The organism is Rickettsia endosymbiont of Ixodes pacificus, from assembly GCF_000965155.1.
Taxonomy (GTDB): Bacteria; Pseudomonadota; Alphaproteobacteria; order Rickettsiales; family Rickettsiaceae; genus Rickettsia; species Rickettsia tamurae.
This window is the reverse complement of the sequence record NZ_LAOP01000001.1, coordinates 1,152,740-1,268,082: the sequence shown is the minus strand read 5'-3', so window position 1 is coordinate 1,268,082 and position 115,343 is coordinate 1,152,740. Positions and strand designations below refer to the sequence as shown.

Genomic DNA, 115,343 nt, shown 5'->3' with positions numbered 1-115,343 from the left:
TTTGCAAGATTAACAACTAAATTGTGAGAATTTATCCTATGGGGAAAATAGTAAACTTAGCAAAACTATGCCAAGAGTTTTTTGGAGAGACAGCCAATAATTTATCCATTACAACAGGATTTATTAAGAGACAACGAAAAATAACTGGTTCAGCTTTTCTAAAAGCTATAGTGTTTGGTAATAAGATTTTCAATTTTTGCATGACTTTTATATAATTTAAATAATAATTCAATTTGCCATCTTGCTCGATAAATTATCATTATATGCTCAGCATTAACCATATCCTCTGATATATTAGTGATAAATATTGACCAATCTAGTAATCTCTGGTTTCTTGAAGAAGATTTATATTTATGAGACTTAGCTAATAAATTAGCCTTCCTTCTTCTACCAATAGCCTGTTCATCAGTCAATTTATGACATATAATCCGTAGCTTAACTTTTGCTTGTTTACCTAAAAGTACATCTTTTGATAAAAAGAATTTATTATCTAATAGGTTTAATAAATCAATTTTTTCCTCAGTGATAGGGTCATATATATTAGTATCTGCTTTATAACGACTAATAAAATATGCACCAAGTTCGATAATTTGAATAAATGAAGCTGGGACAAAATAACCTAAATCAGATATTAATAAGTCCTTAGTAGATATGTTTGATAAATGTTCTCTATATCCTTGATCAGCCCTTATACCTTCTGTTATATCGACTGTATCTAACGATTGATTTAAATAATCAAATACTACCTGTAATTTAAGAGAAGATTGCACTGTACTACTACGCCCCTTATAGCAAGCACCGCAACCTTTATACATATCCGCCATATTGGCAGGTAGAATAATATGGCTACTATCCAATAATTTAACGCTATTAAATTGCTGCAAAATGTTGCATGCTGCAAAATGTTGCAATCAAGCGGCATAGTATTTCTAAATAATTTCAAGCATTGTTCATACATTGACTGCATAAATTTTACTGCTACCTCAGTAAACCTAAAGTCTAAGCCTTGGGCAGAAATATCTATAGTTTCTTCACTTAAAAAGTTACGCATTCCATCAAGACTACAATTACTATCGCTCATATTACCAAACACTATAGCTTTTAGAAAAGCTGAACCAGTTATTTTTCGTTGTCTCTTAATAAATCCTGTTGTAATGGATAAATTATTGGCTGTCTCTCCAAAAAACTCTTGGCATAGTTTTGCTAAGTTTACTATTTTCCCCATAGGATAAATTCTCACAATTTAGTTGTTAATCTTGCAAAAATTTATACCATATATTAGCTTCTTTTTAATTCATAATTTACTACCGTAATACCAGTATAACCTACTTGCTTTTCTTAACTTGATGCGTATGGTTTACGTGAGTGAGCCGACGGTTGAGGATACTATATCAGTACTTAGAGGAATTAAAGAAAAATATGAGCTACATCATGTAGTGCGAATTTCCGATAGTGCAATAGTTGCAGCAGCGACGTTATCAAACCGTTATATTACCGATCGTTATTTACCTGAAAAGCTATTGATTTGATTAATGAAGCTTGTAGCCGTATGAAAATAGAGCTATCAAGTAAACCCGAAGAGCTTGATGAGCTGGACTATTCAGATAAAAATAGAGCTTGCAGCACTTAAAAAAGAAAATAGAGCATTTTAACTACAGAATTAGAAAAATTAGAGTCTAAATCCTATGATATGGGAGCTAAATGGCAAGCTGAAAAGTCTAAACTACAGCAAGCACAAAAGCTCAAAGAAGAACTAGACCGTAGCCGAAACAAGCTTGAACGTGCCGAATGTGATTCTAATCTCGCTAAAGCTAGTGAGCTAAAATACGGAATTATACCTGAGATTATGAAAAAGATTCAGGAAGCCGAAAGTATGGATAATAAAGGGCTGTTAAAAGAAATTGTATCGGAAAGCGATATAGCGAGTATTATCTCTCGTATGGTATTCCAATTGATACAATGCTATCAAGTGAACGTGAGCGTCTGCTTGTGATGGAGCAGAAGCTACGTGAATCGGTCATAGGACAGGATGAAGCAATTAAAGGGGTCCAGTTTGATGCGGTTAGAAGATCACGTGCAGGTATTCAGGATATTAACCGCCCGCTTGGTTCATTCTTATTCTTAGGACCGACCGGCGTCGGTAAAACCGAACTTACCAAAGCTTTAGCCGGTTTTCTTTTTGACGACCGTAATGCAATACTTCGTATAGATATGTCAGAATATATGGAGAAGCATGCTATTTCTTGCCTGATAGGAGCACCTCCCAGCTTATATCGGATATAATCAAGGCGGGGTGTTGACGGAGGCAGTAAGACGCCGTCCTTATCAAGTAATATTATTTGATGAAGTTGAAAAAGCCCATCCCGATATATTTAATATTATGCTGCAAATACTTGATGAGGGAAGATTAACCGATAGTCAGGATATCACGGTTGATTTTAAGAATACTATTATAGTTTTAACGTCTAATTTAGGTGCTGAGATACTCGTATCAGAAAGAGGACGAAGATACATATAAAGTAAAGGATGAGGTTATGGAATATGTAAAAGCAGTATTTAAGCCTGAGTTTTTAAACAGACTAGACGAGATTATATTATTCCATCGCCTAAATCGTAATAATATTCATGATATAGTAAGATACAGCTTAAAAGCTTAAAGAAAATTTTACTAGCACAAAATATTATTCTTGAATTTGATGAATCTGCCTTAAATTATTTAGCCAAAAAAGGTTATGATCCAAGCTTTGGAGCAAGACCCTTAAAACGTCTTATCCAGCGGGAAATACAAAATAATTTAGCCAAAATGATTTTAGCAGGCGAAATAAGTAGCGGTAAAACGGTTAAAATAAATGCAAAGGATAAAGAATTGAAGGTAACAATGAGTTGATTAATTTTTTCCGAATAGCGAATTATCGCATAATCCACTATTCCTGTTAAAGGCACTGTCTAATAATTATCGATTTCGTCATTGCGGGCTATTAAAAGATTTGTTGCATGGCTCAAAAAATGCGTTCGATGTCATTCCCGCGGAAGCGGGAATGATACAAAACGAGCAATGCAACAAAACCACAACTAAAAGGAGTATGGCAATCTAGAAAAAGTAATAAAAAATTCTATAAATTAGTATTAATAACATTCAATTTCAGCTAATGTTATACTTTCAGTACCTAATAATTTATAACAATCATTACTAGTAGAGTTAGGAATTTGTAAGTCAAATAATAGTGTTTTTTCTTCTTTATACGGATCAATTAAGTAAGAATTTATAATATCTGTAACTATTGGCGATAAGTAGGTTGTTGTTTCAGTAAGCTTATCAATAGCATTCTGTCCGTCTTTTAATATTTTATCGACTAGTTTTGTATCTTTATAAAAAGTATTTACGGCACCTATTAAGGTTGTTGATATTTCATATATAATAACACCGTTTTTAATTATATTGGTTATATTAGAGTCTAATTTTGCTGTTTTAGAAAAAATTAAAGAAATAACAGTAGGATATTTATTAAATACATTAGGTAGTTCTAAAAAATTACTTACGGCTGAATAGGCAGAATTTGTTGCTTCTGAAAAACAATTAAATGCTTTGTAGATGTTTTTATAATTGTTATTGCTCATAAACTTACCTCTTTTTTATATAGATATACCATGTTTCATGGTAATTACATATCATACTACTAAATTAAGAAGTGTCAATATTAAAAAATTATATTTCTTCCTAGAGGATATCAGTAAATAAATTTTAACCAATAATTTAATTCTTTTTTGCTGCAAATTATAAGATTTTTGAAGGAATAGAGTCCCTATTTCAAAAATCTTATAATTTGCAGCAAAAAAGAATTAAATTATTGGTTAAAATTTATTTACTGATATCCTCTAGACTCCATCTAGCTTTTGGACAAAAATTCAAAGGAGTAAATAACTTATTATTGTAACGCTCAAGTCCTGCATATGCAATCATTGCAGCATTATCGGTGCATAAGTGGATAGGTGGATAAATAAGACGATAATCATATGTTTTAGCACAACTACTTAATATTTCTTGTAAATATTTATTAGCAGCGACACCACCAGCAATTACTATATTTTTCTTATCGCAATTATTTATTACTTGCTCATATGCTCTAATAGCATGCTGTACCTTACTACCTAGAATTTCTCCTATGGTAAATTGAAAACTTGCCGCTATATCATTAATTACGTCATCATTTAGAAAGCTTGATACAAGCGAATTTTGCGGCTTTCGCCTGTGCTCACGTACTTTTGTACGCTGCGCAGGCTCTTCCTTAAATTCATCTTGTCTGAAGCTTTCTAAATGATGACGGTCTTTATAATCAATTCCCTTTAAATTCATTATTAAAGTACGTACGGCAGTTTTAAGTCCTGAAAATGACATATTACAATTACCGCTGTTAATTATAGGTTTTGGAAATTTATATTTATGAGGATCGCCAAGTTTTGCTCTTTTCTCAATTTCAGGTCCTCCGGGAAAAGCTAAGTTTAGCATTTTTGCTATTTTGTCAAAGGCTTCGCCTACGGCATCATCTATAGTAGATCCTAGGATTTTATATTTTCCGAGTCCTAAAACTGCTACAAATTGGCAATGTCCACCCGAAGCTAACAAGAGTAAATAAGGATAAGGAATATTATCGGTTAGTCTTGCGGTTAAGGCATGACCTTCTAGATGATTAATTGCAATAAATGGTTTTTTTAAAGCACTGCTTAGCAACCTTGCAAACATTGAGCCAACTATAACACCGCCGATTAAACCTGGACCGGAAGTTGCTGCAATTGCACTAATTTCCGTTAATTTAGTATTGCTTTCTTTTAAAACGCTTTTTAATGCTTTATCTAGATTCGACAAATGAGAACGTGCAGCAATTTCAGGTACTACCCCTCCAAAAACTGCATGTTCTGTATTTTGTGAAATGATTATATTAGATAAGATTTCTCGGTTTTCGGTGATTATAGAAACAGCTGTATCATCACAGCTTGATTCTATACCTAAAATTTTTATCATTCAAATTGAAACTAATTAGAGGCGTTATTAAGTAAAAAATGATAGCTTGCGTCATTGCGAGAAAGTGTTGCCCACTTGGATACCGACCAGCCTACGCGGGAATGACATAACAGGATCCATACGACAACACCAACACCCACTTGCAATGACGATATCTATCTTTATTTATAATGCCTAATTAGATACCTTTAAGGTATTTAATTGATTATACAGCTTATAAATAGATTGTTCGGCATCAATAATTTTTTTATTAACTATTTTTAATAGTTTTTCCGAAGGTTTTTCTGTTATTTGCGTTGCAGAACTTACTTGCTCCGCTAAATTTTTAAGAGATTCCTGTATTTCTACAAAAGACTTTTTAAATTGTTCTTTAATAGTAATAGATGATTCTTCAAGCTCTTTAATTTTTAAGCATAGATTTTCTAATAAATGATCTATTTTAGTTTGCATTAAGGTCAATTTTTGCTTTTGTTTTTCACTAAGATAGCTTAAAGTTTCTTGCATTTTTGCCTGTATACGTACTTTTGTAGTACGTTCAAGTTCTGAAGCTAAACCGATTTTACTCATTAAAAATATTATCCATTTGTGAACGTCAAAATGATACCATTTTGCACCGTTACGATAATCTGAAGGAAAAGCATGATGGTAATTATGCCAATTTTCACCGAGTAAGAATAATGCCATCCACCAAATATCTCCAGCAGTGCCTTTATAATATTTTTTACTACCGGCAAAGTGGCATAAAGAATTAACACAGAATGTTGCTTGCTGCTGTAGGAATCTACCGAGTCCCATAAATAAAAATCCTGCATATGCCGATTGTATAGTACCGCCGACTAAGTAACCGATAAATAAAGGTACGACAATATTCATAAAAGCTGCTATTTGCCAATAATATTTTAGCTGCCATCTTAATAAATTATTTTTCCCGTGCTTAGCCCAAGTAATGCGATCAATAGACTTATGGCTACCGCTTCCGACTAGCATCCATCCTATATGAGACCACATAAAGCCTAAAAATTTATTGTCAAATTTTAATGGAGTATGCGGATCTTGATCTTCATCCGTATATCTATGATGCTTATAATGATTCGATGCCCAAGATAAAGCCGGTCCTTGTAATGTTCCTGCAGACAGCATAATTAAGACAAACTCGGCATATTTATTTATTTTATAAGCATTATGAGACCACAACCTATGTAAACCGATCCCAACGGTAATAGTATTAATATAATAGCTAGCAATTATAAAAATAACTTCAGTTAGTCCTATCCCATAATCAAACGAATATTTAACTACAAGAGATATAATAAAAATAGGATAAAATATTAAAGCAAATAAAGCAGGCTTATTTAGTTTACTTAACATAAAATTTACAGTTTTTAGTTATAAAATATATAAATCGGCAACGAATAAAATCTTATTATATTATTAGTTAGTATACATAAATTATAATTAATAGATATTAACATACTTAATGCATAAATACAAAGAAAATTTTGACAACAAAATTCTAGGTTCTGTGAAGGAGAATTAAATTATTTATATTTTTAGATATTTTTTAGCGAAAATTAATAAGATTTTTGCAGTAATAGTTGTTCCTATTTTAAAAAAATCTTATGATTTACAGCAAAAAATAGCAAAAATAGATTAATTTCTCCTTCACAGAACCTAATCATTATCCTTATTTAAACAATAACCGATAAAACGAACGGTTTTAATAATTAAATTGTCTTTCCCTAAGGCCTCTCTAAATCCTATTTATATGAACATCTATGAGACGTTCATTAAAGGTCTCTTCACTTTCCCATAAATATTTTATTATTTTTTGACGCGAAAATACTTCATTTGGAAACTGAAAAAAAGTCGTAAAATTTTAAACTCAGTAGGACCTAGACGAATATTCAGTCCGTCTTTGTATACTTTTTCAGTATTTAAATCAATATTTATATTCTTAAATTTAATAATATTATCTTGTAAAACTGACTTGGAACGTCTCAATAAGCTCTTTAAAGTACCTACTATTTGCTCAGATAAGAAGGGCTTATAAAAAAATAGCACGTTATCGTCTTATTTCTGTTAAATTTAATTATTTGTTTGATAATAAATATTATAGGCGTTTTAGAAAATTTATTAATTTTTCTAACGTTATTTATTGTTATTAAAGGATTTTCTTGTAATTCTGCACTAATAATCATGATAGCAAGCGGCTGACTAAAAAAATAAGTTAATGCTTTTTCTAGAAATTAAAACTTCAGGTAATAGCTTATCAAACACTGAATTAATCCCCATTAATATTTAGTAAATAATTAAAAACTTTTGTAATAATTTTCTAATTTATTAGGGTTTATAGCAAACTTTTTATAATAAAGAAACAAAGAAATAATAATTTTTAAAGATAATACTTGAATTTAATAGTTTTAGTTGCTATAAATAGCTTTATTTTAAAGTTTGTTTGTTGGAGATTCTTATATATCATGAGCTTTTATGAATCAGTTTTTATTATACGCCAAGACGTATCATTAAACGATATAGATAAAATCGTTAATGATTTTGCTAAAATTATTAAAGATAATAATGGCACTATCATAAAAAAAGAATATTGGGGGTTAAGAACTTTAGCTTACAAAATCGGTAATAACAAAAAAGGACATTATTATTTTTTAGGTCTAGATATTACTGGTAATGTAAAAGAAGAACTAGAAAGAAAAATGAAGCTTAACGAAAATATCATTAGATTTCTTACAATTAAAGCAGATTCAATTAGTAGTGAACCTTCACCGATATTAAAAAATCAGAGTACAGAGAATACTCCGGTAATTGACGTAACGATTAATAATTAAATTTGTAAGAATTAAGGTTAAAGAATGTTAAAAAGTAATAATGCTAGTGAAACAGCTACTCGCAAGCTAGGAGATAAAACTGCTAAAAAAGTATTTTTTAGAAAACGTAAAGGATGCCCTCTTTCTGTGCCTAATGCACCTGTTATTGATTATAAAAATCCTGAGCTTTTAATAAAATTTGTCTCTGAAGGCGGTAGAATGCTACCAAGCAGGATCACAAATGTTTGTGCAAAGAAACAAAGAAAGCTAAATAATGCTATTAAAATTGCAAGAATTTTAGCATTATTACCTTTTGTATTTCAAGCTAAATAAAGGCATAATACATGGAAATTATATTAATAAAACCCGTAAGAAAATTAGGTAAAATTGGCGACATACTCAAAGTAGCAGACGGGTTTGGTCGTAATTATCTTTTACCGCAAAAATTAGCTATTAGAGCTACTGAGCCTAATAAAGAGCTAATAGTTAAACAAAAACACGAATTTGAAGCAAAAGATAAGCAAATAAGAGAAGAAGTAGAAAAAATCAATGCTCTTATTAAAGATCAAAAATTAGTTTTTATCCGTCAAACATCAGATGACGGTAAACTTTTTGGTTCGGTTACTAATAAAGAGATAGCCGATAAATTATCTGAAAATGTATCTTATAATATCTCTCATTCAAATATTATTCTTGATAAACAAATTAAATCTACCGGAATTTATACAGTTGAAATAAGACTCCATGCGGAGCTTAATGCTATAGTTACGGTTATTGTTGCAAGATCAGAATCAGAAGCACAAGATTATTTACGCGAACAAAAGACTGAAACTTCAGAAGATTTAGCTGAGTCAGCATAAATTTTTCTTTATCATCTAATTGTGTGGTTTTTTGTCATTTCTGCAAGGCATTGACCAGTTCTTCCGTCATTGCGAGGGAATTGCATAGCAATTGACGAAGCAATCTTAGGAAGAATTCCTGAGATTGCCACGCTCACTAACGTTCGCTCGCAATGACGACTCGGTATCCATGCAACAATGCCTTATGAGCGACTGAAAGGAGCGAGGCAATAAAAAAATGCTATAAATTAGCATTTTAAACTGAATTGCTTCGTCGAAACTTGCAGTTTCTTCTCGCAATGACGAAAAAATATGAGACATATAACAAAGCATTTCTGCAGAAATGACATTGTCAAACTTACAATACTAACATTTTTCAACCATGCTATATGAAAAATTTGAGTATAATATCAATAATCTAATAGGTAATTTTGGCTTATCTAAAATATCGATTGCAGTATCCGGTGGGAGCGATTCGGTAGCACTTCTTTATCTTGCTAATATTTGGGCAGAAAAAAATAATATAGAATTATTTGTTATATCGGTTGATCATAACTTACGGGAACAGTCGAAGCAAGAGACCCATTATATCCAAAATATCAGTAATAGTCTAAATCGCAAGCATTATAGTTTATCTTTTGACCATCAAAATAATTTTTCCAATTTACAAGAAAGAACAAGAGAAGGACGCTATGATTTGATGACAAATCTATGTCTAGAACTCGATATATTAGTACTTTTAACTGCTCACCATGAGGATGATTACGTAGAAAATTTTTGTTTAAGATTAGAGCGTAATAGCGGTATATTTGGACTTAGTAGCAGTAATATCAATTGGTATAATAATATACAAATAATTAGACCGCTATATAATATTCCAAAAAGTGAATTAGTAGAATATTTAGTCAGTCATAATATAAAATGGTTTGAAGATGAGTCAAATTCATCCGATAAATATAGACGAAATGTTATTAGGCAAAAATTAGCTAAAGGCGAATATTATATTAGACATCTTTCCAAACCAGCTTATAGAGAGGAATTTAAAGGAGACACGGAACGCAGCACCGCAGCGTACACAAGCGTACGTGGGGAGGCATTGTTGCGTGGACCGGTAAAACCCACTGTGTCAAGCCACGGGGTGACACAGTGGGTTTTACCGGTCCACGCAACAATGCCACGTGAGGATTCGAGTCTAGGCTCGACGTATAAATTACCTCTAGAAGTAGAGTTTGGAAAGATGTCTAAAGCCGAGATAATCTTACAACAACTCAAAACCAACAAGCTTATAGAAGATAAGTTTAAGCCGGAGTTAATATTAGCAATAGCTGAAGCGGTCAAGATTTTTGAATATGGCTTTGCTTTTCTTGATTTAGTAAAATTTGATAAATTTTTAAATGAGGTGAAAGTACAAATAATTAATTTTTTACTGATAATGATTAGTGGACAATCTAGAGCAGCTCGTTTTTATTCGGTAGAACCTATTTTAAAATTAATTACTCAAGAGGTAAACTTTAAGAATACCCTTCATGGCTGTGTAATTAAGCGTATACAAAACGAGTTACTTATATATAGAGAATTCGGCAAAAAATTACCTGAGAGTAAAATATTACTAGATAAATCCGTTATTTGGGATAATAGATTTTGCATCACAAGAAATCAAGAAACTCCAAATTGTTTTGTAACTCATCTATCGTTAGAAGATTATAAAATAATAAAGAAACAATTAGATTTAGAACCTTTGAAAAATCTATCCTGCAAAAACCACAATGCAATTTTATTTACCTTACCTATCATTAAAATACTTGAAAAAGTTATAGCAATACCACATATATCATATTATGATAACGACATGTGGAACTTTGAAGTATCTTTTGCTCCAAATTTTGTATCTCGTTTCACCCATTTTTGCTAACACCGGTATTTAAGAGGTTATCTGTAAATAAATTTTAACTACTAATTAAAATTTATTTACAGATAACCTCTTATACCGATAAAAATTTTTATTAGGTTTTATATCGATGAATAATCAAGGTAGAAGTATTTTAGCTTGGGCAGCACTTTTTGTTTTTGTAATATTACTTTTTAATATTTTCCAATCTGACGGTTTACTTGGCGGAAGAAATAATATAACTTTCTCGGATTTTTTAACACGAGTTGATGAAAATACCGTTAATTCGGTAAAAATTCAAGGTAGAGTAATTGAAGGCACTTCAAATGACGGCTCTACTTTTAACACTTATGCTCCTGATTATCCTGATTTAGTAAATCGTCTTACTAGCAATGACGTTAATATTGAAGTAGTGCCTCTTGAAACAAGAATGAATACCTTTTTAGGCTTTTTAATTTCTTGGTTTCCTATGCTTTTATTGATAGGTGTTTGGGTTTTTTTCATGCGTCAAATGCATGGAGGCGGGAAAGCCATGGGGTTTGGAAAATCTAAAGCTAGGTTACTATCAGATAAAGGACCAAAAATTACCTTTAAAGATGTAGCAGGTATCGATGAAGCAAAAGAAGAATTAACTGAAATAGTAGATTTTTTAAGAGATCCAAGCAAGTTCCAAAAACTTGGCGGTAAAATACCGAAAGGCTGCTTACTTATAGGTCCTCCTGGAACCGGTAAGACACTTCTTGCTAAAGCAATTGCAGGTGAGGCTAATGTTCCGTTTTTTAACATATCCGGCTCTGATTTTGTTGAAATGTTTGTAGGTGTCGGTGCAAGCCGTGTGCGTAACATGTTTGAACAGGGTAAACGTAATGCTCCTTGTATTATCTTTATCGATGAAATTGATGCGGTAGGTCGCCATAGAGGTATCGGTATGGGCGGCGGCAATGATGAACGTGAGCAAACCTTAAACCAAATGTTAGTCGAAATGGACGGATTTGAAGCAAACGAGGGAGTTGTGATCATTGCAGCTACAAACCGTCCTGATGTTCTTGATCGTGCATTACTACGTCCCGGTAGGTTTGATCGTCAAATTGCCGTTGCAAACCCCGATATAAACGGTCGTGAGCAAATTCTAAAAGTACATTTAAAGAAAATTAAATATAATAGTACGGTACTAGCACGAATTATTGCTAGAGGTACTCCGGGCTTTTCCGGTGCCGAACTTGCTAATTTAGTTAATGAAGCTGCTCTTATTGCTGCAAGGCTTGGTAAGAAAGAAGTAGATATGCATGATATGGAAGAGGCAAAAGATAAGGTGCTGATGGGAGTTGCACGTCGCTCTATTGCAATATCGGAGAAAGAAAAAAGTTTGACTGCATATCATGAAGGAGGACATGCATTGGTTGGGCTTTATTGTCCTGCAGCATCGCCTATTCATAAGGCTACGATTATACCGCGTGGTAATGCTCTTGGGATGGTGCAAAGACTTCCTGAAACTGATGAATATTCTCAGAATCGTGAACAGATGGAATCATCTATAGCAGTTTATATGGCAGGAAGAGTAGCGGAGGAAATTATTTTCGGTAGAAATAAAGTTACCTCAGGCGCTTCGTCGGATATAAAAGGTGCAACTAATATTGCAAGAGCGATGGTTACAAAAGCAGGTTTAAGCGATTTAATAGGACCGATATTTCACGGTTCAAGTGGTGACGATATGTATGGTAGACAACCTAATAATGAAACCTCGGAAGCTACTGCAGAGTTAATCGATGCCGAAGTTAAAAGAATTATTACACAAGGATATGAATTTGCAAAAGATATTTTAACAAAACATATAGATCAACTTCATACCTTAGCAAATGCTTTAATTGAATATGAGACATTGTCCGGTCAGCAAATTAAAAATTTACTTAGCGGTAGAGCTTTAGATTCAGAAGAGGAAAATAAATTTCCTTTTAATGATTCATCTACTATAAAAATAGATAAAGAAAAATCACCTGAGAAAACAAAAACAACTAAAGCTAAAAAAGAGAGTACTTAAATGGCAGAGTTAAGATTACCGCCAAATTCAGTAGTAAAAAAAGGTAGAGAGCATAAAGAAAACGAGGAAATGCTAAAACCTCGTAAGATAAAGATTTATAGATATGATCCTGACCTCGACGAGAATCCTACTATCGATAGTTTTGAGATAGATTTAAGTAAAACCGGACCAATGGTTTTAGATGCTTTAATTAAAATCAAAAATGAAATCGATTCGACTCTAACATTTAGACGTTCTTGTCGAGAAGGAATTTGCGGTAGCTGTGCAATGAATATTGACGGTACAAATACTTTAGCATGCATAAAACCAATAGAAGATATATCAGGTGATATCAAAATCTATCCGCTTCCTCATATGAAAGTAGTGAAAGATTTAGTACCTGATATGTCGCATTTTTATGCACAATACGAATCTATAGAACCTTGGCTCAAAACCGATAGTCCTACTCCTTCAAACTCTGAAAGGTTACAGTCGATTAAAGACCGAGAAAAGCTTGATGGTTTATATGAGTGTATATTATGTGCTTGCTGCTCTACTTCCTGTCCTAGCTATTGGTGGAACGGTGATAAATATTTAGGTCCTACGATTTTACTACAAGCATATAGATGGATTGCCGATTCAAGGGATGATCATAACGGTGAACGTCTTGAAGCTTTAGAAGACCCGTTTAAGCTTTACCGTTGTCATACGATTATGAACTGTACTAAAACCTGTCCTAAAGGCTTAAATCCTGCTAAGGCTATAGGTAAAATAAAAAGTTTAATTGCAGAACGTCATGGTGTGTGATTCTTGGCGTTGTTGCATGGATCTAAAAATGCGTTCGGTGTCATACCGTGGCTTGACCACGGTATCAAGAAAAACAACTTAAAATGCTAAAATTTTAGTATTTTTAACTGGATCCCGCGATCGAGTCGCGGGATGATACCGGAAAAACTGATCCACGCAACAAAGCTGTGATTCTTAATTAATTATTTTTAAAAATGATAAAATAATGAAAAAAGCAATTATTTTCTGTTGGCTATTTCTTAGTTCGATATCTTGTACTTTTGCCGTTGATTGTAATAATGCCCTGACACAAGGTGATATGCATTATTGTGCCGATGAAGAATATAAGAAAGTTGATAAGGAACTAAATCAAATATACCAAGAAATATTAAAACATATTTCAGACAAACAAGAACAAGTTAATTTACTTAAAAAATCTCAAAACTTATGGATTAAGTACCGAGAAGCTGAGTGCAAATTTCAAAGCTTTGGGGTTTATGGCGGTTCTGTATATCCAATGATACTGCTTATGTGTTTTACAAAAAAAACGAAGAGCGTATCAAAGAATTTGAAGTCATGCTGAAATGTGAAGAAGGCGACTTAAGTTGTCCATTTATAATCAAGACTCAGAACCTAGATTAATTCATAATTTGTAATACTTTAAATAATGTTCCCATTTGTTTCGGTGATATTAGTCTTTCTACCTGTCTTTCTATTATTTGTGCTTGCTCAGGCATCTTTCCAAACTCTACTTCTAGAGGTAATTTATACGTCGATCCGATACTCGCATCCTCACGTACTAAAGTGTACGCTGCGGTGCTGCGTTTCGTGTCTCCTTTAAATTCCTCTCTATAAGCGAATTTGGAAAGATGCCTATCATTAAGCTTGTCTTGCAATGTTTGTTTGCGTAATAAGATTCCGTTTTCTATTAAAAAATCTCGTTGCGATATTGTATCTATTACGTTTATTTTACTATTTTTAGCTACTGTTTTTAATGTATAAAAATCCACATGTGCCGATAAATCGGCCTCTCCAAGATTCTCAAGGATGGGACAATATTTATGATTTTTGACCGCTTGTAATGTTGGATTATATTGATATCTAGTTCTACCATTCGGAGCTATATCATAACCGTAATCTATTGTTAAGCAACTGCCGCTCTGTGTTTTTAGATGTTCAGCTATAAATTTTATAATTTCTATAGATTTATAAGATTTTTCAAGCACTGCTCCGTCTTTTGCTTCAATATGAGTTCTTAGTAAATATTCTTGTAATGGTTTATTAATGCTTATTTTGTCGTATTTAATTCTCCCGTCTACCGGTTGCACCACAAATATTCTTTCATACCATAATTCCTTGACTTTAACATATTGCTTTATCGGCATAGCATCAAAGAATTCATTAGCTATTATTATAGTAGGTTTTTTGGGTATATCTTCTATAAATGATAGGTGTTTAATCGGTAAATCAATATCTTGTAAATTAGCCTTTTGATGAACAATAAAATTTTGATTAATTTCTATTAGTTCAATTGATAAAGCTTTATAAAATTCCGGTACTAATTTTGCAGTACGTAGTAAATCACGCATTAATAGACCTCGACCTGGACCAAGCTCAACCAAACTAAGACTTTTTGGGCAACCGATTCTTTGCCACTCTTTGATACACCATAAGCCGATAATTTCACCGAATAGCTGCGAAATTTCAGGAGCCGTAACAAAATCACCTTCGCTAGCCAAAGATTTTACTTGCTTATAATAGGAATTAGGATTTGATTGTAATACTTGCTGCATGAGAACATCGCAAGTAATATAACCGTTTTGATCAATTAATTGTCTTATTTTGGATTCGATTGACATATTAAATAACTTCCTAAAAGTAACATAGGTACAGATAAGATTTGTCCCATAGTTAAGCTATCTAAAATAAACCCGATTTGTATGTCTGGTTCTCTAAATATTTCAACAGCGATTCGGAAAAGAGCGTAAAATGTTAAAAATAGTCCTGAGTTTAAACCGCACTTTTTAAGAGTTTTGTGCTTAAATGTTGCATATGCTAGGATAAAAAATAATACTAAACCTTCAAAAAAAGCTTCATATAACTGACTAGGATGTCTTGGCATCAAATCACTATTCGGAAAAATCATACCAAAAGAAGAATTCGTAATACGTCCGTATAGTTCGCTGTTAATAAAATTAGCGATTCTACCTAAAAATAATCCGATAGGTACTACAGGGGCTATTATATCCGTGAGACTTAAAAAATTAATTTTATATTTTCGGCAAAACAAATAAGCAGCAATAATCACCCCTAAAGCTCCGCCATGGAAAGACATACCGCCTTCATAAGTTTTTAAGATATCTATTGGATTTGAAAAATATCTAGAAGGGTTATATAATAAAACAAACCCTAGTCTGCCTCCGACTATTATGCCTATAACGGCATAAGTAATGAAATCTTCTAGATTTTTTTTGGTAATTTGAGGCTTAAATTTTTCTATAATTTTGTTTGCATAGAACCAGCCTAGCAAAATTCCTACTACATATGAAAGAGAATACCAAGAGACAGCAAGTGGACCTATAGAGAAAATAATTGGATTGATATTAGGAAATGTCATAGATAAATAAGTTATTTAATTCATTTAATGTCTGAGTTACGGAAAATTACGTAAATAATTGACGAGGCAATCCAGTTTTTTATTATTTTTATGGGTTGCCGCAGCTGCTTCGTGGCTTCGCAATGACAGTATCTATATTTGGTTAGCAATACCAAATTCTTTTGAGTTAAAATTATTGATAAAAATAAAATTTTTAGTAATAATAAAAAAGATTTATATTTTATAATAATAATGATAGGTAAAATATGCAATATTTAATGGATCTATATCATACCTCAAGTACTGAGTTAGTATTATTGTTTGTTATGTTAGTATCTCTTATACCGGTGATATTTCTAATTAAAAGATTAATTTTTATTCCTGTAAAAAATTATTTAACTAGACATCATTATGATGATTATGAAAGGATACTAAAAAAATATCCTATATTTCGTTATTTATTACACACTTTATTAGCAATTTACTTTGTATGTTGGGGAAATATTTTCCATCCTACTTCTTTTAAAGCACATGTATTACTAGGAATCAAAGATACTATAGTAATCTTATATACTAGTATATCCGTGACGATGTTATTATTAATGCTTATAGATGCTTTTGCAGATCTGTATCACAATAGGATCAAAGCCGTTACAAAAAATGCACCGCTTAGCTTATATTTTCAAATATTAAAAATTATTGTCATAGTTATTGCAGTAATGGTAACTATTTCATATATATTAAATATTTCACTTAGTACATTCTTAACAAGCTTAGGTGCAGCCGCAGCTCTTTTAACATTTGTTTTCAAAGATACCGTTTTAGGATTACTTGCAAGCTTGCAACTAACTACTCAAGAAATTATTAATATTGGAGACTGGGTACGTATAGGCGAAATTGAAGGAACAGTTGAAAAAATTACTATTTCTGTAGTAACAATTAGGAATTTTGACCAATCTATTTCTACAGTTCCTACTTACAGCATTTTAAATTCTAACGTAACTAATTATAGAGGAATTAGTGAATCAGGAGCAAGAAGGGTAAAGAGAGTATTTAATATTAATATGGCAACTATTAACTTCTGTGATGCTACTATTTTAAAAGAACTAAAAAAATCTCCTTATATATCAAAGGATGTAATAGATAAAATCACTCTTGATAAAGAAGAGAAAGATTTAACTAATATTAAACTATTCAAATTATATATTCAGGAATATCTAAAAAATAATCCGGCAGTTTATACCGAAGGGTTTACTTTTCTAGTAAGACAGCTTGAACCTACGATTAATGGGTTGCCTATAGAAATATATCTCTTCGTTAAAGAAGTGAATTTAGTAGGTTATGAAAATATACAGGATAATATTTCTGAACATTTAATTTCTATACTTCCTGAATTTAAATTAAAAATATTTCAGAATGTGGGAGTGGTATAATATATCCGAAGTAAAATGAAAAGTAGTAAAAATAAATTAAATTTGTATCCAAGATGAAGGGCGACTTCCATCTTGGATATTCACTACTTTTGAAAGAAAAGAAGTATATATACTACTTGATTATTTTCTCTAAATGCTTTAAAACTTAAAGCTTTAAAAATATGAAAATTTAAGACCTAGGAATGAATAATAATATAATTAATTTAATAGCCGCTATTATACTGTCTTTAAGTATAATCTTCGGTTGGCAGTATTTTGTTGTAAAACCTGAACAAAAAAAACAGCAACAGCAAATAGCAGTGCAGAAAGCAGAAAATTTAAAGAAACAACAGTTAAAAGCTTTAGTAGAACCTGCAACTGATATTGTTGTTCAAGAAGAAAGTCAAGTACAGCGTATTAAAATAGAATCTGAATCACTCACCGGTTCTATTTCATTAAAAGGACTTAGATTTGACGATTTAATATTAAAGAAATATAAACAAGATTTATCTAAAAATAGTCCTGAAGTGAGATTATTTTCACCGGCTAATACAGAAAATGCATATTTTGCTGAAATTGGTTTAGTTAGTAATTTATCTAGTGTAAAACTCCCTAACAACGATACTATATGGAATAGTGATAGTGAAATATTAAGCCCTAAAAAACCCGTTAATTTATTTTGGGTTAATGAAGACGGAGTTAAATTTTTAGTTACTATTACTGTCGATGAAAACTATTTATTTACTATAGAGCAAACCATAGTTAATAATAGTGATAAAGAACTTCCTGTCCAATCTTACGGTTTAATAAACCGTAAATATATCGCCGTAGAGAAAGCGGTAAATATATTACATCAAGGACCTATCGGGTGTATAGACGAGAATCTTAAAGAATATTCATATGATGATATTAAAGATAAAAAAAGCGAAAAATTTGCTGCAGGTAAGGTCGATTGGATAGGAATTACTGATAAATATTGGTTATCTTCCTTGATTCCGGATAAATCAAGTAATTACAGCTCGAATTTTAATTATGCTCTTAAGCAAGGGGCTGAAAGATATCAGGTAGATTTTATTTCACCGGTACAAATAATAAAGCCCGGTGAAAATTTTTCCATTAAAAGCAGAATTTTTGCTGGAGCAAAAAAAGTAGATTTGCTTGATAAATATGAAAAGCAATATGATATCAAATTATTTGATAGAGCTATTGATTTCGGCTGGTTTTATATAATTACCAAACCGGTTTTCTACGCCATGAATTTTTTCTATGGCTATGTCGGTAATTTCGGTGTTAGTATATTAATTGTTACGGTTATAATTAAGCTATTAATGTTTACTTTAGCCAATAAGTCTTATCGTTCGATGAAAAAAATGAAAAATTTACAGCCGGAAATCGATAGGATAAAAAATTTATACAGTGATGATAAGGCACGTTTAAATCAAGAAATTATGGCTTTATATAAAAAAGAAAAAGTAAATCCGGTAGCGGGTTGTTTACCTATACTTGTTCAAATTCCGGTATTTTTCTCCATCTATAAAGTATTGTATGTAACTATTGAAATGCGGCAAGCACCGTTTTACGGCTGGATTAAAGACTTATCTGCACCTGACCCTACTACTATTTTTAATTTATTCGGCTTATTACCGTTCTTGCCGCCGTCATTTTTAATGATTGGAGCATGGCCTATTTTAATGGCTATTACTATGTTCTTACAGCAAAAAATGAGTCCTGAACCTGCGGATCCGATGCAAGCTCAAGTAATGAAATTTATGCCGCTAATTTTTTTATTTATGTTTAGTAGTTTTCCTGTGGGACTTTTAATATATTGGTCTTGGAATAATATTCTATCCATAATTCAACAATATTATATTAATAAATTTAATTAATTAATGAGAATAGATAAAAATTTACCTAATTATCTAACTATTGCTCGAATAATGGTAATTCCGGTTATTATACTGGCATTTTATATAAATAATTTACTTGCACGTAAACTTGGGGCATTATTATTTGTTTTAGCTAGTATTACGGATTTTTTTGACGGTTATATTGCAAGAAAATATAATTTAGTTACAAGTTTTGGCAAGATGTTTGATCCTATAGCAGATAAGTTACTAGTAGGTTGCGTTATTATAATGCTACTAAAAAAGGATAACGTAGATGAGATACCTTGCTTATTAATTTTAGCACGAGAATTTTTAGTTAGCGGTCTTCGGGAATTTTTGGCTCTAGTAAAGGTTAGTGTGCCTGTATCGAGACTTGCTAAGGTAAAAACGTTTTTACAAATGTTTGCTTTATCGATATTGATACTAGGCTCAAAAGGTTCAGGAATTATTTATTTAGATATAGTAGGGGAAATAATTTTATGGATTGCCGCTTTTTTAACAATCATTACAGGCTATTCTTATTTTAAAGCATGTAAGAAATATTTTTAAATAGGAGAATTTTATGATATATGTAAAATATATAATTTTAGGGTTTATTATGGTGTCTAGTTTAAATCTTTACGCTGCTAACAATGATATAATTGCCGATAAGAAAGTTGTAAAGGTAGAAGTAAGTAATGAACATTTAAAAACATTAAATGAAGCTTCTACTCTTTTAATTAGTTGTGTAGATTTTAGATTAATAGACGAAACAGATAAATTAATGAAGCAATTAGGATTAGAAGATAATTTTGATAAAGTATCGCTACCGGGTGCATCGCTTGCCCTTGTTAACGACAAATATACTTATTGGGGAAAAACAATAGAAGATACTATCGAGATTTTACAAGAATTACATAACATCAAACAAATTGTTTTTCTTGATCATAGAGAATGTGGAGCTTATAAAATACTTATAGGTCAGGAACAGCTAAATACCAAGGAAAAAGAAACGGCAGCCCATGCAGAAATTTTAAACAAAGCCCGTGATATAATAAAAGAAAAATTTCCCCAATTAAAAGTTTATACTTTTTTAATGGGTCTTGATGGTGTAGTAGAGCAGATTTATGAAGATGTAATTCCTAGCTAAAAGCAGCTTTGTTGCATGGCTCTTATGTCATTCCTGCGAAAGCAGGAATCCAAAAAAAAGTATAAATATAGCAAATTTTAAAATTAAAAGCTCGATTTATCTCGCTTTATGCTGGATTCCTGCTTTCGCAGGAATGACATCAAGTAGATTTTTCGATCCATGCAACAACACCTGCAGTTGCTCGCAATGACAATTTTGGAGTCACGCAACAACGCTGAGAAAAATAATTTATTTTGTATCTTTGTTCTTATTATCATTAGAATCAGCAGTATTATTCTTTTGGTCGTTTTCTGCCGGTAGTTTAGAGATAGATAGTTTTTGTTTATATTTTTGTTGCTCTGCTAAAAAATTTTGAGCCTCTTTGGAAAGACTGTTATATAGTTCACGTTTCTTCTTATTAATATCGACTATTTCTACTCTATATTTTTGTATTTCCTTCCGTACTTCCGGTTTTATAGTACCGGCGTAAGCAGAAAAATCATCTATAATTTTTTGTGTTGTAACATCGTTAGTTTTTGCACCGTCTTTTTTGGAGCCGTCAGAAGTTGTACTATTGGCAAAGCAGCTTGTACTAAGTAAAATAGCTATTCCAAATATTATTTTTTTTATCATATAAACCTTAAGCCTTATTCTTGATAAGTAGACCATTTTTAAGTCTAATAGTCAATAGACTTCTTTTCGAACTCTACTTCTAGGGGTAATTTGTACGTCAATCCGGTACTCTCATCCTCACGTACTTTTTTGTACGCTGCGGTGCGAGGTGAAGTGTTCCCTCCAAATTCCTCCCTATAAGCGAGTTCGAAAAGAAGTCTAATATATAATAGAAATTATATGTATTTTCTATTTGTATTTTATTGTTTGGTGAGTATAAATATACTAGGTTCTGTGAAGGAAAATTAAATTAATCTATTTTTTGCTGTAAATCATAAGATTTTTTTAAAATAGGAACAACTATTACTGCAAAAATCTTATTAATTTTCGCTAAAAAATATCTGAAAATATAAATAATTTAATTTTCCTTCACAGAACCTAGTAGTTGGGAATAAATATAAAATTATGAAAAATATACAATATTATAATAATAATGCTCAAGAGTTTTATAACAGAACAATCAATGCGGATTTATCTGATAACTATAAAGCATTTACTAGCTATTTACCTGAAAAAGCTCATATTTTAGATGCAGGTTGCGGAGTTGGCCGTGATACAAAATATTTTTTAAGTCAAGGATATCAAGTTACCGCTTTTGACGGCTTAACCGAAATGGTCAAATTAGCCACAAAAGAAACCGGAATAGATGTACTGCACTCAACTTTTCAAGATGTCAATTTTAAGAAGTCGTTTGATGGAGTTTGGGCTCAAGCAACTCTCCTTCATGTACCTTATGTTTATAAAAAAGTTCATGCTGCATTAAAGCCGGAAGGGATTTTTTATGCTTCTTACGGATACGGTTCAGATATTATACAACGTGATGACAATATGAATTAAGATACAATAAAACCTTATTTTAACGGGCTTTTTGAGGTATAGCTAGACCATAGTAAATAGGTACAGTTAAATAAACTTTAGTACGTGTTCTACAGCCATACTGATATCTTGAATTGCCCCGTAACTTTTCTTATTTCGTTCTTAATCTTAAACCAATAATGTTCTATAGGATTTAAGTCTGGGCTATATGTAGGTAAGAATAAAATTCTGCACCCAACCGACTCGATTAATTCTCTTATTATATTATTCTTATGGAAGTTGATATTATCCATAATTACTGTTTGTCCAGGATGTAATTCTTTAGTTAATATAGTCTCTACATAGGTTGTAAATATTTCTTTATTACAATTTCCTTCAAATATTACTGGCGCTATAATTTGATTATTACGAAGCCCCGCTATCATACTGATCCTGGATTTATGTTGATACACTTTGTTTCCATAACATCTAGTACCTTTTATACTCCATCCATATTCTCTACAAGCATTATCTTCTATTCCTGACTCATCAATGAATACTAGAGTTTCTTTAGAAATTTGCTGTATCTTTTCTATAAATTCATTCCTTAAACCAATATCCCTTCTGGGATGAAGATGACTTTTTTTTATAAGTGTACCCTAGTAGTTTTCTATAGTAATTTATTCTAGTTCTTTGTAATCTATTACCTAGTATAATACTTAATTCTTTAGCTGTTTTATCATGATTATTGATAATTAATTCTTCAAATTCTTTGAGATTTATTTTTGCATTATAACCCTTTGCTGGACCATAAGGTTTTGCTTTTATATCTCCTGTTTCCCATTTAAGAGTTTTCCATCTATATATAGTGTTACGACCTATATTGAATATTTTACATGCTTTAACAATTGAGAGCCCATCATCTAGAGCTTTGAATAGTTTCATTCTTAAATCGTAACTGTAACTGCTTGCCATAATTTATTTATAGTCCCTTTGGTGGTTAAAACCTCCATCTTCCAGATGGAAAAGCTTTAGCTTGCCATGTGCGCCATGATGCGTTAGCATCACAAGCACCATGAGTTCAATACGTCAGGAAATTACGTACTGTTTACTATAGTCGCTATTATACAGTGTGGTAGACATTGTGTGTGCAAGGAAGTTACTGTAGGTCTAATAGTGGTAATGTAACGATTATATGATTAATAGGCATATTGGTACACATGAGCCAGACATGATTTTGCACATACGGGTCGCATAAGCTTTAGCTTCATATGCGACTTCTAGTCGCTATAAAACAAACTTTCATCTTTCAGATGAAAGTGGTTGATTATTATTTATAACATATATATTAGCATAGTATGTACCTATTTACTATGGTCTAGCTATACCAAGAATCTTTAGAAGCAATTAAAAAGTTAAAGCAAGAATTAGGCAAGCAAGAGGATGCGGAAATAAGTAATTTATTTGGAGCTGAAAGAGACAATAGTTTTAAAGGAATTTTAGGTAATATTGATCAAACTTTTGACGGCAAATCTTTATATAACTCGGCAGAAGAAAAAGCGGCTCATTTGTTATATTTCATAATAAAAGATCATCCATTTAGTGATGGTAATAAAAGAATAGGTTGTTTACTTTTTTTACTTTATCTTACCAAAGCAAAAATTGGGTTAAAAAATATTGGAGTAAGTGCTATGACATCATTAGCATTACTTATTGCAGAAAGCGATCCTATACAAAAAGAATTAATGATTAACTTAATTATGAATTTAATAAATGATTAGTTTTATGGTTAGTAAAGCTCAATTAGTACGAGTGGTAATTAAGAATTACTTACGTGAATTAAAAGAAGATAGAGAAGATGCAGAAATTGCTTTAGCAAGAAGTAATAATCCAAATAAGAAATTATATTCTTCAGAAGAAGCAGCAAAATTGTTAAAAAAGAAATATGGATTATAATTTTGAACTATCGTCATATTTATCATGCAGGCAATTTTGCTGATATAGTCAAACATTTAGTACTTATTGCGATTTTAGAACAGCTCAAGAAAAAAGAAAAACCTTTTGCGGTTTTAGATGCTTTTGCTGGGCTAGGTCTTTACGATTTAAACTCGGAGGCGGCTTCTAAAACTTTAGAAAGCGATACAGGCATTAATAAACTACTGCAAGCTACCGATCCTATTTCTCAGCTTTTACAAACTTTCTTAAATATAGTAAACCTAGCAGGTCTTAATCATTATCCCGGCTCACCTTTTATAATTAAACAATTATTAAGACCAAATGATCGCTTAATTGCTTGCGAACTTCATCCAAGCGATTACTTGAGTTAAAAAAACTACTACCGAATAATACACATAATATAGATGCTTATAATACTATAAAAGCTTTTTTACCCTTTAAAGAGAATAGAGGATTAATTTTTCTTGATCCGCCTTTTGAAGTAAAAAATGAGTTTCAAAAACTGCTCGAAGCACTTAAAAAAATTAAGCTACGAGTTCTTAATAATACCGTCTTAATTTGGTATCCTATAAAAGATTTATCTTTAGTCCGTGATTTTTACCACAATTACAAGAATATCGGATTTAAAGAAACTATAATTATTGAATATGAGCTTTTATATAGTGATAAAAATATGGTAAAGTGTGGTTAATGTTAATTAATCCTCCAAATATTAGAGAAGAATTAGAAAAATTAACTGGTTATTTAATCAATATTTTAAATTTAAAATTTACGTATACTTGCTGAATTTGAAAAATTGGCTTCGTTGTTTTTTGCTTTTAATCCTCACGTACTAGTATGTATGCTGCGGTTAAAAGCCTCAAAACGCCTTGCTCTTTTCCAAATTGAGCTTCGTATATCAACTCTTCATTTCACAGGAGTATATTTACTTTTAATGTCTTTTCGAAAATATATCTTTTTACTGTTTATAGTTTTTCTGGTTCAAGGTTGTAGCAGTATTAAAGAATCTAGTGATACTACATTACTTTCTACTACTTCATCTCAATTAAAGCAAAAATATAAAATCAGCCATGCGGATTTAGTAGTACAGTATGATTTAACAAACAAAAATAGCAAATGTATATATGCAAAAAACTTAGGTCTAATAATTAATAATCCTAAACAGAATAAGATTTTTTTACAAAAATTCCATAATAAAAACCCGGCAGAATTTAATAAAGCAGCCGAAATAAAAATAGCTGATATAAAGGCAGTTGTAACAAAACTAAATTCAAAATATAAGTTTCTCTCTAAACCGGAAGCTAGCTATTTTGCAAAAAAACAAACTCATAGGAATAATATCTCGGAATTAACCAAGCTTGATAAAATAATTAGTACAATACCGCTTATGATGCCGGAATATGAGCCGAAAATTACTAGCCATTACGGAATTAGAAAAAGTCCTCATAAAAAGAAAAGAAAAAAGAAATGTTTCCATAGCGGTATTGATTTACAAACTAAAAAAGCAGCGCCGATATATGCAGCGGCAAGCGGAATTGTTATAAAAGCGGCAAGAGCACCTGATTACGGGAATTTTGTTGAGATTAAACATGGACGCAAATTGGTTACGAAATATGCTCATTTAAAGGAAATGTCAGTCAAGGAAGGAAATAAAATTAAGCGAGGTCAATTTATCGGTATACAAGGAAGAACCGGTAATGCAACGGGTGAACATTTGCATTTTGAAATTCTACTAGACAATAAAGCAATTAATCCTTTTGATTTTATTTTTAACTGCCGTAAATGTTAAATTATGATCAAACTTTTATATCCTAAATTTTGGCAGAAGCGAAATATTACAGCTTATTTACTTTTACCTATAAGCTTGATATATCAATTTTTAGGCTATTTACGAGCTAGTTTAGCACGTCCTATTATGTTGCCTGCTAAAGTTATTTGTGTCGGTAATTGTAGCGTAGGAGGTACGGGTAAGACGCAGATAGTAATGTATCTAGCCAAATTACTAAAAGTTAGAAATGTAAGTTTTGTAATAGTAACTAAGGCTTATGGTAGTAACCTTAAAAGTGCAACTACCATACATCAAGGACATACAGCATTAGAGGTAGGAGATGAGGGAGTAATACTTGCAAAGCATGGAACAGTTATTGCTACTAAAAATATTAAAGAGATTTTACCGTTAATTAACGAGCTTAAACCTGATATAATAATAGTTGATGATTTCCTACAAAATCCTTATTTTCATAAAGATTTTACTATAGTTTCAGTAGATAGCCAAAGGCTTTCCGGCAACGGTTTTCTAATTCCTGCCGGTCCTTTAAGGCAGTATCCAAATAAAGCCCTTGATGCAGCTGATTTAATTTTTTTAGTCAGTAGCACCAATGATAAAATACCGAATATTTTAACTCTTTATGTCAATAAGTTAATAAATGCTCAAATAGTTCCTTCAAATAATATAGATAAAACTAAAAATTATTTTGCTTTTAGTGGCATTGGTAATCCTGAGCGTTTCTTTTCGACTTTAAAAAATTACGGATTAAATATAACCGGTTACAAAATTTTTCCTGATCATTATAATTATTTACAAGCAGATTTAGAAAATTTATATTCATTAGCTAAAGAGCATAACGCTACCTTAATTACTACAAGAAAAGATCACGTTAAGTTTAATGATTTAAATAATAATATTGTCTGTCTAGATGTAGAACTATCTATAAACAACCCTGATTTATTAAATGAAAAAATTTTTAAAAAAGCTCAGATATTTAATTGAGTATTTTATCGTCGTTATATTCCTTAAAGTAATAGGAATATTCGGTGTAGATAAAGCAGCAGATATTTGTAGTTTTATAGCAAAAAAAGTCGGTATATTATTTGCCGTTAATAAAATTGCTAGACGAAATATTAAAGCAGTATTCAGCGATATGTGTGATGTTGAAAAAATCATAGATCAGACTTGGGATAATTTTGGTAGATTTATCGGTGAATTTACATATGTCGACAAGATGGATGAAGCCGAGTTAGAGCGTAGAATCGAAATAATCGGCATAGAAAATATTAAAAAACTTGAAGGACAACCCTTTTTATTATTTAGCGGTCACTTTGCCAATTGGGATATTAGTCTTAAGATTCTTCATAAATCTTATCCGAAAGTTGCCGTAATTTATCGTAAAGCAAATAACCCGTATGTTAACAAGTTGGTTAATGAAAGCCGTGCCGGTGATAAATTAAGACTTATACCAAAAGGTCCTGAAGGTAGCAGAGCTTTAGTTAGGGCTATCAAGGAGGGTGAATCTATTGTTATACTTGTTGATCAAAAAATGAACGATGGAATTGAAGTGCCTTTTTTAGGGCACCCTGCTATGACTGCAAACGCCATCGCTAAAATTGCTTTGCAGTATAAATATCCAATTATACCTTGCCAAATCATTAGAACTAAAGGCAGTTATTTTAAAGTAATAGTTCACCCGCAATTAAAGTTTGAGCAAACCGGTGATAATAAAGTTGATTGCTATAATATTATGCTTAATATTAATCAAATGCTAGGAGAATGGGTTAAGCAAAATCCTTCTCAATGGTTCTGGTTTCATAATAGATGGAAAAAATAAAACGTCATTGTGAGCGACTGAACGGTCTCATACGCTCGGTGTCATACCGTGGCTTGACCACGGCATGACAGTGGTGGAATTGATCCACGTAACAACACTTAAGAAAGCATAGTCCGTAATTTTTCAAGTACCTCTTGAGCGTGATTTTTAGCATTTACCGACCGCCAAATATGCTTAACTATGCCCTCCTTATCAAGTAAAAACGTAGCTCTATCAATGCCCATATATTTTTTACCGAATATTGATTTTTCTATCCATATCCCTAATTGTTCACATAAATTTGAATTTGCATCAGAGGCTAAATCAAATCCTAAACTATATTTTTCTTTAAATTTATCATGAGAGTCAAGCTTATCTTTGGATACTCCGATAATTACCGTATTAAGTTTATCAAATTCCGGTTTTAGCTTGTTAAAATCTTGTGCTTCAATAGTACATCCAGGTGTATCGTCTTTCGGATAAAAATATAATACTATGAATTTTCCTTTTAAATCCGATAGTTTAATTATTTTATCTTTACCTATGTGTAAAGATAAATCAGGAACTTTTTTTCCTAGTTCTAATGTCATAAAATCCTCAAAGTTATTTGATACAAATAACTATATATTAAATATGTATTTTTTAAAATTACTTTTTAAAGTTATATTATTTATGATTCTGATATATAATACCTAAGTTTAATTTTTATTAACTATTTTCAAAAAGAGGTTTTATGAGAACTATAGGGGAAGCACTTGAAGAATTACATAATAATCTTAAAGGTTCTGTTAAAATTATTACTGCCGATTTTAATAAAAAATGTCATGAAGTGGCGGATAAATTATCCGTTAAAATTAATGATTTAGAGAAATATGTTAAGGATAGTAAAGATCATTCTTTAGAAACTATAAAAGAGCAATATAAAAATTTAACTAAAGAGTTGCAGGATTATCAGAAAATTAAAGATGATAAAGTAGAAGAATATAGACAAACTCTTGTAAAAAAACTTGATGATTTAAGTAAAAAAATTGAACAATATAATAATAAACATAAATAATTGGATAATATAATGAAAAAAATCTTAATAACACTAGGGGCTACCGCTACATTATTATTAACACCTAGCATTTTTGCAGATTCGCCTACCAAGGATGAAACAAAAGCAAATGAAGTGCAAACTGAAGAAGTAGCTACAAGCAGTACAAAAACAATTACCGAAAACTTACAGGGATTAAAAGACAATTTAACAAACCTAGCACAAACGGGAGCCGATAAATTTAATCAGACCTTAAGCAATACTTATGATCAGATAGCCCAAAGCGTTGCAGAGATAAAAAAGAATGTGAAAGATCAGAAAGATAAAAAAGGTGAAGAACTGCAAAAATCTATAGATGATGTAAAAGCAAAAATGGAAGCTTATAAAAAAGCAGGAAGCAAGAAGCAAGAAAAAATACGTCAGTACCTAGTGGATAAATTAGAAGAGCTAAATAAAAATATTAATGAATATAATAACGATAAAGAAAAAGCAGATTCGTAATTTTTTAACGTCATTGCGAGGGGAGATGCGTAGCATCGACGCGGCAATCTCATAAAGTAGGATAAACTCCTGAGATTGCTTCGTCGAAACTTATAGTTTCTCCTCGCAATGACTGCGGACAATATACCCTTAAAAATCGGTATTATTTATGACTATTACCAAAGAAAAAATTGCAGCTATGTTAAGCTCCAAATTGGGTTTTTCAAATAATTTATGTGAAGAAATAGTTAATACGGTTTTTTTCTAACATTTTAGAAATAGCAAAGAAACAAAAATTAACTTTAAAGAATTTCGGTAGCTTTGAGGTTAAACAAAAAAATCCACGTCCCGGAATAAATTTTCATACCAAATCACCGGTAATTATAGAATCAAAAAAGAATTTACGTTTTGTCCCTTCTTCCAAATTAAAAGCTTTAATCAATAACCATAACAAATAATAGATTAATAGACTTTTTGCATAACGAAGCTAATAAAGAGGAATTTGAAGGAAACACAGAACGTAGCACCGCAGCGTACACTTTAGTACGTGAGGATGCGAGTACCGGATTGACGTACAAATTACCTTTAGAAGCAAGTTATGCAAAAAGTCTAACAAAAAAATATTATTCTGCTAGTGAAGTGATTAAGCATTTAAATATTGCTTTACATCAATTAAGATATCTAGAGACAAAAATCCCTGATTTATCTAATTATAAAATAAATAATAGAAAATATTATACTGCTAATGATATTGATTTACTTCAAAAATCTTGCTGCAAAACGAGTTATATGAAGATTAACTTGGAAAAGAGCGAGGAGTCTGTAAGCCGAGGAGCGGAGCATACAGAAGTACGTGAGCATCCGAGGGCTTACAAAGACGACTCAGCCAATTTTTCAAGTTCATCGAGTAGAATCGATGTATTACTTACCAACTTCCATAATTTATCTCTTCAAATAAAAAAAATTCTTGCCGATTCCTCGATGACTTGCGTATAGTACTTGTCATATCACGTTTTAAAGAAAGGAGCATATTATGACAATAAGACAAATGGTAAAGCCGGTAATTATAGGTATATCCGGTCCTGAATTAACCGATGCCGAAAGAGAATTATTTGAAGAGCATAATCCTTTAGGTGTAATTTTATTCCGTCGTAATATTAGAAAGAATGATAACGATGAGCAGGATAAAGAAGCCCTTATTAAGCTTATTGCAGATATAAAAGAAGTATTAGGGGAAAATACTATCATCTCTATAGATCAAGAGGGTGGTAGGGTAAAAAGGCTCATAGCACCGACTTTTTATGACGCTCTGGCTGCTCAAACTTTCGTTGATGTACAAGAGTGCAAACAAAACTATAGCAATATAGGCAAAGAGCTAAGAGAAGTAGGCATTAATCTAGATTTTGCACCGGTAGCGGATTTGATCCACGAAGGAGCAGACAAGATAGTCGGAGATAGAAGTTTTGGCTCAGAGCCGGAAGTAGTCGTACCTTTATGTTTAGCTGCTATAGACGGATTACAAGAAGAGAGAGTCGCAGCTTGCATTAAGCATATTCCTGGTCATGGTAGAGCTACGGTGGATAGCCATAAAAAATTACCGATTGTCGATGCTGGTATAGAAGAGTTAGAAAAAACAGATTTTAAAGTATTTAAGGAGCTAGCGAAGCACGATAATATTAAGCTTGCTATGACTGCACATATAATTTACAAAGCTCTTGATCCAAACAACCCCGCAACTCTATCCAGAATAGTTATCGATTATATTAAAAATAATATTGGTTTTAAAGGGCTTATTATTTCCGATGCAATAGATATGAAAGCTTTAAGCGGTAGTATGGCAGATATTACCAAAGGAGTTTTAGATGCAGGCATAGATATAGTGCTTGAATGTACCGGAGAATTTAACAAAATGTCTGAAGTTTTAGGGAGTGTTTCGGAAGGTTCTATAGATAAATTTTCTGACTTGTTTATTGCTGAATGCTATTATTTATTTAATGTCATACCGCGGCTTGACCGCGGTATCTTAGGACACAGTCTGTGATGCAAGATCCCGTGGTCGTAGCCACGCGGGATGACAACGGAACTGCACAACGGCAGGTATTTAGCCGTAAAATGGCTATTAAGGAGCTTATTCAATTAATCTAAGTTAAAATTAATTAAACAATTATATTGAAAAAATTTATATTTACTATTAATCTGTTTTTTAATTTTTAGTTAAAGAATTAATTTTATAAATTACTTGAATAGTATTATGAACAGTCTTGTGGATTTAAGTTCTAAAAGCTATAGGTAATATTTACTAAGAATAAAGATATATAGAATTTTAGGTAGCAGGAGGGGATTTGATTTGTGATATTATTAATCTGCTTAAAAAAGATTTAAATAAAGCAGATATAGAAAATGAGATATATATGCGCCTTAAAGAACCTTATTCTGTTTTAAAAAAGATGAAAAGGAAAGAAGTGCTGATTGATGCATTGAAAGACTTAATTGCATGTAGGATTATAGTTAAATCTAAAGCTCTATGCTATAATGCTTTGGACGTAGTTAAGAGTTCTCCGCATTTAGATTGGTTATACACCAAAGATTATATCAATAGACCAAAAAGCAACGGCTATCAGTCTCTTCATAATATAATGCAGCTTTTACACTCTAAGCGTAATTTTGAAATACAGATAAGAAGTGAAGATATGCATAAAGATGCCGAACTTGGTAGAGCGGCTCATTTAAATTACAAAGAAGAACAAGACCTTCGTTTGAAAAAAGTTTTTGACGTTACTAATGACACGATACTTTCTAAAGCATGTCAAATGGTGAAACAATTTGAAGGATTAGAAGAACAAATTGTAGAATATGAAAAAGAAATTATGCGTATTTGGCATACTAAATACGACGAAATGCTAAAATGGGAAAATACTGCTGAAGTGCTAATATTTAACGAAGAGTAGTTTTCTCGTCATTGCGAGCAGGCATTGCCAGCGTAACACCGCCTCGTCATTGCGAGCGACCGTAGGGAGCATGGCAATCTCGTTAAATATCCTGAGATTGCTTCGTCAAAACTTGCAGTTTCCCCTCGCAATGACGGATAAGCCGATCCATGCAACAAGGTCTATGGCTGCTCGCAATGACAACCCCGAGACCACGGAATGATATAGTTGTGATAAAAATATAACATTATATTAAAACTTTATAAAAAAACTACGGCGATACTTGTAATTATATACAATATATAGTATACTCAGCCCGTAGTTTAGAAACTATTGAAACAAAATATTGGGTTATTTCCTTATCAAATGTGGGATATCTTGACTCACGTTTGATAAGTTTGTTTTAATACTAAGATACTAAATTTTAACTTAAATATGGGAAAAAAATTATGGCTCAAAAACCAAATTTTCTAAAAAAATTAATTTCCGCAGGATTGGTAACTGCTTCTACAGCTGCCATAGTGGCCGGTTTTGCAGGCTCAGCTATGGGTGCTTTATTAGCTACTAATGGTAATACAGCTCTTAATGCTCCTGCTAACTGGAATCCAGCACAGGCTCCTGCTACTGGTGATACTCTTAGAATTGCTAATAATGGTGATCGAGTTACCTTAGATTCTGTAGGGTTTAACGTAGCTGCTCTCATAATCGATACAGGTGGTAATGCAGAAGCTGTAACATTAAGTAAATCATTAAACATTGGTTCTATCGTAGGAGTAGCAGGGGCTGATTTAGCTAATATTACTGTCAATCAAGCAGGTCAAGTCTTAACTTTAACAGGTACACAAGGTCTAGGTGCTGCGGCTAATCAAGTCAATATTTATAGTGGTTTAGGTGCAATCGATTTCGCTAATCTTGCTTTCACATTAAACTTTAATCCTGCAGATACTACTAACGGTATTATACTTGGTGCTAATGCTAAGATTGCTAATGCAGCTAACGCTGGTGCTGTTTTAAATGTCACTAATGCCGGTAGCGGCATTGGTAACCAAGCTAAAGGTTTAGAAGTACAGGATAATAGTTTTGTTGCTGTTAAAACTCTTAATGTTAACGATGGAAGCCTTTTACGTTTTAATTCAAATTCTGATGGAGCAGGTAATGTTAATTTAACATTACAAAACGGTGGTAATGTTATAAATCTTCAAGGTAGCGGTACATTGCATCTTCTTGCTAAAGCAGGTGGTAACGGTAATGCTGCCAATTTTTTTGTCCTTAATGGTACTACACTTGGTGGCGGTGCAGGTGACGGTGGAGATAATAATGGTATAATACATTTTGATACTACAGCTGTAGCTGGTACATTTGGTACTACTGCTCCAGGTCTTACTGCAGTAGTTGGTACAAATAATGCAAATCGTGCTCAGCAATTTATTGTTACTGCTGTCGGTGGAAATAATGCTACAATTACAAACCAAATTTTTGCTAAAAATGTAACAGTTAACGGTGGTACTAGTACTTTCCAACAACAAGTTGATGTAGGTAACGGTGGTAGTACAACTTTCAAAGCAGCTTCTACAACTACAATGACTATTTCTTCAACACTTGGTGCTGTTGATTTTGGTAATACTGCCTCACAAATTATAGTTGCTGCTGCTAATGCTCCGACTCTTACAGGTAATTTTACAGGTGATGCGAGCAATGCCGGTAACACTGCAGGTGTAATAACTTTCCTCGGTGCCGGTACTTTAAACAGTGCGGATGCAAATACTCCGGTGACAAATAAGATTACGGCAATCGAAGCTAGTGCTGCTGGGATTGTTAATTTATCAGGAACACATACTGCCGAGTTACGTTTAGGAAATGCCGGTTCTATCTTTAAACTTGCCGACGGTACAGTTATCACCGGTAATGTTAACCAAACTGCTCTTATTGGCGGTGCTCTTGCCGGTGGTGCTATTCAGTTAGATGGAAGTGCTACAATTACCGGTGATATAGGTAATGGTGGTGGTAATGCTGTGTTACAAGGGATTACTTTAGCTGATGATGCTTCAAAAACATTAACACTTGGTGGAGCAAATATTATCGGTGCTAATGTCGGTGGAATGATTGATTTCCAAGCTAACGGTGGTACTATTAAATTAACAAGTACTCAAAATAATATTTTAGTTGGTTTTAATTTAGCTATAAATACTGATCAAACAGGCGTTGTTGATGCGAGTAGCCTAACAAATGCTCAAACTTTAACTATTAGAGGTGGTATCGGTACTATTGGAGCTAATAATAAAACTCTTGGACAATTTAATATCGGCTCAAGTAAAACAGTTTTAAATGGCGGTGATGTTGCTATTAACGAGTTAGTTATTGGAAATAACGGTTCAGTACAATTCGCTCATAATACTTACTTAATAACAAAAACTACAAATGCTGCAAATCAAGGTAAAATAATATTTAATCCTGTTGTAGCTAATAGTACAACTCTTGCAGCCGGTACAAAATTAGGTAGCGCTGCAAAGCCACTTGCAGAGATTAATTTTGCACCTGCTATAGACACTATATTAAATGTAGGTCAAGGTGTTAATTTATACGCCACTAACATTACTACTGCTGCTGCTGACATGGGTTCTTTCAGCTTTAAGGCAGGTGGAACAAATATAGTAAGAGGTACAGTCGGTGGACAGCAAGGTAATAAGCTTAATACTGTAACATTAGATAACGGTACTACTGCTAAGTTCTTAGGTAACGCAACATTTAGCGGTGGAACTACAATTGAAAATAATTCTACCTTACAAATCGGTGGTAACTATACTGCGGACTTTGTCGCATCTGCCGATGGTACCGGTATAATAGAATTCGTTAACACCGGTCCTATTACCGTAACATTAAACAAACAAGCTGTACCTGTTAATGCTTTAAAACAAATAACATTTTCCGGTCCTGGTAACATAGTGATTAATGAGATAGGTAATGCAGGTAATGAGCATGGTGCGGTGACTGATACAATTTCTTTTGAAAATGCAAGTTTAGGTGCAGTTTTATTCTTACCTAGCGGCATCCCATTCAACGATGCAGGCAACCCAGTCCCTTTAACAATTAAAAGTACCGTAGGTAATGGTCCAGCAGGTAACTTTAATGTTCCTGTTGTATTCGTATCAGGTGTGGATAGTGTAATCGCTGACGGTCAAGTAATCGGTGATCAAAATAATATTGTAGGTCTAGGTCTTGGAAGCGATAATGGTATTGCTGTTAATGCTACTACATTATATGCAGTTATAAGAACTACAAAAAATAATCAAGGTACTGTAATTCTTAGCGGCGGTATTCCTAATACCCCTGGTACGATTTATGGCTTAGGTATAGAGAATGGTACTCTAAAGTTAAAGCAAGTAACGTTTACTACAAACTATAACAACTTAGGTAGTATTATTGCAACTAACGCAACAATTAATGACGGTGTAACTGTTACTACAGGCGGTATAGCCGGAACAGATTTCGACGGTAAAATTACTCTTGGAAGTGTTAACGGTAACGCTAATGTAAGATTTGCTGACGGTACATTTTCTGATTCTACAAGTATTATTGTTACTACTAAAGCTAATAGCGGTACCGTAACTTATTTAGGTGATGCGTATGTTGGTAATATAGGTGCTTCAGATACTCCTGTAGCTTCTGTTAAATTTACAGGTAATGATAATGGTGCAGGATTACAAGGAAATATTTATTCACAAGTCACAGACTTTGGTACTTATAACTTAGGTGTTTTAAATTCTAATGTAATTTTAGGCGGCGGTACTACTGCTATTAACGGTGAAATCGATCTTGATACAAATATCTTAACATTTGCAAGCGGTACTTCAACATGGGGAAGCAATACTTCTATTGAAACTACTTTAACAGTAGCAAACGGTAATATAGGTCACATCGTTATCGCGGAAGGTGCTCAAGTTAATGCAACAACTACAGGAACAACAACCATTAACGTACAAGATAATGCCAATGCAAATTTCAGTGGTACACAAACTTATACTTTAATTCAAGGTGGTGCTAGATTTAACGGTACTTTAGGAGGTCCTAACTTTGCTGTAACCGGAAATAATCGTTTCGTAAAATACGGTTTAATACGTGATGCTAACCAAGATTATGTAATAACACGTACTAACAATGCAGCAAATGTAGTTACTAATGATATTGCAGGTAGCCAATTTGCAGGTGCACCGGGTGTAGGTCAGAACGTTACAACATTTGTAAATGCAACTAATACTGCAGCATATAATAATCTTCTTTTAGCTAAAAATAGTGCTGATTCTGCTAACTTTGTCGGAGCTATCGTTACCGGTACAAGTGCGGCCGTAACTAATGTACAATTAGATGTAGCAAAAGATATCCAAGCTCAACTTGGTAACAGATTAGGTGCTCTTAGATATTTAGGTACTCCTGAAACTGCTGAAATGGCTGGACCTGAAGCTGGAGCAGTACCGGCTGCGGTCGCTGCAGGTGACGAGGCTGTTGATAATGTAGCTTACGGTATATGGGCAAAATCTTTCTATACTGATGCACATCAAAGTAAGAAAGGCGGTTTAGCTGGTTATAAAGCTAAAACCACCGGTGTCGTAATCGGTTTAGATACGCTAGCTAACGATAACTTAATGATCGGTGCTGCTATCGGTATCACTAAAACTGATATAAAACACCAAGATTATAAGAAAGGTGATAAAACTAACGTTAACGGTTTCTCATTCTCTCTATATGGTGCCCAGCAGCTTGTTGAGAATTTCTTTGCTCAAGGTAGTGCAATATTTAGCTTAAACCAAGTGAAGAACAAAAGTCAGCGTTACTTCTTCGATGCTAACGGTAATATGAGCAAGCAAATTGCTGCTGGTAATTACGATAACATGACATTCGGCGGTAACTTAACAGTCGGTTATGATTACAATGCAATGCAAGGTGTGTTAGTAACTCCAATGGCAGGACTTAGCTACTTAAAGTCTTCTGACGAAAACTACAAAGAAACTGGTACAACAGTTGCAAACAAGCAAGTTAACAGCAAGTTTAGCGATAGAACCGATTTAATAGTAGGTGCTAAAGTAGTCGGCGGTACTATGAACATAACTGATCTTGCGGTATATCCGGAAGCTCACGCTTTTGTGGTTCACAAAGTAAACGGTAGATTATCTAAAACTCAGTCTGTGTTAGACGGACAAGTTACTCCGTTCATCAGCCAGCCTGACAGAACCGCTAAAACATCTTATAATTTAGGTTTAAGTGCAAGCATAAGACCTGATGCTAAGATGGAATACGGAATCGGTTACGATGCTCAGATTGCAAGTAAATATACTGCACATCAAGGTACTCTAAAAGTCCGTGTAAACTTCTAATCGCTCCCGATTAGCAAGTTTATAAGTTCCTCAAGAAAAAAGCTCTCTTTGAAAAAAAAGGGCTTTTTTTTATTCTATATCCCAATTTTTGTTTATCCTCGTAGAGCATTGTTGCGTGGATACCGAGTCGTCATTGCGAGCAACCGTAGACCTTGTTGCATGGATCGGTTTTTCTCCTGTCATCCCACGATTTGATCGCGGGATCCAGGAAAAATAGACAAATAATGTACATTATAAGTTGTTTTTATGGACCCCGTGGTCAAGCCACGGGGTGACACAGTGGGTTTTGCCGCTCCACGCAACAATGCCTTCTCGCAATGACGGAAAAGCCGAACCACGCAACATAGTATATATGTAATAACACTTCGCCAAACCTAACTCAAAATTTTTATTGACTTTTAGTCGAAAAGATATAAAGCTTTACAGCTAAAAATTTAAAATTAATAAATATTATGAAAAAATATATATTAGTGATTATTATGCTTCTAATAAGCGGAAGTATATTTGCTCAAAGTCAAATATCTAATTTAGTTGTACCGGTTAGTTATAGCTAGACCATAGTAAATAGGTACATACTATGCTAATATATATGTTATAAATGATAATAAATAAATTATGGCAAGCAGTTACAGTTACGATTTAAGAATGAAACTATTCAAAGCTCTAGATGATGGGCTCTCAATTGTTAAAGCATGTAAAATATTCAATATAGGTCGTAACACTATATATAGATGGAAAACTCTTAAATGGGAAACAGGAGATATAAAAGCAAAACCTTATGGTCCAGCAAAGGGTTATAATGCAAAAATAAATCTCAAAGAATTTGAAGAATTAATTATCAATAATCATGATAAAACAGCTAAAGAATTAAGTATTATACTAGGTAATAGATTACAAAGAACTAGAATAAATTACTATAGAAAACTACTAGGGTACACTTATAAAAAAAAGTCATCTTCATCCCAGAAGGGATATTGGTTTAAGGAATGAATTTATAGAAAAGATACAGCAAATTTCTAAAGAAACTCTAGTATTCATTGATGAGTCAGGAATAGAAGATAATGCTTGTAGAGAATATGGATGGAGTATAAAAGGTACTAGATGTTATGGAAACAAAGTGTATCAACATAAATCCAGGATCAGTATGATAGCGGGGCTTCGTAATAATCAAATTATAGCGCCAGTAATATTTGAAGGAAATTGTAATAAAGAAATATTTACAACCTATGTAGAGACTATATTAACTAAAGAATTACATCCTGGACAAACAGTAATTATGGATAATATCAACTTCCATAAGAATAATATAATAAGAGAATTAATCGAGTCGGTTGGGTGCAGAATTTTATTCTTACCTACATATAGCCCAGACTTAAATCCTATAGAACATTATTGGTTTAAGATTAAGAACGAAATAAGAAAAGTTACGGGGCAATTCAAAGATATCAGTATGGCTGTAGAACACGTACTAAAGTTTATTTAACTGTACCTATTTACTATGGTCTAGCTATATTTCATAAATCATGTATCGCAATTGGAAAAGCTAAAAGAAAATCTTAATAAATATAAGCAATCTAGTGTAGTAGGGGTAAGCGGTATGGGAAAACGCAGCTTGCTAGAATGTACGCTTATGAAAATAAAGATAACTATAACATAATTTGGTTTATTGATTGTAATCTAAATATAGAGCAGCAATTACTTAAATTATCTAAAGCTATTAATATTGGGGAAAATCACCGGTGATTTCAGAAGATATGGCAGTGATGAGGAAAGATTTAATGGTTTATCTAGCAAGTAAAGATAAATGGTTATTGGTATTTGATAATTTAAAAATAGGCGAGAATAAGAAAATAGAGGATTTTATTAATTGGGAATATAATGGTAATATTATATTTTGTTCCCAAGACGCTGAATTATTGTCTAACATAATCAAAGCAAATGCTTTCACTAAGCCGAAGCTGCATTACTTGCAAAAAATATATTGGAAAATAAAAATCCGGAATTAATAAGTTTTTTGACTCAAGAATTTGGAGGTTATACGATTCTCGTAGTTCAAGGAGCACAAATATTAAATCAAATACAAGGTTTGAACTTAGAAGAATACAAGAAAAAGATAAAAGCCTCTAAGGATAAAATTGAGCTAAATATAAACTTGTTAGCAATGAATTAAAGCCTAGTGCCAAGAGATTACTAGATGGGATAGCATTACTTAATAATCAAAGTTTTTCAAAAGAATTATTAAATTCTATTACTGAAGATAAGAATAGTCTAGACGATGATATTTATCAGCTTTCTAAATTTGCTTTGATCTCTAATATTGAGCCTAATGAAGTTAATCCGATATTTGAAATGCATGATGTTATAGCTGAAAAAATATTACAAATAAATGGAGATAAAGGAAATAAAGAATATCTTGAACGTAGTGTTACTAATCTTTTAAGTTCTATACCTAAAAGTTTATAAAGGGGCGTATTTTTAGAAATGCTAAAACTATATCGGATAATATTGAAATAATTACAAAAAATGCAGAAAAATACGATATATCGATATATAAAATTTTAGAGTTAAAATTAAATTTATTAATACAATATGCTAATTCTTCCGATTTATATAACTCAAAAAAAATTAGTAAATTGGTTTGATAAAAACGATCAAAAAGGTAAATTTAAATTATGGACAATGAATAATGAAGAAAATTTTGCTTATGCTGCATATTTAGGACGCATAGGATGGTATTATAGAACTTGGTCGGATCCTAAAAAAAGCAATTGAATATGATACGAAAGCTAAGCAGGTATTTGATGAAGTGAAAGGATATGATTCCATAAAATGTAATGTAGTTTTCGGTTCGGCTATATCCAATATTCAGCTAGGAAATCTAGAAGAAGCAGAAAAAATATCCAAATGATGGAAGATATGTTCAATCAAAATCTAGTAGATATAACTGATACGGCAACTATATATTATGCAAAATCTAAATTGTTTAGTATTCAAGGTAAAAATTATGAGGCCTTGAGAAGAATTGACGATAGTGTAAATGCTTGTATCGAAAACGGCATGAAACCTCAAGATTTATTTCTTACCGGTTCATATCTCATTAAAGTAGATGTATTAAATAATCTTAAGAAACATCAGGAATCTCTTTCTTTATTAGAACAAGTATATGATATGAATAAATCGAGTAAAAAAGAGGAAAATTAAGTATTTGGACGAATTTTTACTCAAAAATCAAGAGCAAAGCTAGGTTTAGGTGATGTTACCGAAGCTCTAGAATACGCTAAAAAAGCTAAAGCAATTTTTCTTAATGATCCAACTAGACCTAACAAAGAGATTATTATATCACCGGATATAGATTTGGCAAAAACGTTTGTTGCTGAAGGGGATGCACTAGTGTTACTTAATCAAAATGAGGAGGCGGTAGATGCTTATGCTACTGCTGAAAATATATATTGGAATAACTATAAAGAAAATATGAAAAATGTGTATGAAATAAGTAATATGTATCTTGCAGCCGCTAAAGCTAGTTGCACTTTACCTAAGAAATTTTGGTATGAAAAATTCCGTAATAATCAAATAGAAAAATTCGGAGCTGATCATCCGAATAGTATAAAAATTTTAAACCTTAAATGTGATGGTTCACATTAGTTAGTGTTGTTGTGTGAATTCATTTTAAAATACTAAAATTGTTAGTATTTTAAGTTGTTTTTCTAGATACCGTGGTCAAGCCACGGTATGACACCGAACGCGTTTTTTGATCCATGCAACAAAATATCACATTAGCTAGAATTTTTTCTGATTAGTGCAATAAAAAAGCCGGAAGCGGTGAGAATAATTCCAAGCCAAATAAAGCTCATCATTGGCTTGTAATATATTTTAGCATGGATTATATCGCCGTCTATATTACTTAAAACTGCGTAAAGATCATATGATAAGTAAGAGTATATATCGCTTTCTTGCGATAAACTCTTTTCAACTATATAAAGCCTATTTTCCGGTTTTAATATAGTTATATTACGGCTATCATCCTCAAGCCAAAATTCAGCGATTTGTCTATAATAATTTTTACCTTGAGCAAACTTAATATTTTGCAATGTTACTTTAAATTCGTTAAAAGCTTTACTTGTTCCTACTCTGCCGGTAAAATCCATTTCGCTTTGTAATAATGCATTCATAGTGATACTAAAGCTAATTAGTGCAAAACCGAAATGCCCAAGTATCATACTAGCGTTACTTGCTTTAAGTCTATTTCTAAAATAATTAGTTTTAACCAAAAGATAATGAACATTATGAAGCATAAGAAATATAGATGCGATTATAGTTAAAATCGATATAACACTAAATGTTACTTTTAATGATATTAAATAAGTAATTATTAGAGATAATATTAGAATTATAATATGTTTTTTAATAGAGATTCTGGTAGTAAATAATCCTATGGTACCAAGAATAGGGATAACGAATATAATAAAATTATTAACAAAAAATGTTTCACTAATAATAATAGGTTTATCGTCGAATAAAGAGTAAATTGGTGGATAAAGTGTGGCAGCTATTAGTACGATAAGGCTAAGTAGGAAGAATATATTACCGAGGAGTATGGCTTTTTCTATTGCTGTCATCCCACGGCTTGACCGCGGGATCCAAAAAACAATTGATAATGCTTTTAACTGGATCCCGCGGTCAAGCCGTGGGATGACACACAATCCTCCAATCCCCATAATCAAAAATATTCCAAGCAAGTATATTCCTCTCTCAGGTGAGAATGCAAAAGAGTGAATTGAGGTAATAAAACCGGAACGTACTAAAAAAGTACTAAATATTACCAACAAAAAAGTAATGATAGATAAAATTATCGTCCAACTTTGCATGCGTCCGGTTTTTGTCGTTACAATTATAGAATGATGGAGCATAATTCCGGATAACCAAGGAAATAGCGAAATATTCTCTACCGGATCAAAAAACCAAAATCCGTCCCAGCCGAGTTCTCTATATGCCCACCAAGAACCAAGGCTAATGCCGATAGTAGTAAATAAGATACCGATATTGGAAAATGTTTTGAGAAGATGGATAAGTGTCATACCGTGGCTTGACCGCGGTATCTCAGGACGCAATCTGTGGCACAAGGTCCCGTGGTCAAGCCACGGGATGACAGTGGTAAGTAACATAGCACAAACAATAGTAAAAGGTACTACATAGCTAACATAACCTAAATAAAGCAGAGGAGGGTGGATGCTCAAAGCAATATCTTGTAGCATCGGGTTTAAGCCTAACCCTTCTTTAGGAACGAAAGAAAACACGTTAAAAGGATTGGAGGTAAAGTAAATAAAACTGCTAAAAAATAGTTGTATGGCTGATAATATGATAATAGATAAAAATTTAAGCCGGTTATCTTCAAGTAAAAATATATAACAGCAACTAACGATTTGTAATAAACAAAACCATAATAACATTGAGCCTTCGTGGCTCGACCAACTACCGGCTATTTTATATATTAAAGGTTTTAAAGTACTGGAATTTAAGAAAACATTTTGTAGTGAAAAGTCAGAGATAATAAAAGCATAGACTAGGGTAAAAAAGGCAAGTATAGCACATGAGGCAGCTATGTAGAAGTAAATGTCATTCCCGCGTAGGCGGGAATCCAGAAAAAATAATTTTACTATTGGTAAAGAAGTTATTTTTTTTGTAAAATAAACATATAAAAAATTTAATTTTTTATATGTTATACTGGATTCCCGCCTACGCGGGAATGACAATAGTACCGACATCCCACTTAAGCACATCGTTGTTAGCAGTAAAAAATTACCGATTTCACTCACTGCTTATTGTTTCCTCGGTAGTAGGTAATACGGTAATTTTTACGCTATCAATCTTATTGGCAATTTTCTTTAAAATAATTACCTTTAAATTAAATATTTCAATTACTTCCCTTTGATTTGGAATTCTAGCAATTTTATGGATTATTAATCCTGCTATAGTGTTTGCATCCTCATCCGATAAATTCCAATCAAGTTCTCGGTTAATATCTCTAATAGTCGTAGTTCCTTTTATAATGAACTCGGTATTAGACTTCTTGATAATTTCATTATTAAGTCTATCATGTTCATCAGTAATGGGTCCTACGATTTCTTCTATAACATCTTCAAGAGTAATAATACCTAGTAGAGTACCATACTCATCTACAACACAAGCAAAATGATTATTACGTTCTCTAAATGCATGTAGCTGGTCTACTACAAGTGCATTCTCAGGGATAAACCAAGGTGGAGTTAGAAGTTTATTAATATCAACTTTTTTTGCATCATTATTATTTTCGTATAATGCTTTAAGCAAATCTTTTAGATTGAGAATCCCTATTATATTATCTCTATTATCTTGCCACAAAGGTATACGTGTATGAGCCCCCGATAATAAAGTTTTAATTATTACTTCATGAGGTAAGTCGATATTAAGGGCTATAATACTGCTTCTGTGAGTCATAATTTCCGATACCGTCATATTACGTATATCTAGTATCCCGCCGAGCATATTACGATCGGATTTATAAACTCCGCCTTCTTGATGGTAATGCTCAATCACGCCTCTTACTTCTTCCGTTCCTGATATTTGAGGATTTAAATTAATACGAAATATGAAGCAAAATATTTTTGTAATGTAATCAAGAGCAATATTAATAGGTTTGAAAAACTTTAAAAATATTACGATAGTTGAAGCCATTTTTAATGCTAATTGCTCAGGTTTAGCAACGGCTATTGCTTTCGGTACTACTTCGGCAAAAACAATAATTATAAAAGCCATAACGCCGGAAGCAACAATGGGACCATTATCTCCAAGAAAGCTAATAAAGAGAGTAGTAGCAATAGTGGTACAAACAGTATTGATTAAACTATTACCTATTAATAAAGTTCCTATGATCTTTTCTTTTTTCTTAAGAACCTCTAAAACTGTTTTAGCACGCTTATTACCGGCAATTTTAAGCTTATGAATCTTCCCTGGGGAAGAAGCGGTAATAGCAGTTTCGGTAGCGGCAAATAAAGCAGATAAGGCAATCATTATTATAATAACGATCACAAGTATGGTAGTCATTCTTTGTTAAAATATAAATTAACTATAAGTAATTATATTAGGAATTATAGCCAATTGCAAATTATTTACATAATATATACAAGTCATATAAATTTAGGAAGCTTTCATATTATTTCCGATATTGCCAAAGTTTTTGACATTGATCTTATTACGGCAGAAAAATTAAAGGTTCTCTACGGTAATGCAATATTATCTTCGTTTGATAAAGATTCTATTATTAATTTAGAAGATTTGCAAATTGACAGTCTTTATAATCTTAATGCAGCAATTACTATTTATAAGCTTACTGAAATAATCGGACCAAGGAAGAGATATTATCAATGGTAAAAGCTGAATATGATAAAGCAACAAAGGGACAACCGCTAGCATCTCGAACTATCATTACCGGTGGCGGGTCAATGCTTAGAGGTGTTAAAGAACTGGCAAATAAAATTTTTGAGCAACAAGTTCGTATCGGTAAACCGGAAATTATTGACGGCTTTGCTGAAGACTTATAATCCCACTATCTACTCGACCGTTATCGGTATGTTAAAAATTCATGCCTTAAAACAATAGCACGAATCTTTTCATGTTGGATTAAACAAAAATACCAGCTTTCTCAAAAAACTTTTCATTTAGCTTAAGGAGAATATTTAGTGCTGGTATTTATAATAATTGATTTATACGTAAGTGCATTTAAAATTATTTATTACCTAAATCATTTTTTATGCAATTTCTTTTGTAGTAATTTTTTAATAGTTTGAGCATCAAGATTATTTGGGTCTAATTCTAATGCTTTATTTATTTGTAAACCTTCAGATTTGATCTGACATATTAAGATTGAAATTAGACGAGTTTGTGGGTATGTAGATAACTAAGGAGTTATCTATCATATCCACGAACTAAATATAAAACTCAATTAATAGGAACAATATGTCAAATTATGATCAAAAAATAATCAAACCTAAATTAGGATTATTAGAACTTGCAAAACAACTAGGTAGTGTTAGTACTGCGTGTAAAGTAATGGGCTATTCAAGAGATAGCTTTTACCGTTTCAAGGAACTATATGAGATGGGCGGAGAAGCGGCTCTTGTGGATATGAGTCGTAAGAAACCTATAGTAAAGAATCGTGTATCAGAACATATAGAACAAGCAGTAATAAATCTTGCTATAGAGAATCCTGCTCTTGGTCAGCTTCGTGCGAGCCAAGCACTAATAAAGCAAGGTATTATAGTGTCATCCAGTGGTGTACGTTCTATCTGGCTACGCAACGATCTTGAAACTCTAAAGAAACGACTCAAAGCTTTAGAAGCTAAATCTGCACAGGACGGTATCTTACTGACAGAAGAGCAGATATCTGCTTTAGAAAAAGCAAAACAAATTAAAGAGGCTCATGGAGAAATTGATACTCAGCATCCCGGTTATCTTGGTGCACAAGACACCTATTATGTCGGTAATATGAAAGGAGTAGGTAGAATATACCAACAAACCTTTATTGACACTTATTCTAGAGTGGCTATTTGCAAACTCTATACTGATAAATCTGCAATAACATCCGCTGATATTTTAAATGATAAGGTAATACCTTTCTTTAATAATCATGATGTACCACTACTGAGAATCCTTACAGATAGAGGAACGGAATATTGTGGTAAGGTAGAACATCATGCTTTTGAGTTATATTTGGCTATAGAAAATATTGATCATACTAAAACTAAGGCACGTTCTCCTCAAACTAATGGAATATGCGAAAGATTACATAGAACTTTAAAAGATGAATTTTATGATATAGCTTTCCGTAAAAAGATTTATAGCTCATTAGAGGATTTACAGATTGACTTAGATCAATATTTAAACAAATATAACAATACTAGACCGCATTCTGGAAAGTTCTGTTATGGAAAAACTCCTATGCAAACTTTCAAGGATAGCATTAAAATTGCTCAAGATAAGTCTATTAATTCTTACTTATCTGACAGCACTTTTGCTGCTTAATCAATCTCTACCTGTCAGATCAAGTGTACGGGCTGTTGAAAAAATCAACAAGGTTGCAAATACTTTAATATTTTTTTATCTTTAATAGCAGTAGATAAAAAAACCAAAAAATAATTTTAAGTATCCGTTTAAAATTTTGTACTATCGCAATCATCAGTATTTGAATCTGTGTTTTCTGTACACTTCTAAATTTTGCTCCTCGTAAACCATGATTCTCCTTAGCTTCACCAAATAGACCTTCTATTTTCCACTTTCTCTCAATTAGTTTTTTCTTAAAATCAATTCTATTCTGTCTGACCTTTACCTCATCTATTTCATCCTGATAAGGATTACGATAAATAAATCGTCCTCTATTACTATAATTATCAGAAATACAACCTGATTTTAGAGAGCAATTTTTACAATGCCCTCCTGTAATACGATAACGTTTTATTTGTTTTTTATCTAATTTATCATACGGATAAAGATAATGTCCCTGTGGACACTTATATCTATCCTGTTCTCTATCATATTGAAATTCCCCCCTACTTATTTTTCCTTCACCAAGATTATCTACATGTAAAGGTATATAAGTTGTAATTCCAAGTAATTTAAAATATCCATAGGTTGGACCTCTACCATAACCTTTGTCTGCTATCCATTCTTTTACTCTAAAAGAAAAATTATTTAATATATTCCAAACTCTACTTGGAAGTACAATACACTCATGTTGTGATCCTGTACTTACATAACAATCTATTATAATACGTGAATCTGAATCAATTGAGTAGTGGGTCTTATAACATAGCTTTTTATAACCATTAGTTCTTGATACAAGACTACAATCAGGATCTGTCCTACTGACATGAGTTTGATTAGATATTTTCCTTACTTTTTTCCCTTCTCGGAAATCATGATAACGACGTTCATATTTTTTTAATTCTCTCTTTTGTGAATCACCTTGATCTTTTCTTAATATTAGGCTATTCATAGAGGCATTAGATTCAACTAAAGAGGCATCTGAAATAATTGTTTCTCCTTTTATAATATCTAGTTCATACCATTGCTTAATCAAGCTTATAAATATTTCTTGAAATAGTTCTACCCCAAATCTATCTCTTATCCTACTTAATGATGAATGATCCGGTACTTTATCCTCTAAACTTAAACCACAAAACCACCTATATGCTATATTTAACTGAATTTCTTTACATAATCGTCTATTTGACTTTATACCATATAAGTAACTTATTATTTGCATCCTAAAAAATAATACAGGATCAATTGATGGACGTCCGTAATTAGCACAATAACGATTCTTAGTTATTTCATAGATAAAAGAAAACTCTAATTCTTTAGCTTCATGAATCCTCACTAATAAATGATCATTAGGTATCATGTGCCTTAAGCTAAGGCTATTACATCTCACACTTTGATCAAGCTTATAACCCTGCATCTTTACACCTTCATTTAAGCATAAAAATACAGCTTATTCCTTAGATTAACTCTTTTCTACTTCTTTTTATAACTTTTTCAACAGCCCGTGTAGAGTTTTACATATTATCTAATGCAATAGCTTTTCAAACGTCTTTAAAGCTTCTTTGTGTTTACCTAATTTATTTAACTCGTTTCCTTCTATTAAAGCATTAAGAGCTTCTTCCTTCTTTAATTTATATTCTCCTTTATCGGTTAATATAATATCTTGAGGAAATTTTTGCTCTAATGCTTTATATTTATCAAATGCTTCACTAGCTAACTTGTATTCACCTAATTTTTCTAAAATCATAAATTTTAACCAGTAATATTTAGAATTTTTAGGATCTAGGTTGATAGCGTTATTGCTTGCTTTTAAAGCTAATTTATTTTCGCCTAATTTTGTTAAAATAATACTTTTAACAAAATATGCATGATGGTTATTAGGCTCTAGCTCTATAGCTTTATCAATCTCTTTAAGAGCTAAATCAAATTTACTCATTCCAAACAAATTATCAGCTTTAGAAAGATATTTATTAGCCAATGATTGAGTTGTAAAAGTTAATAGAAAAATTGTACGTAAATATTTTAAAAAGTTTTTCATATATCATAGCTCTTTCTTGTAACTTCTAGTAATATTCTCTACATGCTCCAAAATCTTTTCAGCAGCTTCGAAAGGTGATAAGTCACTAACGTCAAGTTTTAGCGGATTAGGATGGGATATATTTATTAAAGAGTCTACAATTGTTTAAAATAAGTTTTAATGTCTAAGTTGATTACTGCCTTTGCTCTCTTGTTGCTGTTTACTAGTCCAACGATTAGATAATTGAGTTTTAGCTTGCCGCTCTTGCTGTTTATCGATAACGACCTGTGCATGCTTTTCTCTTAACTCCGGTCCTTTATTCAAAGCTTCGCTCTCAGTAAGAATTGGCTTGCCGCTTGCTTTTCTAATCATAGTCTCCACGGAGTAAGGACCACAATCAAAATTATTATTTTGCTGCTTGATTTGTTCATCAATACCAAGCGGAGGTTTTTTATTTTCAAATGCTTTATTTATTGTATCAGGTAATATATTATTATTACTACCTATAGGATGCCCGAAAGAATCATTAAAAGTTATAATAGTTTGATTATCTTCTTTACTATGAGTCATAAATAAATTACACCAATGTCCGGTACCCATCTCTATCGGTATCACTGCACATTCTTTCCCATTTTCTTGTATATCTTTAGCAAAATATCTGTGTTAATTTTTTGTTTAGATTCTGCTTCTTTTAATAGTGCATTACTCTGTTTTTCACGTTCCTCATCCCCCGGTAAGAGTAATTATTTTTTCTCTAGCCTCAAGGTCTTTTAAAACGTTGTTTCGTTCTACTTCCGGAGCATCTTTAAACATTGCTTTTGTCTCTTGAATTTCTGCTAAGGCTCTCTCTTTCTCTTCGCCTTTTATGGTAAGATCTCTAAGCATTTCTTCCTTAACTACTGTATTTGCTAAAGTTATAGCCGGTTGTATTGAAACTTTTTTGTCATCTAACGCTGCCGTCAAGATATTTACAATATCATTTTCAGTATACCAATATTCAGGTTTTTTTATGTTATTTAGATCTTCTTGTGAAAGATCATATTTAAAATCATTAATATTAATATTATTACTTGGATTATCATGGTGCAAAGTAGTACTAGCAGCCCTCATCGCTTTATAGTCTTGTTCTGTCATACCAAATAGCTTATCTTGCTGCTTTTGACTTGAACCTATAACCGGAGAGCTTTTAGAAACGTGTTGTTGCGGTTGAGTTATAGAAGATGCAACAGTAGTTATTGATTCTTCTGTTATTGTCGGCTTTGCTTCCGTAGTTGGAGTTACTTGAGTTTTAAGTTCTTCTTTTTTTCGAATATTGCTTCTTTAAAACTAGTTACTATATCTTTAAAATAGTTAAAAACTCTTCTAAAAAAACCTTGCGGTTGTGGTTGGTTTTCTTTTGGAGGTTCATATGATGTTGTTTGTTCTAATTGTATATCCTTAGGGCTATCATTCATAACTTTCTTTGTATTAAAATTAAAGTCAATAGGATTTATCTCAGCTTTACCTAAATCTTTTTGAAATTGCCTGGATATTTGTGATACATATTTTTTAAAATTTTCAGCAGCATTATTTGGATCTTTTAAGATTTCATTAATTTCGAGTTTCAATCCGTAAATTTGATCTTCAGAGGTAATACCGAATTTAGCAGTGATGAGATTTGTTGCTTCGTCTGCAGAAAGAGGCCAAGTTTCTATAATCACTCTACCGCCTTGATTTTTAGCATTTTTTATTATTTTATCTAACTTTTCTTTATTAGGTATTGTACCGGAAAGTAATTGATCAATTTTACGATCATATACAAGATTGTTAAAAACAGATGTTACTAAACTTATATCCGTAATTGTAGTGGTTTTATCTTTTGGTACTATACCATCGGCTATAGCTAAATTTTGATCTGTTTCATTTGTAAAAAAAACATGATCAACTTTTTCCATAATTTGCTTCCAATAAGCTTCTAGTTCAGAATTTTGGGGTAATGAATTATATTGATCAAAAGTAATAGTAGTTTTTATATTTAAATTTTGTGAATTAATTAAATCTTGTACCCGAAAAATTGGTTTTACATTATTATTAAGTTGAATATTAAAAATCGGTGTTTTGCCCTTTTCGCGGGATTCTTGTAAGATCTCCGAAAAAATACGTTCTTTATCGGATATATGTGATGCTTTATTAACTTCTAGCCGGATAATAGGCAGTTTATTTTGAGTTTCCTGCTTGTTTATTTTCTCTAATATCCAATCTTTATCTCCGAGTAAAAGAGTAAATATAATAGGCTCAGCCATTACTAACCTTTATTAAAAGAATATTAGATTCTGTGAAAATTTCTAAAAAGATTTAATTTTGGCTCTTTTTTGCTGCAAATTATAAGATTTTTTTGAAATAGGAGTAGCTATTCCTGCAAAAATCTTATTAATTTTCGCTAAAAAATATCTCAAAATATTAAATCAATTAGAAATTTTCACAGAATCTAATATAATTATTAAAATTTTTGAGCTTTAAATCAAGCTATATTTAATAATCCATGCTTTAGCTTATATAATTTATCCATTTTATGTGCTAACTCATGGTTATGTGTTACCATAATAACTGCGGTATTTTGTTCTCTTGCTACTTTTAAAAATAAATTAAATACTTCATTTGTGGTTTTGGGATCTAAATTACCTGTCGGTTCATCTGCTAAAATAATTTTCGGCTTATTAATTAAGCTCCGAGCTATAGCGACCCGTTGTTGTTCTCCTCCCGATAATTCTCCGGGCATATTATAGAGTTTTCCCCCAAGCCTTAAATCATCTAATATCTTTGTTGCATCTTCTATTGCTTCTTTTTGATCAAGACCGCTAATAAGTCTTGGCATAATAACATTTTCAAGAGCGGTAAAATCTTTAAGTAAGTGATGTTGTTGATAGATAAAACCTAAATAATGAAGACGAATGAGATGATATTTTTGATACTTGCTATTTGGTATGATGACTTGACCGTTTGTAGGTTTATCAAGTAAGCCGGCAATATGTAATAAAGTTGATTTGCCGCTACCTGAAGAACCTATTATAGCGATTAATTCACCTTCATTAACCGTTAGATTAAGATCATCTAGTACTCTAACAATAGTTTTGCCTTGGCTGTAATGTTTTGAGATATTTTTTAAAATGAGGACTGTATTATTCATATCTTAGGGCATCCACGGGATTTAATTTTGAGGCTCTATAAGAAGGATAAATTGTTGCAAGAAAACACAATATTATAGATAAAGAGGTAATTAAAATAATGTCCTCAGCTCTTACTTTTGAAGGTAAACTATAAAGAAAATAAATAGCTGCCTCGAAAATTTTAGTGCCGGTTATACGCTCCAAATAATTCTTGATAGTTTGAATATTATAAGAAAAGGTAACCCCAAGGATTACACCTAGTGTTGTGCCAAGCAATCCTATAAACATTCCGTTATAGATAAAAATAAGCATTATTTGCTTAGTGCTTGCTCCCATAGTTCTAAGAATTGCAATATCTGAAGTTTTATCTTTAACAAGCATAAATAAACTTGAAATAATATTAAAGGCGGCAACCGTAATAATTAAAGATAGAATAGTAAACATAGCCGTACGCTCAACAGCAAGAGCGCTTAAAAATTGCGAATTTAAGGTTTGCCAATTAAATACATATAGGTTTGGACCTAATAATGATTGTATTTTATATGAATATGCGAGAGCTTTATCGGGATCTAGACTATTAATTTCGATTAAATTAATATCGTCGCCAAGAGATAAGAAATTTTGTGCTGCGGTAAGCGGCATTAATATCGTTGTCAAATCATAATCATACATACCGCTATTGAAAATTGCGATAACTTTAAATTCTTTTGATCTTGGCATACTGCCAAAGGCGGTAGAAACTGAATTCGGTGAAATTAATCTAATCTTATCCCCAACGGTTACGCCTAAATTGCTTGCTAATTGTTCTCCGAGTGCTATTACGTTTTTGCCGTGAAAATTATCAAAACTACCAAAATTTACATTTTTAAAAATTTCATTTCTTAAACTTAGATCCTTTAATTTCATACCTTTAACAAGTACACCGCTATTATTATTTTTACCAAGAGCCAAAGCTTGACCGTGGGCAATGAATGTTACATGCTTTACATAATCTTGTTTTAGGAGTTTAGCTTTAATCTCTTCATAATTATCAATACTACCACCTTGCCGATTTATTACTATATCCCCATTTAACCCGATAATATTTTTAGTAAGCTCTATATGAAAACCGTTCATAACGGACATGACTACTATTAATGCTGCAACGCCGATCATTACGCCTACTAACGAAAAGGCAGAAATAATAGAAACAAATTTTTCGTTTTTCTTAGCTCTAAAATATCTGAAAGCTATCTTGAAGATAAAATTGTTATTGATCATTTTTTTATTTTTTCTTACATCCGTTTCTAGGTTATTCCTGCGTGAATCAGCTTTTTTGTCATTGCGAGCAGCCGTAGGCTGCGTGGCAATCTTATGAAATAATAACAAATTCCTGAGATTGCTTCGTCAAAACTTACAGTTTTTCCTCACAATGACGACATAAAGACATCTACACGTTACTAGAAACCTCAAAGGCTTTATCGTACTTAAATAATTTAGGTAATGTTACTAACCCAAATAGCGTAACAATGGATATAGTAATGCCAAGAGGGGTAAAAGTACCGTAAAATCCTACTAATTGCAACCCAAATGCCGTTAAAATCAATCTAGCCGAAGTAAAAATAGCAGTCATACGAGGCTTTACCGTCCGGAATAGCTTCTAAACATAATATGTTAATCGGATATATCACGCCAAGAGATAATAATAAAGTAACTATTGTTATGGTTAAAGGATTATTAATATTATATACAACTAATATGCTATTTCCTAGTAGGAATAGTATTATAAATATAACTCCAAAATAGAAGCAATTTCTAATACCGAATTTTTTAAAGCAATAACCGCTTGAAAAGCTCATAATTGAGAATAGAGCCGCCATTGCTCCTTGATAAAGTCCGAAATACTCTAAAGTTACACCTAAATCTTGCATATATAAAATAGGAGCAATCACGATAAATACCAATATCCTTGTGCAAGAAATATCATTGTAAGTATATAATATATAGCTTTTGGCGATTTGAAGATAGGTGTATATTCTTTTAAAGAAATACGTATTTTTTTATTAACTTCTCTTTTTGGAATAAATAATATACCAAGAATTAGACTAATCAAACCTACTATAAGCAACAAAATAAAATTGCCACGCCCCAGCCCCAAAATAAATTGATGTAGCTACCTATAACCGGTGCTATTGCCATAGAAAGAGCAATAGTGCCGTTTTAAAATGCCCATTAATCTTTGCTGTTCTGTACCGAATAAATATCGGCAAGAACAACATATACTAGCACTGCAACCGATGATATCCCGCATCCTTGCAAAAATCTTCCAAATAATATAGCTTCATAATTATTTGCAAATACACAAAATAAACTACCAAGATTAAAAATCAGTAAACCGAGTATAATAATCGGTCTGCATCCATATCTATCTCCTAAATTACCGATTATAAGCGAAGTAATACAATAAGCGGTTAGATTTACACCGAGTAGTAGTTCCGTCATAAAAGTTGAAAGGTTAAACGTGTTCTACAGCCATACTGATATCTTTGAATTGCCCCGTAACTTTTCTTATTTCGTTCTTAATCTTAAACCAATAATGTTCTATAGGATTTAAGTCTGGGCTATATGTAGGTAAGAATAAAATTCTGCACCCAACCGACTCGATTAATTCTCTTATTATATTATTCTTATGGAAGTTGATATTATCCATAATTACTGTTTGTCCAGGATGTAATTCTTTAGTTAATATAGTCTCTACATAGGTTGTAAATATTTCTTTATTACAATTTCCTTCAAATATTACTGGCGCTATAATTTGATTATTACGAAGCCCCGCTATCATACTGATCCTGGATTTATGTTGATACACTTTGTTTCCATAACATCTAGTACCTTTTATACTCCATCCATATTCTCTACAAGCATTATCTTCTATTCCTGACTCATCAATGAATACTAGAGTTTCTTTAGAAATTTGCTGTATCTTTTCTATAAATTCATTCCTTAAACCAATATCCCTTCTGGGATGAAGATGACTTTTTTTTATAAGTGTACCCTAGTAGTTTTCTATAGTAATTTATTCTAGTTCTTTGTAATCTATTACCTAGTATAATACTTAATTCTTTAGCTGTTTTATCATGATTATTGATAATTAATTCTTCAAATTCTTTGAGATTTATTTTTGCATTATAACCCTTTGCTGGACCATAAGGTTTTGCTTTTATATCTCCTGTTTCCCATTTAAGAGTTTTCCATCTATATATAGTGTTACGACCTATATTGAATATTTTACATGCTTTAACAATTGAGAGCCCATCATCTAGAGCTTTGAATAGTTTCATTCTTAAATCGTAACTGTAACTGCTTGCCATAATTTATTTATAGTCCCTTTGGTGGTTAAAACCTCCATCTTCCAGATGGAAAAGCTTTAGCTTGCCATGTGCGCCATGATGCGTTAGCATCACAAGCACCATGAGTTCAATACGTCAGGAAATTACGTACTGTTTACTATAGTCGCTACTATACAGTGTGGTAGACATTGCATACGCATCAAGTTAAGAAAAGCAAGTAGGTTATACTGGTATTACGGTAGTAAATTATGAATTAAAAAGAAGCTAATATATGGTATAAATTTTTGCAAGATTAACAACTAAATTGTGAGAATTTATCCTATGGGGAAAATAGTAAACTTAGCAAAACTATGCCAAGAGTTTTTTGGAGAGACAGCCAATAATTTATCCATTACAACAGGATTTATTAAGAGACAACGAAAAATAACTGGTTCAGCTTTTCTAAAAGCTATAGTGTTTGGTAATATGAGCGATAGTAATTGTAGTCTTGATGGAATGCGTAACTTTTTAAGTGAAGAAACTATAGATATTTCTGCCCAAGGCTTAGACTTTAGGTTTACTGAGGTAGCAGTAAAATTTATGCAGTCAATGTATGAACAATGCTTGAAATTATTTAGAAATACTATGCCGCTTGATTGCAACATTTTGCAGCATGCAACATTTTGCAGCAATTTAATAGCGTTAAATTATTGGATAGTAGCCATATTATTCTACCTGCCAATATGGCGGATAAGGTATAAGGGCTGATCAAGGATATAGAGAACATTTATCAAACATATCTACTAAGGACTTATTAATATCTGATTTAGGTTATTTTGTCCCAGCTTCATTTATTCAAATTATCGAACTTGGTGCATATTTTATTAGTCGTTATAAAGCAGATACTAATATATATGACCCTATCACTGAGGAAAAAATTGATTTATTAAACCTATTAGATAATAAATTCTTTTTATCAAAAGATGTACTTTTAGGTAAACAAGCAAAAGTTAAGCTACGGATTATATGTCATAAATTGACTGATGAACAGGCTATTGGTAGAAGAAGGAAGGCTAATTTATTAGCTAAGTCTCATAAATATAAATCTTCTTCAAGAAACCAGAGATTACTAGATTGGTCAATATTTATCACTAATATATCAGAGGATATGGTTAATGCTGAGCATATAATGATAATTTATCGAGCAAGATGGCAAATTGAATTATTATTTAAATTATATAAAAGTCATGCAAAAATTGAAAATCTTAAAGGGAGAAGTAAACCTGCAAGAGTTTTGTGTGAATTATATGGTAAATTATGTAGTGTGCTTATTTTTCATGGATTATCGAATTGTGTAGAATTAGCAAATGATAGAGAAATTAGTTTAACCAAAGCATTTATTGAACTACAGAAAAGGTCAAGAGAATTATTCCTGTCTATTACTGGACGTCTTAATGATTTAAAGCAGTTCCTTAAGAAATTAATTATAGATTGGGGGAGATTTTCTTTGAAAGATAAATATCGTAAAACCAGATTATCTTCCTTAAATACACTAAAATTATTAACAATTATGGCTTAACTTGATGCGTATGGGTAGACATTGTGTGTGCAAGGAAGTTACTGTAGGTCTAATAGTGGTAATGTAACGATTATATGATTAATAGGCATATTGGTACACATGAGCCAGACATGATTTTGCACATACGGGTCGCATAAGCTTTAGCTTCATATGCGACTTCTAGTCGCTATAAAACAAACTTTCATCTTTCAGATGAAAGTGGTTGATTATTATTTATAACATATATATTAGCATAGTATGTACCTATTTACTATGGTCTAGCTATATCTTGTATTTCAGGGAAACTTGGAACGAATAAATCTATTTCCGCTCCAGCGAGTATTTCCATGATGATTACGGTAATAAGTAATTGTTAGTTTTAGGTTGTTTTAGCAAAGTATTGTTGAATCCGAAAGCCTGCTCGATGTTATCCCTGCGAGCCATTGTTGCGTGGATACCAAGTCGTCATTGCGAGCGAACGTTAGTGAGCGTGACAATCTCAGGAATTCTTTCCAAGATTGCTTCGTCAATTTACTATTGTAAATTTTCTCGCAATGACGGAAAAATAGCTCCACGCAACAACATTTTCGCGGGAATGACATAAATAAGGACGCAGGAATGACAGCAAAGCCACACAACAAATTAGCTTTCTATATTCTTATAGCTTACAATAATTAGTGTATTATTTTACTAAAGAAAGAATAAATGAATATTTATACTCATCTAGCAATTTTTATTTATCAATGAGTATATACATGACACGATAACAGGAAGACTGAAAGGAAGTGAAAGCAGAAACTTTTAGTGATATATGTTAAGAATAATTATTCCTAACATATATCAATTTTAAAAATTAATTAAAATATTACTGATTAATTCCTAAAGCTTGTTTTTGAGCATCGGTAGTATTCTCCATTACCCACTTTTGAACATCAGGACTTAACATATTATACTGATCTGCTGTTAAACTAGCAACCCAAGCTTGTTGATCGTCAGTACTCATAGCTTGTATTTGGGTTGTTGTAACTGAAGCTGGGTTAGGCATTTGCATTGATGAAGCAAATACTGGGCTTGCGAAAGCTAGAATTAATAAAATCTTTAATAAATTTTTCATTTTGTAAACCTTTTTTGTTTTGTAATTACGATTATAACAAAGCCACGGCAGCTTTCAAGCTAAATTATATTAAACATTTAAATTTTTTTATACTAAGGAACTTTTATTGTAACAAATATATTAATTATCTACTTTATTGTCATTCCCGCGAAAGCGGGAATCCAGTAAAAAGCGTTTAGTGTCATACTGTGGTTTGACCACGGGATCTTGTGTCACAGATTATGTCCTAAGATACCACGATCAAGTCGTGGTATGACATTAAGGTTGACTGGATTCCTGCTTTCGCAGGAATGACATACCCCTTTATATTGTTAACTGCTCTCTACAGATATTGCGATAGATTTCTGAATTTTTAGATAAATCATTATGCGTTCCGCTAGCTGCTACTATTCCTTTATCTATTACTAAAATACGATCAGCTGATTCTATACTACTAATTCGATGGGCAATTGATATAATAATTTTCCCTTTCATTATTTTTTTTATAGCATTTAATAATTTCTGTTCGCTCATCGTATCTAAAGCACTCATTGCCTCATCAAGAAGCAAAATTTGCGGCATGCGTAGTAATGCTCTAGCAATAGCTATTCTTTGTTTCTGTCCTCCTGATAATCTAACCCCTCTTTCACCGATTTTAGCATTTATACCGTCATGAAGTTTAGCAGCAAATTCTTCTATTCCCGTAATTTTTATTATCTCATTTATTTCGTCGTCGCTTGCTTCATTATTACCGAATATAATATTGGACCTTATAGTGCCGGAAAAAATGCTAGCTTCTTGGGGGACATAGGCAATTAATTTACGAATTTCGGCAGGATTTAAAAGAATTATATCTTGATTGTTAATAAGGATAGTGCCGCTTTCTTGCCGGTAAAAACGCAGCAGTAACTGCATCAAAGTACTTTTTCCTGCACCTGATCTACCTACAATACCAAGAAACTTATTGGCATTTATCTTCAAAGACATATTATTAATAATCCTTAAATTAGGTCTTGAATGATAGGTAAAATCGACATTTTTAAATTCTATCGAGATTGGATCGGAATTATTTAATTCTAAATAATTATTATGTGCTATAGGTGTCTTATCTATAATTGTAATTATTCTCTCAAGGGTTGTAACAGGTAAATGCATTTCGCTTAGTAGCTCAAAAATACCGCCACAGCTAACTCCGGCAATGATTGCATAATAAATAAATGATATAATTTGACCGGCAGATAAATGACCTTTCACTATATCTGAAGCTCCGATCCAAACGACTAAAGTAATCGCAAGAAATATAACGGCTATTGAAATCGCAAAGAATAAAGCCCGGATTTTTAAACGGGTTTTGCAGTATATTAAATAGTTTTGTAATTTAGTATCAAAATCGGCAATTTTCTTTATTTGATGGTTAAAAGCATAAATAGCTCTAATATTATTAAAAGTTTCATCAATATCCGATGCTAAAAGTGACTTAGATTCCAAGGCTTTTTTAGATAAAGCCTTAACATGTTTGCCGAATTTAATTAAAGGAATTAATAAGATAGGAATGGTAATAATTACTATAGAAGCGAGTTTAAAGCTTTCAAAAAACATTAAAGTAACGCCGCCAATTAGCATCACCGAATTGCGAATAAAAAAAGATAAGAAATTAACGATGAGAGTAGATATTTGATCTATATCATTTGTTAGGCGTGAAATTATATCGCCGATTTTTAGTTCTTCAAACTCTTCAATTTCATAATTAATTAAATTACTATAAGCTTCTTTTCTTATTTGATTAACTGCCTTTTCAGCAACATTATTGATAAAATATGAACGAAAAAAACTAGCAATACTTAAGATGATAATTAATAAACAAATATATAATATAGATTTATCAACCGATAAAATATGGTCTTTGCTCAAGCCTTTATCAACTAAATTTCTAAAAACACTACCGATTAGTAATAATGAAGCTGATACGCTAAGTAAAGAGATCATAACGATGATCAAATCTTTTTTATAGAACCTTAGATATTTAGCCAGTCTATATAAAAGTTTGATATCCATTAGACCTCTTTCATAACCTCCTTCTAAAGGTAATTTGTATGTCAATCCGGTACTCGCATCTTCACGTACTAGTGTGTACGCTGCGGCGGCAAGCGCTTCCGTGTTCCCTTCAAATTCCTCTTTATAAGATAGGTTATGAAAGAGGTCTATTAATTATTTTGTATTAAGGGAAGAAAATGGGGCGAGTGACGGGATCCGAACCCGCGACCCTCAGAACCACAACCTGATGCTCTAACCAACTGAGCTACACCCGCCATAAATTAACAACGTAAATTTAGATGATCAGAAGGATTTAGTCAAGAATATTTATATGTTTTACTGGATTCCCGCTTTCGCGGGAATGACATAGAGGCATTTTTTCGATACATGTAACAAAACCTTTAATCGTACGTAATGATTAATCTATTAATGTGAACTCACCTAGTGTTAATTTCATTATTTCATCGGTAGACATGTTTGATGTACTCTTGCCTGATAATTGTTGTATTAATTTTATACCTTTTAGATTAAAGTTTTTTTCTTTTTTAATTAAAACACTGTCTTTATTTTTAGTAGTAATTTGTTCTTTAGGTAATTATTTTCATAGTCATAAAAATTTCTATATAATTTCTATTTAATTATATTATAATTATTTTTATAAGTAATTAGTATATATAAATGAAAGAAGCAAAAAAATCAGTTAATTTGGTTAGCGGCGGGGCAGACTCTGCTACGGTTCTTGCAATAGCTAGGGAAATGGGTTATGAAATTCATGCTATGAGTTTTAATTACGGACAACGTAATAATGCAGAACTTCGGAAAGTTAAGGAGTTTATAAAAGAATATAACGTCAAGCAGCATAAGATTGTTGATATAGATTTACGAGCTTCCGGTGGTTCTGCTTTAACCGATGATAATATAGATGTTCCGCATTATCACGGCGTAAACGAACTACCTGGAGATGTGCCGGTTACTTACGTGCCTGCTCGTAATACGATATTTTTAAGTTATGCACTCGGTTTTGCAGAAGTAATAGGAGCAAAAGACATTTTTATAGGTGTGCATACAAGCGATTCGGCAAATTATCCTGATTGTCGTCCTGAATATATTAAATCTTTTGAAGAAATGGCGAATTTAGCAACCAGTATGGGAATACAAGGTAAAAAAATTACTATTCATATGCCTTTAATTGATATGACTAAAGAGCAAATAATTAGAACCGGTATTGAGCTTGGTGTAGATTACAAAAATACTATATCATGTTATGAACCTACTGAAGATGATTCATCTTGCGGTAATTGCCTTGCTTGTATGATAAGGCTTGATGCTTTTAAAAAGAATAATATACAAGACCCGATTAAATATGTTAATACTTAGATAGAACTTCAAAAATTGACTACGTCATCATACAAGTACTGCGGTATTGAACGTTTAAGTAACGGCTTCCGTTTCCCGTCTTGTGGATTCCTTGCTCTTTTTGAAGTTGCTCTTCGTATTACTCATTATTTTAATCCTTCTTTAAAAATACTACTTTTCAAAGAAAAGAAGAATATGTATGATAAATAGAGAATATTTATATGCTCCTTTTCCCGTACTTGATTTAAATGATATAGTTTTACGTGCGTTAGTCGAAGATGATGCACAAGATTATTTTAATTATATGAGTAAGTCGGAAATGGCTATTTATATAACTGATAGTAATAGACCTAAAGACTTAGAAGAAGCTAGAGAAGAAATACGTTATTGGTCTAGTTTATATAAAAATCATAGAAGCTTTTATTGGGGAATTGCCCTTAAAGACGATAATAAATTAATAGGTACTGCCGGTTTTAATATAATAAATCTAGAGCATCATAAAGCAGAAATAAGCTATGATCTAGATCCTAATTTTTGGGGTCAAGGTATGATGTTAAAATCTATAAAGAATATATTAAAATTTGCTGATTATATAGGCATTGTAAGAGTCCAAGCAACAGTTATTACAGATAATTTTCGTTCAATTAATCTTCTTGAGAGATGCGGTTTCGCTAAGGAGGGAATCCTTAAAAAATGCGAAATAGTTGCAAATGAGCATAAAGATTATTATATGTACGCAAGAGTGCTATAGTAAGAATTGTTAAAATAAACATAAAAAAGAAAGTTAATGGTAGTAGAAGCTGATAAAAAAGAATTGATTTGTTCGTTTTGTAGTAAAAAACAACATGAAGTAAAAAAACTGATAGCAGGTCCTGCAGTATTTATTTGTGATGAATGTATAGATTTATGTACGGATATTATGAAGGAAGAAAGTAAAGTTGCATTAAAGCAAATTACTTCTTCAATTCCAACGCCGCAAAAAATATGTGCAATTCTAAACGATTACGTAGTTGGGCAAGATCAGGCTAAAAAGATTTTAGCAGTAGCGGTTTATAACCATTATAAGAGACTTGAATATGTACAATCCGGCAATAATGATGTTGAGCTTAATAAGTCGAATATTTTATTGATCGGTCCTACCGGTTCAGGAAAAACTTTACTTGCTCAAACGCTTGCTAAAATTTTAGACGTACCTTTTACTATGGCGGATGCTACTTCTTTAACGGAAGCCGGTTATGTCGGTGAAGATGTTGAGAATATATTACTACGTTTATTGATAGCAGCTGAGTTTAATATAGCAAAAGCACAAAAAGGTATAATTTATATTGACGAGGTTGATAAAATTGCCCGCAAATCGGAGAATCCTTCTATTACACGGGATGTATCGGGTGAAGGAGTACAGCAGGCATTACTTAAAATTATGGAAGGAACAGTTGCTTCTGTGCCTCCTCAAGGCGGTAGGAAACACCCGCAACAAGATTTCGTACAGTTAGATACTTCAAATATCTTATTTATTTGCGGTGGTGCTTTTATGGGAATTGATAGCATTATAACCTCAAGAACTAATCATAGTTCTATAGGCTTTGCAGCTAACGTAAATATAGATAAAGAGAAAAATAATAGTGAGATTCTTAAATCCCTGGAGATTGAAGATTTAACTAAATTCGGTTTAATTCCTGAATTTATCGGTAGGTTACCTATCGTTACTACTTTAGATGAGCTAGACAAAGAAGCTTTAATTACAATTCTAACTAAGCCTAAGAATGCTATAGTAAAGCAATATCAGAAACAATTTGAGCTTGATGATGCTGAGCTTGTAATTGACGATTCAGCCCTAGAAGCCATTGCCGAAAAAGCTCTAGCTAAAAAGACGGGAGCAAGGGGACTTCGTTCAATACTTGAGCATCTTTTGCTTGATAGTATGTATAAAGTTGCCGAGCTAAAAAAGCAGCGTGTTACTATTACAAAAGAGGTAGTTAACGGTTTAGTAGAACCGATAATGACCTCTCTCATTTCTACAAAATCAAACAAAAAACAACCGATTATTGAAGATATACCGGCGTAAATATTATTTTTTCTATATGTCATTCCCGCCTACGCGGGAATGACATAAACGAGCCTGCAACAAGGCCTACGGCTGCTCGCAATGACGGGGTGGTATCCACACAACAACGCCGGCTTGACCACGGGACAATACTAATTTAGTATAAAATTTATCCTAAACTAGTATTATAGCGGTTTAAACACCATTAAGAAAAAAATAATAATCAAACTGATAAATGCTGGCCAGCCTAGGTAGAACCATAATTTAAATAATTTATAATATTTTTCCGGTAGGGGAGTTCGCTGTTTTAATGCTTCAAGTGCCATATTTCGTAGTTGAGAATCCATACCACCGGAAGCCAACAACTACCGGCGATTATGTATCCGATATAAGTTAAGGTAAGCCATAAATCAGAATAATTATAGCCAAGCATATTTACTAATATTATGCCGCTAACCGGTTGAATTATCACAGTTGGAGTAGTAAAAAGAAGATCAGCTATAACTGTAGTGCGAGCTGCATATGCCTTTGCATTCAAGTCGCTATTGCCCACCACATAAAAAAGCAGTACCAATTCCAGTACCAAATAAAATGGTAGAGCTAATAATATGAATAGTTTTTATAAAAAGATAATCCATTATTTATCTCGTTCTATAGCCATTAATACTAAAGTAAGTAATATTATTGGAATATTTTTAAATATTGGACCAAGCGGATCTAGCCATAATATTGGCTTAAGATATGTTAATAGTAGAGTATAAGCTAGTATTAATAAAATTTGTAAACTACGTATCCTACTTATTTTATTTTTGATAATTAGTAGAATTCCAAGAATAATATCTGTAAAGTAGCTTCCATATAATATGTAAGGTGCTATTTGTTTATCAAATCCTAGTGATATTATAATTTGCATACTAGCATCATAAGCAAAAATATTTGAAATAATTCCTGTCATTATCCAAAATAGCCCTAAGACAATTTTTATTATAGGTTTTAAAAAATAGAGCCTAGCGTGTCATATGGATTGTACGGTTAAAGGTTCGGTTGCAAAACATTGTTGCAAGTTTCTAGGGATTATAGAAGTAAAATCGATAAAATCTTTTTTATCAGCAATATTAAGTTGAAGTAACATATTATACGCAGTAGAATTAATGGGTCCTATTTTTAGAAAATCCCCTAATTTAGCTGCTATTTTAATGAATATTAGAGGAATTTTTATTAGTCTTCCAGGATTAACTCCAAGCCATTTTCTAAATCCAAGCAAGATATCTTTCATGGTAACTATGTCTGGTCCGACTATTTTTAATAATTTGTGGATTTTTCCTTCCCTTTCTATACAGTGAATAATTACTTTCGTTAAATACATCAATATGAATAGGTTGAAATTGTTGTAAACCATCACCTATTAAAGGAATAAAATACGGTAATGTTGCAAGAGCCCTAAATAGTGAGGTACCACCGTAACAACTGCTTGCGTAAACAAGAGATGGCTGTAAAATTACCCAATCTATATTTTCTAATTTTTGTAAATATTCTTCAGTTGCTTTTTTAGTTAAAGCATAAGCAGTGTTTTTTTTCATCATCTATTCCAAGAGCTGAAATATGAATAATTCTTTTACGTTAGTAAGGATGCAAGCCTTAAATAGAGCTTTTGGACCATTGACATGAACATTTTCAATATTATTAGCATGACTAGACGTTAATACACCTGATACATTAATAACTATATCTATATTATTTAATCTATTTATCCAGCTTTGTGGTGTTAGGTCTAAAAATCACAATATATAACTTCTGCAGTAGGGAATTTTTTCTTGGTAGATTCAACATCTCTAACACAGCATGTTACCTCATAATTATTCTTTAATAATTCAGCTGTAATATATGATCCAATAAAGCCGTTAGCTCCTGTTACTAGTATTCTCATTATAATATAGACGATTTAGGTACTGACATTTTTTATATCATTAAGCAAATAGAAGATAAAAAAGGATATGTTATGTCCACAGCTATTGTTTTTTTGGTTAAAAATTTTTGTACCCCAATACTCTTCTCTCTTAATCATAAACTGGCGTTGCCCGTGTGTGGTTTTAATGTTGTCTCATAGTAAAATAATTAACAATTATAAATAATTACATATAAAAGATTTGAATAAATATTAAGAGATTTTTATATTTTTTATTTTAACTTTAATATTTATTTAATTGAAATTATGAGTAATAAACTAGAAGTAATAATAAAATATTATAATGATATATCAAATTTAGGCGTAAGATTATGGAAAACTACTACAGCACTTGCTAGTTTTAATTTAGGTGAGGTATTGAAAATATGGTTCTGTGATAAAAATTTTAAAGATTTAACAACACTAGATCAAAGTTTTATTTATACTCAATATTTAGAAACAATGCTAAGTAAATTAGCTACTACCGGAAAGTATCAAGATAAGAATATTGATCATTCTCAATGGAGCAATTGTTTTGAAGAGATAAATAATCGAGATCATTTTTTATGTATGAAGCTACAGGAGCTAATAGGAGTAGAAAACAAGAATATCATTGATTCTATGCTAGATAATATAGGGGATATAAATTCACTAGAGTTTAGTACCCTTGTTACTAAAGCCCCAAGTATTTTTAAAAAATAATTTAGATCAATCTGAAAACTTGATTAAAGCAGCCAAAGAAATCGATGCTATGGCATATCCTCTGACGAGCGAGTATTTTTTATATCGCTATATAGCTAAAGCAATATTACTTACAAACACTTTAAATGTACCTTCCTCTTATGAAACCGAGTTTAATATAGTAAAAAAACTCATTTAAATTTTGCAAATTATCTTAATTCATTAGAGCAAAGTCTTACTAGAATAGAAAAAGCTACTAATAAATATAATGAAGATCACAAAATTGCTTCTTGGTTAACCGAAAAATCAGATTTAGTTAGTAATCATTCAGGTAAAATAGCAATTACTTATGCTTCTCTTATAGTGGGTGTAATTGCTTTACGTTCATATGTAATTGACGAAGAGGATCCTTGGTATGAATTATGTGCTTTACCAACACTAGCCTTGCGATGCTACAAATTTTATTATCTTTTCCCGGTACGGTCTTATCAAATAGACAAACAAAGAGATTAATAATAACATGTTTCAAGCATTAGAAAATAACACTGAAAATGCTAAAGATATTAAATTTTTATTTGATCACACTCCAAGCTTTGCTAATGATGCCGTAAATACAACTGCGATTTGTTTTAGATATGCTGCTAATTTAGGGGTGCAGCCTATTGATTTATTAAATAATGATATTATTAATCGTATAATTGTATATACGGCTTTACGATGGTCTGCGCAGCTGCAGGAGTAGTAGAAGAACAAAGTAAAGTTACAAATTTTATGCAAAATAAATTAATTAAATTTTTGCATGATAAAATTGTACCGGCTTTAATTGAGAATAAGAAATTTACAGCTGAAGAAATTAAACCATATTTTCAGTTACTATATAAACATTCCGAAAAAGATAAGAATACGCAAATAAAACTTCAGGCAATATATAATAAACTTACCAATCAAGATATAGATTTTAACAATATTGAATCAGACATTAGTACCTATCATGGATGGAAGAGTATTGCTATGTGTTCGGCAATAGCCACCTTGATTTTGGATTATATCTGTTTTTATTTTCGTAATCCAGAATTAGAATTTTATGAAGATCCAATGTTTTATGCATCAACTTCTGTTAAATTAATGCGTCTTGCTTCTTTATTAGTATCAACATATTGCGGCAATAAAGTTATAGAAAATATCACCGGCGAAAAATTAACTAATGATGTGTTTTTTCAAAAGTTTTACTATAATGATGCGGCAAGACTGACTGTAGCGATAGTACCTTTAATAATGTTTGAGTCTATTAAAGATTTAAAGTCTTGCGACTTTAATAGATGTTTTAACAACTACTATATCGGATTTAAATGTCGGCAAGGCAATTAGTAGTGCAGGCAAGAATATTGCCGAGAAAACCGCTACTACCATTACTTGGCTTAATAAGGTTGCCTTAGGCACAAGATGATACAGTTATTGATATTGATCCTACAGAAGAAGTACCATGCTTAGGTTTTGTGGACATTTCTAATTGATTCGCTATTTTGAGGTATTTTTTAGCGAAAATTAATAAGATTTTTGCCGGAATAGTTATTCATATTTCAAAAAAATCTTATTAATTTTCGCTAAAAAATACCTCAAAATAGCGAATCAATTAGAAATGTCCACAAAACCTAGATTAAGGTTGTAAAATTTACGTTATTTAATGTGCTCTTCCCATTTCAAATATAATTAAATGTTGCATGTATTAAAAAAGGCGAAGTGACATAGGCTTGCACTTCGTTATGCATAAAAGCTTGGTATATTACATTATCAATCTCTAAAGTAAGGTTTTTGCTATGTTCAAGAAGTTTTTGAGCAGCTTTTAAGTGTATCAAATAACCTATAGTTGTATTAAAGTAACCACCATGACCTATCTTCTTTAAATACGGGTTATTGTAAATATTATAAAATATTTTGTTTTTAGAATGTGACAAGGACAAATAAATTAAATCCCAGTCAGTAGGTAAATGCTTAAGCATTGTTAAAAATTTATTACGGAAATCGTCATTTAGTATAGCATCATCTTCTATTATTAGGGCATAAGGTATATTTTCTTTAACCATTTTAAGCCAAATTTCTCTATGGCTGCAATAACAACCGAGTTCACCTGCCGTTAAAGTATGATTTAATATTTTGCTATCGGAAAAATAATTTATATTTTCTGAAGGACAAAGTACAGTATAACCGTTATCAAGGGATAAAAGAGCAGGGTTATTTTTTACATCTAAAGCCGGTAAATCTTTTTCCCGCTGCATCTGTTATGGATAAATTATAACCGTCTACTGCACTAAACCTTTCATAGGATAAATTATTATTGTTGAATTGTTTACTAATATTGTTATATCTATCAGTGCTGCGATCTAGGTTTACTATAAAAATTTTAATATCTTTTTCTTCAAGTGGAGCAGAACCTATTTGATAAGTTTTTAAAAATATGAAAATCAATGATAAACAAATAATTATAATTGATATTATAAAAAAATATTTTTTAATTTGTCGCATTATAGGTTATTTAATAAAGGTAATAATTTTTTTCTTAATTTTTCTTTTACTGCGATGTAATTATTTTCTGAAGTCGGTACAATCTGATTGTTATATATCTTACAATATTTTTCATCGTCTTTATCAACAGAAATAATATAATTATATAAATCTTCTTCTGAATAATCTTTAGCAAATATTACTGCATTAGGGTTTACATCTTTGATATAACTTTTATCTGCATAATATATAGGTACTGCTCCTGCTAAATAAGCTTGAAAAGGTTTTTCAGTAACATACCCCTCATATGTTTTATTTTCAAAAGCAATAACAAATTTACATTTAGATAACCATTCACGAGTTTTTTCTTTTGGTATAATTGTAGATTCAGTATTTAAATATTTACCGCCGCTTACTACTTATTTTATACAGCGACAACTTATGAAAAAATCGATTTCTTGCTATGCAGCCGTCGTTTTCAGGATCTTCTATACCGTTAGAGACTAAGAAACAAGTAAAATACGGTTTGTTTGGATTGCATTTTGATCGTTTATATTCAGTACTGACTTCATTAGTAAAATACATATAATATAAAGGTATTCTTATATAATTTGGATGATCTATATAATCAAAATCTATAGATATATCATAATTTTCTAGCTTTGGTCTAACAGATTCACCGGTAAAAAATATCTTTATACTATCTTTATTACTAATATTTCTTTGACCAAAAACACTATCAATAATAAGGTCATAATTGTTATGATCTATAACAATTGTTCGTCCGTTTTCTTCAATGATTTCTTTTATCATCGGTAGCTCGTCTATTGTAAAGCCCGGCCACATATTAATAAAGCTCACTTTTATAACATGTTTGTTTTCTTTTTCAGGAGCTTTAATCTTATATATGCTTACACATAGTAACAATATGGCTATACAAACTATGGAAAGTTTTTTTAACATTTAAATTATCTATTACGAGAAAAATTTATTTATAATTTTCCTCTATTTGCGGTGGATTTTCTGCTTCTACTTCAATAATCTCTGATTTGGAGGAAACGATTTGATAACGCTCTAAGATAGCCGGCATGGCTTTATTCCCTGAATCAATGCCGAGTTTTTGAATATTCTTTACTCTTGACATAAAATTACGATTAAACGAGGCAGCAAATTTATCATAATTAGTAACCATATTTTGCAGGTTATTACCGATCTTTTGAGAATAATCAGCCATAGTACCGATAGAACTTAACAGCTTTCTCACTTCTTCAATGATTACCTTATAATTTTCCGAGCGGCGATGATCGGTAATTTGAAATTTTGCAAATGATAGCATATTCATAAGTCCGCTAGGTCCTACCGGAAAGATATTACAGCCCCAAGCTTTTTGTAAAAATTCAGGGTCGGCTGCAATAACTTTCTCAACCGCTTGTTCAGTCGGCAAAAACATTAAAGTAATAACATTGTTAAAGCTCTGATCCTTTAGATTAGTTAAAATATTTTCGGCATAGTCTTTATTAGCTAGAGATTTTAAATGATAATTCATAGTTTTGCTAAGATTCCCGCTATTATCCTGCTCATCAACTAGAAATTTGGAAGCTTTGGAATCAATAACCATTAAATTACCGGAAGGAAGAAAAATAAGGGCATCGGGTCTTAACTTTCCACTATCTGTTGTAGTTAAGCCGTATTGCATAATGAAATCTAAATTAGGACGTAAGCCCGAAGATTTTAGGATATTCTCAAGCGTAATTTCGGCAAGCAACCCCGCCCCGATCGGAGAAAGCAGCGACTGTTTTATCAAATCAACCGTACCTTTTGATTGCTCTATATCTTTATTTAATGCTCCCACCATCGTAATCAACCGCTCAAACTCACTATTAAATTTTCCTGAAGCAGTAGCGATATTTTTCTCGGCTAGCTCTCTTGCCGCCGTGTTTTCCATTTTATGTATCTCTATTAATTGCTTAGACAAATCTTTACCTAAATCAAATAACACAGCTTTAGCCGATGAAAACGACTCTTCTCTTATTTTTTCTGAATCCTTAATAGTCTGTTCTTGATATTCTACTTTACACTTCAATTGCTCAATTTTCTGTAAATATCCTATCTTTTCTTGATTTAATAATTGGTTGTTATTGCTAATTTCTAGATTCTGCTCTGATAAAAATTGTAGCTGCGTCCTTAAGGTTTTAGTTTTTACATAAAACCAAATTATTAGAGCTAATAAAATAAGTAGCGTAGTTATAATAGTTGGTAATAAATAAGGCATAGAATGAAGCAAAGTTTAATGTTAAATAATACTAAAGTACCTAATACTTTGCACTAATTATTTTAAATATTTTTTAAATATTAAAAAATTAATAATTTGATTGATATTTTGTTAATAAACTGTATTATGGTAACTTCAAGAGCATTAATAAAATCTTATTTAAAATATATTGAGCAGCTTACTCCGTATATGCCTCAAAAAGGTGAGTATATGGAAATAGCAAATAGCACAGGTAAGCCTGAGGTTATTGAAATAATATCTAAGCATTTACAACCGCTGCTTGATGGTAGTATTGAACATCATCAAGAGAGTAGTTTAATTCAGATAGATATTAATGAGTATACAAATGAAATTCCCCTGATGGGCGATCAGTTATAATAAAGTATAGCTGTTCAGTTTTGCTACAAGTAAGACTATTTCGTTACTGATATCGAAATAGTCTTGACCATTTCGATATTAGCCTATAATATTTTTGTAAACTTATAGAAATATTATAATGGATAGGTTATATAAAAAGCAAGTTGAAGAATATCTAACAAACTATGGTAAACTTGTATTTATAAGCGGAGCAAGGCAAGTAGGAAAAACTACAATATCAAAACAAAAGTAATCAAGCCTAATCCCAATTTAGATAAATTGAATTGGGATTATCTAGAAGATAGAAATAAAATCCTAAACAAACACACCGAACTTTTTGAAAATCTACTGTCTACTATATCCGATAAGAAACCGTGCTTAATATTAGATGAAATTCATAAATATAAAGATTGGAAAAATCTTGTAAAAGGGTTTTATGATAAATTCGGAGAAAATATTGAATTTATTATAACAGGTAGTGCCAAATTAAATATATATAAAAAAGGCGGCGATAGCCTAATGGGGCGTTATATAAATTTAACCGTGCATCCGTTATCGGTATCTGAAATAGCTAAAAATTTTGATAATAATATTGATTATATAAAAAGCCCCAAAAATATCACTATAGATGAATTTGAAGCTCTAATAAATTTTGGAGGATTTGCGGAAAGCTATTTAAAAGCAACTGCTAAATTTCATAGAATATGGAGTAATCAAAGATTCGAACAATTATTTAGGGAAGATGTAAGAAATACTGAAGATATCAACAATATTTATGCGTTAGAATTACTTGCTACCGTTATAAACGAACAGGCCGGTTCATTAATAAGCTATACGAATCTTGCTAACAAAGTTAGGGTTTCAGACCAAACAATAAGAAGATGGCTCTCTTTGCTAGAAAAGCATTATTATTGTTTTGCTATCAAGCCTTGGTCTAAAAATGTTGTAAAAAGCTTAATAAAAGAGCCTAAATACTACCTTTGGGATTGGTCGCAAATAAAAGATATAGGAGCTAGATTTGAAAATCTTGTAGCTTCTCACCTGTTAAAAGCCGTATATTTTTGGAACGAAACAGGGCTTGGTGATTTTGGCTTATACTATCTTCGTGATAAACAAAAACGTGAAGTCGATTTAGTAATAACAAAAGATGAGAAGCCTTGGATTTTAGTGGAAGCAAAAGTAAGTGATACAAGCCGTTCTTCAAGCTTAAAATATTTTCATGAATCACTTAACCTGAGTTTAGTTTTCAAGTAATTCAAAATAAACAAGCTATTTCCAGCTCTTGCTTTGATAAACCGGGCTTATGGATAGTATAGCTAGACCATAGTAAATAGGTACATACTATGCTAATATATATGTTATAAATGATAATAAATAAATTATGGCAAGCAGTTACAGTTACGATTTAAGAATGAAACTATTCAAAGCTCTAGATGATGGGCTCTCAATTGTTAAAGCATGTAAAATATTCAATATAGGTCGTAACACTATATATAGATGGAAAACTCTTAAATGGGAAACAGGAGATATAAAAGCAAAACCTTATGGTCCAGCAAAGGGTTATAATGCAAAAATAAATCTCAAAGAATTTGAAGAATTAATTATCAATAATCATGATAAAACAGCTAAAGAATTAAGTATTATACTAGGTAATAGATTACAAAGAACTAGAATAAATTACTATAGAAAACTACTAGGGTACACTTATAAAAAAAAGTCATCTTCATCCCAGAAGGGATATTGGTTTAAGGAATGAATTTATAGAAAAGATACAGCAAATTTCTAAAGAAACTCTAGTATTCATTGATGAGTCAGGAATAGAAGATAATGCTTGTAGAGAATATGGATGGAGTATAAAAGGTACTAGATGTTATGGAAACAAAGTGTATCAACATAAATCCAGGATCAGTATGATAGCGGGGCTTCGTAATAATCAAATTATAGCGCCAGTAATATTTGAAGGAAATTGTAATAAAGAAATATTTACAACCTATGTAGAGACTATATTAACTAAAGAATTACATCCTGGACAAACAGTAATTATGGATAATATCAACTTCCATAAGAATAATATAATAAGAGAATTAATCGAGTCGGTTGGGTGCAGAATTTTATTCTTACCTACATATAGCCCAGACTTAAATCCTATAGAACATTATTGGTTTAAGATTAAGAACGAAATAAGAAAAGTTACGGGGCAATTCAAAGATATCAGTATGGCTGTAGAACACGTACTAAAGTTTATTTAACTGTACCTATTTACTATGGTCTAGCTATACCGGCTATTACTTTCTTATCTCAACTTGTTTGATATGAATTTTTGCAAAAAAGTAATCTAGTCAAATGTAAATCATATGACTATTTCGTTGCTTATATCGAAATAGTTATTACCAATCCGACATTTAATTATAAGCTGTATCCTCGCACATACCAATAAATGTAGCTGAATTGACTATTCACTTTATCTTCTAGCGGTCCGAGCGGCTGAGCAGGTTTTAACAATTCCGGCGTTAATATAAATTTGGTTTTTTTCTCGATATTCGATAAAAAAGGTAAATGTAAGCTATGAGGACTGTATATTATTGCATATTTATCCCATTCTAGATATTGTCTATTCAAATGCTCTTTATATTCAGATGGACCATATACTTCTATACTACCAAATTTATATTTTTTTAAAGGATATAATTCATAATCATAAAAAAAATCATTTGGATATTTATTACGCATACTTTGATTAAAATGAACAAATTTATCATTTTCTTTATGAAATACGAAAATATCTAAGCATCTTTCCCCGCAAATTACATAAATTTTATTATGTTTAACACGATATCCTAATTGTTCAAATTGCGGTAATATTTGTTGTAGGCGTATTTCGTCTTCATGCATAATACCGATATCTAAATCATCGTCAAAAGGAATTATGCCTTGATGTCTAACGGCTCCAAGTAGAGTGCCGCCTTCTATCCAATAATTAATATTATTCTTACCAAGTAGCTCATGAGTGTCTTTCATTAACTGATAAAGGGCAATAGCTTTTTTCTCGCTAATCCTGTATTTTTTTACTTGTTCATCACTTAAGGTTACATATCGCCAGTCATGTTCTAATATATAAGCATAAAAAAATATCCCAGCAAATATAAGTAATATTAAACCTAATATTTTTAAAGAATAACATTGACTTTAATTTTATCATCTTTCATCTCAAATTGTATTTCTTCTGCCGATGTGACGTTTTTTAAATCTTCTGCTAATTCTGCAGATAATACTATGCCGCTAACTTCAAGCAATTTTATTGGAGCTTTTATAGATAGATTCTTCTCAGCTTTGAATTTTCTGACGATATCTAATATTTCAAGCAGCCCTTCTGCTCCTTTTGCATCGATTTCATAATTTAAGTCACCGTAATTAACCCAGCTACCTTTAACATGAATAGAATTTTCACTATATAATATTTGGTATAATTCTTCGGTAATATGCGGCATGAAAGGTGCAAATAGTTTCAGTAACGTTTGCATAACATGATATAAAGTTAATATGCTACTATATTGTCCTTGTGGATTTTTGTTTTCCTCGTCATAGCTTCTTGTTTTGCTTATTTCTAAATAATTATCACAAAATACCGCCCAAAAGAATTTTTCCGTCAGATGCATAGCATTTGCATATTCGTAGTTTTGTAACTCATTTGTAGCTAGCTTAACTAGTTCTACTAGTTTATTAATTATCCACTGATCAAACTCGTTAGTGATTTTTTCTTTAACATCTAAAAGCTTTGCTTTTTTATCTTTACCTTTCAGTTTATCAAAATGTATAGAAACAAATTTAGCGGCATTCCATAGCTTGTTAACAAGCCTTTTGCCGTTTTTCATAACGTCTTCAGAATAGGCGGTATCAGCACCTAGCTTTGAATTTGCCGACCAATAACGTATTACGTCGGAACCATATTGTTCTAGCAGCTTTTCAGGAACTAAAACATTGCCTTTAGATTTAGACATTTTACTTCGATCTTCAGCTAAACACCAACCGCTTACCATGATGTTTTCCCACGGCAAAGTATTTTGGTGTAAATGAGCTTTTAAAATAGTATAGAACGCCCAAGTTCTGATAATTTCGTGTGCTTGAGGTCTTAAATCCATCGGAAATAATTTATCGTGTCTATCTTTATTAACAGCGAAATCATCAGAAATGCCATGAGTAGAAAGTTGAGGCGAAACGGAACTTGTTGCCCAAGTATCCATAACGTCTAAGTCAGGCTCTACTTCCTTCTTACTGTAACCTATAGGTAAATCTCTTAATGGATCAACAGGTAGCTGTGAAATATCAGCATATAAAATCTTGCCTTCTTCACCTACTTTTTTAGAATACCAAACAGGGAAAGGCACGCCAAAATAACGCTGCCTACTTATGCACCAATCCCAACTAATGGCATTAATCCAATTCTCTAAACGAATCTTCATATTTTTAGGATGCCAATTTAACTCATTTGCTCTTTTAAGCAATTCTTCTTTATGTGATATAGTTTTAACGAACCATTGCGGTACGGTTAGTATCTCAAGAGGAGCACCTGACCTCTCAGCACATTTAACGGTATGAGTTATTTCTTCTTGTTTAATAAGCAACTCTTGTTCTTTTAAAATATCTATTATTTTTGTTCGAGCTTCTTTAATTTTCAATCCGTCTATAGAAATTTCATGTTGGAAGTCTATTGTACCTTTTTTAGTGATAATAGTTTTTAAAGGTAGATTATGCGTCTTCCACCAAGTAATATCCGTTTGATCACCAAACGTACAGCACATTATCAGCCCCGTACCTTTATCTTGTTGTACTAAAGGATCAGCAAGTAGTGGAACTTTCTCATTAAAAAGCGGGGTTATAGCTGATTTACCTGCTAGATGCTTATAACGTCCATCGTCAGGGTGATAAAATACGGCTACGCAAGCCGGTAATAACTCAGGTCTGGTAGTTGCTATAGTAAGCGGGTCTCCTTGCTCGGTTTTAAACGTAATATAATTCATGAAAGAGGTTTTTTCCTTATCCTCAATATCAGCTTGGGCAAGAGCTGTACCATCTACTGGATCCCATAAAATCGGTTGATTAGCACGATAAACTTCCTCTTTTTGTACTAAATCAAGAAAAGACATTTGTGATATTTTTCGTGATAACGGACTGATAGTTTGATACTCTAAACTCCAATCAACCGATAAAGCTATTTGGTTAAATAGACTTCTAAACTTTTCTTCTTCACTTGCTACTACCTCTTCGCAAATTTTTATAAATTCAGATCTATCTATATTATAAGCTTTGATCTGCTTCTGTTTTTCAACAAGTCTCTCGGTCGGTAGCCCGTTATCGTCAAAACCCATAGGATAAAAGATATTTTTACCGATCATACGCTGGAAGCGTACAATAAAATCTGTTTGCGTATAGCTATAAACATGACCGATATGTAACTGCCCCGAAACTGTAGGAGGTGGAGTATCGATTACATAGGTTTCTTCTTTTGAAACGTTTGGATTATAAGCATAAATTTGTTTCTCTTGCCAAATTTGCTGCCACTTTTTTTCATTTTCGGTAAAATTATAATTTTTTGGAAATTCTTTCATAGATTTTGTAGTTGATTCAAGAATATTATTATAAAGGTTATATGTGATTATGACAATAGATGCTTTTCTTTGGAAGGATATGATATTTAGGATTTGTGTAAGTGGTGCTTGCACAATTAATTACTTTTTACAATTGAGCGGACAACACTTTCTTTAAGATCGGTAAGTTCAGCAATCATAGGAATTTTGAATCCTTGAGAGAGCATTTTTTGCTATAATTACTGCCTTATTATGTTCGCCTTTAGCCTCTCCTATCTTAATACCTTCTTGTCTTCCTCGTATCAGACCTTCTCCCATATATTTTTCTGCTATAGTTTTCATAATGCTATCCTTATCTTTAGATGATAAATGAAATACTTCTACTAATTCCGGTTGTTTTTGTTTTGATAATTTTGCGTCAGTATACCATAAGAACGATCTTAGGTAAATATAACCTTTTTCTTTATCCAATATTATAATATGCTTAAACTCTATTAAAAACTTCTCCCATAGTTTTATCATATCCCGCATATGGATATGCTTCATCATATATTCTAGCATACCTAAATGTTTTTTCTTGACGATTTCATCATCTGTCATAGCTTGCAAATCTACTAATTGATAATCTTCCGTCATTAATTTCTTTGCCATCACACTATCAGTAAATAAACTCCACAAATTTCTTGGAGCATTATAAATTTCTTTACCGTTGTAAATAACTAAATTAAACTAGCGGCAATTTATCCTTTCCTTTCTTATGTCTTTCACATAATTAATAGTGTATATTTCCATAACCGCAAAGCCGTCCAATAATCAATTGTTGATTGGGCCTCTACTAATACATAAACAAATGCTTCTTCTTTATTATTGGTGCTAATTTTATATATTATATCACTATATTTCTTATTTAAAGATTCCTCAATGTAGCTTTCTTGTTCTACCGTTATTTTTGATAAATCTACTAAACTCTTAAAATCATCGGGTAAATAATATTCCAAAAATTCTTGTGCTGCTACCGGGTCGTTCATTATTATTTTTACTAATGAATCGTGTTTTAATTTTTTAGCCATAAAAATCTAGTAGCTTTATTTTGTGGCGTATTTTATCTTAAATTATCTATAATATCCATATTTATTTAAATCTAAAGTTTAATATGCTAATTCTAGACAAACTTTTACTTACCATTAAATTAATACGGGCGGATAAGCCGGTAGCTTATTTGTTGGTTTTTTTCCCTGCTTTATTTGGGTTATTGCTTGCAAATCCTTCTAACACGGAATTAGCTCATTTATTACCATTATTTATCTTAGGAAGCATAACGACAAGGAGTAGCGGATGTATTATTAACGATATATTTGATAGGAAATTTGATAAGCATGTCGCAAGAACTAAAGATCGACCTTTAGCTAGCAAGGCTTTATCTGTTTCTTATGCTATTTTTATACTCTTTATTCTTAGCGTTATCTCACTTTGTATTTTGCTACTTTTAAACAAAACAGCCATATATACAGGTTTTTTTGCGGTAATAATAATTAGCCTATACCCGTTAATGAAACGTATTACTTATTTCCCGCAAATATTTTTGGGATTTACCTTTAAGCTAGGGGCATTAATAGCTTATGCGGCAGTTCAGGATAAACTTGATATGGCAGCGATTATTATGTATATAGCATGCTGTTTTTGGGCAATCGGTTATGATACGATTTACGGATATATGGATATAAAAGACGATAAGAAAATAGGAGTGAAATCGTTAAGTATATATTTAGAGAACAAGCATCCTAAGCTTTGGCTTTATATATGTTATATAGGTTGTATATTGTTATTTATTCTAGCAACAAAAATGGCTAACCATAATATCGACTATTTACCTATTTTAGCTGCTTTAATTATACTAATATTGCAAGTAGCAACTCTTGATATTGAGAACCCAGCTGATTGTATGACAAGATTCAGAGCTAATAATTATGTCGGGGTACTTTTGAGTTTGGTATTTTGTTAAAAATGAATTATTGTCATACCGTGGCTTGACCACGGTATCCAGAAAAACAACTTATAACATACATTAATTGTCTATTTTCCCTGGATCCCGTGAATAAATCACGGGATGACAACAAAAAAACCGAGCCATACAACAAAGCCAATGCTACGCGGGAATGACATCAATCCATACAGGCAAAACTGTTAACAGCCCATAAGGTTACAATCGATATTACCGCTATATAAATCGCAATTGATAAAGAGCTGCCGGTTACATGCCATAGTATTAGACAGATTGACGGAGTAAGGCGTCCGATTAATGAAGCACCTATACTACTGCCGATACCTACTAACATATATTTATCGGCAGTTTTAAATAAATCATTTAGCCAGCAGTTCAAAGGTGCCAAGAACCCGACACCGAGTATTATAATCCAAATACGTACAAAATTAACATACCATATAGATGAATTATTCAAGAATAGCCATAAAGGAATTATGCTTAAACTCATTAAAATAAGAGTACCGTTTAGTATTTTAAGGTAATGTAGCTTTTTTGTTAGATGCCCTATTATCGGAATCATAATCATATCAAAAATCAGAAACTCGGTATTAAATTTCATCATTATTTCCAGTGATATATCAGTGATAAGCGGAATAAAACTATTCATAAAGACGAAAGGCACTATATAAGTCATATATGAGAAACCTATGGCAAAACTAATGCGTAAGATACTTAGTTTACTGTTCCAAATTGTAGTTAAGTCTTGTAATAGTGATGATACTACGTCATTGCGAGGAGAGGACTGTGTCATACCGTGGCTCGACCACGGTATCCAAAAATTACGTAAAGTAATTTTATATTTTTTATTGGATCCCGCGGTCAAGCCGCGGGATGACAATGAGGGCTTTACTACAATATCCTCGCTCTTCCTTAAAAAATAACCTATAAGAGCCGTAAACCCGCCAAATATGAAGCATAAACGCCAATATTCATTATACTCTATATTTAAAACTATAGTGCTGATAAATGAAGCAAGAATAATACCAAGCATAGTAGATGTTTGATAAAGGTAAGAAGCTTTAAACGCTTTTTTTTCTTCTTTATTCTCTAAAATAAATAATTTAGCAATGGCACATTCACCCTCGGAATATACTCCTTGCAACGTTCTAAGCAAAACTAATAATAGCGGTGCAAGCCATCCTATTTGAGCATGTGAAGGTATTAAACCGATTAGGCTAGTTGTTAAAGCAACGCCGATTAAAGAATGAGATAAAGCAAAAACACCGCCGTATTTTTTAGCGATAACACCGAAAAAATAAGAACCGATCGGGCGAGTAAATAAAGACGTAGCAAGAACACTATAGGTAAGTATTAAAGCAACGACTTTATCATGATTCGGGAAAAAAATACCTACAAGTAGAGGGGCTAGAAACCCATAAAGTGCGGTATCAAAATGATCCATTGCATTACCGATTAGGATCGAAAAATCTCTTTTGCTTAACGAATTGTTCATCTATTAATAATTTAAAATTTATAATGGATTATACTCGATGAACTTGAAAAATTGGCTGCGTCGTCTTTGTAAGTCCTCGGATACTCACGTATTAATATACGTTCCGCTCCTCGGCTTACAGACTCCTTGCTCTTTTCCAAGTTGATCTTCGTATAACCGCTCTTCATTTTGTAGCAGTATATAAGTATGTAATCTTCCTTGTAAATATTTTTTTAAGAGATATGATTATAAAGTTATAGCTTAAAGTAATTGTAATTAATGAATAATTTGAAACAAGGAAAGTTTATTACATTTGAGGGAGGGGAGGGAATCGGCAAATCTACCCAATCTCAAATGCTCTATGAATATTTAAAATCTCAAAATACTCCCGTTATTTTAACTCGTGAAGTCGGCGGTACCTTAGTTGCCGAAAAAATGCGTGAAATTCTAGTACATGAAGAATTACTACCCATGTCCGAGCTATTACAAGCTATGGCAGCACGTTATGATCATATGGCACGGAAAATTATACCGGCTCTACAAGAGGGGCATATCGTAATATGTGATAGATTTATTGACTCAACTGCATGTTATCAAGGATTAGAGCTAGAAAACGGCATAGATTTAGTTTATAATTTGCACAAAACTTTAATGCCTTCTCTTATGCCGGATATTACGTTTTTTATTGACGTAGAGCCGGATACTGCTATTAAGAGAGTCAATTCACGAAATATGAGCAATAAATTTGACATAAGAGGTATAGATTTTTATAAAAAAATCTATGATTGCTTTAAAGAATTAAGTAATAGATTTCCTGAAAGAATAAAGACAATTAAAGCTTCAGATTTAAGTCAACTTGAAGTACATGAGTTAATAAAAAAGCATTTATGAACAATACTTACTACATTACTACCCCTATATATTACGTTAACGATGTTCCCCATATCGGTCATGCTTATACTAGTGTTGCAAGTGACGTAATCGCTCGTTTCATGCGACTTCGCAGTTTCGATGTAATGTTTTTAACAGGTACTGACGAACATGGGCAGAAAGTAGAAAAAGCAGCTATTAATAAAAATATTGACCCACAAAAATTTACCGATCAGACATCCGAGAGTTTTCGTCATCTGATGACTGCTATGCATATTTCCAATGATGATTTTATCAGAACAACGGAAAACAGGCATAAAGAAGTTGTAGCTGTTTTTTGGCAGAAATTACTAGATAACGGCACTATTTATGAAGGTTTTTATGAAGGATGGTATGCAGTGCGAGATGAGGCTTTTTATGATGAATCAGAGCTAACTGAAGGTAAGCTTGCACCGATGGGTGCTCCAGTTGAATGGGTTAAAGAGCCTAGCTATTTCTTTAATCTTTCAAAATGGCAAGATAAATTGCTTGAGTTTTATGAAGCAAACCCTGATTTTATCAGACCTATATCAAGGCGTAACGAAGTAATTAGCTTTGTTAAATCAGGTCTAAAAGATTTATCCGTATCACGTACTACTTTCAATTGGGGTATCAAAGTCCCAAATAATGAAAAACATGTAATTTATGTTTGGCTTGATGCACTGGCTAATTATATTTCGGTCCTTGATTATCCTGATGAACAAAGTAATTACGGTAAATTTTGGCCTGCTAATTTACATGTAGTCGGTAAAGATATCTTACGTTTTCATGCCGTTTATTGGCCTGCTTTCTTAATGGCTGCAGAAATCCCGCTGCCGAAGACAATTATGGTTCATGGTTGGTGGACGAATGAGGGGCAGAAAATCTCTAAATCTCTTGGTAATACCATTGATCCGATTAAGTTAATTGATGAATTTGGCGTTGATCAAGTTAGGTATTTTCTGATGCGTGAAGTAACTTTTGGTGCGGACGGTAATTTTGCTCGTAGTAATTTAATTACTCGGATTAATAGCGAGCTATCAAACAAGATAGGTAATTTATTACAGCGTACTACAGCTTTTGTTTATAAGAATAATGACGGCAAAGTACCGCTACTTACGCAAGATGTCATAGATAAAATATATGAACTACCGATTTTAAAAAACGCAAGTAAATTTGCCGAGCAGAATATTTTATTGATGGATAAAACAGAGATTAATAAAATTCTTGAAAATATTATTAATTTGGCCGAAGAGGCAAATATCTATATTGATAGCGAAGCACCTTGGAATTTGAAAAAAACCGATCCTGATAAGATGCTAGAAGTGTTATACACTTTACTAGAAGTTTTACGTTATATTGCAATAATGCTTCTGCCTTTTATACCAAGTTCAGCAAATAAAATGCTTGATCAGTTAGGGGTAAATAAAGAAGAACGTCTATTTAAGCATTTAGTACGTGACTATGCTTTAACGGCGGGTAGCAATATTTTAGAACCTACCATAATATTTCCAAAGTTTGAATAATGTGTCATGTTAATAGATTCACATTGTCACCTTAATTTACTTACCAAAGATACGGATTTAGACTCTGTCATTCAAAGAGCATTAGAAAATAATGTGCAGTATATGCAAACTATCTGCACTAAAATTGAAGATTTACCGATTATTTTAGAGATAGCTGAAAAATATGAAAATGTTTTTGCGAGTGTTGGGGTGCATCCGTGTGAAGTGAATTCTTTTATTAGTCATTGCAATGACGCTGAGGCAATTATTATGCTAACCCAGCATCCAAAAATTATCGGAATCGGTGAAACGGGGCTTGATTATTATCATCAGCCTTACGATAAAAAATTACAGCAAGATTCGTTTGTAGCACATATACATGCGGCGTCTAGCACAAACCTACCTATTATTGTTCATACAAGAGAAGCAGACGAAGATACTATTGATATTTTAACCTCGGAAATGCGTAATAGTAAATTTCCTGGGCTAATCCATTGTTTTACCTCATCAAAAAATCTAGCAACAAAAATGCTAGATATCGGTTTATATATTTCAATGTCCGGTATTATAACTTTCAAGAATGCAACCGATTTGCAGGAAATAGTTAAATATATACCGCTTGATAGGTTATTAATAGAAACCGACACTCCTTACTTAGCTCCTACGCCTATGCGAGGCAAACAAAACGAACCGGCATTTGTTAGGTATGTCGCTGAAAAAGTTGCCGAACTCAAAAATATCACATCAAAAGAAGTAGCAAATGTTATTACTCATAACTTCAAAACATTATTTTCTAAATTTGAAAAATATATAAATAATACTTTATAAAATCATCAAGATTGATAATTTAAAGTTGAAGTTTTTAAAATAACATGTCTATTTTATAGTATTTCAATTATTAGTATATTTAATATGGAATTTAATCGCAAAAATGCCATCATTGGTTTTTTAAAAGAACATGAAGATCAGAAATTTACCCCCTACAAAATAGCAGAATGGCTTGTAGAAAATTATCCTGAAGAAGCTAGACGTAAAGCGGCGGCAAGTAGAAATAAGAGGATAATAGCAGCAAGAACTCAAGAAGAAAAAATTAAGGAAGTTATAAAGGCTTATGCAGGTGAAATTAGTAGAGGTAGGTTTAATGAGTGGAAATCAAAGCCTAATATTAGAATAGAGTCAGAACCTCAAGTAAGGTTGTACTATAGTCAAAATCCTGATTATCAAATTAATAATGAACAAGTAACAAACCTTAAAAATAAAGTAAGCAAAGAAAATAATATAACTGAAGAAGAAGCATATGAAGTACTTGAATTATATCTTGATGAATTAGGTATCTATAATATGCAAATTAAACATAATTTTTCTTCAAACAAACAAGGAGCCGGAAGTAATGTAAGAGAGTCTTTTTTTCAGGCTTTATCAAATTCATCATGGGCACATTATGGTTATTTAGTCGCACCTATTCTAGACGAAATTAGGTCCGATACTAGGCATGAACTCGAAATGTTATGTATTAGGCATGGGATAGGTTTTATTTTAATAAATATGGAATTTCCTGAAGATAGTGAAATATTAATCCCTGCTAGAGAAAAATCTGAAATAGATTGGAATATGGCTAATAGGTTGGCAGAAGAAAATAAGGATTTTGAGAATTATCTAAATAAGGTTGATATGTTTTGTAAAAAACCAACAAAAGAAGTGGTGGAGAGTATAGCTAGACCATAGTAAATAGGTACAGTTAAATAAACTTTAGTACGTGTTCTACAGCCATACTGATATCTTTGAATTGCCCCGTAACTTTTCTTATTTCGTTCTTAATCTTAAACCAATAATGTTCTATAGGATTTAAGTCTGGGCTATATGTAGGTAAGAATAAAATTCTGCACCCAACCGACTCGATTAATTCTCTTATTATATTATTCTTATGGAAGTTGATATTATCCATAATTACTGTTTGTCCAGGATGTAATTCTTTAGTTAATATAGTCTCTACATAGGTTGTAAATATTTCTTTATTACAATTTCCTTCAAATATTACTGGCGCTATAATTTGATTATTACGAAGCCCCGCTATCATACTGATCCTGGATTTATGTTGATACACTTTGTTTCCATAACATCTAGTACCTTTTATACTCCATCCATATTCTCTACAAGCATTATCTTCTATTCCTGACTCATCAATGAATACTAGAGTTTCTTTAGAAATTTGCTGTATCTTTTCTATAAATTCATTCCTTAAACCAATATCCCTTCTGGGATGAAGATGACTTTTTTTTATAAGTGTACCCTAGTAGTTTTCTATAGTAATTTATTCTAGTTCTTTGTAATCTATTACCTAGTATAATACTTAATTCTTTAGCTGTTTTATCATGATTATTGATAATTAATTCTTCAAATTCTTTGAGATTTATTTTTGCATTATAACCCTTTGCTGGACCATAAGGTTTTGCTTTTATATCTCCTGTTTCCCATTTAAGAGTTTTCCATCTATATATAGTGTTACGACCTATATTGAATATTTTACATGCTTTAACAATTGAGAGCCCATCATCTAGAGCTTTGAATAGTTTCATTCTTAAATCGTAACTGTAACTGCTTGCCATAATTTATTTATTATCATTTATAACATATATATTAGCATAGTATGTACCTATTTACTATGGTCTAGCTATATATGGTATAATATTGATAAACATGTGATTCCTAAGCAAAACAAGAAGAAAAAATAAACATATTTATATATAGACCATTATTATCACGCATTTATAAAAATTTAAGCCGTGAATCCTAAAATTAATGTTACTATGAAATTTTTGATGCTAAACTAGATATATATTAATTATTTTTAAATTTGTGGATAAATTATGATTAACTGTGATTTAAGTACTAATTATACATATTATATGTTAGAGGGGCTTAGAGCACAAATTGCTCCAATGCATTTAGGTATAAAAATTCTAAAAGAAGCATATGAACATGAGTCTCTAGAAGATAACGGTTTTGCAAGAATTATGCATGCTTATTTAACGCTTTGTGAACGCATGACTAGAAAATATGAAAAACCTGAATTTAATATTGTTGAAACAATTATTGATGATAAAACCTATAAATTGATGATAAAACCTATAACATTAATGAAAAAGTTATACTAAAAAAGTCTTTTTGTGAACTAAGGCATTTTCAGAAAATAGGTTTTAAAAAAGAATTACCTAAATTATTAATAGTAGCACTCATGGCGGAACATCACGCTACTTTACTTAAGATCAACCGTACAAGAATTATTACCGTATACCGATATTTATATTACAGATTGGACGGAAGCCAGTTATGTACCGCTTGAAGCAGGGCATTTTGATATGGATGATTATATTGATTACGTAATGGAGTTTATCAATTTTATAGGACTGAATGTTCACACTATGGCAGTTTGCCAACCTACTGTTCCACTGTTTGCCGCCATTAGCTTAATGTAGGAGAGTAATAGTCCAAATGTGCCGAGTTCGATGATTTTGATGGGCGGTCCTATAGATGCTAGAAAAAATCCCACGGCAGTTAATGAATTCGCTCAAAGTAAAAGTTTAGAATGGTTCTGCAAAATGGTTACAATGCAGGTGCCGCCAAACTATCCCGGACATGGAAGAAAAGTATATCCTGGATTCCTCCAACTTGCTGGCTTTATGAGTTTAAACTTATTCCGTCATATAGATTCACATTTAGAATTATGGCAAAGTTTATTAAATTCTGATTATAAAAAAGCCGATCATACTATTAAATTTTATGATGAGTATTTAGCAGGTATGGATATGCCGGCAGAGTTTTACTTACAAACTATAGATGAAGTATTCCAACAATTTTCGCTAGCAAGAGGTAAATTAGTTTCTGAGAAGCGTCCGATCAATTTAAAACATATTACTAAATGTGCTTTACTCGGTATTGAAGGGGAATTAGATGATATTGCAGCGGTAGGGCAAACAAAAGCTGCTTTAAAACTTTGTTCAAATATACCTGAATCAATGAAAAGATACCATTTACAAAAAGGGGCAGGGCATTACGGGGTATTTAGCGGAAGTAAATTTAAGCAGTTTATAGTACCTATTATTAAAGATTTTATCTATGATTTTGATAAAACTAATTTCAAGCAATCTAAACTTAAGGCAGTATAAAAATAATCATTGCGAGCAGGCATTGCCTGCGTGGATCGTTTTTTCCGTCATTGCGAGGAAATTACGTAAGTAATTGACGAAGCAATCCAGTAAAAAATTCTGATTTACAGAATTTTTTTATTATTTTTTCTGGATTGCCGCGCTCCTTCCTTGCAGTCGCTCGCAATGACGGGGTGGTATTCACGCAACAATGCCTTGCTGGAATGACATAGCAGTTATGCAACAAGACCATAATTAAAGGAGAAGTGTGGTAATCTAATATTCAACTCTGGGTCTGTCAGATTCTTTGTGTAAGTATGATTTCTCCATTTGCCCAATTTTGTAAATTAGTATCACAAAGGATTGCAAATTGATTTAAAGCCATCGCCCAATTCTTAATAGGCATTGTCCATTTTTTAGAGGCATTTGTCAATGCCAAAAAGATTATTTTCTGAATCGATTTGTCATCTGGAAACACTCCTTTATTTTTAATAATTTTACGAATTTGACGGTTAGTGGATTCAATAGCATTAGTAGTGTAAATCGCTTTTCTAATGTCTTCCGGAAAGCTAAAAAATGGAGCTATGCCAGACCAATTTCGTTGCCATATGTCAAAAATAACTGGATATTTTTCATCCCATTTTTTGGCAAAATTTTGTAATTCTCTTAATCCCTCTGCTTCATTTATTGCAGAATAAACTGCTTTTAAATCAGCTGTTACCGCTTTTAAATCTTTGTATGATACGTATTTTACAGAATTTCTTACCATATGAACAATACACAACTGCACTATGGTTTTTGGAAAAATGCTATTTATCGCCTCTGGAAAACCCTTAAGACCATCAACACATGCAACATATATTTGTTCAACTCCTCGATTCTTAAGTTCTGTTACTACCTGCATCCAAAATTTAGACCCTTCATTCTTGCCTATCCAAATTCCTAATAGCTCTTTCTTGTCCTCCATATTCACTCCAATAGCTATATAAACTGCTTTATTTATTATTACATGATTATCTCTTGCCTTAACATGAATACAATCTAAGTACATTATAGGATATACATTATCAAGTGCTCTATTCTGCCAGGCAGTTACTTCCTCTAAAATACCATCAGTTACCTTTGATATTAACTCAGATGATACCTTGGTGGCATATAGTTCTTCTAAGTGCCATTGTATTTCCCTAATGGTCATTCCCCGAGCATATAAGGATATTACTTTATCATCAAATCCTTCAAATTTACGCACTCCTTTTGGAATTAGTTGAGGTTCAAATTCTCCGTCCCAATCCCTTGGCACTTCTACTTTCAATTTACGACCTTCTGGATCTATTAGAGTCTTTTCATAATTGCCATTACGTCTGTTATCTGAGTCTTTCTCATTTTTAGAATGTTTCTCATAACCTATATGAGATTCCATTTCTTTCTCTAAAATCTTATTTACTATCTGCTTTTTAATTTCCTGAAATATCTCTTCTTTGCCAAATATCTCAGATGGATCACTTTGTGATAGTATTTCTGATACTACTTTTTCTATAGTTGGATTTGATACTTTGCTCTTATTTTTCATATTAGCCTCATGTAAGTTGTTTTAATTAATTTTATTCTTAACTATTTTTATAACTTACACAAACTTTCTGACACCCTCCTTCTTGCCATACGCATCAAGTTAAGAAAAGCAAGTAGGTTATACTGGTATTACGGTAGTAAATTATGAATTAAAAAGAAGCTAATATATGGTATAAATTTTTGCAAGATTAACAACTAAATTGTGAGAATTTATCCTATGGGGAAAATAGTAAACTTAGCAAAACTATGCCAAGAGTTTTTTGGAGAGACAGCCAATAATTTATCCATTACAACAGGATTTATTAAGAGACAACGAAAAATAACTGGTTCAGCTTTTCTAAAAGCTATAGTGTTTGGTAATATGAGCGATAGTAATTGTAGTCTTGATGGAATGCGTAACTTTTTAAGTGAAGAAACTATAGATATTTCTGCCCAAGGCTTAGACTTTAGGTTTACTGAGGTAGCAGTAAAATTTATGCAGTCAATGTATGAACAATGCTTGAAATTATTTAGAAATACTATGCCGCTTGATTGCAACATTTTGCAGCATGCAACATTTTGCAGCAATTTAATAGCGTTAAATTATTGGATAGTAGCCATATTATTCTACCTGCCAATATGGCGGATAAGGTATAAGGGCTGATCAAGGATATAGAGAACATTTATCAAACATATCTACTAAGGACTTATTAATATCTGATTTAGGTTATTTTGTCCCAGCTTCATTTATTCAAATTATCGAACTTGGTGCATATTTTATTAGTCGTTATAAAGCAGATACTAATATATATGACCCTATCACTGAGGAAAAAATTGATTTATTAAACCTATTAGATAATAAATTCTTTTTATCAAAAGATGTACTTTTAGGTAAACAAGCAAAAGTTAAGCTACGGATTATATGTCATAAATTGACTGATGAACAGGCTATTGGTAGAAGAAGGAAGGCTAATTTATTAGCTAAGTCTCATAAATATAAATCTTCTTCAAGAAACCAGAGATTACTAGATTGGTCAATATTTATCACTAATATATCAGAGGATATGGTTAATGCTGAGCATATAATGATAATTTATCGAGCAAGATGGCAAATTGAATTATTATTTAAATTATATAAAAGTCATGCAAAAATTGAAAATCTTAAAGGGAGAAGTAAACCTGCAAGAGTTTTGTGTGAATTATATGGTAAATTATGTAGTGTGCTTATTTTTCATGGATTATCGAATTGTGTAGAATTAGCAAATGATAGAGAAATTAGTTTAACCAAAGCATTTATTGAACTACAGAAAAGGTCAAGAGAATTATTCCTGTCTATTACTGGACGTCTTAATGATTTAAAGCAGTTCCTTAAGAAATTAATTATAGATTGGGGGAGATTTTCTTTGAAAGATAAATATCGTAAAACCAGATTATCTTCCTTAAATACACTAAAATTATTAACAATTATGGCTTAACTTGATGCGTATGCATCAAAAGACACTGCAAGTGATAAAAAAGATTGTAACGTTTCTTCAACAATTTTTTTTATTTTCTCAGGTGATTTAGTGCTTATAGTTTGCATATTATGCATGCGATCAAAGAATTTAATTATTAATGTACTTTCCTTAATATCCTTTATTAATAAGTCTAAGCTTTCTGCTGCACTAATTTTTCCATAAGGCTTAACCCTAGTTAACCCTTCTACGTGTTTTGCTACTTCTATCCCAAAAGTTTCGGTAATTATTTCTTTAGTAAGTTCTGTATCCTCAATTGTATCGTATAACAATGCCGCTTGCAGTATAACATGGGTAAAAAGTTTACTAGCTTCATTTGCTACAAATTCTGCTACCATAATCGCCACCTCAATCGGATGAGAATAGTAAGGATCGCCTGATTGACGCCATTTGCGAACCATGATATTTATGAGCGTAGTAGATACCTTTTTTGACTTCCTCTATATCAACAGGATTTTTTACTTTAGTGTTTAAATATTCGAGTTTATCAATCAGCTTTTTAGTGTAAACGCAAACTTCAAACTTTTCCTTCCAAGAGCTTAAATCTTCCATAAAAGTTATTTCTTATTTTTGTTAATAATAGTTGATTACAATTAAAGTAAAAATTAAAAAGTTGCAATAATAAATAATTTTTTAATCCTAAAGAAGTATTAATAATTTTAACTTTTGGTATTTTAGCTACTATCATTCTGTTTTATTAGTTGCTTTGGCTTCTTGTTCTTGCTGTAATTTATACTCTGCTGCTTTTTCTTCTGCATAATTAAAAAAGAAATAACAGAAAGTTAAAAAACTAGTCAAAACTATTCCAAGAGTTATTAGTATTAACTTAAGCTCTTTCCTTGCATTTTGAGCTTTTAATTTCTTTCTTCCTCTTCATCAATATAAGACTCAGAGGTTAAAATTTCTTCTTCTTTATTTTTCATATTTTAACTCTTTAAAATTAGCTTATATATTAATGATAGAGTTTAATTATCATTTGAGAGAAGTAATTTATAGGGGGAATTAAAAGAAGTCAATAACTATAATTGTTAATTGTAATAATTATATATTTAATAAATCTATCTTACTCAAAAATACGGTTTTTTCTATTTACTAGGTAAATATGCATTAGCTCTTGAGGCTTGCAATAAAGCCATTAAGTTAAATCCTGGTTATTCTAAAGCATATAACAATAAAGGTATTGCTTTATACTATTTAGGTAAATACAATTTAGTTCTTGAGTCTTATAATAAAGCAATTGAACTTGATCCTACAGTTTTATGTAAATGCTCGTCTAGTAGAGATTGATTAAATAGCATTAGCTCATCCATTAGTTTTTTCGGCAATCTCTAAATCGGGTTCGCTCATAATACTCGTGCTAATTCTTACTAATACCTCAGGATTATAGCTATGGCTAAATAACAATACCGGTAATTCTTCTATATCTAAAAACTCGTATAAATCTTCTTGAAAAAGACATAAAATTTGATGCATTATATTTTTGTTAATACTATATAAAATAATACTAAAACATAATTGTATCTTTTGCTTGTTCTGATACTGAAAAGTTATTTTATAATAAATTTACAAAATGTTTTAGTGCAGTCTCTAGTCAAGCTCAAAGAAAAATTACTAAATTCGGCTATTAATATTAATGATTTATGTTCTCCTCCTGGTAATAATCTTAAGTCATTAAAAGGTGATAGAGTAGATCAGCATAGTATTCGTATTAACGATCAATGGCGTATATGTTTTACTCGGCATGACGGAAACGCCCATAATGTTGAAATTGTTGATTACCATTAAGGAGGTTATATGCACCAATTACTAGATCTTGTAACGCCTGGTGAGGTATTAGAAGAAGAATTCATGAAGCCTTTAAGTATAAGTCAAAACAGGTTAGCTCGTGATATTGATGTACCGCCTAGCCTTATCCATGCTAGTACACGGTAGAAGATCAATTACTGCTGATATGGCGCGACTCGGTAAGTATTTTCAAACCTCGGCTCAAATGTGGATTAACCTACAATCGCATTATGATTTAGAGGTTGCAGAACGTAACGAGTGGTCTCATATTAAACATCGTATTCGTACTATGGAAGTAGCAAGAAAAGCTAGTTGATTATTTCCTAACAACGGCAAAAGATTCAGGGTGTTTGATAGAAATGTTCGGTTTTTTCTGTTTGTTTTAAGTGACCACGCAACACAGCATTATAGCCGATTCTTTTTACTACTTCACTTGATGTCACGCTCAAGTTCTGCACCCGTAAGTAGGACTGTTTAGTAACTACAACAAACTTTAGAACACAAATAAACTATACTTCTTATTATGCAACAAAATTTATCAGAATTAGCTAATTGTTTTGAATAGCATGGATATAATACAGAGAACCTTAAACTCTGCCTTGTCCTAATTTTTTAAGCTGCGTATTTTTATTGTTGTTGTAAAATATCCTTTTTATTTGTTAATCTAGTACTTACCATTCCTACCGGAATTGTTTTTGCCTAGATTCTACTATTGTAAATACTTCTCATAAGCTCTAATATATCCCGCTAAATCATAATTGCTATTAATGGGCTTTGGTAATATATCGTTTTTTACTAATTGCTGAATCCTACGAGTAGTTAATCCTAATGTTTTAGCTATGTCGGATAGTTTGTAACTATTAGTAATACTCATGATTTACGTTAAGGATCTTTTTAGTATATAAATTATTTCTGCATATCTAATAGTAATTGTTTTCTAGTACTTGCATCTGGATTATCAGGGCCCAATTCTAACGCTTTATTAAACTTAAGAGCTGCCTTATACTTTTCTAATGTTCTACCTTTATCATAATAAACTTTAGGGTCATTAGGATTTAATCTTATTTTTATACTATACAGTAAGTTTTGGGTTATATTGATTAACGATATTAACATTTACAACTTATTAAAATGTTAATTATACTCTATAAACATAATTATTAAAAAGTGTTATCTAGCAAAGATAATCCAAGTTTTGATAATATTGGGTCTTTATTAAATCCTTTAGGATTATAGCTGAAAGTTGAGCCTTGTACGTTTTAATTTTAATGGTACCCGCGGCCGGACTTGAACCGGCAAGAGCTTACGCTCCACGGATTTTAAGTCTGTTATGTCTACCATTCCATCACGCGGGCAAGATCAGTGTACAGTATATTGTATACAGTATACTATATTTAATTCACGGTGACAGATTAATAAAAAAAATACAAAAAAGCAAGTACTTTTATCGTTAATATATTAGTCTGATATGAAAAAGTTATTAAACACCTTTAAAATAGTTAGTTTACTCATTAATTTATTAGATAATTAACTTAAATAGTGACAAAATAGTAATAATATGATAGATTAGTTTCAGAAAGTAATACTTTCTCTTGCATGTTATTGACATGTTTATTGACAAATGCCGCAAGGTAAGGTAGTTTTGCATAATGAATTTTATCGGCTCTTATATTTAAGTAAGGCTTAAAATTTAAGTTTTAGTTATTATAAGCGTGTGTTTAAGTTCAAATAAGTAATTTCTATCTAATAAAGGTTTTTATGGCTACAAATATAGTAGGTAAAGTTAAGTGGTATAATTCTACGAAGAATTTTGGATTTATTGAACAGGAAAATGGCGGCAAAGATGTGTTTGTACACAAATCAGCCGTAGACGCAGCAGGTTTACATAGCCTTGAAGAAGGACAAGATGTAATTTTTGATCTTGAAGAAAAGCAAGGAAAAGCCTATGCTGTTAACCTCAGAATTAAATAAATATATTTATAATACCAAAAGCAGCTATCCAAAATTGTTTATAATTTAGGGTAGCCTAGTCATTTTTATCAAAATAGTAAATATTTTGTTTTTGTCTATAATAACCTATATAATTTAAGTATAATAAATTATTTTTACTAAAAGGCGTGAAAATGCCCTAAATCTAATAATATTATTCTGGCTTGAATAAGATTCTAAAATAGTTTCATTATTCATTATCGTTTTATATATTTAGTTGGTGTTTTGTAATCTAGTTAAGCATATTTTTTGATTCAGGATAATTATATTAAGTCGTTATTTTAATTTACTATAACTTATTTTTTATACAATAGACCTCTTGCATAATTTATCTTATAAAGGGAATTAAGAGATTTCTACTCTACGCAAGCGTACTATAGTTAAGTGCGTGAGGATGAGAGGATAGAGTCGATGTCTTAATTATCTTTAGAAATGGGTTATGTAAGAGTCTAATCAATAATGTGCATATTTTGATTTAAAACTATATTGGATTATATAATGAAAAATTTTAATTTATCTGAAGAATTAATTATTGCTCTTGAGACAATGAATATCACTGAGCCGACTGAAATACAAAAGCAATCGATCCCGGTTGCAATAGCGGGGTCGGACATACTCGCCTCTAGCCAAACAGGTTCAGGAAAAACTCTCGCTTATTTATTGCCGTTAATTGATTCATTTATTAAAAATAAAACTACTGCTTTAATTCTTGTCCCGACTAGAGAACTAGCAACACAAATACACAGTACTTTAAATAAAGTAACTACACCCTATAAAATTAATAGTGCAGTTTTGATAGGCGGTGAACCGATGCTTAAACAATTTATGCAATTAAAAAAGAATCCGAAAGTGATTATCGGTACGCCGGGGCGTATTATCGATCACTTAAATAGGGGAAGTCTAAAAATTGATCGCATAGGCATAACCGTACTTGACGAAATGGATAGAATGCTTGATATGGGGATGAAAGAACAGTTAGAAGAAATCAATAAATTTTTACCGGAAAAAAGACAAGTTTTAATGTTTTCCGCTACTATGCCAAAACATATTATTGCTCTTTCTCAAAAATATCTAAACAATCCGGTACGTATTACGGTAGGTGCTACTAATAAAGCAGCTGCAGAAATAAAACAGGAATCATTACATATTTCTGATAAAGAAAAATTTAGTGAATTAACTAAACAACTTGGTAATAGGGAAGGATCGGTAATTATTTTTGTGAAAACTAAACGCTCTGCCGATCAATTAGCTAAAATGTTGAAATATGAAAATCATAAAGCAGAAGCTATACACGGTGATTTAAGTCAGCATCAACGTGAAAGAGTAATTTTATCATTTCGTAAGTCAAACCATAGAATAATGGTAGCAACTGATGTAGCGGCTCGTGGGCTTGATATTCCTCATACACAGCATGTTATTAATTATGATTTACCTATGTGTCCTGAAGATTATTTACATAGAATAGGTAGAACGGGTAGAGCAGGGGCTACCGGATATGCGTTGTCTTTTATTTCTCCTGATGATGTTATTAGATGGCGTGCAATCGATCGTCTAGTAAATAAAGGAGAATCTACACCACGTAGTGAGTTTAGAAGTGATAAAAATAATCGTAAAAGATCATTCGGTAAAAGAGCCGGTGGTGACGGTAAAAAGTTTAATTCTTTTGATAGTAGCCGTAAAAGAACCTTTGACGGTAACAGCTACGGTAATAAAAGAAAGAAAGTATCGTAGTTTAGATTTACGTCATTGTGAGTGATCTTTGATCGCGTGGGTGGTTATTACATTGTCACCCCGTGGCTTGACCACGGGGTCCAAAAAACAACTTAAAATACTAATATTATTAGTATTTTAAACTGGATCCCGCGATCAAGTCGCGGGATGACAGAAGTGGAATTGATCTATGCAGCAACGCCGATCAAACCGTGGGATGACAAATATAAAAAAGGAGAATAAGCTCATAAGTTTAAATTTTTCACGATTTCAATATATATCTAATATTTTCTTTATATTAATAATTTCTTTTCCCGGAGGTTTAATTTATTTACTTACCAGTTCAACTCTTTCTTTTTGGCTTCGAGAATCCGGTTTTGATAAAATCACTATCGGGCTTTTTAGTTTAGTTAATTTTATTCATATATTTAAATTTTTATGGGGTCCTTTACTTGAAAAAGTAAGTTTTGCTCCTTTAAGTAAGCGAGGATATAAATATTGTTTAATTATTGCTTTGGTTAGTTGTATTTTTTGTGTATATGTTCTGACAAATTTTAACCCTAACACTCATGTAAACCTTCAGATTTGATCTGACATATTAAGATTGAAATTAGACGAGTTTGTGGGTATGTAGATAACTAAGGAGTTATCTATCATATCCACGAACTAAATATAAAACTCAATTAATAGGAACAATATGTCAAATTATGATCAAAAAATAATCAAACCTAAATTAGGATTATTAGAACTTGCAAAACAACTAGGTAGTGTTAGTACTGCGTGTAAAGTAATGGGCTATTCAAGAGATAGCTTTTACCGTTTCAAGGAACTATATGAGATGGGCGGAGAAGCGGCTCTTGTGGATATGAGTCGTAAGAAACCTATAGTAAAGAATCGTGTATCAGAACATATAGAACAAGCAGTAATAAATCTTGCTATAGAGAATCCTGCTCTTGGTCAGCTTCGTGCGAGCCAAGCACTAATAAAGCAAGGTATTATAGTGTCATCCAGTGGTGTACGTTCTATCTGGCTACGCAACGATCTTGAAACTCTAAAGAAACGACTCAAAGCTTTAGAAGCTAAATCTGCACAGGACGGTATCTTACTGACAGAAGAGCAGATATCTGCTTTAAAAAAAGCAAAACAAATTAAAGAGGCTCATGGAGAAATTGATACTCAGCATCCCGGTTATCTTGGTGCACAAGACACCTATTATGTCGGTAATATGAAAGGAGTAGGTAGAATATACCAACAAACCTTTATTGACACTTATTCTAGAGTGGCTATTTGCAAACTCTATACTGATAAATCTGCAATAACATCCGCTGATATTTTAAATGATAAGGTAATACCTTTCTTTAATAATCATGATGTACCACTACTGAGAATCCTTACAGATAGAGGAACGGAATATTGTGGTAAGGTAGAACATCATGCTTTTGAGTTATATTTGGCTATAGAAAATATTGATCATACTAAAACTAAGGCACGTTCTCCTCAAACTAATGGAATATGCGAAAGATTACATAGAACTTTAAAAGATGAATTTTATGATATAGCTTTCCGTAAAAAGATTTATAGCTCATTAGAGGATTTACAGATTGACTTAGATCAATATTTAAACAAATATAACAATACTAGACCGCATTCTGGAAAGTTCTGTTATGGAAAAACTCCTATGCAAACTTTCAAGGATAGCATTAAAATTGCTCAAGATAAGTCTATTAATTCTTACTTATCTGACAGCACTTTTGCTGCTTAATCAATCTCTACCTGTCAGATCAAGTGTACGGGCTGTTGAAAAAATCAACAAGGTTGCAAATACTTTAATATTTTTTTATCTTTAATAGCAGTAGATAAAAAAACCAAAAAATAATTTTAAGTATCCGTTTAAAATTTTGTACTATCGCAATCATCAGTATTTGAATCTGTGTTTTCTGTACACTTCTAAATTTTGCTCCTCGTAAACCATGATTCTCCTTAGCTTCACCAAATAGACCTTCTATTTTCCACTTTCTCTCAATTAGTTTTTTCTTAAAATCAATTCTATTCTGTCTGACCTTTACCTCATCTATTTCATCCTGATAAGGATTACGATAAATAAATCGTCCTCTATTACTATAATTATCAGAAATACAACCTGATTTTAGAGAGCAATTTTTACAATGCCCTCCTGTAATACGATAACGTTTTATTTGTTTTTTATCTAATTTATCATACGGATAAAGATAATGTCCCTGTGGACACTTATATCTATCCTGTTCTCTATCATATTGAAATTCCCCCCTACTTATTTTTCCTTCACCAAGATTATCTACATGTAAAGGTATATAAGTTGTAATTCCAAGTAATTTAAAATATCCATAGGTTGGACCTCTACCATAACCTTTGTCTGCTATCCATTCTTTTACTCTAAAAGAAAAATTATTTAATATATTCCAAACTCTACTTGGAAGTACAATACACTCATGTTGTGATCCTGTACTTACATAACAATCTATTATAATACGTGAATCTGAATCAATTGAGTAGTGGGTCTTATAACATAGCTTTTTATAACCATTAGTTCTTGATACAAGACTACAATCAGGATCTGTCCTACTGACATGAGTTTGATTAGATATTTTCCTTACTTTTTTCCCTTCTCGGAAATCATGATAACGACGTTCATATTTTTTTAATTCTCTCTTTTGTGAATCACCTTGATCTTTTCTTAATATTAGGCTATTCATAGAGGCATTAGATTCAACTAAAGAGGCATCTGAAATAATTGTTTCTCCTTTTATAATATCTAGTTCATACCATTGCTTAATCAAGCTTATAAATATTTCTTGAAATAGTTCTACCCCAAATCTATCTCTTATCCTACTTAATGATGAATGATCCGGTACTTTATCCTCTAAACTTAAACCACAAAACCACCTATATGCTATATTTAACTGAATTTCTTTACATAATCGTCTATTTGACTTTATACCATATAAGTAACTTATTATTTGCATCCTAAAAAATAATACAGGATCAATTGATGGACGTCCGTAATTAGCACAATAACGATTCTTAGTTATTTCATAGATAAAAGAAAACTCTAATTCTTTAGCTTCATGAATCCTCACTAATAAATGATCATTAGGTATCATGTGCCTTAAGCTAAGGCTATTACATCTCACACTTTGATCAAGCTTATAACCCTGCATCTTTACACCTTCATTTAAGCATAAAAATACAGCTTATTCCTTAGATTAACTCTTTTCTACTTCTTTTTATAACTTTTTCAACAGCCCGTGTACGGGCTGTTGAAAAAATCAACAAGGTTGCAAATACTTTAATATTTTTTTATCTTTAATAGCAGTAGATAAAAAAACCAAAAAATAATTTTAAGTATCCGTTTAAAATTTTGTACTATCGCAATCATCAGTATTTGAATCTGTGTTTTCTGTACACTTCTAAATTTTGCTCCTCGTAAACCATGATTCTCCTTAGCTTCACCAAATAGACCTTCTATTTTCCACTTTCTCTCAATTAGTTTTTTCTTAAAATCAATTCTATTCTGTCTGACCTTTACCTCATCTATTTCATCCTGATAAGGATTACGATAAATAAATCGTCCTCTATTACTATAATTATCAGAAATACAACCTGATTTTAGAGAGCAATTTTTACAATGCCCTCCTGTAATACGATAACGTTTTATTTGTTTTTTATCTAATTTATCATACGGATAAAGATAATGTCCCTGTGGACACTTATATCTATCCTGTTCTCTATCATATTGAAATTCCCCCCTACTTATTTTTCCTTCACCAAGATTATCTACATGTAAAGGTATATAAGTTGTAATTCCAAGTAATTTAAAATATCCATAGGTTGGACCTCTACCATAACCTTTGTCTGCTATCCATTCTTTTACTCTAAAAGAAAAATTATTTAATATATTCCAAACTCTACTTGGAAGTACAATACACTCATGTTGTGATCCTGTACTTACATAACAATCTATTATAATACGTGAATCTGAATCAATTGAGTAGTGGGTCTTATAACATAGCTTTTTATAACCATTAGTTCTTGATACAAGACTACAATCAGGATCTGTCCTACTGACATGAGTTTGATTAGATATTTTCCTTACTTTTTTCCCTTCTCGGAAATCATGATAACGACGTTCATATTTTTTTAATTCTCTCTTTTGTGAATCACCTTGATCTTTTCTTAATATTAGGCTATTCATAGAGGCATTAGATTCAACTAAAGAGGCATCTGAAATAATTGTTTCTCCTTTTATAATATCTAGTTCATACCATTGCTTAATCAAGCTTATAAATATTTCTTGAAATAGTTCTACCCCAAATCTATCTCTTATCCTACTTAATGATGAATGATCCGGTACTTTATCCTCTAAACTTAAACCACAAAACCACCTATATGCTATATTTAACTGAATTTCTTTACATAATCGTCTATTTGACTTTATACCATATAAGTAACTTATTATTTGCATCCTAAAAAATAATACAGGATCAATTGATGGACGTCCGTAATTAGCACAATAACGATTCTTAGTTATTTCATAGATAAAAGAAAACTCTAATTCTTTAGCTTCATGAATCCTCACTAATAAATGATCATTAGGTATCATGTGCCTTAAGCTAAGGCTATTACATCTCACACTTTGATCAAGCTTATAACCCTGCATCTTTACACCTTCATTTAAGCATAAAAATACAGCTTATTCCTTAGATTAACTCTTTTCTACTTCTTTTTATAACTTTTTCAACAGCCCGTCTGAAGGTTTACACATACTGCCTAAATATTTTCTCTATGTCGCTGCTTGTTAAAGCTTCCTGCACATCTTTAAATCTTAAAGATGGTACTTTAGTGCGTTCTCTCCTGCTATTTACTGGTGCGAGTAGTACTAGAACTAACATCACGATTAATAGCCTGATCAGTTCCATGAGCTCTAACGACTTTCTCTTGATGTTCTTGGTTTTGATACTCCTGCTCTTTAGAATATGCCTGATACTCATCTTGATATTCCTCGTCATTAGCACTTAGTCTTGTGTATTTCTCATTCTGACTGTTGTAGTACTCACATATTAAATCTTGGACCTCATCGCTCTCTATTAAAGACTTAAAGCTATCTATATTTAAACCGCTACCTGCCTGCATTGTCTTTAAACTACTTACGAACTTCTCTTCTGCCTTGCTTGGTTTTAGATGTTCCAAATCTTTAAGCTCTTTTTCAAGTACTTTAATGATTTGTTGCTGCTCGTTAATTAAATCATCTTCCTTAATCTCATTTAGCCTTGCCATACTTTCCTCATACTTTAGAAGCTGCTCGCCTAGTTTGCTTACCTGCTCTATGGATTTACGGCGGCTTGAGCTTACTCCAAATATCGTACCTAGACCGATGCCACGTAACTTGCCAAGCACCGATGGATTAGATTGAATGTGCCCCGCTAGCCTTTGCATCTCTACATCAGGATTAACCGCCTTGAACCTATCCACACATCTAAGATATCAGTACCTGATTGCTCGTAAATACGTCCCAAGTAATGCGGCAGTAACGTGTCTACAAAATTCTCTTTAAGTTCTCGCTCTTGCTTTAAATCACTTAAATTCTTTTGGCTAAATCACATCTCTTAAGCTCTAATAATTCCTTGTTGTCAAATATATAGCTATCTATTGATGCAAGATCCTTTTGTATTCTTTGGTTTAGTTTACTTACTACTGCTTTAGTATTAGTACTATTAGAGGTATCTGTTGGTGTTATAGATATTTGTTTACTACCCTGCAGAACTATCTCTTTCCGCCAAAATCTCCCCGCTAGTATCACGAGCAAGCATCATTAAATCTTGATATCCCTTACAGTGAATGATTGTGTCGTGCCTTGTGATATCTTGTAAATAGTATTTGAATGTATCAAAACCTGCATGTTTGCGTAGCGTCTCATAGTTAATATTTAACTGAATAGTCCTCTCGCCCATCAATACAGAATTACTGGTAAATGTAGTATTCTCTTTAATTAACTTTAGTCTCGTTGAGATTTTACCAGATGTTATATTTAAGTTTTCTTCAAACTTAGTTGATTGCTCCTTCACTATGGCAATCTGCTTTTCTAACTCAGTTTTTCTCTCATTGGACTTACTAAAATTCTTCTCACGTACTAAACTTTGCTTTCCGTAATTAATTTACTCTCATCTTTCTTTGCAAGAATTAAACGCTTAAATTCCTCTGCATTCTCAGCATCAATTACGCTATGATAGCTACCACAAATCACCGCAGCGTAATCTCTTAAAACCTCTTTTTCTAATTTTAGCTCCTCAAAGATTTCTTTAAGATTTTCAAAGTCACTTTCTTTTAAACAAATAGCTATAATTTTGCTTTGATCTCTGCTATCAAGCTCCTTGAAGTTAATGCGTGCCTTACCGTCAATATATGTGACGCCTTTTACAGTGCTTGGCTTGGTGCTATCTTGCACGCTACTGTATTCATTATCCGATTGCGATCCTTTCGCATCACGTACAATATTCTCAATAACATATTTAAAGCTATCCTCGCCGTCACTAAGTGCAATGCTGTATGGATCTATCTTTAAATCTTTGATATTTAATTCTAATTCAAAATCAATAGCAGGACTTGTATCGTCTAATTTGATACTCTTTAAATTAGTAGCCTGACTTAGAATTTTGCTATGTAATCTGGTAATATTACCAGTAGCCTCGATATCTCTCTTCCACTCCCTCATTTTGCCGTGGCACTCAAAAACTCGTGACCGTGCCTCTAAATACTCCTTGATGATTACCTGATTACCGTCTAATGTGCCACCGCTTCTATAGTCTATTGCAAAACTATTATTAGCTCTTCTATTTACTGCAAGCGTTAAGCCGATTAACCAGTTAGGTATTTCTTTTGGGACATGCTTTTCATATGACGAACCATCCTCGTTTGTAATCGTTTCAGGTAGCATTTCATAGCTGTTAATCTTAAACTGCTTTCTAACTTTCTCTACGTCACTATCAAGACGTTGATACACTATGTTTTCTAGCTCTTTTGCGGACGCATGAAGCTTCACATCCTCCCTATGACGTGACATTAACACTAAAAACGCCTCATAGCCAATAGAGCGGTCAAAATATACATGCATACGGTCTACCGTCTCACCTTGCAATTTGTAACCAGTTAGTGCATATCCATGATTTAACTTAATTCTTCTTTTACCGTCTTCGGTGTCTTGTGCGGTATCAATTTCTATTACGTCTTTACTGCCATCTGCTTTGTGTACTAGTATCTTTAAGATCCCCTCACCACCGCTTGTGTTTTTTAGATCGCCAAACGGCTTTACCGATAATATCGTTCCAACTTCACCGTTACTAATACCGTATCTTAAGCTATTCTCTTCAAATACTATTTGATCACCTTTCATCAGCGGTAGCATCTTGCCGCCACTACTAATTAATACCTCAGCTCCCTTTAATGCTCCGCTATGCTTTAGCTCATGCCTAACTCTGCTATTAAACTCAGCTACTTTCTCATTCGTGTACGCACCAATTGCAATACTTCTAATAGCTATTAGATCGTCTCGCTTAAGACTATCCATCTGCTCAGTGTATTCTTTGGCAAATGTTGAGATTAAGCTAGTTTTAGCTTCTTCTTCATTATCTTTAATATTAAAGACGCCTAGTTCCCTGTATATTTCAATAGCGTCAATCATTTCAAAGCGTCCCATAGCTTCAGTAGCCTTCCTGTACTCTAACCGCTCTTGTCGTCTAACTTCGGTGAGCTTGACGCCTCCTGCAATCTTACGAGCTTTGTTAAATGCACCAGTCATGCCAACAGCTGTAAACTGGTTGTTATCACCAACAAGTACTAGTTTTGCTTTAGACCTTAAGACCTCGTGAGCCAAATAGTCCATATTAACAAGCTCTATCATGCTTGCCTCGTCTGCGATCAATACAGTCTTACTATCAAGAACTTCTGAATTGCTGCCGCTAAATACAGCATCACAACCAATAGATTTTAAATACTCCTCCTCTTCATAGTATTTGCTGCTTAAATCTATCTTAAAGTTTCCTCCTTTTGACTCTACGATTTTCTTACGTAGTAAACTCGTATTATCAGCTTTAATCCCTGCATTTCTACTTAAGACCTTTGCAGATACGCTGCTTGGTCCAGTACCTACTACCTTAAACCCTGCCGCTTTGTACTGCCGCACTATCTCTCTCATCACGAAAGTCTTACCAGCTCCAGGATTTCCTTCAAGTACGCTGACATCAGAACCGTTACAAACTGATAGGATCGCTTTAATTTGCTCATCACTGAACTCATTAGTCTTACTACCTGCTCCTAGTAACCTATTTTAAAACTCTTACTCTCGCCAATATTATTGCCGCTAATATTAAGATTATGCTCTTCTTTAGCATTTAACTCCTCTATAGCAGATACATAGCGATGCTCTAAATTTACTCTTGATTTCAAGGCATATAGCGTTTTATCAGTCAAATCTTTCTGATCCATCAGCTCTATCTTGTCGGATAAGAGCAACTGATTGTAAAGCCTTAAAAACTCCTCTCCATATTCTTTGTTCAAATGCTCGATAGTGGGATTGTTGGTGCTACTATCTGCTTGTTTGTTTATTGTATTTTTTGCTTGGTCATCAGATGTACTTTCTGCTGAATTATTTGCTATATTCTCACCATCTACTTGCTCTTGTACTAAGCCCTTACCAAACTCTCTAATAGCCTCTTGCTCTTTTGCAATATCACTGCCTTTTGACACTAAATGCACCATCAAAGCGTCAGATAATGCTATAGCAATATCTTCCTTAGTAAACACAGGTTTCGTATACGAAATACGACTAAATACTATCTCAGGACTTTCATATATCTTCTTTGCATTCTCAGCTATGATCTCTTTGTTTTTTGCCTCAAGCTCAGTTGCTTTCATATAATGAGCAGGACCTTTGTGACGCGTTGGTATCTGGTCTATTCCAAGTTCCTCATATGACTTAGCACTAACTTTAAAAGGTAAACCTGCTTCCTCATATACTTTGTTAATTTCGACCTCACATTGATGTCTTAAATTAGCTAAAAACTTTCTTCTTGATAATTCGCCATCTTTTCTTTTTGCAAATATTACTTCATCATTTTTTAAACGCTCTAATCTTCTTTCTAAAAACTGAAAATGTACATGCGGATTATCAGGATTATCGTAATGAATATTTACATCACATACTAGACCACGTGCTACTATATATTGCTGTGCATACTCTTCAACTAATTTAATGTTTACTTCTTTGCATACCTCCTTAGGTAAGGCAAATTCTATACATCTTGCAACGGTCGAATCTTCTCGTTTTTCTCTTGCTTCTGCTGCATTCCATAACTGCTCTCTATCTTGCAACCATGCAGCGTCTTCAAAGCCTTCAGGCACAAATATCTTGCTATATACCACTCCTTGCTTTTTTGTAAAATCATAAGTAATGCTAATCTCTTCACCAGTTTCTTTATCAATGGTTTTGTATACTAATTTACTGGCAGAAATATACGCAGCAGTAGCAACGGCATTTTGTCCCTTGCTTCTTTGTATACACGAACCATGAAAGTGATATAACGCCATTATTACAATTAGTGTTTTTAAATTATTACTTTACTGGAATATTACTACTCACTGAGCGCACGTATTTTATGCCAATAAAATACCTAAGTGCACTTAATACCTCCCTTATTAGTTTTGACTTTTCTACTTCTTCTGGAATCTCTTTTATTGCTTTTTCTATATCCAATTTAGTAAAAATAGCTTGATGACGAATAATACGATTTAACACTCCATCACTATTTTTAATAATTTCCAGATGAGCTAATTTACATATTTTATTTTGCTCAGCTATTTCATTGATAATACTTCTCATTCGAGTAGGACCAACATGTCTCTGAGGCACAAAACTTATTGGATCTACTCGGTTTTCTAGACCTAACTGAGCAAAATATTTATTGATTACTTCTTTAGCTCTTTTATGAATTATTTCCCCTTCTGGGATAATGAACGCTTTGCCCTTAACTTTGGCAAATTTAGGATTTAAATCTACTGCCTTAGCTCCTAACGTTTTACCGTCTTCTGCAAATCTTCTGGTAGTAACAAGCACATGGGCATGCCAATTCTTTTCTCCATCATGTGGCTGATGAATATCAATTTGAACTCCTAGACCATTTTTGACCCACCCCATCTCTTCAATGATTTCATGAGTAATGGCTATCCTATCATTTAAATCTAGTTCTTTATCATCAGGTAGAGCTATAACTACATCTTTTAATAATTGACTATTTTTTCTTGTCTCTAGACGCTCTACCTCATTCATCAAGACCCTTGGGTCTTTGAATTTTTGATCTACGTAATTAGGTAATAATACTGCATGGTAAACATTATCGCCTTTTGTGCTAAAATTATAAGTAATGTTAGTTCTCTCATCTTTAATAATCAGCCTGGCATTATAGGCAGCTTTACAGCAGCTATTTCCTCCTGAGCTTCTACCTAATATTTCTATTCTTGCAAACTGTATTGCCATAGTTTATTAGTTTCAATCTTCTTCAATCTGTCATTGATATTAACATGAAACTTTTTGCTCATCCATTGAATCAGCACAAATAAGCAAATAATAAACCTTCAGGTTTATATATTGCGTATTAACCTAATCTGAAGTTAGGTTAATAACCTCTTCTCTGTAGATTTTCAGCTACTACTTAAAATAATGGCAATATCTGTTTATATTAATGTCCCCCTTCGGGGATAAGAAATCCCTCGCCTTCAGGCGAAGGGAAGATATAATGAAATTGCTTTAGCAATGAATTTATGTCAAGAACTATGAGAAGTTATAGAAAGAATAGTCATAGTCAGTATGATTTAAAAGTGCATCTTATATGGATACCAAAATATAGGAAGAGAATATTAATAGGCAAAGTATCAGAAAGGACTAGAGATTTACTGAGGCAGATTTGTATGGAACATGAAGTACATATAATTTCAGGGAAAATATCATGCGATCACGTACATATGTTTATCTCATATAAGCCGCAAATATCTCTTAGCAAGTTAGTACAGTATTTAAAAGGTAGTACTCAAGAATTTTATTGCAAGAATTTGCTCATTTAAGAAAACAATTTTGGGGTAATCATTTGTGGGCTAGGGGCTATATAGCTTGTCAGCTCAGGTAATATAACTGATGAAATGATACAGCACTATATTGATGAACAAGAAGGTGAACCTGTGAATGATAATCGATTTCTAATCGATTCTACTTTATAACCCCTCAGCTTATAGCTGAGGGTTGTTTAGTTCTTGTTAAATCCATTACTTGATTTGCTACTTTCTCCCCAAATTCTTCGGCTATTTTTTCTTTAGTTAGTTCAGTATCTTCTATAGTATCGTGTGTAGTATGCTTGTTATTATTATATCAGTTCTAAATAAGTAATCTGATATCATGTAAGCCACTTCTATCGGATGTGAGTAAAACGGCTCTCCTGATTGACGCATCTGCGTGCCATGATATTTTCTAGCATAGTAGATTGCTTTTTTAACCTCTACAATATCTACTGCTGAAGTTTTGACTACACTATTTAAATAAGTTATTTTATCTAATAACTTTTTAGCATAAATACATATCTCAAACTCACCTTGCCAATTTTCTAAATCTTGCATAACAACAATGTTGTTGTATTAATTTGTCTCATATCCAAAAAAATCATATACATGATTACATATTTCAGTTATTCTGCCAAGAACAGATGTAGAATAATTGTTATAATTTAACTCTTCTTGGTCATTAAATAATATATTTAAACTTGGTAAAATATCTTCTAATTCCTCATTAGTTATATGTCTTTTACCATATTTTGTCTCCATTTCTGATGTTACACTTTTTACTATTTTGCTTAATTCATTCATATATCTATTTTTTTCTTGTTCAGGAGATATATAAGGATTACTAGATAAAGCCTTATTGGTACCAAAAAACTGCCCTATTAATAATGTTAATAATGACAGCTTACTAGGTATATCTATAGAATTTATTACGGTTTGTAAATTTCCTTGGTCATTACCAGGATCATCTATTAAAAGATAATCTGACAAAGATGACTTACTGTTATCTATATCATTATAATATAGATTATAATTTTCATTGTTATCTATATTATTATTTTCTGCTTCAGTTTCATGATTTTGTTTCTTTATTTGAGTATCAGATGGATGATTATTAAATTGTTTTATTAGTTTATAAAAATCATTAAAGGATTTACTCTTGTCAGTAATAGCACCTTCTGCTCCTGGTAGTAAGTTAAAATTTACTAAATTAGATAATTTTTTGCCAGAATTCCATAATATATTACTAGTTTCTCGCTTAACATTTTTATGTTCTAAGTTCTCAGAATTTTTTGATTCGTCCATAAAATAACAATGAGGATAATGCACTAAGACTTTATGATTATTATCTTGTGACCAAAATATACTTACATCATTTAAATTCAGATATTGTTCTTGTTCAATATTCGATAATGGAGAAAAGTTGTAATAACAAAAATAAGATTCTGTACAATTGAGCAATTTATTTTTAAATACTAAACCTTCAGTATTAGGGGAACAATTTTGTAAACCCTGATATTTAATCTCTTGTAATACTAACTCTTCATCTTGATTATATATATTTAAAATATATATAGTACCATTAATTAACAATGTGCCTATCTTGCTATTAGGTAATTTAACTTTAATCCTTAAAACACTTTTAATATCATTATCACTATTATACCAGTCATATTTTGTTTTAGATGTTTCAAAATGAATTAATTGTTGTGATTTCTTAATATCTTCTATTTGTATATCTTGAAAAAATCTTTCATTAATATGTTCAAGCATTACAGTATAGATTCTTGTATTATTCTTTTCGGTATATTCATATATTAATTGTATATCATTTTCTATTTCCCCAGGATTAGTTCTTATAATAGATTCTCTATAATTAGTACCATAGTTTTTAGTAATGTGAATACGTCCTTTTAATGTTATTTTAAAATCTTTTGTATTATCTTCTACTGTTATAAAACTACTACCATCACCAACGTTTATTGCATCTAATATAGTTACATTTTTAGCATCTACTATTAATTTACCCTTTATTAAAAGATTTTCTAGTACCAAATCTTGTTGTGTTTTTAAGTATATAGTTGACACTATATTATCATTACATTGTACTTCTAGTTTTTGAGAGGACAATGTCTTGATATAATTATACTGATTGAATCTAATACTAGTAGAATTAGTATTATCTTTTATTGCAATAGGTGTGTTTAGGCAATTAAATTCATATTGACTAGTAAAACAATGTGTACTAAATGTATTACAGCTAGTATTTAGTATAATATTTATGTGCTGTGTACCAAGTTCATTAGATAGCATAACTTTATGTATCGATGAATTATTACCATATTGATTAATTATAAGTCCATTATTCCTTATATGATAAGGATTCTCATTTATATCATATGTTGTAGAAATCACTTGTAATTGTTCTAGATTATTACCACTGGAGAGTGATATATTACGTTCAATCTCAATAAACCTTATTTGATTTTGATTCATTAATGATGTTGAATGTTCTTGACCTGAATCACTTTTAATATATTTAAAACTATCTTTTAAAAATCTGAGAGAAATAGGAAATATTTCATCATTGGATTTCTGAAAAACAAAAATTATGTTATCAGATAAATTATGTAAGGTAGTATTATTAATATCAAGAGAACCTTCTTTTAAATCTTCTAAAGAAATTTGACTGTTACTAAGTGTAGTATTCATAAAAATAGATATAGGTTTTCCTTTATTATCTCTAAGTAATATACTACCATCAATATTATTTTTTAGAGTAGCATAAATTTTGTTTTCTTTAATAAAATAATTAATGCCATTAATCTGCATATTACTATACTGAAAATGATACAATATTGTACAATTATTAATAGAATTAAATTCTATTATATGCCAATTTGTAAAATTATGTTTATTAAGATAATTATAGTAAACACTACTATTATAATTGGCACTCTCTAAAACTTGATTAAATCTTAAATCATCTTCTAATTTCACTACATTATCATAATTTATTACCTCAATATGCTTATTATCTTGAGATAGCTTATTTGTATTTTTAACAATCTCTAAGACAGACTTCTTATCTTCGATGGTTAGTATGCCATCTCTTTCATCTATTTTTCCTTTTATGGATATGATATTTTTTTTAGGATTATTACTAATCTCGCACCATCCTTGCACGGATCCTCTACTACTACAAACAAAAATAAAATACCAAGGAAAACCTCTATTAGTAAAGGTTATTTCATCTAATACAGATTGTAAATCATCTACTATAAAAGTATAATACGATTTGTACTCAGTATGTAGACCCTTTATAGATAACGTAAAAGCATGCCCATTAAGATGTCGTGCCATATCTATAATAACATCAGAAGCATTTTTATTGTTAATAGTTATCTTTCTAATACTTGGTGCTTCTAATAATATTTTAAAAGTTAGCACATTATGACTTACTTCTAATGTATTATGATGGTGACTTGGTAGTAATGTTGCTGCACCTTTGGCATATAATATTTCTATATTTGGAATATCTATAGTTAATTTCCCATTTATAAGAAGATGTTCTAAGTTAAGCTTTAAGTAATCTTTATTTTTTAAAACAATATGACTGGTGATATCATCTGAATAGATGCTTCTTACTTGCATATCACTTGTATTACCGCTTATATAAGCGTTATATCCTTTAAAGAGCTTTCTATTTAAAAACATTATACTTGTAGAGATAGTATTATCTTCAAATTCAAAAGAGCTAGTACCATCTAGGTAATAGTTACTAATTACACGCTTGCTTTCATCATTTAATATAAAACTATGATTTGTATTACCAAATAATCCAATCCGATCTGGATAAGGTTTATGATATATCTGAGCAGTAACCACATATGGATTAGTAACATTAGTATTATTTTGTTGATGATTATTTAACTTATCTAGCCTACTTAATCCTTCTTTAGTAAAATGTAATTTCATGTCTCCTTCATTAGGATCAAAATTAACATAAATAGATTGTTGCTTTGTACTATTATTGTTACTATACAGTGTTGCAAGACTATCACCAGATATTTGTAATGCAGCAGTGTCAACACAATTGTTGTTTTGTTCATCAATAATTACAGAAGAAATTCTCTTATAACCAGAGTTTTTTTCTAAAAAGACATTATCCTCCATACAGAAACGACTATTTTGAGGCTTAAACTCAATCACGGTATTTCCTACCTGAGGTGCATCATATAACATTTTAGGTACTTTTATTATTACTAAACCATAACTAGTATTTGTTTGAGCAGTCAATCTATCGACTAAAGATAGGTTAAGGTCAACTAATTGTCTTTCTGTAAGTATTGATCGTAACGTATCTTGCTCAAATCCTAAATTCATTAAGAACGCTTCACCAAATGAAATATCTAAGTGATACTGCTTACGTAAGGCTATTGCTCCATAAACTAATTGTTCTGCCATTAATCCTACCCATAATGGACCTAGTTCTAATCCAAATAACTCTGCAACCATTAATCCTATGGTAAAATATTGCTCTCCTAATTGATGTTTGATAATGCCGGCTTCTTCTGAATCAGCAGGTAAACTATTTAATTGTTTATGTAATTCTATAATTGAATGAATAGTGAGTACCTTAAATATAGGACTTGTTAAAGGTAGTTTTTTAAGTAATGCTATTCTACTTTCAGGTAATACTGATCCCAATTTACTTATTAGTGAATCATACATCTTATTAAAAGCCATATCTCCTAACATCATTTCACCAGTTTTTTCTAATCCTTCAAAATTACCAGTGTTCATTGATCTAATGATATCAGGCAAGAAAAATAATGTTTGACTAGTTATCCCAAGTTCATGAGAACGTTTTGAGGCAATAGAATAAAGCTCTTTCACATTTTTTAGTGATGATTCTTTTAATTCAGATGAAATTTCTGGATTTTTTGTCATTTCTTTTTCAAGGACTGACCAAGATAAATTAGATAAATCTTTAATAGTAATAGATTCTGATGTTTTTAACTTGTTGCTAATCTCATTGTGGTAAGAATGTAGTAAACTTTTTGTACTTTCTGGCATATTATTAAGATATGCAGTATCTACTTGGAAGTTATGTTGTTTTACTAAATTAACTAAAGATTTACGTGCTTGCGGATCTAAAGAGGACAAGACACTATGTAATTCTTCCATTCTAATAGAAATTCTTCCAGAATATTTAATAAAAAAATCCTCATGCAATGCCATAAGTTCCGGTACTTTACCATCTAAAAAGAATAACTCTCTTACTACTTTTGCTGGTATTTCCTCTATCTTTGAAAAAGATCCTTTGTCAAGTAATACTAAATCAGAAACAACTTGATCAGGATGCCAAAATTTAGCTTGTTTTATTCTACTGGTAATGCTTTCCGGTACATTTGATTTTAAAGTAAACAAATCATATTCTATACTATTACTACGCCATTTAAAAAATGCTTCAGCATATAATTCTATATCCGGAAAACTTACTCCTTCTTTGGTTTGAAAGCTTTGCCTATAGTTCAAATCTGGACTATGTATCTGATAGCGATTGCCATCATATGATACTAATAAGGAATGTTTACCATTCTCAAATAACCAAGCACGACTTGATAAATCAATTTCTGCTCCTACTAAATCTAATACCCTATCTTTAGGGTATGTATTACAGAAGTCTTGTGCTTCTAGGTAATGAGTTTGTAATAATTCCTGTTCTCGTAAACTATGGTTTATTTCTCCTTCACTAATTATATCTCCTATATTAGTCATATAAGTAAGAACATTGTCTGGCTTGATATTTGGATTAGTAGGTTCTGGATGCTCTAAAGCTACAAGATATGCTATTTGTGAATATAGTCTTGCACTGATTTTAGAAGCTTCTGCTATATTTTCTTCTAATGGCTCATATGGAAATATCTCATCAGTTGCCTTTTCTTGACATAGATCACGTTTAAGACGTTTTTTACTAGGAGAACGAATAGGACAACTTGAGCTAGATGCTTGCAAACCTATATTATCTCTATGTTCCTCTAGATTTTCTAGATTAAATTTCACTTTCTTTGTAGGTGAATCACCACAATCTATTCCTTTCCTCTTTAATATCCCACTCGTACCAGCTTGCTCTCCAATACTTACTCTAACTCTACTACCATCTTGCCCAGATTCTACATTTCTATCACTACTATCTCCTTCTATTATAATCCCATGTTGAGCTTCTAAACTTTGAGTAGGCATTTCTAAAATAGAATCAATCTCTGTCTGTATAATACCTACTTGACTATCTATATGTTGAATTCTTAATTTCGCGATCTCAACAAATTTACTAATTTCTAATTCTTCTTTATTTATCAAAGATCCACACTGTCTTTTATTGCAAATACTTACTTCCGAATCTCCTAAATTACTATCGTCACTCATTTTATCATAAAATTTTCTTGAATATTCATGCATTATTAATGGTAATATCTTTATTACTGGTATATTATTGGCTAATATAATCTTTATAATTAAAGCAGAAATTATTTTTTGAGTATCACTTTTTAATCCAATCACATAAAATTTTTCAGTAATTTGTGAAGATTGTAATTCTAGCAAATCTTGTTTTAACTCCTTAATTAACCTAGTTTGTTGTTCTTGTTTTAGTTGTTCAATACGCTGTGTTTTTTGCACTTCATCCAAATCATCATCATATTCTACTATATCTACATCTACCAGATTATCACTGATTCCATTTGATAGTATTTTTTCAATATTTTCTTTATTATATAACTCTTCTTGATCTGTATCCATGCTAGAATCACTATCTGATCTCCCAGGAGATAATAATCCTTGTTCTAAACCAAAAATAATATTATCTAACGATGATGCACCTTTACTTGAACGCTCATCAACTGATATATCAGGATGTTGTAATACATATTCCTCCCAATCTTCTTTCCATTTATCTTCTTTAACTTTACCAAGTTTTTGTGCCTCGATTAATTTTCTACCAAATTCTTTTTTAGTTAAATATTCCTCTTTCCAGGTTCTGTATTCATCTTGTTGTGTGTGACCTGATAATATTTCGTTTCCTGATTGTTCAAAAAGTTTTAACCATATTCTCAACACTTCAATCGCATCACCTGCTATTACATTAAATCTTTCATTACCTATATTATTATCTTGTATATCTAGTATTTTAAAATAATCTTGTGCTATTTTAGTTATTACAGCTTTAAATTGTCGAAATGATTTCTGAGAAAAATGATGATATATATCTTCTAGCTTTTCATTGAATCCCCTGATTCTATTCCCTTCTTCTCCAAAACTCTTATGTGTTTTAGCCAACTTATACGTAGCTTCCGCTCTTTCGTTCCAATGAGAATATATAAAAGGGATGATACTATCTTCTAGTAATAATCTTAAATCAGCATTAGAAATACTTCTGGTGTTAACTATCTTATCCCTTAAAAACTCAAAAATTACACTTTTCTCATAATCCCTTCCATAAAAGTAACATAATTTACCAAATATTTCTTTAATATTATTAAACTTTTGGTTACTTAGGCTATATTTTAAAGATTTTAAAAATACAGATACTGGTACAACATGATTATTTTCATTACCACTAGTAATTCTTTCTAACTTACTTACCTGAATTGTAAATTTATTCTTTTCCTCTATTACAGATAAGTTTATTTTAAGTTTATCAGTACGATATTCCTTTAATTCTTCAAATACTTTATCTCTTTGCTTATCAGTTGAAGCAAGTACCCATAATGCCTTATCTATTGCTCGAGCATCTTGCTTATTTAGATTGTCATATCTACTCTGTAAACTTTTAGTATCTTTTAAGAAAGATTTGTATGTTTCATCTGTTCTATCAAAATCATTAGGATTATTCTCATCAAAATCGGGATCCGCTACTCTGTCATCATTTACTTCAGGATTATTTTGGCTAGTTACCTCAATATAAGATTGTATATGCTCTGCTAATACACTATCTTTAAATAAATCCTTTACCTTATCTTTTGTTATATTGGTATTTATTCTGGTACTTTTACCTATATCTTTTAAGTATTCTTTTATTATATCTAACCTCTTTTCTCTAATAAACCGTAATATCTCTTGTTGAGTTATTAATAAATTTTTATCAATAGAAGCAACTCCTAAATAACCTAAAGCCTCATTCATTTTACTATTTAGTTCTCTTATTGCCTGAGTACTGTGCTCAGGATAATATTTATCTTTGTACTTTATAAACTCATCATATAAATCTTGAGTATCTTCCTCACTTCTAAAAAAATCTAAAATTGCTTCGGCTTCCTTCTTCAACCATTTCTTCAAACACTTCTGCACAATATCGCGGTCAAATACAGATTTCTTATGTGTCTTTAATATATGTGCTAAATAAGTTGCTGATATTTTACCCTGTTTTTGATATTTCTGTAATGCATTCTCTTGCAACCAACCATTAATGCCTCGTAAAAACTCAGTTTTACTATCTTCCTCTTGAGTTAAAAAATAACCATTAATATTCTGTACTAATTTTTCATCTTGTGGTGCTAGAGGCTGTGCAGCTTGTGGCATAATATTTCCTTGTTTTCGTTAATTATTCAATATTACCTATTAAATCTAATTCAATATTCTCTTGATGATGAAAGTGAACAGTAGGTACAACAAAATTACCTACCAGTAAATCTGCTTGATCCTCATTATTAATACAATTATTGTCTGCTTTGTTGTATATATTAATGTTTTGTATATTATTGCTGGCCGCATCATCATTAATATTATTATTCTGCTGAGCTTGTACTGGATTTATCTTTCCTTCTATTATTGCTATTAAATCTTTAGATATCTTGTCACTCTTAGATAACTGATTAATGCCATACAATTGTTCTTGCTTTAACTTATCCCAAATACTTGGTATGTTGCTTATTAAGAATGCATATCCATCGGAAATTTTTTGTATATAATTATTATATTCTATCTTAGTGCTAAGTAATTTATCAATATTTAGTTCTTCTGTTAAACGACCCTGATAATAAATATTATTATAAAAATGTACCCAAAACTTATTTTTTATTTCTTCATCAAAATAATCTACTAACTTTGCAAAATCTTTGGACTTATCTTTAGCTTCTTTAAATAATTCTAAATCCCATTTTTCTACCGCTTTTGCAAATATTTCAATAGCTTCCCTATCATTTAATTTTACTTCCTTGTTATTACGTGTCCTTCCCTCATTATCTATTACACTTATATCCCAAGATAAGTTTTTTTCTCCTTTTTCGCTTTTTTTAACAGTTCTAGTAATTAGCTGTTCTACTACTTCACATATTATTTCTTCGTGTTCGATAGTATCTTTTATTTGATCTATTATATCTAATATTTCATCTTCTTCACTACTATAATTACTTTTCCCTTCATTATCTTGAAACTCAATTTTATACTTATCTACAATTTCTTGGTGAGCAATTTT

General features: G+C 31.8%; 94 protein-coding genes, 2 tRNA genes and 25 pseudogenes (1 of these 121 cut by a window edge). 61 read left to right on the top strand and 60 right to left on the bottom strand.

Annotation, left to right across the window (positions count from 1 at the left end; genetic code table 11):
* Nucleotides 1–38: 38 nt before the first annotated feature.
* On the top strand, nt 39–215 hold the full coding sequence (locus REIP_RS11200) for a hypothetical protein (RefSeq protein WP_156147456.1): 177 nt from the start codon (nt 39–41) through the stop codon (nt 213–215).
* On the opposite strand, the pseudogene REIP_RS08600 reads toward REIP_RS11200, so the two are convergent.
* Nucleotides 168–1,225: pseudogene (locus REIP_RS08600) on the bottom strand (IS4 family transposase); the annotation flags it as partial. The gene REIP_RS11200 and the pseudogene REIP_RS08600 overlap by 48 nt on opposite strands.
* Before the next feature lie 130 nt (nt 1,226–1,355).
* On the opposite strand from REIP_RS08600, the pseudogene REIP_RS11835 reads away from it, so the two are divergent.
* Nucleotides 1,356–2,887: pseudogene (locus REIP_RS11835) on the top strand (AAA family ATPase); the annotation flags it as partial.
* Between the two features lie 239 nt (nt 2,888–3,126).
* Here REIP_RS11835 and REIP_RS06750 read toward each other — a convergent pair.
* The 4 genes from REIP_RS06750 to REIP_RS12790 all read right to left on the bottom strand — a co-directional run bounded on the left by REIP_RS06750 (nt 3,127) and on the right by REIP_RS12790 (nt 6,842).
* On the bottom strand, nt 3,127–3,618 hold the full coding sequence (locus tag REIP_RS06750; protein ID WP_045804129.1) for a DUF5424 family protein: 492 nt from the start codon (nt 3,616–3,618) through the stop codon (nt 3,127–3,129).
* A 241-nt stretch (nt 3,619–3,859) separates the two neighbouring features.
* A complete protein-coding gene (gene tsaD, locus REIP_RS06745) occupies nt 3,860–5,020 on the bottom strand; it encodes a tRNA (adenosine(37)-N6)-threonylcarbamoyltransferase complex transferase subunit TsaD (protein ID WP_045804128.1) in 1,161 nt (386 codons plus the stop codon).
* A gap of 174 nt (nt 5,021–5,194) precedes the next feature.
* On the bottom strand, nt 5,195–6,388 hold the full coding sequence (locus tag REIP_RS06740; protein ID WP_045804127.1) for a fatty acid desaturase: 1,194 nt from the start codon (nt 6,386–6,388) through the stop codon (nt 5,195–5,197).
* 382 nt (nt 6,389–6,770) lie between these two features.
* Nucleotides 6,771–6,842 carry a hypothetical protein gene (locus tag REIP_RS12790; protein WP_231569347.1) on the bottom strand — a complete coding sequence of 24 codons (72 nt, stop codon included), beginning with the start codon at nt 6,840–6,842 and terminating at the stop codon, nt 6,771–6,773.
* Nucleotides 6,843–7,497: 655 nt separating this feature from the next.
* Here REIP_RS12790 and rpsF point away from each other — a divergent pair.
* The 7 genes from rpsF (at nt 7,498) to REIP_RS06700 (ending at nt 13,955) form a co-directional block, all read left to right on the top strand.
* Complete coding sequence (gene rpsF / locus REIP_RS06730) at nt 7,498–7,863, top strand: 30S ribosomal protein S6 (protein WP_023507377.1); 366 nt, start codon at nt 7,498–7,500, stop codon at nt 7,861–7,863.
* A gap of 24 nt (nt 7,864–7,887) precedes the next feature.
* Nucleotides 7,888–8,175, top strand: coding sequence for a 30S ribosomal protein S18 (rpsR, locus tag REIP_RS06725; RefSeq protein WP_045804126.1), 288 nt, complete (start codon nt 7,888–7,890; stop codon nt 8,173–8,175).
* Nucleotides 8,176–8,186: 11 nt separating this feature from the next.
* On the top strand, nt 8,187–8,702 hold the full coding sequence (rplI, locus tag REIP_RS06720) for a 50S ribosomal protein L9 (protein ID WP_023507375.1): 516 nt from the start codon (nt 8,187–8,189) through the stop codon (nt 8,700–8,702).
* 361 nt (nt 8,703–9,063) lie between these two features.
* Nucleotides 9,064–10,593: a tRNA lysidine(34) synthetase TilS gene (gene tilS, locus REIP_RS06715; protein ID WP_045804125.1), complete on the top strand. Its 1,530-nt coding sequence runs from the start codon at nt 9,064–9,066 to the stop codon at nt 10,591–10,593.
* Nucleotides 10,594–10,699: 106 nt separating this feature from the next.
* Nucleotides 10,700–12,607: an ATP-dependent zinc metalloprotease FtsH gene (ftsH, locus tag REIP_RS06710; protein WP_045804124.1), complete on the top strand. Its 1,908-nt coding sequence runs from the start codon at nt 10,700–10,702 to the stop codon at nt 12,605–12,607.
* Nucleotides 12,608–13,393 (top strand): succinate dehydrogenase iron-sulfur subunit, encoded by a 786-nt coding sequence (locus tag REIP_RS06705; RefSeq protein WP_023507372.1) that lies wholly within the window; start codon nt 12,608–12,610, stop codon nt 13,391–13,393.
* Between the two features lie 205 nt (nt 13,394–13,598).
* Nucleotides 13,599–13,955, top strand: coding sequence for a lysozyme inhibitor LprI family protein (locus REIP_RS06700; protein WP_231569288.1), 357 nt, complete (start codon nt 13,599–13,601; stop codon nt 13,953–13,955).
* A gap of 55 nt (nt 13,956–14,010) precedes the next feature.
* Here REIP_RS06700 and REIP_RS06695 read toward each other — a convergent pair whose 3' ends face one another.
* Both REIP_RS06695 and lgt read right to left on the bottom strand, forming a co-directional pair.
* Complete coding sequence (locus REIP_RS06695; protein WP_045804123.1) at nt 14,011–15,231, bottom strand: class I SAM-dependent methyltransferase; 1,221 nt, start codon at nt 15,229–15,231, stop codon at nt 14,011–14,013.
* Nucleotides 15,210–15,989, bottom strand: coding sequence for a prolipoprotein diacylglyceryl transferase (gene lgt / locus REIP_RS06690; protein ID WP_045804122.1), 780 nt, complete (start codon nt 15,987–15,989; stop codon nt 15,210–15,212). Before lgt ends, REIP_RS06695 begins: the two co-directional genes overlap by 22 nt.
* 245 nt (nt 15,990–16,234) lie before the next feature.
* On the opposite strand from lgt, the gene REIP_RS06685 reads away from it, so the two are divergent.
* The 4 genes from REIP_RS06685 to REIP_RS06670 all read left to right on the top strand — a co-directional run bounded on the left by REIP_RS06685 (nt 16,235) and on the right by REIP_RS06670 (nt 20,395).
* On the top strand, nt 16,235–17,401 hold the full coding sequence (locus REIP_RS06685; protein ID WP_045804121.1) for a mechanosensitive ion channel domain-containing protein: 1,167 nt from the start codon (nt 16,235–16,237) through the stop codon (nt 17,399–17,401).
* Between the two features lie 182 nt (nt 17,402–17,583).
* A complete protein-coding gene (gene yidC, locus REIP_RS06680) occupies nt 17,584–19,266 on the top strand; it encodes a membrane protein insertase YidC (protein WP_045804120.1) in 1,683 nt (560 codons plus the stop codon).
* A gap of 3 nt (nt 19,267–19,269) precedes the next feature.
* Nucleotides 19,270–19,815, top strand: a complete 546-nt coding sequence (gene pgsA / locus REIP_RS06675; RefSeq protein WP_008579505.1) for a CDP-diacylglycerol--glycerol-3-phosphate 3-phosphatidyltransferase — start codon at nt 19,270–19,272, stop codon at nt 19,813–19,815.
* 13 nt (nt 19,816–19,828) lie between these two features.
* Nucleotides 19,829–20,395: a carbonic anhydrase gene (locus REIP_RS06670; protein ID WP_045804119.1), complete on the top strand. Its 567-nt coding sequence runs from the start codon at nt 19,829–19,831 to the stop codon at nt 20,393–20,395.
* 228 nt (nt 20,396–20,623) lie between these two features.
* Here the strand turns inward: REIP_RS06670 and REIP_RS06665 are convergent, their stop codons facing one another.
* On the bottom strand, nt 20,624–21,007 hold the full coding sequence (locus REIP_RS06665) for a hypothetical protein (protein ID WP_045804118.1): 384 nt from the start codon (nt 21,005–21,007) through the stop codon (nt 20,624–20,626).
* A gap of 50 nt (nt 21,008–21,057) precedes the next feature.
* Nucleotides 21,058–21,207, bottom strand: a pseudogene (locus REIP_RS09970) (palindromic element RPE1 domain-containing protein); the annotation flags it as partial.
* A 244-nt stretch (nt 21,208–21,451) separates the two neighbouring features.
* Here REIP_RS09970 and REIP_RS06660 point away from each other — a divergent pair.
* Nucleotides 21,452–21,883: a class I SAM-dependent methyltransferase gene (locus tag REIP_RS06660; RefSeq protein ID WP_045804380.1), complete on the top strand. Its 432-nt coding sequence runs from the start codon at nt 21,452–21,454 to the stop codon at nt 21,881–21,883.
* Nucleotides 21,884–21,949: 66 nt separating this feature from the next.
* Here REIP_RS06660 and REIP_RS09965 read toward each other — a convergent pair.
* Nucleotides 21,950–22,816 (bottom strand): annotated as a pseudogene (locus tag REIP_RS09965) (IS630 family transposase).
* Between the two features lie 431 nt (nt 22,817–23,247).
* On the opposite strand from REIP_RS09965, the gene REIP_RS09960 reads away from it, so the two are divergent.
* The 6 genes and pseudogenes from REIP_RS09960 (at nt 23,248) to REIP_RS06620 (ending at nt 27,402) form a co-directional block, all read left to right on the top strand.
* Nucleotides 23,248–23,622 carry a Fic family protein gene (locus tag REIP_RS09960; RefSeq protein ID WP_082068271.1) on the top strand — a complete coding sequence of 125 codons (375 nt, stop codon included), beginning with the start codon at nt 23,248–23,250 and terminating at the stop codon, nt 23,620–23,622.
* Nucleotides 23,623–23,626: 4 nt separating this feature from the next.
* Entirely contained in the window at nt 23,627–23,797 is a 171-nt protein-coding gene (locus REIP_RS06640; protein ID WP_197069213.1) for a hypothetical protein, read from the top strand.
* Nucleotides 23,798–23,799: 2 nt separating this feature from the next.
* Nucleotides 23,800–24,583: pseudogene (gene rlmJ / locus REIP_RS12785) on the top strand (23S rRNA (adenine(2030)-N(6))-methyltransferase RlmJ).
* A 148-nt stretch (nt 24,584–24,731) separates the two neighbouring features.
* A complete protein-coding gene (locus REIP_RS06630) occupies nt 24,732–25,586 on the top strand; it encodes a M23 family metallopeptidase (RefSeq protein WP_045804378.1) in 855 nt (284 codons plus the stop codon).
* A 3-nt stretch (nt 25,587–25,589) separates the two neighbouring features.
* Entirely contained in the window at nt 25,590–26,567 is a 978-nt protein-coding gene (gene lpxK / locus REIP_RS06625; RefSeq protein ID WP_045804117.1) for a tetraacyldisaccharide 4'-kinase, read from the top strand.
* Nucleotides 26,530–27,402, top strand: coding sequence for a lipid A biosynthesis lauroyl acyltransferase (locus REIP_RS06620; protein WP_045804116.1), 873 nt, complete (start codon nt 26,530–26,532; stop codon nt 27,400–27,402). The genes lpxK and REIP_RS06620 overlap by 38 nt, the downstream gene beginning before the upstream one ends.
* 98 nt (nt 27,403–27,500) lie before the next feature.
* On the opposite strand, the gene bcp is transcribed toward REIP_RS06620, so the two are convergent.
* Complete coding sequence (bcp, locus tag REIP_RS06615; RefSeq protein WP_045804115.1) at nt 27,501–27,971, bottom strand: thioredoxin-dependent thiol peroxidase; 471 nt, start codon at nt 27,969–27,971, stop codon at nt 27,501–27,503.
* 143 nt (nt 27,972–28,114) lie between these two features.
* Between bcp and REIP_RS06610 the strand changes: the two genes are divergently transcribed.
* From REIP_RS06610 to ompB, 8 genes and pseudogenes are all read left to right on the top strand, one after another.
* Nucleotides 28,115–28,438, top strand: coding sequence for a hypothetical protein (locus REIP_RS06610; RefSeq protein WP_045804114.1), 324 nt, complete (start codon nt 28,115–28,117; stop codon nt 28,436–28,438).
* 12 nt (nt 28,439–28,450) lie between these two features.
* The gene (locus REIP_RS06605; protein WP_045804377.1) at nt 28,451–28,918 is read left to right on the top strand and encodes a hypothetical protein; all 468 of its coding nucleotides are present in this window, start codon (nt 28,451–28,453) and stop codon (nt 28,916–28,918) included.
* A gap of 148 nt (nt 28,919–29,066) precedes the next feature.
* A pseudogene (locus REIP_RS09955) lies at nt 29,067–29,355 on the top strand (HU family DNA-binding protein).
* Nucleotides 29,345–29,506 (top strand): annotated as a pseudogene (locus REIP_RS13245) (palindromic element RPE1 domain-containing protein); the annotation flags it as partial. The pseudogenes REIP_RS09955 and REIP_RS13245, both read left to right, overlap by 11 nt.
* A 30-nt stretch (nt 29,507–29,536) precedes the next feature.
* The gene (locus REIP_RS06600) at nt 29,537–29,893 is read left to right on the top strand and encodes a palindromic element RPE5 domain-containing protein (RefSeq protein ID WP_410525705.1); all 357 of its coding nucleotides are present in this window, start codon (nt 29,537–29,539) and stop codon (nt 29,891–29,893) included.
* A 37-nt stretch (nt 29,894–29,930) separates the two neighbouring features.
* Nucleotides 29,931–30,938 (top strand): glycoside hydrolase family 3 N-terminal domain-containing protein, encoded by a 1,008-nt coding sequence (locus REIP_RS06595; protein WP_045804113.1) that lies wholly within the window; start codon nt 29,931–29,933, stop codon nt 30,936–30,938.
* 301 nt (nt 30,939–31,239) lie between these two features.
* Nucleotides 31,240–31,845 carry a guanosine polyphosphate pyrophosphohydrolase gene (locus REIP_RS06590; protein ID WP_045804112.1) on the top strand — a complete coding sequence of 202 codons (606 nt, stop codon included), beginning with the start codon at nt 31,240–31,242 and terminating at the stop codon, nt 31,843–31,845.
* 428 nt (nt 31,846–32,273) lie between these two features.
* A complete protein-coding gene (ompB, locus tag REIP_RS06585) occupies nt 32,274–37,193 on the top strand; it encodes an outer membrane protein OmpB (protein ID WP_045804111.1) in 4,920 nt (1,639 codons plus the stop codon).
* A 179-nt stretch (nt 37,194–37,372) separates the two neighbouring features.
* On the opposite strand, the gene REIP_RS11170 is transcribed toward ompB, so the two are convergent.
* Nucleotides 37,373–37,531: a hypothetical protein gene (locus tag REIP_RS11170; protein ID WP_156147451.1), complete on the bottom strand. Its 159-nt coding sequence runs from the start codon at nt 37,529–37,531 to the stop codon at nt 37,373–37,375.
* Nucleotides 37,532–37,808: 277 nt separating this feature from the next.
* Here REIP_RS11170 and REIP_RS09945 point away from each other — a divergent pair.
* From REIP_RS09945 to REIP_RS06555, 7 genes are all read left to right on the top strand, one after another.
* Nucleotides 37,809–38,676 (top strand): IS630 family transposase gene (locus REIP_RS09945; protein WP_156147374.1). Its coding sequence is split into 2 segments (ribosomal slippage): nt 37,809–38,135 and nt 38,137–38,676, totalling 867 coding nucleotides; the frame shifts between segments, so codons are not numbered across the junction.
* A gap of 256 nt (nt 38,677–38,932) precedes the next feature.
* Complete coding sequence (locus tag REIP_RS12775; RefSeq protein WP_231569287.1) at nt 38,933–39,199, top strand: hypothetical protein; 267 nt, start codon at nt 38,933–38,935, stop codon at nt 39,197–39,199.
* Nucleotides 39,175–39,363, top strand: coding sequence for a hypothetical protein (locus tag REIP_RS12770; RefSeq protein ID WP_231569286.1), 189 nt, complete (start codon nt 39,175–39,177; stop codon nt 39,361–39,363). Before REIP_RS12775 ends, REIP_RS12770 begins: the two co-directional genes overlap by 25 nt.
* Nucleotides 39,364–39,497: 134 nt before the next feature.
* Nucleotides 39,498–39,656, top strand: coding sequence for a hypothetical protein (locus tag REIP_RS11815; protein ID WP_197069238.1), 159 nt, complete (start codon nt 39,498–39,500; stop codon nt 39,654–39,656).
* Nucleotides 39,657–39,782: 126 nt separating this feature from the next.
* Nucleotides 39,783–39,965, top strand: a complete 183-nt coding sequence (locus REIP_RS11810; RefSeq protein WP_052691109.1) for a hypothetical protein — start codon at nt 39,783–39,785, stop codon at nt 39,963–39,965.
* A 144-nt stretch (nt 39,966–40,109) separates the two neighbouring features.
* A complete protein-coding gene (locus REIP_RS06560) occupies nt 40,110–40,394 on the top strand; it encodes a hypothetical protein (RefSeq protein WP_231569285.1) in 285 nt (94 codons plus the stop codon).
* A 153-nt stretch (nt 40,395–40,547) separates the two neighbouring features.
* Nucleotides 40,548–40,838 carry a hypothetical protein gene (locus REIP_RS06555; protein ID WP_032139059.1) on the top strand — a complete coding sequence of 97 codons (291 nt, stop codon included), beginning with the start codon at nt 40,548–40,550 and terminating at the stop codon, nt 40,836–40,838.
* A 131-nt stretch (nt 40,839–40,969) separates the two neighbouring features.
* On the opposite strand, the gene REIP_RS06550 is transcribed toward REIP_RS06555, so the two are convergent.
* Both REIP_RS06550 and REIP_RS06545 read right to left on the bottom strand, forming a co-directional pair.
* A complete protein-coding gene (locus REIP_RS06550; RefSeq protein ID WP_410525704.1) occupies nt 40,970–42,835 on the bottom strand; it encodes a heme lyase CcmF/NrfE family subunit in 1,866 nt (621 codons plus the stop codon).
* Between the two features lie 166 nt (nt 42,836–43,001).
* Nucleotides 43,002–44,276, bottom strand: coding sequence for an HlyC/CorC family transporter (locus REIP_RS06545; protein WP_045804109.1), 1,275 nt, complete (start codon nt 44,274–44,276; stop codon nt 43,002–43,004).
* Between the two features lie 69 nt (nt 44,277–44,345).
* On the opposite strand from REIP_RS06545, the pseudogene REIP_RS12765 reads away from it, so the two are divergent.
* Nucleotides 44,346–44,828: pseudogene (locus REIP_RS12765) on the top strand (cell division FtsA domain-containing protein); the annotation flags it as partial.
* A 360-nt stretch (nt 44,829–45,188) separates the two neighbouring features.
* Complete coding sequence (locus REIP_RS06535) at nt 45,189–46,253, top strand: IS481 family transposase (protein WP_045803893.1); 1,065 nt, start codon at nt 45,189–45,191, stop codon at nt 46,251–46,253.
* 64 nt (nt 46,254–46,317) lie between these two features.
* Here REIP_RS06535 and REIP_RS06530 read toward each other — a convergent pair whose 3' ends face one another.
* From REIP_RS06530 to REIP_RS09935, 9 genes and pseudogenes are all read right to left on the bottom strand, one after another.
* Nucleotides 46,318–47,631, bottom strand: coding sequence for a transposase (locus REIP_RS06530; RefSeq protein WP_172686766.1), 1,314 nt, complete (start codon nt 47,629–47,631; stop codon nt 46,318–46,320).
* Nucleotides 47,632–47,796: 165 nt separating this feature from the next.
* A complete protein-coding gene (locus REIP_RS08570; RefSeq protein ID WP_052691107.1) occupies nt 47,797–48,309 on the bottom strand; it encodes a tetratricopeptide repeat protein in 513 nt (170 codons plus the stop codon).
* A 156-nt stretch (nt 48,310–48,465) separates the two neighbouring features.
* On the bottom strand, nt 48,466–48,903 hold the full coding sequence (locus REIP_RS11155; protein WP_156147448.1) for a Ulp1 family isopeptidase: 438 nt from the start codon (nt 48,901–48,903) through the stop codon (nt 48,466–48,468).
* A 108-nt stretch (nt 48,904–49,011) separates the two neighbouring features.
* Nucleotides 49,012–49,422 (bottom strand): hypothetical protein, encoded by a 411-nt coding sequence (locus REIP_RS13760; protein ID WP_410525710.1) that lies wholly within the window; start codon nt 49,420–49,422, stop codon nt 49,012–49,014.
* Nucleotides 49,422–50,570, bottom strand: a pseudogene (locus REIP_RS11150) (hypothetical protein); the annotation flags it as partial. The pseudogene REIP_RS11150 and the gene REIP_RS13760, both read right to left, overlap by 1 nt.
* 218 nt (nt 50,571–50,788) lie before the next feature.
* Nucleotides 50,789–51,454, bottom strand: coding sequence for an ABC transporter ATP-binding protein (locus REIP_RS06510; RefSeq protein WP_045804107.1), 666 nt, complete (start codon nt 51,452–51,454; stop codon nt 50,789–50,791).
* Nucleotides 51,447–52,694: a lipoprotein-releasing ABC transporter permease subunit gene (locus tag REIP_RS06505; protein ID WP_045804374.1), complete on the bottom strand. Its 1,248-nt coding sequence runs from the start codon at nt 52,692–52,694 to the stop codon at nt 51,447–51,449. The genes REIP_RS06510 and REIP_RS06505 overlap by 8 nt, the downstream gene beginning before the upstream one ends.
* A 169-nt stretch (nt 52,695–52,863) precedes the next feature.
* Nucleotides 52,864–53,939: pseudogene (locus tag REIP_RS06500) on the bottom strand (MFS transporter); the annotation flags it as partial.
* Nucleotides 53,929–54,784, bottom strand: a protein-coding gene (locus REIP_RS09935; RefSeq protein ID WP_156147447.1) for an IS630 family transposase whose coding sequence is annotated in 2 segments (ribosomal slippage) — nt 53,929–54,456 and nt 54,458–54,784 — 855 coding nt in all. Because the reading frame shifts where the segments join, the coding sequence is not laid out codon by codon here. The gene REIP_RS09935 and the pseudogene REIP_RS06500, both read right to left, overlap by 11 nt.
* A gap of 300 nt (nt 54,785–55,084) precedes the next feature.
* On the opposite strand from REIP_RS09935, the pseudogene REIP_RS06485 reads away from it, so the two are divergent.
* Nucleotides 55,085–56,321 (top strand): annotated as a pseudogene (locus REIP_RS06485) (IS4 family transposase).
* Nucleotides 56,322–57,165: 844 nt separating this feature from the next.
* Here REIP_RS06485 and REIP_RS06480 read toward each other — a convergent pair.
* The 3 genes from REIP_RS06480 to REIP_RS06470 all read right to left on the bottom strand — a co-directional run bounded on the left by REIP_RS06480 (nt 57,166) and on the right by REIP_RS06470 (nt 59,702).
* Entirely contained in the window at nt 57,166–57,414 is a 249-nt protein-coding gene (locus tag REIP_RS06480) for a DUF2673 domain-containing protein (RefSeq protein ID WP_023507079.1), read from the bottom strand.
* A 303-nt stretch (nt 57,415–57,717) separates the two neighbouring features.
* Entirely contained in the window at nt 57,718–59,448 is a 1,731-nt protein-coding gene (locus REIP_RS06475) for an ABC transporter ATP-binding protein (RefSeq protein WP_045804373.1), read from the bottom strand.
* Nucleotides 59,449–59,625: 177 nt separating this feature from the next.
* A tRNA-His gene (locus tag REIP_RS06470) sits at nt 59,626–59,702 on the bottom strand.
* 403 nt (nt 59,703–60,105) lie between these two features.
* Here REIP_RS06470 and queC point away from each other — a divergent pair.
* The 3 genes from queC to clpX all read left to right on the top strand — a co-directional run bounded on the left by queC (nt 60,106) and on the right by clpX (nt 62,848).
* Entirely contained in the window at nt 60,106–60,804 is a 699-nt protein-coding gene (gene queC / locus REIP_RS06465; protein WP_045804105.1) for a 7-cyano-7-deazaguanine synthase QueC, read from the top strand.
* A gap of 178 nt (nt 60,805–60,982) precedes the next feature.
* Nucleotides 60,983–61,534, top strand: a complete 552-nt coding sequence (locus REIP_RS06460; protein ID WP_037214362.1) for a GNAT family N-acetyltransferase — start codon at nt 60,983–60,985, stop codon at nt 61,532–61,534.
* A gap of 36 nt (nt 61,535–61,570) precedes the next feature.
* Nucleotides 61,571–62,848 (top strand): ATP-dependent Clp protease ATP-binding subunit ClpX, encoded by a 1,278-nt coding sequence (gene clpX / locus REIP_RS06455; RefSeq protein WP_045804104.1) that lies wholly within the window; start codon nt 61,571–61,573, stop codon nt 62,846–62,848.
* Between the two features lie 164 nt (nt 62,849–63,012).
* On the opposite strand, the pseudogene REIP_RS06450 reads toward clpX, so the two are convergent.
* The 6 genes and pseudogenes from REIP_RS06450 to REIP_RS12760 form a co-directional block, all read right to left on the bottom strand.
* Nucleotides 63,013–63,380: pseudogene (locus REIP_RS06450) on the bottom strand (DUF2269 family protein).
* On the bottom strand, nt 63,370–63,465 hold the full coding sequence (locus REIP_RS13755) for a DUF2269 family protein (RefSeq protein WP_410525693.1): 96 nt from the start codon (nt 63,463–63,465) through the stop codon (nt 63,370–63,372). Before REIP_RS13755 ends, REIP_RS06450 begins: the two are co-directional and overlap by 11 nt.
* On the bottom strand, nt 63,465–63,782 hold the full coding sequence (locus REIP_RS06445; protein WP_045804103.1) for a DoxX-like family protein: 318 nt from the start codon (nt 63,780–63,782) through the stop codon (nt 63,465–63,467). Before REIP_RS06445 ends, REIP_RS13755 begins: the two co-directional genes overlap by 1 nt.
* A 60-nt stretch (nt 63,783–63,842) precedes the next feature.
* Complete coding sequence (locus REIP_RS06440) at nt 63,843–64,103, bottom strand: hypothetical protein (protein ID WP_045804102.1); 261 nt, start codon at nt 64,101–64,103, stop codon at nt 63,843–63,845.
* Complete coding sequence (locus REIP_RS06435; RefSeq protein WP_045804101.1) at nt 64,078–64,407, bottom strand: hypothetical protein; 330 nt, start codon at nt 64,405–64,407, stop codon at nt 64,078–64,080. Before REIP_RS06435 ends, REIP_RS06440 begins: the two co-directional genes overlap by 26 nt.
* 191 nt (nt 64,408–64,598) lie before the next feature.
* Nucleotides 64,599–64,754 (bottom strand): NAD-dependent epimerase/dehydratase family protein, encoded by a 156-nt coding sequence (locus REIP_RS12760; protein ID WP_231569284.1) that lies wholly within the window; start codon nt 64,752–64,754, stop codon nt 64,599–64,601.
* A gap of 285 nt (nt 64,755–65,039) precedes the next feature.
* Between REIP_RS12760 and REIP_RS13485 the strand changes: the two are divergent.
* Nucleotides 65,040–66,967 (top strand): annotated as a pseudogene (locus REIP_RS13485) (hypothetical protein).
* 186 nt (nt 66,968–67,153) lie between these two features.
* On the opposite strand, the gene REIP_RS11790 reads toward REIP_RS13485, so the two are convergent.
* From REIP_RS11790 to REIP_RS06390, 5 genes are all read right to left on the bottom strand, one after another.
* Nucleotides 67,154–67,729, bottom strand: coding sequence for a glycosyltransferase family 25 protein (locus REIP_RS11790; protein ID WP_269429017.1), 576 nt, complete (start codon nt 67,727–67,729; stop codon nt 67,154–67,156).
* Nucleotides 67,686–67,976 (bottom strand): glycosyltransferase family 25 protein, encoded by a 291-nt coding sequence (locus REIP_RS13240; RefSeq protein ID WP_082068267.1) that lies wholly within the window; start codon nt 67,974–67,976, stop codon nt 67,686–67,688. The genes REIP_RS11790 and REIP_RS13240 overlap by 44 nt, the downstream gene beginning before the upstream one ends.
* Nucleotides 67,976–68,284: a glycosyltransferase family 10 domain-containing protein gene (locus REIP_RS12750; protein ID WP_231569345.1), complete on the bottom strand. Its 309-nt coding sequence runs from the start codon at nt 68,282–68,284 to the stop codon at nt 67,976–67,978. Before REIP_RS12750 ends, REIP_RS13240 begins: the two co-directional genes overlap by 1 nt.
* Nucleotides 68,285–68,357: 73 nt before the next feature.
* Entirely contained in the window at nt 68,358–68,918 is a 561-nt protein-coding gene (locus REIP_RS12745) for an alpha-1,3-fucosyltransferase (RefSeq protein ID WP_231569282.1), read from the bottom strand.
* A 25-nt stretch (nt 68,919–68,943) separates the two neighbouring features.
* Nucleotides 68,944–70,227: a DNA recombination protein RmuC gene (locus REIP_RS06390; RefSeq protein ID WP_045804370.1), complete on the bottom strand. Its 1,284-nt coding sequence runs from the start codon at nt 70,225–70,227 to the stop codon at nt 68,944–68,946.
* A 108-nt stretch (nt 70,228–70,335) separates the two neighbouring features.
* Between REIP_RS06390 and REIP_RS06385 the strand changes: the two genes are divergently transcribed.
* The 3 genes from REIP_RS06385 (at nt 70,336) to REIP_RS09920 (ending at nt 72,833) form a co-directional block, all read left to right on the top strand.
* Nucleotides 70,336–70,605 (top strand): hypothetical protein, encoded by a 270-nt coding sequence (locus REIP_RS06385; protein WP_197069212.1) that lies wholly within the window; start codon nt 70,336–70,338, stop codon nt 70,603–70,605.
* 258 nt (nt 70,606–70,863) lie between these two features.
* Nucleotides 70,864–71,838: an ATP-binding protein gene (locus REIP_RS06380; protein ID WP_231569281.1), complete on the top strand. Its 975-nt coding sequence runs from the start codon at nt 70,864–70,866 to the stop codon at nt 71,836–71,838.
* Nucleotides 71,839–71,965: 127 nt separating this feature from the next.
* A protein-coding gene (locus tag REIP_RS09920) for an IS630 family transposase (protein WP_156147374.1) occupies nt 71,966–72,833 on the top strand; the annotation gives its coding sequence in 2 pieces (ribosomal slippage) (nt 71,966–72,292 and nt 72,294–72,833; 867 coding nt in all).
* A gap of 153 nt (nt 72,834–72,986) precedes the next feature.
* Here the strand turns inward: REIP_RS09920 and REIP_RS06365 are convergent.
* The 3 genes and pseudogenes from REIP_RS06365 to REIP_RS06355 form a co-directional block, all read right to left on the bottom strand.
* A pseudogene (locus tag REIP_RS06365) lies at nt 72,987–73,783 on the bottom strand (LicD family protein).
* Nucleotides 73,752–76,190: a valine--tRNA ligase gene (locus REIP_RS06360; protein ID WP_045804369.1), complete on the bottom strand. Its 2,439-nt coding sequence runs from the start codon at nt 76,188–76,190 to the stop codon at nt 73,752–73,754. Before REIP_RS06360 ends, REIP_RS06365 begins: the two are co-directional and overlap by 32 nt.
* A gap of 116 nt (nt 76,191–76,306) precedes the next feature.
* Nucleotides 76,307–77,239 (bottom strand): annotated as a pseudogene (locus REIP_RS06355) (Rpn family recombination-promoting nuclease/putative transposase).
* An 83-nt stretch (nt 77,240–77,322) separates the two neighbouring features.
* Between REIP_RS06355 and ubiA the strand changes: the two are divergent.
* Nucleotides 77,323–78,171 (top strand): 4-hydroxybenzoate octaprenyltransferase, encoded by an 849-nt coding sequence (gene ubiA / locus REIP_RS06350; protein ID WP_045804097.1) that lies wholly within the window; start codon nt 77,323–77,325, stop codon nt 78,169–78,171.
* 160 nt (nt 78,172–78,331) lie between these two features.
* Here the strand turns inward: ubiA and REIP_RS06345 are convergent, their stop codons facing one another.
* Nucleotides 78,332–79,666, bottom strand: a complete 1,335-nt coding sequence (locus REIP_RS06345) for an MFS transporter (RefSeq protein ID WP_045804096.1) — start codon at nt 79,664–79,666, stop codon at nt 78,332–78,334.
* A 258-nt stretch (nt 79,667–79,924) separates the two neighbouring features.
* Between REIP_RS06345 and tmk the strand changes: the two genes are divergently transcribed.
* From tmk to REIP_RS09910, 4 genes are all read left to right on the top strand, one after another.
* Nucleotides 79,925–80,536: a dTMP kinase gene (gene tmk, locus REIP_RS06340; protein WP_045804095.1), complete on the top strand. Its 612-nt coding sequence runs from the start codon at nt 79,925–79,927 to the stop codon at nt 80,534–80,536.
* Nucleotides 80,533–82,059, top strand: a complete 1,527-nt coding sequence (gene metG / locus REIP_RS06335; protein ID WP_045804094.1) for a methionine--tRNA ligase — start codon at nt 80,533–80,535, stop codon at nt 82,057–82,059. The genes tmk and metG overlap by 4 nt, the downstream gene beginning before the upstream one ends.
* A 6-nt stretch (nt 82,060–82,065) precedes the next feature.
* Complete coding sequence (locus REIP_RS06330; RefSeq protein WP_023507914.1) at nt 82,066–82,866, top strand: TatD family hydrolase; 801 nt, start codon at nt 82,066–82,068, stop codon at nt 82,864–82,866.
* A gap of 84 nt (nt 82,867–82,950) precedes the next feature.
* Complete coding sequence (locus REIP_RS09910; RefSeq protein WP_082068266.1) at nt 82,951–83,763, top strand: hypothetical protein; 813 nt, start codon at nt 82,951–82,953, stop codon at nt 83,761–83,763.
* A gap of 13 nt (nt 83,764–83,776) precedes the next feature.
* On the opposite strand, the gene REIP_RS09905 is transcribed toward REIP_RS09910, so the two are convergent.
* Nucleotides 83,777–84,644 (bottom strand): IS630 family transposase gene (locus REIP_RS09905; protein ID WP_156147374.1). Its coding sequence is split into 2 segments (ribosomal slippage): nt 83,777–84,316 and nt 84,318–84,644, totalling 867 coding nucleotides; the frame shifts between segments, so codons are not numbered across the junction.
* A gap of 261 nt (nt 84,645–84,905) precedes the next feature.
* Here REIP_RS09905 and phaZ point away from each other — a divergent pair.
* A pseudogene (phaZ, locus tag REIP_RS13480) lies at nt 84,906–86,204 on the top strand (polyhydroxyalkanoate depolymerase).
* Here phaZ and REIP_RS13750 read toward each other — a convergent pair.
* Together REIP_RS13750 and REIP_RS06300 are read right to left on the bottom strand one after the other, a co-directional pair.
* Nucleotides 86,200–86,384 (bottom strand): annotated as a pseudogene (locus REIP_RS13750) (zinc ABC transporter substrate-binding protein); the annotation flags it as partial. The pseudogenes phaZ and REIP_RS13750 overlap by 5 nt on opposite strands.
* 97 nt (nt 86,385–86,481) lie before the next feature.
* Nucleotides 86,482–87,753: an IS256 family transposase gene (locus REIP_RS06300; RefSeq protein ID WP_045803646.1), complete on the bottom strand. Its 1,272-nt coding sequence runs from the start codon at nt 87,751–87,753 to the stop codon at nt 86,482–86,484.
* Nucleotides 87,754–87,969: 216 nt separating this feature from the next.
* Here REIP_RS06300 and REIP_RS06295 point away from each other — a divergent pair.
* Nucleotides 87,970–89,206 (top strand): annotated as a pseudogene (locus tag REIP_RS06295) (IS4 family transposase).
* Here the strand turns inward: REIP_RS06295 and REIP_RS06290 are convergent.
* Nucleotides 89,203–89,797: pseudogene (locus tag REIP_RS06290) on the bottom strand (HD domain-containing protein). The pseudogenes REIP_RS06295 and REIP_RS06290 sit on opposite strands and share 4 nt — an antisense overlap.
* Before the next feature lie 132 nt (nt 89,798–89,929).
* Nucleotides 89,930–90,168: pseudogene (locus tag REIP_RS09900) on the bottom strand (hypothetical protein).
* Nucleotides 90,169–90,301: 133 nt separating this feature from the next.
* On the opposite strand from REIP_RS09900, the gene REIP_RS09895 reads away from it, so the two are divergent.
* The gene (locus REIP_RS09895) at nt 90,302–90,532 is read left to right on the top strand and encodes a tetratricopeptide repeat protein (RefSeq protein ID WP_082068316.1); all 231 of its coding nucleotides are present in this window, start codon (nt 90,302–90,304) and stop codon (nt 90,530–90,532) included.
* A 15-nt stretch (nt 90,533–90,547) separates the two neighbouring features.
* Here the strand turns inward: REIP_RS09895 and REIP_RS11140 are convergent, their stop codons facing one another.
* Complete coding sequence (locus tag REIP_RS11140) at nt 90,548–90,718, bottom strand: hypothetical protein (RefSeq protein WP_008579237.1); 171 nt, start codon at nt 90,716–90,718, stop codon at nt 90,548–90,550.
* 42 nt (nt 90,719–90,760) lie between these two features.
* Between REIP_RS11140 and REIP_RS06285 the strand changes: the two genes are divergently transcribed.
* The 3 genes from REIP_RS06285 to REIP_RS06280 are packed head-to-tail and all read left to right on the top strand — an operon-like array spanning nt 90,761 to nt 91,346.
* On the top strand, nt 90,761–91,030 hold the full coding sequence (locus REIP_RS06285; RefSeq protein ID WP_269429016.1) for a type II toxin-antitoxin system RelE/ParE family toxin: 270 nt from the start codon (nt 90,761–90,763) through the stop codon (nt 91,028–91,030).
* Nucleotides 91,031–91,039: 9 nt separating this feature from the next.
* Entirely contained in the window at nt 91,040–91,177 is a 138-nt protein-coding gene (locus REIP_RS11785; protein ID WP_197069211.1) for a transcriptional regulator, read from the top strand.
* A complete protein-coding gene (locus REIP_RS06280; RefSeq protein WP_231569278.1) occupies nt 91,161–91,346 on the top strand; it encodes a transcriptional regulator in 186 nt (61 codons plus the stop codon). Before REIP_RS11785 ends, REIP_RS06280 begins: the two co-directional genes overlap by 17 nt.
* A gap of 393 nt (nt 91,347–91,739) precedes the next feature.
* Here REIP_RS06280 and REIP_RS11135 read toward each other — a convergent pair whose 3' ends face one another.
* The 3 genes from REIP_RS11135 to REIP_RS06270 form a co-directional block, all read right to left on the bottom strand.
* Nucleotides 91,740–91,904 (bottom strand): hypothetical protein, encoded by a 165-nt coding sequence (locus REIP_RS11135; RefSeq protein WP_156147445.1) that lies wholly within the window; start codon nt 91,902–91,904, stop codon nt 91,740–91,742.
* A 32-nt stretch (nt 91,905–91,936) separates the two neighbouring features.
* The gene (locus REIP_RS12730; RefSeq protein WP_045804093.1) at nt 91,937–92,146 is read right to left on the bottom strand and encodes a tetratricopeptide repeat protein; all 210 of its coding nucleotides are present in this window, start codon (nt 92,144–92,146) and stop codon (nt 91,937–91,939) included.
* Between the two features lie 153 nt (nt 92,147–92,299).
* Nucleotides 92,300–92,385, bottom strand: a tRNA-Leu gene (locus REIP_RS06270).
* A 403-nt stretch (nt 92,386–92,788) separates the two neighbouring features.
* Between REIP_RS06270 and REIP_RS06265 the strand changes: the two genes are divergently transcribed.
* The 4 genes and pseudogenes from REIP_RS06265 (at nt 92,789) to REIP_RS06250 (ending at nt 96,491) form a co-directional block, all read left to right on the top strand.
* A complete protein-coding gene (locus tag REIP_RS06265) occupies nt 92,789–93,001 on the top strand; it encodes a cold-shock protein (protein ID WP_008579233.1) in 213 nt (70 codons plus the stop codon).
* A 516-nt stretch (nt 93,002–93,517) separates the two neighbouring features.
* The gene (locus REIP_RS06260; protein WP_045804092.1) at nt 93,518–94,750 is read left to right on the top strand and encodes a DEAD/DEAH box helicase; all 1,233 of its coding nucleotides are present in this window, start codon (nt 93,518–93,520) and stop codon (nt 94,748–94,750) included.
* Nucleotides 94,751–94,946: 196 nt separating this feature from the next.
* Nucleotides 94,947–95,300 (top strand): annotated as a pseudogene (locus REIP_RS06255) (MFS transporter); the annotation flags it as partial.
* Between the two features lie 126 nt (nt 95,301–95,426).
* Nucleotides 95,427–96,491, top strand: coding sequence for an IS481 family transposase (locus tag REIP_RS06250; protein ID WP_045803566.1), 1,065 nt, complete (start codon nt 95,427–95,429; stop codon nt 96,489–96,491).
* Between the two features lie 64 nt (nt 96,492–96,555).
* Here the strand turns inward: REIP_RS06250 and REIP_RS06245 are convergent, their stop codons facing one another.
* The 7 genes and pseudogenes from REIP_RS06245 to REIP_RS06220 all read right to left on the bottom strand — a co-directional run.
* Nucleotides 96,556–97,869: a transposase gene (locus REIP_RS06245; RefSeq protein ID WP_172686766.1), complete on the bottom strand. Its 1,314-nt coding sequence runs from the start codon at nt 97,867–97,869 to the stop codon at nt 96,556–96,558.
* A 185-nt stretch (nt 97,870–98,054) separates the two neighbouring features.
* The gene (locus REIP_RS06240) at nt 98,055–99,368 is read right to left on the bottom strand and encodes a transposase (RefSeq protein WP_172686766.1); all 1,314 of its coding nucleotides are present in this window, start codon (nt 99,366–99,368) and stop codon (nt 98,055–98,057) included.
* Nucleotides 99,369–99,622: 254 nt separating this feature from the next.
* On the bottom strand, nt 99,623–100,237 hold the full coding sequence (locus REIP_RS12725) for a hypothetical protein (protein ID WP_045804090.1): 615 nt from the start codon (nt 100,235–100,237) through the stop codon (nt 99,623–99,625).
* Between the two features lie 278 nt (nt 100,238–100,515).
* Nucleotides 100,516–100,830 carry a hypothetical protein gene (locus REIP_RS11780; RefSeq protein ID WP_197069210.1) on the bottom strand — a complete coding sequence of 105 codons (315 nt, stop codon included), beginning with the start codon at nt 100,828–100,830 and terminating at the stop codon, nt 100,516–100,518.
* Nucleotides 100,831–100,895: 65 nt separating this feature from the next.
* A pseudogene (locus REIP_RS12720) lies at nt 100,896–102,992 on the bottom strand (AAA family ATPase); the annotation flags it as partial.
* 83 nt (nt 102,993–103,075) lie between these two features.
* Nucleotides 103,076–104,347, bottom strand: a complete 1,272-nt coding sequence (locus REIP_RS12715; RefSeq protein WP_231569277.1) for a MobA/MobL family protein — start codon at nt 104,345–104,347, stop codon at nt 103,076–103,078.
* An 82-nt stretch (nt 104,348–104,429) separates the two neighbouring features.
* Nucleotides 104,430–105,293: pseudogene (locus REIP_RS06220) on the bottom strand (MobA/MobL family protein); the annotation flags it as partial.
* 284 nt (nt 105,294–105,577) lie between these two features.
* On the opposite strand from REIP_RS06220, the pseudogene tnpA reads away from it, so the two are divergent.
* Nucleotides 105,578–105,939 (top strand): annotated as a pseudogene (gene tnpA, locus REIP_RS06215) (IS200/IS605 family transposase).
* 113 nt (nt 105,940–106,052) lie between these two features.
* Here the strand turns inward: tnpA and REIP_RS06210 are convergent.
* From REIP_RS06210 to REIP_RS06200, 3 genes and pseudogenes are all read right to left on the bottom strand, one after another.
* Nucleotides 106,053–106,423: pseudogene (locus tag REIP_RS06210) on the bottom strand (HD domain-containing protein); the annotation flags it as partial.
* An 18-nt stretch (nt 106,424–106,441) separates the two neighbouring features.
* The gene (locus REIP_RS11775; RefSeq protein WP_197069209.1) at nt 106,442–114,448 is read right to left on the bottom strand and encodes a hypothetical protein; all 8,007 of its coding nucleotides are present in this window, start codon (nt 114,446–114,448) and stop codon (nt 106,442–106,444) included.
* Between the two features lie 22 nt (nt 114,449–114,470).
* Nucleotides 114,471–115,343, bottom strand: the 3' portion of a protein-coding gene (locus REIP_RS06200) for a hypothetical protein (RefSeq protein ID WP_156147444.1). Its footprint extends 546 nt past the window's final position; only the last 873 of its 1,419 coding nucleotides appear in the window; its start codon lies beyond the right edge, outside the window — the gene reads right to left on this strand; it ends in the stop codon at nt 114,471–114,473.

Bases quoted from the DNA above. Each gene is read 5' to 3' on its own strand.
- REIP_RS11790 (WP_269429017.1), bottom strand. From the start codon at position 67,729: ATGCAGCGGGAAAAAGATTTACCGGCTTTAGATGTAAAAAATAACCCT.
- REIP_RS12745 (WP_231569282.1), bottom strand. From the start codon at position 68,918: ATGTTAAAAAAACTTTCCATAGTTTGTATAGCCATATTGTTACTATGT.
- REIP_RS06630 (WP_045804378.1), top strand. From the start codon at position 24,732: ATGTCTTTTCGAAAATATATCTTTTTACTGTTTATAGTTTTTCTGGTT.
- REIP_RS06435 (WP_045804101.1), bottom strand. From the start codon at position 64,407: ATGAAAAAAAACACTGCTTATGCTTTAACTAAAAAAGCAACTGAAGAA.
- REIP_RS06660 (WP_045804380.1), top strand. From the start codon at position 21,452: ATGAAAAATATACAATATTATAATAATAATGCTCAAGAGTTTTATAAC.
- REIP_RS12730 (WP_045804093.1), bottom strand. From the start codon at position 92,146: ATGTTAATATCGTTAATCAATATAACCCAAAACTTACTGTATAGTATA.
- lpxK (WP_045804117.1), top strand. From the start codon at position 25,590: ATGATCAAACTTTTATATCCTAAATTTTGGCAGAAGCGAAATATTACA.
- tilS (WP_045804125.1), top strand. From the start codon at position 9,064: ATGCTATATGAAAAATTTGAGTATAATATCAATAATCTAATAGGTAAT.
- REIP_RS06250 (WP_045803566.1), top strand. From the start codon at position 95,427: ATGTCAAATTATGATCAAAAAATAATCAAACCTAAATTAGGATTATTA.
- REIP_RS06505 (WP_045804374.1), bottom strand. From the start codon at position 52,694: ATGATCAATAACAATTTTATCTTCAAGATAGCTTTCAGATATTTTAGA.
- REIP_RS06705 (WP_023507372.1), top strand. From the start codon at position 12,608: ATGGCAGAGTTAAGATTACCGCCAAATTCAGTAGTAAAAAAAGGTAGA.
- REIP_RS06605 (WP_045804377.1), top strand. From the start codon at position 28,451: ATGAAAAAAATCTTAATAACACTAGGGGCTACCGCTACATTATTATTA.
- REIP_RS06610 (WP_045804114.1), top strand. From the start codon at position 28,115: ATGAGAACTATAGGGGAAGCACTTGAAGAATTACATAATAATCTTAAA.
- REIP_RS13240 (WP_082068267.1), bottom strand. From the start codon at position 67,976: ATGCGACAAATTAAAAAATATTTTTTTATAATATCAATTATAATTATT.
- lgt (WP_045804122.1), bottom strand. From the start codon at position 15,989: ATGACATTTCCTAATATCAATCCAATTATTTTCTCTATAGGTCCACTT.
- yidC (WP_045804120.1), top strand. From the start codon at position 17,584: ATGAATAATAATATAATTAATTTAATAGCCGCTATTATACTGTCTTTA.
- clpX (WP_045804104.1), top strand. From the start codon at position 61,571: ATGGTAGTAGAAGCTGATAAAAAAGAATTGATTTGTTCGTTTTGTAGT.
- REIP_RS06460 (WP_037214362.1), top strand. From the start codon at position 60,983: ATGATAAATAGAGAATATTTATATGCTCCTTTTCCCGTACTTGATTTA.
- REIP_RS11810 (WP_052691109.1), top strand. From the start codon at position 39,783: ATGCTAATTCTTCCGATTTATATAACTCAAAAAAAATTAGTAAATTGG.
- REIP_RS06280 (WP_231569278.1), top strand. From the start codon at position 91,161: ATGCTAGTACACGGTAGAAGATCAATTACTGCTGATATGGCGCGACTC.
- REIP_RS06530 (WP_172686766.1), bottom strand. From the start codon at position 47,631: ATGATACCTAATGATCATTTATTAGTGAGGATTCATGAAGCTAAAGAA.
- REIP_RS06330 (WP_023507914.1), top strand. From the start codon at position 82,066: ATGTTAATAGATTCACATTGTCACCTTAATTTACTTACCAAAGATACG.
- REIP_RS09910 (WP_082068266.1), top strand. From the start codon at position 82,951: ATGGAATTTAATCGCAAAAATGCCATCATTGGTTTTTTAAAAGAACAT.
- REIP_RS06740 (WP_045804127.1), bottom strand. From the start codon at position 6,388: ATGTTAAGTAAACTAAATAAGCCTGCTTTATTTGCTTTAATATTTTAT.
- ompB (WP_045804111.1), top strand. From the start codon at position 32,274: ATGGCTCAAAAACCAAATTTTCTAAAAAAATTAATTTCCGCAGGATTG.
- REIP_RS08570 (WP_052691107.1), bottom strand. From the start codon at position 48,309: ATGAAAAACTTTTTAAAATATTTACGTACAATTTTTCTATTAACTTTT.
- REIP_RS12760 (WP_231569284.1), bottom strand. From the start codon at position 64,754: ATGAGAATACTAGTAACAGGAGCTAACGGCTTTATTGGATCATATATT.
- REIP_RS06700 (WP_231569288.1), top strand. From the start codon at position 13,599: ATGAAAAAAGCAATTATTTTCTGTTGGCTATTTCTTAGTTCGATATCT.
- REIP_RS13755 (WP_410525693.1), bottom strand. From the start codon at position 63,465: ATGGATTATCTTTTTATAAAAACTATTCATATTATTAGCTCTACCATT.
- REIP_RS06445 (WP_045804103.1), bottom strand. From the start codon at position 63,782: ATGACAGGAATTATTTCAAATATTTTTGCTTATGATGCTAGTATGCAA.
- REIP_RS06665 (WP_045804118.1), bottom strand. From the start codon at position 21,007: ATGATAAAAAAAATAATATTTGGAATAGCTATTTTACTTAGTACAAGC.
- ftsH (WP_045804124.1), top strand. From the start codon at position 10,700: ATGAATAATCAAGGTAGAAGTATTTTAGCTTGGGCAGCACTTTTTGTT.
- metG (WP_045804094.1), top strand. From the start codon at position 80,533: ATGAACAATACTTACTACATTACTACCCCTATATATTACGTTAACGAT.
- REIP_RS06245 (WP_172686766.1), bottom strand. From the start codon at position 97,869: ATGATACCTAATGATCATTTATTAGTGAGGATTCATGAAGCTAAAGAA.
- REIP_RS06545 (WP_045804109.1), bottom strand. From the start codon at position 44,276: ATGACTACCATACTTGTGATCGTTATTATAATAATGATTGCCTTATCT.
- REIP_RS13760 (WP_410525710.1), bottom strand. From the start codon at position 49,422: ATGACAGAACAAGACTATAAAGCGATGAGGGCTGCTAGTACTACTTTG.
- bcp (WP_045804115.1), bottom strand. From the start codon at position 27,971: ATGACATTAGAACTAGGAAAAAAAGTTCCTGATTTATCTTTACACATA.
- REIP_RS06685 (WP_045804121.1), top strand. From the start codon at position 16,235: ATGCAATATTTAATGGATCTATATCATACCTCAAGTACTGAGTTAGTA.
- rplI (WP_023507375.1), top strand. From the start codon at position 8,187: ATGGAAATTATATTAATAAAACCCGTAAGAAAATTAGGTAAAATTGGC.
- REIP_RS06345 (WP_045804096.1), bottom strand. From the start codon at position 79,666: ATGAACAATTCGTTAAGCAAAAGAGATTTTTCGATCCTAATCGGTAAT.
- REIP_RS06560 (WP_231569285.1), top strand. From the start codon at position 40,110: ATGTTCAATCAAAATCTAGTAGATATAACTGATACGGCAACTATATAT.
- REIP_RS06640 (WP_197069213.1), top strand. From the start codon at position 23,627: ATGGTTAGTAAAGCTCAATTAGTACGAGTGGTAATTAAGAATTACTTA.
- REIP_RS06475 (WP_045804373.1), bottom strand. From the start codon at position 59,448: ATGGATATCAAACTTTTATATAGACTGGCTAAATATCTAAGGTTCTAT.
- REIP_RS11135 (WP_156147445.1), bottom strand. From the start codon at position 91,904: ATGAGTATTACTAATAGTTACAAACTATCCGACATAGCTAAAACATTA.
- REIP_RS11775 (WP_197069209.1), bottom strand. From the start codon at position 114,448: ATGCCACAAGCTGCACAGCCTCTAGCACCACAAGATGAAAAATTAGTA.
- REIP_RS06670 (WP_045804119.1), top strand. From the start codon at position 19,829: ATGATATATGTAAAATATATAATTTTAGGGTTTATTATGGTGTCTAGT.
- ubiA (WP_045804097.1), top strand. From the start codon at position 77,323: ATGCTAATTCTAGACAAACTTTTACTTACCATTAAATTAATACGGGCG.
- REIP_RS06300 (WP_045803646.1), bottom strand. From the start codon at position 87,753: ATGAAAAATAAGAGCAAAGTATCAAATCCAACTATAGAAAAAGTAGTA.
- REIP_RS06480 (WP_023507079.1), bottom strand. From the start codon at position 57,414: ATGAAAAATTTATTAAAGATTTTATTAATTCTAGCTTTCGCAAGCCCA.
- REIP_RS06620 (WP_045804116.1), top strand. From the start codon at position 26,530: ATGAAAAAATTTTTAAAAAAGCTCAGATATTTAATTGAGTATTTTATC.
- REIP_RS06595 (WP_045804113.1), top strand. From the start codon at position 29,931: ATGACAATAAGACAAATGGTAAAGCCGGTAATTATAGGTATATCCGGT.
- REIP_RS06695 (WP_045804123.1), bottom strand. From the start codon at position 15,231: ATGTCAATCGAATCCAAAATAAGACAATTAATTGATCAAAACGGTTAT.
- rpsF (WP_023507377.1), top strand. From the start codon at position 7,498: ATGAGCTTTTATGAATCAGTTTTTATTATACGCCAAGACGTATCATTA.
- tmk (WP_045804095.1), top strand. From the start codon at position 79,925: ATGAATAATTTGAAACAAGGAAAGTTTATTACATTTGAGGGAGGGGAG.
- REIP_RS11785 (WP_197069211.1), top strand. From the start codon at position 91,040: ATGCACCAATTACTAGATCTTGTAACGCCTGGTGAGGTATTAGAAGAA.
- REIP_RS06390 (WP_045804370.1), bottom strand. From the start codon at position 70,227: ATGCCTTATTTATTACCAACTATTATAACTACGCTACTTATTTTATTA.
- pgsA (WP_008579505.1), top strand. From the start codon at position 19,270: ATGAGAATAGATAAAAATTTACCTAATTATCTAACTATTGCTCGAATA.
- REIP_RS11200 (WP_156147456.1), top strand. From the start codon at position 39: ATGGGGAAAATAGTAAACTTAGCAAAACTATGCCAAGAGTTTTTTGGA.
- queC (WP_045804105.1), top strand. From the start codon at position 60,106: ATGAAAGAAGCAAAAAAATCAGTTAATTTGGTTAGCGGCGGGGCAGAC.
- REIP_RS11140 (WP_008579237.1), bottom strand. From the start codon at position 90,718: ATGCATCAAATTTTATGTCTTTTTCAAGAAGATTTATACGAGTTTTTA.
- REIP_RS06535 (WP_045803893.1), top strand. From the start codon at position 45,189: ATGTCAAATTATGATCAAAAAATAATCAAACCTAAATTAGGATTATTA.
- REIP_RS06750 (WP_045804129.1), bottom strand. From the start codon at position 3,618: ATGAGCAATAACAATTATAAAAACATCTACAAAGCATTTAATTGTTTT.
- REIP_RS06240 (WP_172686766.1), bottom strand. From the start codon at position 99,368: ATGATACCTAATGATCATTTATTAGTGAGGATTCATGAAGCTAAAGAA.
- rpsR (WP_045804126.1), top strand. From the start codon at position 7,888: ATGTTAAAAAGTAATAATGCTAGTGAAACAGCTACTCGCAAGCTAGGA.
- REIP_RS06260 (WP_045804092.1), top strand. From the start codon at position 93,518: ATGAAAAATTTTAATTTATCTGAAGAATTAATTATTGCTCTTGAGACA.
- REIP_RS06360 (WP_045804369.1), bottom strand. From the start codon at position 76,190: ATGAAAGAATTTCCAAAAAATTATAATTTTACCGAAAATGAAAAAAAG.
- tsaD (WP_045804128.1), bottom strand. From the start codon at position 5,020: ATGATAAAAATTTTAGGTATAGAATCAAGCTGTGATGATACAGCTGTT.
- REIP_RS06440 (WP_045804102.1), bottom strand. From the start codon at position 64,103: ATGAAAGATATCTTGCTTGGATTTAGAAAATGGCTTGGAGTTAATCCT.
- REIP_RS06510 (WP_045804107.1), bottom strand. From the start codon at position 51,454: ATGAATAATACAGTCCTCATTTTAAAAAATATCTCAAAACATTACAGC.
- REIP_RS12715 (WP_231569277.1), bottom strand. From the start codon at position 104,347: ATGGCGTTATATCACTTTCATGGTTCGTGTATACAAAGAAGCAAGGGA.
- REIP_RS06265 (WP_008579233.1), top strand. From the start codon at position 92,789: ATGGCTACAAATATAGTAGGTAAAGTTAAGTGGTATAATTCTACGAAG.